General features: G+C 56.8%; 99 protein-coding genes, 1 tRNA gene, 2 rRNA genes and 1 pseudogene. 42 read left to right on the top strand and 61 right to left on the bottom strand.

Going from position 1 to position 106,368, the window contains the following annotated elements; translation table 11 throughout:
- Positions 1-555: 555 nt before the first annotated feature.
- From rpsT to mutM, 3 genes are all read right to left on the bottom strand, one after another.
- Entirely contained in the window at positions 556-819 is a 264-nt protein-coding gene (gene rpsT, locus GS646_RS18060) for a 30S ribosomal protein S20 (protein WP_039541017.1), read from the bottom strand.
- Between the two features lie 228 nt (positions 820-1,047).
- The gene (locus GS646_RS18055; RefSeq protein ID WP_171188067.1) at positions 1,048-1,824 is read right to left on the bottom strand and encodes an enoyl-CoA hydratase; all 777 of its coding nucleotides are present in this window, start codon (positions 1,822-1,824) and stop codon (positions 1,048-1,050) included.
- A 66-nt stretch (positions 1,825-1,890) separates the two neighbouring features.
- Entirely contained in the window at positions 1,891-2,742 is an 852-nt protein-coding gene (gene mutM, locus GS646_RS18050) for a bifunctional DNA-formamidopyrimidine glycosylase/DNA-(apurinic or apyrimidinic site) lyase (RefSeq protein WP_171648593.1), read from the bottom strand.
- An 86-nt stretch (positions 2,743-2,828) separates the two neighbouring features.
- Here mutM and ubiE point away from each other — a divergent pair, with 86 nt between their 5' ends.
- Positions 2,829-3,581 carry a bifunctional demethylmenaquinone methyltransferase/2-methoxy-6-polyprenyl-1,4-benzoquinol methylase UbiE gene (gene ubiE, locus GS646_RS18045; RefSeq protein WP_171648591.1) on the top strand — a complete coding sequence of 251 codons (753 nt, stop codon included), beginning with the start codon at positions 2,829-2,831 and terminating at the stop codon, positions 3,579-3,581.
- Positions 3,581-5,110 carry a 2-polyprenylphenol 6-hydroxylase gene (ubiB, locus tag GS646_RS18040; protein ID WP_171648589.1) on the top strand — a complete coding sequence of 510 codons (1,530 nt, stop codon included), beginning with the start codon at positions 3,581-3,583 and terminating at the stop codon, positions 5,108-5,110. Before ubiE ends, ubiB begins: the two co-directional genes overlap by 1 nt.
- A 98-nt stretch (positions 5,111-5,208) precedes the next feature.
- Here ubiB and GS646_RS18035 read toward each other — a convergent pair whose 3' ends face one another.
- Positions 5,209-6,384 (bottom strand): acetyl-CoA C-acyltransferase family protein, encoded by a 1,176-nt coding sequence (locus tag GS646_RS18035; protein WP_171648586.1) that lies wholly within the window; start codon positions 6,382-6,384, stop codon positions 5,209-5,211.
- Positions 6,385-6,497: 113 nt separating this feature from the next.
- Here GS646_RS18035 and GS646_RS18030 point away from each other — a divergent pair, with 113 nt between their 5' ends.
- From GS646_RS18030 to GS646_RS17965, 14 genes are all read left to right on the top strand, one after another.
- Positions 6,498-7,061: a helix-turn-helix domain-containing protein gene (locus GS646_RS18030; protein ID WP_171648584.1), complete on the top strand. Its 564-nt coding sequence runs from the start codon at positions 6,498-6,500 to the stop codon at positions 7,059-7,061.
- 110 nt (positions 7,062-7,171) lie between these two features.
- A complete protein-coding gene (locus GS646_RS18025; protein WP_171188073.1) occupies positions 7,172-8,356 on the top strand; it encodes a glycine C-acetyltransferase in 1,185 nt (394 codons plus the stop codon).
- A gap of 14 nt (positions 8,357-8,370) precedes the next feature.
- Positions 8,371-9,399 (top strand): L-threonine 3-dehydrogenase, encoded by a 1,029-nt coding sequence (gene tdh / locus GS646_RS18020; protein ID WP_171648608.1) that lies wholly within the window; start codon positions 8,371-8,373, stop codon positions 9,397-9,399.
- Positions 9,400-9,462: 63 nt separating this feature from the next.
- Positions 9,463-10,341, top strand: a complete 879-nt coding sequence (locus tag GS646_RS18015; RefSeq protein WP_171648582.1) for a tryptophan 2,3-dioxygenase — start codon at positions 9,463-9,465, stop codon at positions 10,339-10,341.
- 3 nt (positions 10,342-10,344) lie between these two features.
- Positions 10,345-11,172 carry an alpha/beta hydrolase gene (locus GS646_RS18010; RefSeq protein ID WP_171648580.1) on the top strand — a complete coding sequence of 276 codons (828 nt, stop codon included), beginning with the start codon at positions 10,345-10,347 and terminating at the stop codon, positions 11,170-11,172.
- A gap of 273 nt (positions 11,173-11,445) precedes the next feature.
- Positions 11,446-12,549: an MHYT domain-containing protein gene (locus tag GS646_RS18005; RefSeq protein ID WP_171188079.1), complete on the top strand. Its 1,104-nt coding sequence runs from the start codon at positions 11,446-11,448 to the stop codon at positions 12,547-12,549.
- 148 nt (positions 12,550-12,697) lie between these two features.
- On the top strand, positions 12,698-13,552 hold the full coding sequence (locus GS646_RS18000; RefSeq protein WP_171648578.1) for a xanthine dehydrogenase family protein subunit M: 855 nt from the start codon (positions 12,698-12,700) through the stop codon (positions 13,550-13,552).
- Positions 13,553-13,563: 11 nt separating this feature from the next.
- Positions 13,564-14,058 carry a (2Fe-2S)-binding protein gene (locus tag GS646_RS17995; protein ID WP_152457016.1) on the top strand — a complete coding sequence of 165 codons (495 nt, stop codon included), beginning with the start codon at positions 13,564-13,566 and terminating at the stop codon, positions 14,056-14,058.
- Positions 14,055-16,481, top strand: a complete 2,427-nt coding sequence (locus GS646_RS17990; protein ID WP_171188082.1) for an aerobic carbon-monoxide dehydrogenase large subunit — start codon at positions 14,055-14,057, stop codon at positions 16,479-16,481. Before GS646_RS17995 ends, GS646_RS17990 begins: the two co-directional genes overlap by 4 nt.
- A 59-nt stretch (positions 16,482-16,540) precedes the next feature.
- Positions 16,541-17,416 carry a MoxR family ATPase gene (locus tag GS646_RS17985; RefSeq protein WP_171648576.1) on the top strand — a complete coding sequence of 292 codons (876 nt, stop codon included), beginning with the start codon at positions 16,541-16,543 and terminating at the stop codon, positions 17,414-17,416.
- The gene (locus GS646_RS17980; RefSeq protein ID WP_171188086.1) at positions 17,413-18,600 is read left to right on the top strand and encodes a VWA domain-containing protein; all 1,188 of its coding nucleotides are present in this window, start codon (positions 17,413-17,415) and stop codon (positions 18,598-18,600) included. The genes GS646_RS17985 and GS646_RS17980 overlap by 4 nt, the downstream gene beginning before the upstream one ends.
- Positions 18,597-19,382 (top strand): XdhC family protein, encoded by a 786-nt coding sequence (locus tag GS646_RS17975; protein WP_171188088.1) that lies wholly within the window; start codon positions 18,597-18,599, stop codon positions 19,380-19,382. The genes GS646_RS17980 and GS646_RS17975 overlap by 4 nt, the downstream gene beginning before the upstream one ends.
- A 103-nt stretch (positions 19,383-19,485) precedes the next feature.
- Positions 19,486-19,938, top strand: coding sequence for a carbon monoxide dehydrogenase subunit G (locus GS646_RS17970; protein ID WP_171188091.1), 453 nt, complete (start codon positions 19,486-19,488; stop codon positions 19,936-19,938).
- Between the two features lie 202 nt (positions 19,939-20,140).
- Positions 20,141-20,809 carry a hypothetical protein gene (locus tag GS646_RS17965; RefSeq protein WP_171188093.1) on the top strand — a complete coding sequence of 223 codons (669 nt, stop codon included), beginning with the start codon at positions 20,141-20,143 and terminating at the stop codon, positions 20,807-20,809.
- Positions 20,810-20,982: 173 nt separating this feature from the next.
- Here the strand turns inward: GS646_RS17965 and GS646_RS17960 are convergent, their stop codons facing one another.
- The 4 genes from GS646_RS17960 to GS646_RS17945 all read right to left on the bottom strand — a co-directional run bounded on the left by GS646_RS17960 (position 20,983) and on the right by GS646_RS17945 (position 24,732).
- On the bottom strand, positions 20,983-21,651 hold the full coding sequence (locus GS646_RS17960) for a hypothetical protein (protein WP_171188095.1): 669 nt from the start codon (positions 21,649-21,651) through the stop codon (positions 20,983-20,985).
- A 354-nt stretch (positions 21,652-22,005) separates the two neighbouring features.
- Positions 22,006-22,986: a GTP-binding protein gene (locus GS646_RS17955; protein WP_171648574.1), complete on the bottom strand. Its 981-nt coding sequence runs from the start codon at positions 22,984-22,986 to the stop codon at positions 22,006-22,008.
- A gap of 14 nt (positions 22,987-23,000) precedes the next feature.
- Positions 23,001-24,467 (bottom strand): guanitoxin biosynthesis MBL fold metallo-hydrolase GntH, encoded by a 1,467-nt coding sequence (gntH, locus tag GS646_RS17950; protein WP_216600504.1) that lies wholly within the window; start codon positions 24,465-24,467, stop codon positions 23,001-23,003.
- A 10-nt stretch (positions 24,468-24,477) separates the two neighbouring features.
- A complete protein-coding gene (locus GS646_RS17945) occupies positions 24,478-24,732 on the bottom strand; it encodes a hypothetical protein (RefSeq protein ID WP_171648572.1) in 255 nt (84 codons plus the stop codon).
- 78 nt (positions 24,733-24,810) lie between these two features.
- Here GS646_RS17945 and GS646_RS17940 point away from each other — a divergent pair, with 78 nt between their 5' ends.
- Positions 24,811-26,130, top strand: coding sequence for a hypothetical protein (locus tag GS646_RS17940; RefSeq protein WP_171648570.1), 1,320 nt, complete (start codon positions 24,811-24,813; stop codon positions 26,128-26,130).
- Positions 26,131-26,270: 140 nt separating this feature from the next.
- Here the strand turns inward: GS646_RS17940 and infB are convergent, their stop codons facing one another.
- The 6 genes from infB to pip all read right to left on the bottom strand — a co-directional run bounded on the left by infB (position 26,271) and on the right by pip (position 33,564).
- On the bottom strand, positions 26,271-28,745 hold the full coding sequence (gene infB, locus GS646_RS17935; protein ID WP_171188103.1) for a translation initiation factor IF-2: 2,475 nt from the start codon (positions 28,743-28,745) through the stop codon (positions 26,271-26,273).
- An 8-nt stretch (positions 28,746-28,753) separates the two neighbouring features.
- Complete coding sequence (locus tag GS646_RS17930; protein ID WP_171188104.1) at positions 28,754-29,377, bottom strand: RNA-binding protein; 624 nt, start codon at positions 29,375-29,377, stop codon at positions 28,754-28,756.
- A 22-nt stretch (positions 29,378-29,399) separates the two neighbouring features.
- Positions 29,400-31,019: a transcription termination factor NusA gene (gene nusA, locus GS646_RS17925; RefSeq protein ID WP_171188106.1), complete on the bottom strand. Its 1,620-nt coding sequence runs from the start codon at positions 31,017-31,019 to the stop codon at positions 29,400-29,402.
- On the bottom strand, positions 31,019-31,609 hold the full coding sequence (gene rimP / locus GS646_RS17920) for a ribosome maturation factor RimP (RefSeq protein ID WP_152459779.1): 591 nt from the start codon (positions 31,607-31,609) through the stop codon (positions 31,019-31,021). Before rimP ends, nusA begins: the two co-directional genes overlap by 1 nt.
- 159 nt (positions 31,610-31,768) lie before the next feature.
- Positions 31,769-32,590, bottom strand: coding sequence for an ABC transporter substrate-binding protein (locus tag GS646_RS17915; protein WP_171648569.1), 822 nt, complete (start codon positions 32,588-32,590; stop codon positions 31,769-31,771).
- Entirely contained in the window at positions 32,587-33,564 is a 978-nt protein-coding gene (gene pip / locus GS646_RS17910) for a prolyl aminopeptidase (protein WP_171188110.1), read from the bottom strand. Before pip ends, GS646_RS17915 begins: the two co-directional genes overlap by 4 nt.
- Before the next feature lie 48 nt (positions 33,565-33,612).
- On the opposite strand from pip, the gene ubiG reads away from it, so the two are divergent.
- On the top strand, positions 33,613-34,359 hold the full coding sequence (ubiG, locus tag GS646_RS17905; RefSeq protein ID WP_171105911.1) for a bifunctional 2-polyprenyl-6-hydroxyphenol methylase/3-demethylubiquinol 3-O-methyltransferase UbiG: 747 nt from the start codon (positions 33,613-33,615) through the stop codon (positions 34,357-34,359).
- A 3-nt stretch (positions 34,360-34,362) separates the two neighbouring features.
- Here ubiG and GS646_RS17900 read toward each other — a convergent pair whose 3' ends face one another.
- The 4 genes from GS646_RS17900 to GS646_RS17885 are packed head-to-tail and all read right to left on the bottom strand — an operon-like array spanning position 34,363 to position 36,690.
- On the bottom strand, positions 34,363-34,803 hold the full coding sequence (locus GS646_RS17900; protein WP_170334681.1) for a MarR family winged helix-turn-helix transcriptional regulator: 441 nt from the start codon (positions 34,801-34,803) through the stop codon (positions 34,363-34,365).
- 14 nt (positions 34,804-34,817) lie between these two features.
- Positions 34,818-35,648, bottom strand: a complete 831-nt coding sequence (locus GS646_RS17895; protein WP_171648568.1) for a carbon-nitrogen hydrolase family protein — start codon at positions 35,646-35,648, stop codon at positions 34,818-34,820.
- Complete coding sequence (grxC, locus tag GS646_RS17890; protein WP_171648567.1) at positions 35,648-35,905, bottom strand: glutaredoxin 3; 258 nt, start codon at positions 35,903-35,905, stop codon at positions 35,648-35,650. The genes GS646_RS17895 and grxC overlap by 1 nt, the downstream gene beginning before the upstream one ends.
- A gap of 38 nt (positions 35,906-35,943) precedes the next feature.
- Complete coding sequence (locus tag GS646_RS17885; protein ID WP_171188117.1) at positions 35,944-36,690, bottom strand: ComF family protein; 747 nt, start codon at positions 36,688-36,690, stop codon at positions 35,944-35,946.
- On the opposite strand from GS646_RS17885, the gene GS646_RS17880 reads away from it, so the two are divergent.
- Both GS646_RS17880 and hemH read left to right on the top strand, forming a co-directional pair.
- A complete protein-coding gene (locus tag GS646_RS17880; RefSeq protein ID WP_171188119.1) occupies positions 36,689-37,519 on the top strand; it encodes an SAM-dependent methyltransferase in 831 nt (276 codons plus the stop codon). The two genes, GS646_RS17885 and GS646_RS17880, sit on opposite strands and share 2 nt — an antisense overlap.
- Before the next feature lie 57 nt (positions 37,520-37,576).
- Positions 37,577-38,626, top strand: coding sequence for a ferrochelatase (gene hemH, locus GS646_RS17875; protein ID WP_171188121.1), 1,050 nt, complete (start codon positions 37,577-37,579; stop codon positions 38,624-38,626).
- Between the two features lie 128 nt (positions 38,627-38,754).
- Here the strand turns inward: hemH and GS646_RS17870 are convergent, their stop codons facing one another.
- The 3 genes from GS646_RS17870 to GS646_RS23130 all read right to left on the bottom strand — a co-directional run bounded on the left by GS646_RS17870 (position 38,755) and on the right by GS646_RS23130 (position 39,848).
- Positions 38,755-38,937, bottom strand: a complete 183-nt coding sequence (locus tag GS646_RS17870; RefSeq protein WP_010442520.1) for a hypothetical protein — start codon at positions 38,935-38,937, stop codon at positions 38,755-38,757.
- A 139-nt stretch (positions 38,938-39,076) separates the two neighbouring features.
- Entirely contained in the window at positions 39,077-39,676 is a 600-nt protein-coding gene (locus GS646_RS17865) for a L,D-transpeptidase family protein (RefSeq protein WP_171188123.1), read from the bottom strand.
- 46 nt (positions 39,677-39,722) lie between these two features.
- Entirely contained in the window at positions 39,723-39,848 is a 126-nt protein-coding gene (locus GS646_RS23130) for a hypothetical protein (RefSeq protein ID WP_256367977.1), read from the bottom strand.
- Between GS646_RS23130 and GS646_RS17860 the strand changes: the two genes are divergently transcribed.
- The gene (locus GS646_RS17860; RefSeq protein WP_171096538.1) at positions 39,847-40,362 is read left to right on the top strand and encodes a CAP domain-containing protein; all 516 of its coding nucleotides are present in this window, start codon (positions 39,847-39,849) and stop codon (positions 40,360-40,362) included. The genes GS646_RS23130 and GS646_RS17860 overlap by 2 nt on opposite strands.
- Before the next feature lie 56 nt (positions 40,363-40,418).
- On the opposite strand, the gene GS646_RS17855 is transcribed toward GS646_RS17860, so the two are convergent.
- The 7 genes from GS646_RS17855 to GS646_RS17825 all read right to left on the bottom strand — a co-directional run bounded on the left by GS646_RS17855 (position 40,419) and on the right by GS646_RS17825 (position 45,189).
- Positions 40,419-40,883, bottom strand: coding sequence for a PTS sugar transporter subunit IIA (locus GS646_RS17855; protein ID WP_171096653.1), 465 nt, complete (start codon positions 40,881-40,883; stop codon positions 40,419-40,421).
- 58 nt (positions 40,884-40,941) lie between these two features.
- Positions 40,942-41,505 carry a ribosome hibernation-promoting factor, HPF/YfiA family gene (gene hpf, locus GS646_RS17850; RefSeq protein ID WP_050605577.1) on the bottom strand — a complete coding sequence of 188 codons (564 nt, stop codon included), beginning with the start codon at positions 41,503-41,505 and terminating at the stop codon, positions 40,942-40,944.
- A 252-nt stretch (positions 41,506-41,757) separates the two neighbouring features.
- On the bottom strand, positions 41,758-42,516 hold the full coding sequence (gene lptB / locus GS646_RS17845) for an LPS export ABC transporter ATP-binding protein (RefSeq protein WP_171188125.1): 759 nt from the start codon (positions 42,514-42,516) through the stop codon (positions 41,758-41,760).
- Complete coding sequence (locus GS646_RS17840; protein WP_371732102.1) at positions 42,516-42,929, bottom strand: LptA/OstA family protein; 414 nt, start codon at positions 42,927-42,929, stop codon at positions 42,516-42,518. Before GS646_RS17840 ends, lptB begins: the two co-directional genes overlap by 1 nt.
- Before the next feature lie 75 nt (positions 42,930-43,004).
- A complete protein-coding gene (gene lptC, locus GS646_RS17835; protein ID WP_171188127.1) occupies positions 43,005-43,604 on the bottom strand; it encodes an LPS export ABC transporter periplasmic protein LptC in 600 nt (199 codons plus the stop codon).
- An 11-nt stretch (positions 43,605-43,615) separates the two neighbouring features.
- Positions 43,616-44,578 carry an SIS domain-containing protein gene (locus GS646_RS17830; protein WP_171188129.1) on the bottom strand — a complete coding sequence of 321 codons (963 nt, stop codon included), beginning with the start codon at positions 44,576-44,578 and terminating at the stop codon, positions 43,616-43,618.
- A complete protein-coding gene (locus GS646_RS17825; protein ID WP_171096545.1) occupies positions 44,575-45,189 on the bottom strand; it encodes a ribonuclease D in 615 nt (204 codons plus the stop codon). Before GS646_RS17825 ends, GS646_RS17830 begins: the two co-directional genes overlap by 4 nt.
- A 133-nt stretch (positions 45,190-45,322) precedes the next feature.
- Here GS646_RS17825 and GS646_RS17820 point away from each other — a divergent pair, with 133 nt between their 5' ends.
- The 4 genes and pseudogenes from GS646_RS17820 to GS646_RS17800 all read left to right on the top strand — a co-directional run.
- Positions 45,323-45,580 (top strand): metal-sensing transcriptional repressor, encoded by a 258-nt coding sequence (locus tag GS646_RS17820; RefSeq protein WP_171188131.1) that lies wholly within the window; start codon positions 45,323-45,325, stop codon positions 45,578-45,580.
- A 3-nt stretch (positions 45,581-45,583) separates the two neighbouring features.
- Positions 45,584-46,903, top strand: coding sequence for an MFS transporter (locus tag GS646_RS17815; RefSeq protein WP_171188133.1), 1,320 nt, complete (start codon positions 45,584-45,586; stop codon positions 46,901-46,903).
- Between the two features lie 54 nt (positions 46,904-46,957).
- A complete protein-coding gene (locus tag GS646_RS17810) occupies positions 46,958-47,386 on the top strand; it encodes an Lrp/AsnC family transcriptional regulator (protein ID WP_171188134.1) in 429 nt (142 codons plus the stop codon).
- A gap of 452 nt (positions 47,387-47,838) precedes the next feature.
- Positions 47,839-48,399: pseudogene (locus tag GS646_RS17800) on the top strand (flagellar basal body P-ring protein FlgI); the annotation flags it as partial.
- 47 nt (positions 48,400-48,446) lie between these two features.
- On the opposite strand, the gene GS646_RS17795 reads toward GS646_RS17800, so the two are convergent.
- The 9 genes from GS646_RS17795 to GS646_RS17755 form a co-directional block, all read right to left on the bottom strand.
- On the bottom strand, positions 48,447-49,091 hold the full coding sequence (locus GS646_RS17795) for a DUF1523 family protein (protein ID WP_171188136.1): 645 nt from the start codon (positions 49,089-49,091) through the stop codon (positions 48,447-48,449).
- 10 nt (positions 49,092-49,101) lie between these two features.
- Positions 49,102-49,368, bottom strand: coding sequence for a hypothetical protein (locus GS646_RS17790; protein WP_171096559.1), 267 nt, complete (start codon positions 49,366-49,368; stop codon positions 49,102-49,104).
- Position 49,369: 1 nt separating this feature from the next.
- Positions 49,370-50,707 (bottom strand): DUF6638 family protein, encoded by a 1,338-nt coding sequence (locus GS646_RS17785; RefSeq protein ID WP_171648566.1) that lies wholly within the window; start codon positions 50,705-50,707, stop codon positions 49,370-49,372.
- Positions 50,707-51,222, bottom strand: coding sequence for a hypothetical protein (locus GS646_RS17780; protein WP_171648565.1), 516 nt, complete (start codon positions 51,220-51,222; stop codon positions 50,707-50,709). Before GS646_RS17780 ends, GS646_RS17785 begins: the two co-directional genes overlap by 1 nt.
- Entirely contained in the window at positions 51,219-51,365 is a 147-nt protein-coding gene (locus tag GS646_RS17775; protein WP_171648564.1) for a hypothetical protein, read from the bottom strand. Before GS646_RS17775 ends, GS646_RS17780 begins: the two co-directional genes overlap by 4 nt.
- Positions 51,362-51,652, bottom strand: coding sequence for a hypothetical protein (locus GS646_RS17770; protein ID WP_171648562.1), 291 nt, complete (start codon positions 51,650-51,652; stop codon positions 51,362-51,364). The genes GS646_RS17775 and GS646_RS17770 overlap by 4 nt, the downstream gene beginning before the upstream one ends.
- The gene (locus tag GS646_RS17765; RefSeq protein WP_171648560.1) at positions 51,652-53,583 is read right to left on the bottom strand and encodes an ATP-binding protein; all 1,932 of its coding nucleotides are present in this window, start codon (positions 53,581-53,583) and stop codon (positions 51,652-51,654) included. Before GS646_RS17765 ends, GS646_RS17770 begins: the two co-directional genes overlap by 1 nt.
- 54 nt (positions 53,584-53,637) lie before the next feature.
- The gene (locus GS646_RS17760; protein ID WP_171188147.1) at positions 53,638-54,756 is read right to left on the bottom strand and encodes a hypothetical protein; all 1,119 of its coding nucleotides are present in this window, start codon (positions 54,754-54,756) and stop codon (positions 53,638-53,640) included.
- Between the two features lie 270 nt (positions 54,757-55,026).
- Positions 55,027-56,106 (bottom strand): hypothetical protein, encoded by a 1,080-nt coding sequence (locus GS646_RS17755; RefSeq protein ID WP_171188150.1) that lies wholly within the window; start codon positions 56,104-56,106, stop codon positions 55,027-55,029.
- Positions 56,107-56,354: 248 nt separating this feature from the next.
- On the opposite strand from GS646_RS17755, the gene GS646_RS17750 reads away from it, so the two are divergent.
- Positions 56,355-57,830 (top strand): NAD-dependent succinate-semialdehyde dehydrogenase, encoded by a 1,476-nt coding sequence (locus GS646_RS17750; protein WP_171188152.1) that lies wholly within the window; start codon positions 56,355-56,357, stop codon positions 57,828-57,830.
- A gap of 128 nt (positions 57,831-57,958) precedes the next feature.
- Entirely contained in the window at positions 57,959-60,142 is a 2,184-nt protein-coding gene (locus GS646_RS17745; protein ID WP_171188154.1) for an esterase-like activity of phytase family protein, read from the top strand.
- Between the two features lie 140 nt (positions 60,143-60,282).
- On the opposite strand, the gene GS646_RS17740 is transcribed toward GS646_RS17745, so the two are convergent.
- The 7 genes from GS646_RS17740 to GS646_RS17710 form a co-directional block, all read right to left on the bottom strand.
- Positions 60,283-60,834, bottom strand: a complete 552-nt coding sequence (locus GS646_RS17740; protein WP_171188156.1) for a lysozyme inhibitor LprI family protein — start codon at positions 60,832-60,834, stop codon at positions 60,283-60,285.
- Positions 60,835-61,282: 448 nt separating this feature from the next.
- On the bottom strand, positions 61,283-61,750 hold the full coding sequence (locus GS646_RS17735) for an Hsp20 family protein (protein WP_171188158.1): 468 nt from the start codon (positions 61,748-61,750) through the stop codon (positions 61,283-61,285).
- 124 nt (positions 61,751-61,874) lie between these two features.
- Positions 61,875-62,690, bottom strand: a complete 816-nt coding sequence (locus GS646_RS17730) for a serine protease (protein ID WP_171188160.1) — start codon at positions 62,688-62,690, stop codon at positions 61,875-61,877.
- Positions 62,687-63,478, bottom strand: a complete 792-nt coding sequence (locus tag GS646_RS17725) for a serine protease (RefSeq protein WP_371732101.1) — start codon at positions 63,476-63,478, stop codon at positions 62,687-62,689. The genes GS646_RS17730 and GS646_RS17725 overlap by 4 nt, the downstream gene beginning before the upstream one ends.
- A gap of 118 nt (positions 63,479-63,596) precedes the next feature.
- Positions 63,597-64,910 carry a glycolate oxidase subunit GlcF gene (gene glcF, locus GS646_RS17720; protein WP_171188162.1) on the bottom strand — a complete coding sequence of 438 codons (1,314 nt, stop codon included), beginning with the start codon at positions 64,908-64,910 and terminating at the stop codon, positions 63,597-63,599.
- Positions 64,911-64,914: 4 nt separating this feature from the next.
- A complete protein-coding gene (locus GS646_RS17715) occupies positions 64,915-66,033 on the bottom strand; it encodes an FAD-binding protein (RefSeq protein ID WP_171188164.1) in 1,119 nt (372 codons plus the stop codon).
- Positions 66,034-66,094: 61 nt separating this feature from the next.
- Positions 66,095-67,534, bottom strand: coding sequence for an FAD-linked oxidase C-terminal domain-containing protein (locus GS646_RS17710; protein WP_171648558.1), 1,440 nt, complete (start codon positions 67,532-67,534; stop codon positions 66,095-66,097).
- Positions 67,535-67,616: 82 nt separating this feature from the next.
- Between GS646_RS17710 and GS646_RS17705 the strand changes: the two genes are divergently transcribed.
- Together GS646_RS17705 and GS646_RS17700 are read left to right on the top strand one after the other, a co-directional pair.
- Positions 67,617-68,327, top strand: coding sequence for a DUF599 domain-containing protein (locus GS646_RS17705; RefSeq protein ID WP_171096663.1), 711 nt, complete (start codon positions 67,617-67,619; stop codon positions 68,325-68,327).
- A gap of 5 nt (positions 68,328-68,332) precedes the next feature.
- A complete protein-coding gene (locus tag GS646_RS17700; RefSeq protein WP_371732100.1) occupies positions 68,333-68,710 on the top strand; it encodes a hypothetical protein in 378 nt (125 codons plus the stop codon).
- A 3-nt stretch (positions 68,711-68,713) separates the two neighbouring features.
- Here GS646_RS17700 and GS646_RS17695 read toward each other — a convergent pair whose 3' ends face one another.
- From GS646_RS17695 to GS646_RS17680, 4 genes are all read right to left on the bottom strand, one after another.
- A complete protein-coding gene (locus GS646_RS17695; protein ID WP_171648556.1) occupies positions 68,714-69,199 on the bottom strand; it encodes a flavodoxin family protein in 486 nt (161 codons plus the stop codon).
- A gap of 1 nt (position 69,200) precedes the next feature.
- Positions 69,201-69,671, bottom strand: a complete 471-nt coding sequence (rlmH, locus tag GS646_RS17690; RefSeq protein WP_171648554.1) for a 23S rRNA (pseudouridine(1915)-N(3))-methyltransferase RlmH — start codon at positions 69,669-69,671, stop codon at positions 69,201-69,203.
- Between the two features lie 44 nt (positions 69,672-69,715).
- A complete protein-coding gene (rsfS, locus tag GS646_RS17685; protein WP_058276550.1) occupies positions 69,716-70,075 on the bottom strand; it encodes a ribosome silencing factor in 360 nt (119 codons plus the stop codon).
- A gap of 164 nt (positions 70,076-70,239) precedes the next feature.
- On the bottom strand, positions 70,240-71,592 hold the full coding sequence (locus tag GS646_RS17680; RefSeq protein WP_171648552.1) for a mechanosensitive ion channel family protein: 1,353 nt from the start codon (positions 71,590-71,592) through the stop codon (positions 70,240-70,242).
- 252 nt (positions 71,593-71,844) lie between these two features.
- Here GS646_RS17680 and leuC point away from each other — a divergent pair, with 252 nt between their 5' ends.
- The 6 genes from leuC to GS646_RS17650 all read left to right on the top strand — a co-directional run bounded on the left by leuC (position 71,845) and on the right by GS646_RS17650 (position 78,682).
- On the top strand, positions 71,845-73,248 hold the full coding sequence (gene leuC, locus GS646_RS17675; protein ID WP_171096597.1) for a 3-isopropylmalate dehydratase large subunit: 1,404 nt from the start codon (positions 71,845-71,847) through the stop codon (positions 73,246-73,248).
- A gap of 37 nt (positions 73,249-73,285) precedes the next feature.
- Complete coding sequence (locus tag GS646_RS17670; protein ID WP_171188177.1) at positions 73,286-73,831, top strand: HdeD family acid-resistance protein; 546 nt, start codon at positions 73,286-73,288, stop codon at positions 73,829-73,831.
- A gap of 42 nt (positions 73,832-73,873) precedes the next feature.
- The gene (gene leuD / locus GS646_RS17665; protein WP_170674438.1) at positions 73,874-74,479 is read left to right on the top strand and encodes a 3-isopropylmalate dehydratase small subunit; all 606 of its coding nucleotides are present in this window, start codon (positions 73,874-73,876) and stop codon (positions 74,477-74,479) included.
- 333 nt (positions 74,480-74,812) lie between these two features.
- A complete protein-coding gene (locus tag GS646_RS17660; RefSeq protein ID WP_171188178.1) occupies positions 74,813-75,643 on the top strand; it encodes a hypothetical protein in 831 nt (276 codons plus the stop codon).
- The gene (locus GS646_RS17655; RefSeq protein ID WP_171648550.1) at positions 75,640-76,668 is read left to right on the top strand and encodes an endonuclease/exonuclease/phosphatase family protein; all 1,029 of its coding nucleotides are present in this window, start codon (positions 75,640-75,642) and stop codon (positions 76,666-76,668) included. The genes GS646_RS17660 and GS646_RS17655 overlap by 4 nt, the downstream gene beginning before the upstream one ends.
- A gap of 166 nt (positions 76,669-76,834) precedes the next feature.
- Entirely contained in the window at positions 76,835-78,682 is a 1,848-nt protein-coding gene (locus tag GS646_RS17650) for a dihydroxy-acid dehydratase (RefSeq protein ID WP_371732099.1), read from the top strand.
- Between the two features lie 191 nt (positions 78,683-78,873).
- On the opposite strand, the gene GS646_RS17645 is transcribed toward GS646_RS17650, so the two are convergent.
- Entirely contained in the window at positions 78,874-79,797 is a 924-nt protein-coding gene (locus tag GS646_RS17645; protein ID WP_171188182.1) for an epimerase, read from the bottom strand.
- Between the two features lie 84 nt (positions 79,798-79,881).
- Between GS646_RS17645 and GS646_RS17640 the strand changes: the two genes are divergently transcribed.
- Positions 79,882-80,775, top strand: coding sequence for a LysR family transcriptional regulator (locus GS646_RS17640; RefSeq protein WP_171188184.1), 894 nt, complete (start codon positions 79,882-79,884; stop codon positions 80,773-80,775).
- A 3-nt stretch (positions 80,776-80,778) separates the two neighbouring features.
- Here GS646_RS17640 and GS646_RS17635 read toward each other — a convergent pair whose 3' ends face one another.
- Entirely contained in the window at positions 80,779-81,306 is a 528-nt protein-coding gene (locus GS646_RS17635) for a redoxin domain-containing protein (protein WP_171188186.1), read from the bottom strand.
- Between the two features lie 91 nt (positions 81,307-81,397).
- Here GS646_RS17635 and leuB point away from each other — a divergent pair, with 91 nt between their 5' ends.
- A complete protein-coding gene (gene leuB / locus GS646_RS17630) occupies positions 81,398-82,501 on the top strand; it encodes a 3-isopropylmalate dehydrogenase (protein WP_171188188.1) in 1,104 nt (367 codons plus the stop codon).
- A 53-nt stretch (positions 82,502-82,554) separates the two neighbouring features.
- Here the strand turns inward: leuB and GS646_RS17625 are convergent, their stop codons facing one another.
- A complete protein-coding gene (locus tag GS646_RS17625) occupies positions 82,555-84,729 on the bottom strand; it encodes a transglycosylase domain-containing protein (RefSeq protein WP_171648548.1) in 2,175 nt (724 codons plus the stop codon).
- 258 nt (positions 84,730-84,987) lie between these two features.
- Between GS646_RS17625 and GS646_RS17620 the strand changes: the two genes are divergently transcribed.
- Together GS646_RS17620 and GS646_RS17615 are read left to right on the top strand one after the other, a co-directional pair.
- On the top strand, positions 84,988-85,326 hold the full coding sequence (locus tag GS646_RS17620; RefSeq protein WP_170537262.1) for a P-II family nitrogen regulator: 339 nt from the start codon (positions 84,988-84,990) through the stop codon (positions 85,324-85,326).
- A 34-nt stretch (positions 85,327-85,360) separates the two neighbouring features.
- On the top strand, positions 85,361-86,671 hold the full coding sequence (locus GS646_RS17615) for an ammonium transporter (protein WP_171188191.1): 1,311 nt from the start codon (positions 85,361-85,363) through the stop codon (positions 86,669-86,671).
- Between the two features lie 70 nt (positions 86,672-86,741).
- Here GS646_RS17615 and GS646_RS17610 read toward each other — a convergent pair whose 3' ends face one another.
- The 4 genes from GS646_RS17610 to GS646_RS17595 form a co-directional block, all read right to left on the bottom strand.
- Positions 86,742-87,926: an amino acid aminotransferase gene (locus tag GS646_RS17610; protein ID WP_171648546.1), complete on the bottom strand. Its 1,185-nt coding sequence runs from the start codon at positions 87,924-87,926 to the stop codon at positions 86,742-86,744.
- Positions 87,926-88,780 (bottom strand): 3-mercaptopyruvate sulfurtransferase, encoded by an 855-nt coding sequence (gene sseA, locus GS646_RS17605; protein WP_171096620.1) that lies wholly within the window; start codon positions 88,778-88,780, stop codon positions 87,926-87,928. The genes GS646_RS17610 and sseA overlap by 1 nt, the downstream gene beginning before the upstream one ends.
- A gap of 93 nt (positions 88,781-88,873) precedes the next feature.
- A complete protein-coding gene (locus GS646_RS17600) occupies positions 88,874-89,143 on the bottom strand; it encodes a hypothetical protein (protein WP_171096622.1) in 270 nt (89 codons plus the stop codon).
- On the bottom strand, positions 89,140-89,703 hold the full coding sequence (locus tag GS646_RS17595) for a helix-turn-helix domain-containing protein (RefSeq protein ID WP_171188199.1): 564 nt from the start codon (positions 89,701-89,703) through the stop codon (positions 89,140-89,142). Before GS646_RS17595 ends, GS646_RS17600 begins: the two co-directional genes overlap by 4 nt.
- Positions 89,704-89,811: 108 nt before the next feature.
- Here GS646_RS17595 and ilvD point away from each other — a divergent pair, with 108 nt between their 5' ends.
- Positions 89,812-91,644, top strand: a complete 1,833-nt coding sequence (gene ilvD, locus GS646_RS17590; RefSeq protein WP_171648544.1) for a dihydroxy-acid dehydratase — start codon at positions 89,812-89,814, stop codon at positions 91,642-91,644.
- A gap of 101 nt (positions 91,645-91,745) precedes the next feature.
- Here ilvD and GS646_RS17585 read toward each other — a convergent pair whose 3' ends face one another.
- The gene (locus GS646_RS17585; protein WP_171096628.1) at positions 91,746-92,564 is read right to left on the bottom strand and encodes a sulfotransferase family protein; all 819 of its coding nucleotides are present in this window, start codon (positions 92,562-92,564) and stop codon (positions 91,746-91,748) included.
- Between the two features lie 143 nt (positions 92,565-92,707).
- Here GS646_RS17585 and GS646_RS17580 point away from each other — a divergent pair, with 143 nt between their 5' ends.
- Positions 92,708-94,285, top strand: coding sequence for a DUF5928 domain-containing protein (locus GS646_RS17580; RefSeq protein ID WP_171648542.1), 1,578 nt, complete (start codon positions 92,708-92,710; stop codon positions 94,283-94,285).
- A 329-nt stretch (positions 94,286-94,614) separates the two neighbouring features.
- Entirely contained in the window at positions 94,615-98,214 is a 3,600-nt protein-coding gene (locus GS646_RS17575; protein WP_171648540.1) for a flavoprotein, read from the top strand.
- On the opposite strand, the gene GS646_RS17570 is transcribed toward GS646_RS17575, so the two are convergent.
- The 5 genes from GS646_RS17570 to GS646_RS17550 all read right to left on the bottom strand — a co-directional run bounded on the left by GS646_RS17570 (position 98,211) and on the right by GS646_RS17550 (position 106,231).
- A complete protein-coding gene (locus tag GS646_RS17570; RefSeq protein WP_171096638.1) occupies positions 98,211-99,374 on the bottom strand; it encodes a hypothetical protein in 1,164 nt (387 codons plus the stop codon). The two genes, GS646_RS17575 and GS646_RS17570, sit on opposite strands and share 4 nt — an antisense overlap.
- Positions 99,375-102,662 carry an adenylate/guanylate cyclase domain-containing protein gene (locus GS646_RS17565; protein ID WP_171188206.1) on the bottom strand — a complete coding sequence of 1,096 codons (3,288 nt, stop codon included), beginning with the start codon at positions 102,660-102,662 and terminating at the stop codon, positions 99,375-99,377.
- A gap of 196 nt (positions 102,663-102,858) precedes the next feature.
- Positions 102,859-102,935 (bottom strand) — tRNA-Met (locus tag GS646_RS17560).
- Positions 102,936-103,060: 125 nt separating this feature from the next.
- A 5S ribosomal RNA gene (rrf, locus tag GS646_RS17555) occupies positions 103,061-103,175 on the bottom strand.
- Between the two features lie 190 nt (positions 103,176-103,365).
- Positions 103,366-106,231, bottom strand: a 23S ribosomal RNA gene (locus tag GS646_RS17550).
- Positions 106,232-106,368: the final 137 nt, after the last annotated feature.

Raw genomic sequence — 106,368 nt, 5'->3', positions numbered from 1 at the left:
TCAGCGCCTCACGCATCCCATTCTTATTGGCCTGTCGGCCTTATTCATACGAATCCGGTTGCCCGGTTATGCATTCACGCACGCAAAGGTATCCCTGCGCCAAAACCTGCCCGGTTTGGCGGGATGTCTTTCGAATGCACACATGTCCCGCAGAACACCCGAAAATAGGTGAGCGTCCGGAAAACCGGGTTGCACGTAGCACTCTCAATTTTTTAGACAGGGCCGAGAAGACCGGGTTGCACCCGGGTTTCACGACAGATCGGCAGCCTGGCATCAGCCAGTCGTCGCCCATTTCCTCAAATCGATCTGATGCCCGTCAGTTCGACCAAAGAAACAGCCTGTCCCCCCAAGCGAGTGAATCGCTGATAACAGTGGTAACAACTCCAAGCGGGGCGCGGCAACGAAACTCTGATGTTGACTCGGTTCTTTGGCCGAAAGAATCTCTCAGTTTTGTGAAGGCGCGGTTTTCCGGCAACACGAAAAAAGGCGCCGCTCGAAGCGACGCCTTAAATTTAGATCAGCCTTGCTGACATGACCATTGGTCAATTTGCAGCCTTAGCCCAGCGCTTTGACGCGGGCCGACAGACGCGACATTTTGCGAGCTGCTGTGTTCTTGTGGAAAACACCTTTGGTGACGCCGCGCATCAGCTCGGGCTGAGCAGCGCGCAGAGCGGCAGTTGCTGCGTCCTTGTCACCAGAAGCAATCGCTTCTTCGACTTTACGCAGATAGGTGCGGATGCGCGAACGACGCGCTTTGTTTACTGCGAAACGCTTTTCGTTCTGACGTGCGCGTTTCTTTGCCTGGGGCGAATTTGCCATGTGTCTCTGACCTTCGTTCGGTACGGTTATCTTGGTTTGCGCGCCACGGACGTATCCGCACCGGATCAGAAATCACGAGTGTGAGTCGGGCCAAGCGGGCCGCACGCGCATGTATGGCGGCGGTATGTATCCAAGTTTTTCAGGTTTGCCAAGCCGATTCTCAGACCCACCAAAATGAAAACAAAAAGGCGGACACATGGCCCGCCTTCGAACTTGATCTGGAAGGTTTTACTTGTCGCGAAATTGCGCCGCGCGCTTTTCGAGGAATGCAGCCATGCCCTCTTTCTGGTCTTCGGTTGCAAACATCGAATGGAAGACACGACGCTCAAACAAAAGCCCTTCGCTCAACGGCAGTTCATAGCTGCGGTTCACAGCCTCCTTGACGGCCCCAGCTGTCAGCAAGGATTTTTCCGCAATCTTCTGCGCTGCACCCATGGCTTCTTCGATCAGTTTTTTGGCTGGAACGACACGGCTAACAAGACCGGCACGCTCTGCCTCTTCTGCATCCATGAACCGACCGGTGAGGTTCATATCCATCGCCTTGGACTTGCCAACAAAGCGCGTCAGGCGCTGTGTTCCGCCAATACCTGCGACAACACCCAGATTGATCTCGGGCTGCCCAAACTTGGCTGTATCTGCAGCAATAATGAAGTCACACATCATGGCCACTTCACAGCCACCGCCCAGAGCATACCCCGCCACGGCCGCTATGATCGGTTTGCGAATGGCCGAGACGCGGTCGTTTACCGAAGCAAACAGATCTGCGCTCAAGACATCGACAAAGCTCATCTCGGACATTTCCTTGATGTCCGCGCCTGCGGCAAATGCTTTGTCGGACCCGGTGAGCACGATGCACCGAACCTTGTCATTACGATCTGCTTCTTCCAGCGCATCGCAAAGCTCTCCCACCAATTGGGAGTTCAATGCGTTCATCGCATCCGGTCTGTCGAGTTTGATGAGGGCGACGTGGTCTTCGATTTCGACGATGATCGTCTCAAAAGCCATGAGTTGAAAGCTTCCGGTTGTTCCGTTCAGGTATGATTCCTTATCACGCGAATTCTCTGGATCAAGCTATCTTTGGCATTGCGCACAATAGAAGGATGAGCGTCCCGATTGAGTGATTCTCTTAATTTTGGCACCACAGCCCTCGGTCCGACAAGGCTCACCCTCGCGTCCATAGACATCAAAGCTGTGTTGAAAATATCCAAGCTCTCCATCGGCTTGGCGGAAATCTCGCAAGGAAGAACCGCCCGCTTCTATGGCGTCCTGCAACACTTTCCGGATGATCGGAACCAATGCGGCAACACGTGATGCAGAAATCTGCCCGGCTTTGCGACGTGGCGACACCTTGCCGCGATAAAGCGCCTCGCAGACATAGATATTGCCCAATCCGGCAACGATTCCCTGATCCAGAAGTGCGGATTTGACCGGAGTGTTCCTGCCTTTGAAGGCCTCGATCAGATGGTGTTCGTGGAAGTCATTGCCCAGGGGCTCTGGCCCCAGAACCGACAGCAGCTTGTGGTCATCTGCCTTGGCCGTCGGCAACAGATCCATCGCTCCGAACCGGCGCGGATCATTGAAAGTGATGCGCGCGCCGTTGGCCATGTGGAACACGACATGATCGTGTTTCTCCGGCATCGGATGCGTATGCACGAACTGACCCAGCGGATCACCCGAAACCGTCATCCGCCCGGACATACCCAGATGGATTAGCAATGTCTCACCGCTGCTGAGATCTGCCAGAATGTACTTCGACCGCCGCCGCAACCGCTCAACCCGCTGCCCGGTCAACCGTTCTGCCATTCGATCTGGGAAGGGCCAGCGCAGATCGGGGCGGTTCACATCGGCCCGTTCTATCACCACCCCTTCCATAGCAGGACTCAGGCCGCGTCTTACTGTCTCGACCTCGGGCAATTCGGGCATTACACGGCTCCTAATCCAAAGGGCCGCATTGTGCCCGCCTCTTATGGCCCTATAACAGAGGCGAAATTCGACAAACGGCAAGGCAAATGTCCGACAAAAGCGACAAGACCACTCATTTCGGGTTCGAAACCGTACGCGAGGCTGACAAGGCCGGACGCGTGCAGGGCGTGTTCAACTCGGTCGCCTCGAAATATGACGTGATGAACGATGTCATGTCGATGGGCATCCACCGGGTCTGGAAGGATGCGATGATGGACTGGCTGGCGCCACGCCCCGGCCAACGTCTTCTGGACGTCGCAGGCGGCACGGGCGACATCTCGTTCCGCTTCCTCAAACGCGCAGGCCATGGTCACGCCACCGTTCTGGATCTGACCGAACCGATGCTGGTCGAAGGCCGCCAACGCGCCGAGGCCGACCAGATGGCGGATAGCCTGAACTGGGTGGTCGGCGACGCCATGGCCCTGCCGTTCGAAGACAACACCTTTGACGTCTATACAATCTCGTTCGGCATCCGGAACGTGACCCGCCCGCAAGAAGCGCTGAACGAAGCGTTCCGCGTGCTGAAACCCGGCGGCCGCCTGATGGTGCTGGAATTCAGCCAGTTGCCCAATGACGGGCTGCAAAAGCTTTACGATCTCTACAGCTTCAACGTCATCCCACGCATGGGCAAGCTGATCGCCAATGATTATGACAGCTATCAGTATCTGGTGGAATCGATCCGCAAGTTCCCCGATCAAGAGACGTTCCTGAACATGGTCCGTACCGCCGGGTTCGAAAACGCCAAGTATCGAAACCTGAGCATGGGCATCGCCGCGCTGCATTCCGGCTGGAAGATCTGATGCGCGGTCCTCACAACATCATCCGCCTGATCCGCACAGGCGCCACTTTGGAGCGCACCGGTGCCATGAATGTGGTGCTGGACGCTTTTGAGGCCCCGCGGTCGCTGCGGTTTGTTGCCCATGCGCTGGGCAAGCCGTTCCAATGGCTGGGTTACAAGGGTGATCCCGATATGCCACCCGCCACGCGTGCTCTGACGGCGCTTGGCCCGGCCTACATCAAGTTTGGTCAGGTACTATCTACCCGCCCTGATGTTGTCGGCAACGAATTGGCCGAGCAGCTGCGCGTGCTTCAGGACAAACTGCCCCCCTTTTCCAAATCCGAAGCCATGGCCGAGGTGGAAAAGGAACTGGGCCAGCCTGTTGCCGAGATCTTTAGCGATTTCAGCGAGCCCATTGCCGCCGCATCTATCGCGCAGGTCCATAAAGCCAAACTGGTCAGCACTGGAGAGGATGTAGCCGTCAAAGTCCTGCGCCCCAATATCGAACGCGCGTTCCGCAAGGATGTAGACGCTTTCTATTTCGCGGCCCGTATCGTACAGCTTTTCGCCCCCGGCGCGCGCCGATTGCGCCCAATGGAGGTGATCGAACATTTCGATGGCGTTGTCCGTGGCGAACTCGATCTGCGGCTGGAAAGTTCTGCCGCATCGGAATACGCCGCCAACACTAGGGACGACGCCGGGTTCTGGTTGCCGCCCGTGGTTTGGTCGCTGTCTGCGCGTCGCGTGATGACACTCAGCTGGGCCGACGGTATCCCGCTGGGCGATAACGCAGCCCTTGACGCAGCAGGACACAACCGCCGCGATCTGGCCGAACGTGTGCTACGCCTGTTCCTGCTGCACGCCCTGCGCGACGGCTATTTCCATGCCGACATGCACCAGGGCAACCTGAAGGTCGCCGCCAATGGCGATATCATCGCCTATGACTATGGCATCATGGGCCATATCGACGAATACACCCGCCGGGTCTATGCCGAGATCCTCTTTGGCTTTATCCGCCGCGACTACAAGCGCGTGGCCGAGGTACATTTCGAAGCAGGATATGTCCCCGCAAACCAGGACGTAGATGAATTCGCCCGCGCCCTGCGTGCAGTTGGCGAACCCATCTTCGGCATGGATGCTTCACATATCTCGATGGGCCGCCTGCTGAATTACCTATTCGAGGTGACTGAGCGCTTTGGCATGGAAACAAGAACCGAGCTGATCCTGCTGCAACGCACCATGGTGGTGGTCGAAGGTGTCGCGCGTTCACTCGACGACCACATGAACATCTGGGAGGTCGCCCGCCCTGTAGTCGAAGACTACATCAAGCGATCTATCGGCCCTCGCGCCGCTCTGAGGGATTTTGGGAAAACCGCAATGGTGCTCGCCCGTTTCGGCCCGCGCCTGCCAGCGCTTGTTGAAAACGCACTGATCGCGCAAACCCAAAAAGACGACAAAAAGAGTAACGGCTTTGGTGCATATGCCCTACCTGCCACGATTGGTGCGCTCTTTGGAATAGCCGCAACGCTGATTGCCGTGGTGCTGGGCTAATTCAAACCCGCCTGCTTCATCTGGCTAAAAATACCTTCGGGGGGAATTGCGCCAAGAGCGCAATGGGGGGCAGACACCCCCCCCTGCTCCGTTGTCGTTCAGAGCCGCTCGATGGCAAGGGCAATCCCCTGACCACCGCCAATACACATGGTGATCAACGCTTTTGACCCACCCGTACGCTCCAACTCGTACAGCGCCTTCAGGGTGATGATCGCGCCGGTCGCGCCAACCGGATGGCCCAGCGCAATGGCACCGCCGTTGGGGTTTACCTTGGCCGCATCCAGACCCAGCTCCTGATTGACGGCCAGTGCCTGTGCGGCAAAAGCTTCGTTGCTTTCGATCACATCGAAATCACCTGCCGACAAACCGGTCTTCTTGAACAGGTTTTGCACTGCCGGGACCGGGCCAATACCCATAACTTCGGGTCGCACACCAGCATGGGCATAGCCGATCACGCGTGCTTTCGGTTTCAAACCGGCTTTTTCTGCCGCGTCCGCCGTTGCCAGGACCATCGCAGCCGCGCCGTCATTGATGCCCGAGGCATTCCCGGCCGTGACGCGCCCGTCTTTCTTGAACACTGGCCTCAACCCGGCCAGCGCCTCGGCTGTAGTCGCTTTGGGGTGTTCATCGACCTGGAAATCGACCATGTCGCGTTTGACCTTGACCTGCACCGGAGCGATCTGGCTTTCGAAAAATCCCCCCTCAATCGCAGCAGCCGCACGGGTCTGGCTGGTCATGGCAAACTCGTCCATCTGCTCACGGCTGATCTGATGTTCGTCGGCCACGTTTTCGGCCGTGACACCCATATGCCCTGTGCCAAACGGGCAATTCAGTGCGCCCAGCATCATATCGAGCGAGGTAACATCACCCATCTTAGCGCCCCACCGCGCCTGAGGCACGATGTAAGGGCTGCGCGACATGCTCTCGGCACCGCCCGCCACAGCAAATTCCGCATCGCCAAGCATCAGGGACTGCACGGCGGATACAATGGCCTGAGCCCCGGACCCGCACAGACGGTTCACATTCATGGCCGGCGTACCGTTGGGGATACCCGCCTGCATCGCAGCCACGCGTGATAAATACATGTCGCGTGGTTCGGTGTTGATGACATGACCAAAGACAACGCTGCCGATCTGCGCGCCTTCAACTCCCGAACGTTCAAGGGCTGCTTCGGTGGCAACAGTGGCCAGATCAATCGGAGCCGTCGAGGCCAAAGCGCCACCAAATGTGCCGATGGCGGTACGCGCACCATCCAGAATCACTACGTCAGTCATATTTTCTCCTCCAAAACCCGCGCGCATTATGCACTTGCAGCATGATCTTCAAATTAGACTCACTGTCACGCCCGGAATTGACATTACGTTGCGCAACACGCATGGATTCCGTCATGACGGAAAACACAGACGATATCCTGAACCTCCTGCCTGCTCGCCTGAAAGAGGCACGCCGGGCAAAAGGACTGTCGCTTGAGGCGGTTGCCAACCTCAGCGGCGTTTCCCGGTCCATGGTCAGCCAGATTGAGCGCGGCGAAAGCAGCCCGACGATCTCGACCCTGTGGAATTTGACCCGCGCCTTGCAGGTGGATTTTGCCGGTCTGTTGGAAGGTGCAAAAGCCAGTGACCAGATCGAGGTTCTGCGAAGCTCTGAGGTCCCCAGTATCGATAATATGGGGCAGAACTGCCGGATTCGCATTCTGTCCCCACCAGAAGAAGCCGGAGGTCACGAGGTTTACGATATTGAGTTCGACAAAGATGGGGCTTTGAACAGCCAGCCCCATGCCCGCGGAGCGCGTGAACAGCTGACAGTTCTGGAAGGTTCGGTCCGGGTCACATCGGGCAGCGCTATCTCGGATCTCAGCCAAGGGGACACCGCCCGCTATGCCGCTGATATTGTGCATTCCATTACCGCCAAAGGACCCGCGCGGGTCTTTTTGATCGTAAAGAACGCCTGATACTGGCGATTTTCCGCCTTCACGGATTTTTTTCCTTCATATTGTAATTCCCCTATTTGGGAAATTCATCCGCTATGTTAGATGTGCGACTCAGTTGAACGGAGGTCGCCATGGCAGATGCATTCTTGTCCCACATCACGGACACACTCGCGCAAATCGAATCCGAAGGTTTGTACAAGCGCGAACGAATGATCACCTCGCCTCAGGGCGGTGAGATATCCGTGGGCGGCAAGCAGGTGATCAACCTGTGTGCCAATAACTACCTGGGTCTGGCCGATCACCCCGCGCTGATCGACGCCGCAACGAACGCAATGGGCCCAAAAGGCTTCGGCATGGCGTCGGTCCGGTTCATCTGCGGCACGCAAGACATTCATCGCGAACTGGAGCAGAAGCTGGCCAAGTTCCTGAACAAGGACGATGCGATCCTGTTTGCTGCCTGTTTTGATGCGAACGGCGGTTTGTTCGAACCGCTGCTCGGCCCCGAGGACGCGATTATCTCAGACAGTTTGAATCACGCCTCGATCATCGATGGGGTGCGGCTGTGCAAGGCAAAGCGCTATCGCTATTTGAACAATGACATGAACGACCTCGAAGCCTGGCTGAAACAGGCACGCGAGGACGGGGCGCGACACATCATGATCGCAACGGATGGCGTGTTCTCGATGGATGGCTATCTGGCCAACCTGCCGAAGATTCGCGAACTGGCGGACAAGTATGACGCCATTGTCATGGTTGATGATTGCCACGCCACCGGCTTCATGGGGCCGAACGGTGCGGGCACGCCGGATCATTTCGGTGTTGATGTCGACATTCTAACAGGAACTTTGGGCAAGGCACTTGGGGGGGCAATCGGCGGTTACATCGCCGGGCCGCAGCCAGTGATCGACCTGCTGCGGCAGCGGGCGCGGCCCTATCTGTTCTCAAATTCGCTGCCGCCCTCGATCGTCGCCGCAGGGCTTGAGGCGATCCGTCTTGTAGAAGAAGGCGACATGCTGCGTGCTCAGCTGTTCGGAAACGCCAAATACTGGCGTGCCGGATTGGAGAAACTGGGGTTCGACCTGCTGCCCGGCGAACACCCGATCATCCCGGTGATGTTGGGCGAAGCGACGCTGGCGCAGGACATGGCGTCAAAGCTGTTTGATGAGGGTGTCTATGTCTCGGGTTTCTTCTTCCCGGTTGTTCCACGCGGACAAGCGCGGATCAGAACCCAAATGAATGCGGCTCTGACCAAGGATGAATTGGATCGCGCGCTGACCGCCTTTGGCAAAGTCGGCAAAGAACTGGGGGTGATCTGATGCACCCCAACACCATGAAGGCACTGGAAAAATCCAAACCCGAAGAAGGCCTGTGGATGGTGCAGGCCTCGGTGCCCGAGATCGGGCCGGAAGAGGTGCTGATCAAAATCAACAAAACCGGTATCTGCGGGACCGATATTCATATCTGGAACTGGGATGAATGGGCCTCTGCCACTGTGCCGGTTCCGATGATCACCGGCCACGAATTCGCCGGTGAGATCGTCGAGATCGGGCGCAACGTGACGGGGCTTGAGATCGGTCAGCGGTGTTCCGGAGAGGGGCATCTGATCACCACCGACAGCCGCCAGAGCCGCGCGGGCAAGTTCCACCTCGACCCCGGCACTCGGGGCATTGGCGTTAACGAACAGGGTGCTTTCGCGCAGTATCTCAAGCTACCTGCTTTCAATGTGGTGCCCTTGCCGGATGACGTTCCGGATGAAATCGGAGCGATCCTTGACCCGCTCGGCAACGCGGTGCACACCGCGCTGAGTTTCGATCTGCTGGGAGAGGACGTGCTGATCACCGGCGCGGGCCCGATCGGCATCATGGCCGCCGCCGTTGCGCGCCACGCCGGCGCACGCCATGTCGTGATCACCGATATCAACCCAGACCGCCTGAAACTGGCCGGGCATGTGGTGCCGACGCTGCGCACGGTTGATGTGTCCAACGAAGACCTGCAGGACGTCATCAAGGACCTTGGCATGAAAGAAGGCTTTGACGTGGGTCTCGAAATGTCTGGGTCTCAGGCTGCGCTGGACCAGATGGTTGAGGCATTGGTCATGGGCGGTAAGATCGCCTTGCTTGGAATTCCACCGGGAAAATCTCCGGTCGATTGGTCTCGTATCGTCTTCAAGGCGATCACCATCAAAGGCGTTTATGGGCGTGAAATGTTCGAAACATGGTACAAGATGATCGCCATGTTGCAGAACGGTCTGGATGTCAGCCGCGTCATCACACACCAAATGAAAGTCGATGATTTCGCTGAGGGTTTTGCCGCAATGAAATCTGGTCGGTCGGGCAAAGTGGTTCTGGACTGGACATGAGACTCTGGCCCTGCGCCACGTCACCCCCTAAACAGGGTGAAACAAAAGCGTTTGGAGGGGCACATGGGCGACAAGGACAGGTATCTGGAACGCGGGATCGAGGAGTCACTCGTTACCGATTTCGCGCAGACCCATCGCAAGAGCTATGGCGATTTTCTGCAGCTTAAGACCCTGCTGAATCTGCAAAAGACCTTTCAGGACCCTGCGCAACCCGATGAGATGCTGTTCATCATCATCCATCAGGTCAGCGAGCTGTGGTTAAAACTGATGCACCACCAACTGGTTGAGGTGCGTCATTACCTGCAACGAGACGAATTTGGCCCGGCGATGAAGAACCTCGACAGGGTCAAAGCAATCCAGCGCCAGTTGATTTCGGCTTGGGAAACGCTGCTGACCATGACGCCTGCCGATTACATGACCTTTCGACAGGCGTTGGGCAGTTCCTCTGGGTTTCAAAGCTATGGCTACCGTCAGATCGAATTCATTCTTGGAAACAAGGACGCAGCAACCCTGAAAGTACATGAGCATGATCCCGAAGTGATGGGGATGCTGAATGATGCCCTGACCAAACCGTCCCTTTACGACGAAGTTCTGTTCATGCTGGCCCGCCAAGGGTTCAATGTGCCCCAAGACCTGCTAGAGCGCGATTTTGCACAGCCCTATTCCGGCGACCCGCGTGTGGTGAAGATCTGGGTGCAGGTGTTTCAGGACGCTGGTACATATTGGGATCTCTACGCACTGGCTGAAAAGCTGATGGATGTGGAATCCCTGTTCCAGCGTTGGCGCTTTGATCACGTCACGGCGGTCGAGAGGGTGATCGGCAATCAACCCGGTACCGGCGGTTCCAGTGGCGTGTCGTTTTTACGCAAAGCCTTGGATCTGCGCTTTTTCCATGATCTCTACGATGTACGAACCGAATTGATGTATGCGGATCAGGAGTAAGCAATGCTGTATCGGGGGTTCACACAGGCCGAGTTGGATCAGGAGTATTCCCCCTCTTCAATGATCGGCGGAGACCTCACACCCTATCTGGACAGCTACGCCGCGCTCAGCGCACAACACCGCGCGCAGATGGAGGTGATCGGGAACATCTCTTACGGTGATGCAACCGCTCAGGTTCTGGATTTCTTTCCCGCAAAAGGGGCCGGTGCGCCGCTGCATGTCTTTATTCACGGGGGCTATTGGCAAGCCCTCAGCCAACGCGATTCGGCGATGATGGCACCTGCGCTGATCGAGGCTGAACAGTCGTTTGCGACCCTGAACTACACACTCGCACCAGATGCGCGGGTCGGAGAGATGGTCGAAGAATGCCGCGACGCATTGCTCTGGCTGGCAACCAATGCGTCTGATCTGGGTTTTGACCCATCGCGGATCACGTTGTCCGGGCACAGCGCCGGGGCGCAATTGGCAAGTATGGTCATGGCCAGTTCAGCCAACGACCTTGCCCGCGCGGGTTTGCGCGTGCGCGACGTGATCCTGATCAGCGGCGTTTATGATCTGGAACCGATCAGCCAGACGCCGATCAATGACCCGCTGCAACTGACCCCGGTCGAGGTGAACGACCTGTCGCCCATCCGCCACCTGCCGCCCCCCGGCCCGCGCTATCACGTGACAGTGGCGGAAAGGGACACACCCGAGTTCATCCGCCAGAGCCGGGATTATGCGGAACTGCTGCGCAAGGCCGGGCATTCGGTCAGTTTCGATTTGAAGAAAGGGATGCAGCATTTCGACATCATCATGCATCCGGGGACGTTTTTGCCCGAGGCTCGATAGTCAAGGATATCGGACGTCGACCAGATTTGCCCCTTTCGCCGAAGTCCAAGTTGACAAACAAGCACCGAGGTTTTGCCAGAGATGGGGATGTCGGCTCAGAGCCCACAGGTGTCGACAGCTTATACCGTTGCGACCCTGCCCAACGACCAAAAAAATCGATAGACGCGTGCCCTGGATGGCAAGGGGCGCCTGGGCGTTGTTCCTGCCAGATGAGCCGTCACAAGGCATAGGCAAATATTGAAATAAGAAACCTGCTGCGGCATTGTCCAGCCTATGGAATTTCTGGACTTCGGACATAACCCTTGGTTGGTGGTTACATCGTTCGTTGTGGCGCTTGTTGCAGGTGCTACGGGATTGTCTTTGACGAGAGATTTGTCCGAAAAGTCGCTTTCACAACGCAGGTTGGCCATCGCGTTGGGTGCCATTGCTTTGGGTGGCGGTATTTGGTCGATGCACTTCGTAGCTATGCTTGGCCTAAAGCTGCCCATCCTGTTTTACTATGACGCAGCAATCACGCTCGCATCCGCGCTTATTGCGATCCTTATGGTCGCCCTGGCACTTGTGCTTTTGCATTTCACTGAGCGTTCCAGGGGGATCATCATTGCCGCCGGAGCAATCGTAGGCGCGGGCATCTTGGCGATGCACTATGTCGGAATGGCTGGCATGCAGCTTTGCAAGCCCGTTTATACCCTGCAAGGTGTGCTCGGGTCGTCGGTATTGGCTATTGTCCTTTGCATTCTCGCTATCGGCATTGCGTATAATGAGCGTTCCAACAGGACCATCGCGATCGGCACACTGTGTTTCGGCGTAGCCGTCTTTTCAGTGCATTTCCTGGCCATGGCGGGAACCAATTTTGTGGCCTTGCAAAACATCCGAGAGTTTGGGCCCGTCATCAGCAACGAAGTCATGGCCGTTGGAGTGATCCTATCAAGTTTTATAATCTTCGGCGCATTCTTGTGGGTCGGCACAACTTATCTTGTGCCTACGCAAGCTACAAAGATCTCGACGATGGACGTCGCCCACGATGAGCCTTCACCAGACCAGACCTCGCCCATTCGTATCCCTTGTGAAAGAGACGGAGGCAAAGTCTTTATCGCCGCGCCGGACGTTGTATTTGTCAGGGCGGATGGTCACTACACGCAGGTCTACACCCGAACGGAAAAGTACTTTTGCGTCTGGCCGATCACTGAAGCGGTTAAACGGTTGGAGCCAACTGGTTTCTTGCGCGTGCACCGCAGCTATATCGTGAACCCCAAAAAGGTCTCGCGGTTTGAACGGACCAAAGACAAGGGACAATGCACCTTTGGTGAAGCCGATCTTCCCCCGGTACCGGTCAGTCGATCGAACCTGAAAGCAGCACTGACCGCCTTCGGGTAACGTTCGGTATCCCCGGCGGCGCAACTCGTGCGTCCTGAGGCGCATTTCGTGCAAAATTAGCGAAAACAAAGTGTTTTCTCGGGTCAAACACCCCACCGCGCGCGAGCTTCTCTAGCAGCCAGAACAGTTGCTGCAGGGAGGAGAGGCAATGATTCCAGCTGCCTTTGAATACTATAGACCAAAGGATTTGGCGGATGCTCTGTCCGTTTTAGTGGAGCATGGAGATGACGCACGCGTGCTCGCAGGGGGGCACAGTCTGATACCCATGATGAAGCTCCGCATGGCCGAAGTGCCACATCTGATCGACTTGCAGGATTTGGAGGGTTTGAGCGGCATATCCATTGAGGGGGATAGCGTCCGCATTGGCGCGATGACAACGCAACACGATATCATCGACAACGCTCAATTGGCGGCAGTAGCTCCGATCATGCGCGAGGCCTCATTGCAGATCGCTGACCCGCAAGTGCGCTACATGGGCACGGTTGGCGGCAATGTTGCCAACGGCGACCCGGGCAATGACATGCCGGGCTTGATGCAGTGCCTGGACGCGACCTTCACCTTGGTCGGCCCGGACGGTGAACGCAAAGTCGCGGCCCGCGATTTCTACGAAGCGGCTTATATGACTGACCGTGAGGATGAAGAGATCCTGACAGCGGTGGAGTTCGATGCGCCAAAGGGCGGGTACGCCTATGAAAAGCAAAAGCGCAAAATCGGCGACTACGCCACCGCGGCTGCTGCGGTCCTTTTGACTAAGGAAGGTGTGGCTTGCACCTCGGCTTCCATCGCGATGACCAATCTGAGCGATACACCAGTTCATTCTGAAAAAGCTGGTGCTGCCCTTGTCGGCACGTCTGTGGATGATGCGGCAATCAAAGCGGCCGTGGACGCCATGTTGGACGACATCGATCCAACACAGGACAACCGCGGTCCCATCGAATTCAAACGTCACGCAGCGGCGATTATCCTGCGCCGTGCGATCGAAAACGCCTGGGCCAGAGCCTGAGGAGAGAGATCATGTCAAAGAAGAAACATTTCACTCTTACCGTGAATGGTGAGGAGCAAGAGTTCCTGGCTGAACCGCGCGAACTGCTTATCCACACCCTGCGCGAAAGGCTGCGCAAGACCGGTCCGCACATTGGCTGTGAGACCTCGCATTGCGGCGCTTGCACCGTGACCATGAACGGCAAATCGGTAAAGTCCTGTACCGTGTTTGTAGCGCAAGCTGACGGTGCCGAAATCACCACTATCGAAGGGCTTGGTAACCCTGACAGCCTGCACGTGTTGCAGGAAGCGTTCAAAGAACACCACGGTCTTCAATGCGGCTTCTGCACACCGGGTATGATCACCCGCGCATCCAAGCTTTTGGAAGAAAACCCGAACCCAACCGAGGAAGAGGTGCGCTTTGGCATGGCGGGTAACCTCTGCCGCTGTACCGGGTATCAGAACATCGTCAAATCTATCCTCGCTGCCGCGGCCGAGATGAACTCTGCGAAGGAGGCGGCACAATGAACAAGGAACTGACCCGCGAAGAACGCGCCGACGCGCTAGGAGGAATGGGTTGCAAACGCAAGCGCGTTGAAGATGCCAGGTTTACCCAAGGCAAAGGCAATTATGTCGACGACATCAAACTGCCCGGCATGCTGCATGGTGATTTCGTGCGTTCGCCCTATGCCCACGCCAAAATCGTTTCGATCAATGCCGAGGCCGCATTGGCGCTGGACGGCGTTATTGCTGTACTGACGGCCGAAGACCTCGCCCCTCTTGGTCTGCACTGGATGCCGACGCTGGCTGGCGACAAACAGATGGTTCTGGCTGACGGCAAAGTGCTTTTCCAAGGTCAGGAAGTGGCATTTGTGGTGGCAAAGGACCGTTACATTGCAGCCGATGCAGTGGAGCTGGTCGAAGTTGAGTATGAAGAACTCCCCGTTTTGACCGATCCCTACGCAGCCTTGGAATCCGACGTGGTTCTTCGCGAAGACCTGATGGGCGAAGGTGGAGCGATTCCAGATGGGGCCCACGGCCCCCGTAAACACCCTAACCACATCTTTACCTGGGAAGTCGGCGAGAAGGACGCGACCGAGCAGGTAATGGGGGAGGCAGACGTGGTCGCTGAAGAGATGGTGTATTACCATCGCACGCACCCATGCCCGCTCGAAACCTGTGGCTGCGTGGCCTCAATGGATAAGGTCAACGGCAAGCTCACGCTGCATGGCACGTTCCAGGCGCCTCACGCTATCCGCACCGTGGTTAGCCTGATCTCGGGCATTGAAGAGCACAACATCCGCGTGATCTCGCCCGACATTGGCGGCGGCTTTGGCAATAAGGTTGGGGCTTACCCCGGCTATGTGTGCTCGGTCGTGGCATCGATTGTCACCGGCGTTCCGGTGAAATGGGTCGAGGACCGTATGGAAAACCTAATGACCACCGCCTTTGCCCGTGACTACTGGATGAAAGGTAAGATCAGCGCCACCAAAGAGGGTAAGATCACAGGTCTTTGGTGCCACACGACAGCAGACCACGGCGGTTTTGACGCCTGTGCCGACCCGACCAAGTTCCCGGCTGGGTTTATGAACATCTGCACCGGGTCTTACGACATCCCGACCGCGTATTTGGCAGTGGACGGCGTCTACACCAACAAGGCGCCGGGCGGGGTCAGCTATCGCTGCTCCTTCCGTGTAACCGAAGCCGCCTATTTCATCGAACGCATGATCGAGGTTCTAGCGATAGAGCTGGACATGGACGCGGCCGAACTACGCCGGATCAACTTCATCAAGAAAGATCAGTTCCCCTATCAGTCCGCGCTTGGGTGGGAATATGACTCGGGCGACTATCACACTGCTTGGGATAAGGCGCTAAAGGCTGTCGACTACGAAGGGCTGCGTGCAGAACAAGCTCAACGGGTCGAGGACTTCAAGGCGGGCAAAACCCGAAAGCTGATGGGCATTGGCCTGACGCATTTCACCGAAATCGTCGGCGCTGGACCCGTCAAAAATTGCGATATCCTCGGCCTCGGCATGTTCGACAGTTGTGAAATCCGCATCCACCCGACCGGCTCAGCGATCGCACGCCTTGGCACCATCTCGCAAGGCCAGGGCCATGCCACGACCTTTGCGCAGATCCTCGCAACCGAGATCGGTCTGCCGGCAGACAGTATTACCATCGAAGAAGGTGATACGGATACTGCGCCCTACGGTCTTGGAACATACGGCTCGCGCTCGACGCCGGTAGCCGGTGCCGCGACCGCGATGGCTGGGCGCAAGATCCGCGCAAAGGCTCAGATGATCGCGGCCTACCTGCTGGAAGTGCACGACGATGATGTTGAATTCGACGTGGATCGTTTCGTGGTTAAAGGCGCGCCTGAAAAGTTTAAGACGATGAAGGAAATCGCCTTTGCCGCCTACAATCAGGCCATTCCGGGCATCGAGCCGGGGCTGGAAGCGGTCAGCTACTATGACCCGCCGAACATGACCTATCCCTTTGGCGCCTATGTCTGCGTGATGGACATCGATGTGGACACCGGTGTGACCGACATTCGCCGCTTCTATGCGCTGGATGACTGTGGCACCCGCATAAATCCGATGATCATCGAGGGCCAGGTGCACGGTGGTCTGACCGAGGCGCTGGCCGTCGCTCTGGGGCAAGAGATCGCCTATGACGAAATGGGCAACGTCAAGACTGGCACGCTGATGGACTTCTTCCTGCCGACCGCATGGGAAGTGCCGAATTACGAGACCGATCACACGGTTACCCCCAGCCCGCACCACCCAATAGGTGCCAAGGGTGTCGGCGAAAGCCCCCATGTGGGCGGCGTGCCCTGTTTCTCCAACGCGGTGAATGACGCCTTCCGTGCTTTCGGCCTGCGTCACACCCATATGCCGCACGATCACTGGCGGATCTGGAAGACAGCAAACGAACTGGGCCTTCACGGCTAAGCTTCTGGCGCGCGCAGCAGGGATGGCGGCGCGCGCCTTTTAAACCACTTGAGGCTCTGATGACCTGGACCGATCTCCAATCTGCACTTGTAGAACATAACTACGTCGCCTCAGACGATCTGGCGGTGTCGCTGCATTTGGCTTTGTCATTGCACCGTCCTCTACTGCTGGAAGGTGCAGCGGGCGTGGGAAAAACCGAGGTTTCCCGAGTACTGGCCGCGGCTCAGAACACGCAATTGATCCGTCTGCAATGTTATGAAGGTTTGGACGCCTCTCAGGCAATCTATGAGTGGAATTACCAACGGCAACTCCTGGCGATCCGTGCGTCCTCTGAAGCAGGCGAGACCGGCAAGGCGGTCGAGGATCGGATATTCTCGCGCGAGTATTTGTTGGAACGCCCCTTGCTGTCGGCGATCACGCAAGACGTTTCTCCAGTTTTGCTGATCGATGAAATTGACCGCGCAGACGAAGAGTTCGAAGCCTTCCTGCTCGAGATCCTAGCCGATTACCAAATCACGGTGCCAGAACTTGGCACCATCAAAGCCACCACCGTGCCAACAGTTATACTAACCTCGAATGGCACCCGCGACTTGTCGGACGCGCTAAGGCGCCGCTGCCTTTTCGCTTATGTCGATTATCCTGACAGGACGACGGAACTCGCGATCCTGAAGGCCCGTTGTGCTGGGATTGAAGCGCTGCTGGCCGATCAGGTGATCGGGTTCGTCCAGGCGTTGCGCAAGGAAGAGCTGGAGAAAGTGCCCGGAATCGCGGAGACACTGGATTTTGCCGCCGCTCTTATGGGGTTAGGGATTGCCGATCTAACGGAAAACCCGGCAGCCCTCCAAGCCACACTCACGACACTTTTAAAAACTCAGGGCGATCGCGCACATATCACCACCGAAGTGGCACAACGCATTGCGGGGAAGGCCGCATGACCCGCGTAACCCGCTTTGCTGGCCGAGATCCCGGCGCCACAGCGCGTATGGCGGGGTTCCTGGCCCATTTGCGAGAGAATGGCCTGCGCCTTGGCGTGCAGGAAACCGAAGCGGCTCTGGCGGCCTTGACCCATGTTGAGGCAGCCAACCCCTCAGAGGCGAGATGCGCCCTCAAGGCGGTCTGCACGGGATGCAAGGACGACGCGCAGAGGTTTGATTTGCTGTTCGACAGTTTCTGGATGGATGCTGGTCGCGTGCGAACAAAGGTCATGCCGAAAATATCGGCCCCTACCAAGGGCGACGACAGCGTACATTCGTCACGAGATGCCAAAGGAGAAGACGTTGGAGGCGCTGGCGATGCGACAGCGCCGGACGGAGGTGAAGGTGATGCGGAAAGCAATGGCGACGGCAAGCTGATCGCCACCGAGATGCGAAACCTGTCCCGGCGCGACCTACGTGAGCTGGTACGGGCGGAAGAGATTTCCGAGGCCGAAGAGGTTGCCCGCCGCCTCGGACAAGCGCTGCGCGACCGCCGCTCCCGCCGTCGCATCGCTGCCCGTAAAGGGGACCGCCTGCATTTCCGCAAAACAATCCGGCGCAGCCTGGCAACAGGGGGCGAACCCATCCGACTCATTAAGCGCAAACGCCCTGATCGTAGCCGCAAAATCGTAGCCCTATGCGATGTTTCCGGCTCTATGACCGTATATGCGCAAGTGTTCCTGGCCTTTTTGGCCGGCCTGATGCGCGGAGATCCAACCGCCGACGCGTACCTGTTTCACACACGCCTCGTGCGGATAACCGAAGCTTTACGCGATAAGGACGCCATGCGCGCCATCGGACGGATGTCCTTGATGGCGGATGGGTTCGGCGGAGGCTCCAAAATCGGGGAAAGCCTGGACCGTTTCGCGGCTACATATGCGCGTCGGTTCGTCGATGGTCGTTCGGTCGTGATGATTCTTTCGGACGGCTATGACACCTCTTCCCCTGACCACATCGACGCCGCGTTGACCAAGTTGCGCAAACGCGGCTGCCGCATTCTTTGGCTGAACCCTCTCAAAGGCTGGCGCGACTATGCGCCCGTCGCTGCGGGCATGAAAGCCGCATTGCCTCATTTGGACCGCTTTTATGCAGCCAGCACTTTGGCGGACCTCGCCGCGTTGGAGAAGGAGCTGGTATCGCTATGACCCCCGCTGAGTTGTTTTCTTCAGACCTGGCAGAAACAGCCCTGTCCCTGCGCGCCAAGGAACAACCTTTTGCCTTTGCCACAATCGTGCGCACTGCGGGAACCACTGCAGCTAAACCCGGCGCAAAGGCAATCATAGGTGCGGATGGCACTATCTTGCATGGGTTTCTTGGCGGCGGCTGCACCCGTGGCGCTGTGAGGCGAGCCACCTTGGAGGCTCTCGAAACCGGCGCACCTAAACTTGTGTCGGTCGCGCCGGAAGATTTTTTAAACGATATCGGCGTCAGTGCCGGAGCAATGATGGAGGGCGTACTCTATGCGCGCAACGGTTGTCCCTCTCGTGGTACCATCGACATCTTCATTGAGCCTTGTCTTCCGATGCCAGAGTTAACAGTACTTGGGAACTCGCCGGTCGCAGAGGCTTTGGCACAAATCGCACCACATTTTCACTGGTCGATCACGCGTGCCCTTGATGGAAAGAGTGCACTTGGAAAGATGAGCGCGGTCGTCGTTGCGACGCAAGGGCAGGGCGATCTGGACGCCTTGCGCGACGCGCTTGCGTACGATGCAAACTATGTCGCCTTTGTCGGCAGCAAGAAGAAGTTCGCTGCCCTGTCTAAAAAGCTCTCTGAAGCCGGTGTGCCCGAGATCACACTTGCGACCGTCTCAGCCCCAGCCGGTTTGGACATTGGTGCTGTCACGCCAGAAGAAATCGCGCTCTCCATTCTGGCGGAACTGGTCACCGTGCGCAGGAATTCCGCAGAAAGAGATCCAAATGCGTAAACTTTACAAAATCTTAACTCGTATCTTCAAGCCCTCTAGTGAGCAGGCTGAGGTGCTTGCAAAGATCAAATACCCCTGTTGCTGAACAAAGGAAGGAACCGCCATGGAACTGGCTGACGAAATTCTCATCGATGCCCCGCGCGACGTGGTTTATGCAGCGTTGAACGACCCCGAGATACTGAAACGCTGTATCCCCGGGTGCGAAGAGCTGATCAAGAAGTCTGAAACGGAACTTGAAGCCAAAGTTGTTCTTAAAGTTGGACCCGTGAAAGCGAAATTCAGCGGAGATGTGGTCCTTAAAACCGACGGCGCGCCAGAGACATTTTCGCTGGAAGGCCAAGGCAATGGTGGCGCAGCTGGCCATGCAAAAGGCGGCGCTGACGTAACTCTGACCGAAAATGGCTCTCAGACCATTCTGCGCTACGAAGCCAAAGCCGTGATCGGCGGTAAGTTGGCGCAACTTGGAAGCCGTCTTATTCAGAGTACAGCCAAGAAACTTGCGGCCAAGTTCTTCAAATCCTTTGCAGACGTCATGTCGGAAGAACCTGTTGCTTGACCCTCACGTTTATCTGGGCGAAGAGATGGAGGAAACCGCATGACCCTTCTCTTTGCCATATCAACGGAAAGCTGCGCCCTTTGTCGCGCCTAACCTCCATAAACGAAAAGCTGATCGAAGATTGGCTGGATGCCGCAGAGTGATACTGGCCCACGCGGACCTATTTTGATCGACATTTGTTTTATGTCTATTGGGACGTCCTATGACAATCATCCGGACCTTAATCTTCTTAGCCGGCTGGATTTACGCCATTTCTCAGTTTGGATTTTTTCTTGGTGTTTCGCTTGGCTGGATACCCGCCTTGCTGTTTGCATGGATTATTGAAACCGTGCTGGTTTTTGTGCTGGTCGTAGTTGCTTCCGCAATGCCCCAAAAGAAAGCCTCTATCTCAGCCCAGCCAATAAAGACCGACGCGGTTAGTACAGAATTTCTGTCCGAACGCCGTTATTTCTCAATTGATGGTTCATTGCGCGAAGCAAGAAGACTGTTCAAGCGATGGAGCCCATATTTTCTGACAATTGCCTTACTTTGCGGTGCTTGTTGGTTGGTATCTGTTGTTTTCCAGAATGAATACTCTGGTGCATGTAAACGGGTGTTTGAAACGCGGATCGAACTTATGGAAATTCAAGCATCCTATATAGGCAATGGCATCGACCTAAGTGACCTCGATGGCTTTAGCTATGGCGTGCTTTTGTATAAATACGGCGGTGAAGTTGCGAATAATAGCTATCGTTACCTGAACGTTGAGCAAGATGCCATTTACGCCGAACAACGCCTCGAATGGCCTTACCTTTGCCCGTTGACACATCCATCGATGGTTGCTGATTGTGTCAGGCAGTCGCGCGGGCTTGCAAAAGGGTTAGTCTGTTGATGCTTATCGCGAATTGTACCACAGCATGCCGATTTTTAGGGTCGTTTGGCTGAGCATGTAGCGGCAGGCTGCGATTAGGCCCATTTATTGGCGTACAACAATGAAGTGCCTACAATCGGTCCGATCGAGTGTTTTCGACTAAGTATTCATTGCAGCAAAATCAAAGGAGTTTCTTAATTGGGTTTTGTTATAAACAAGCTGGTTTCAGGGTTCAGATCGTCATTTGGATCCGTCAGAATACCAGCCGGAAAAGACACTGATATAGGTCGATCCTTTGTATCGAGGCAGAGCATGTGGTTATTGTCTCCGTCGCCCAGATCAGCAAGCGCTGCGGGCGTCACAATGCGCTGAGATCCATCTTCGGCCTCTACGAGGATACTGTACAGATCACGTTCCAAATCGCCAGGTTCCTTGCCGTTGGCCAGCGTGACCCCACCCGCCCAAGTTACCCGAATGGCCTGAACAGTGTTGTCACTTGGACAAAGGCTTCCTCTGGTTCGGCGTGGCCCCAAGTTTCCGACCAAAGTCCAATCCTCAACAACCTCGGCAAAGATCATTGAGGGCCCGTCTTCCAGCGGAGTTACGGCTACTGTAGCACCTCGAAAATCAAGTGTCCCGTCGATGGAATGAAGGTGTCCAATAACTTCGACTTCGATGGGGGGATCGTCGGGAAGGTTCCCAAAATCCCCTATGAGAAGCACCGTGCGCAATTCACCGGGATCGGTAGCAGGCAACACTGACGCGCAGTGCATTACTCCGATCTGGCCTGACTTTGTTTCAACTCTGAAGTCACCTGCCTGCAGAGTTTCCAGATCTACCTGGGTAGAAAAAATGACAGGCATCCCGTGTTTGCCCCTGGAACCTCTGCAAATGAAATTTGCCACTCGGGGCAACGCCTCGAGCCCATGGAAACCAGAAAGCAACTCGGCATCTTGTCCTCCGGCTGAACTCGGCAATCCGAGGTTTGGGGTTGTATCTGCAAGTTCTCGACTCGAGACGTCCTGCGCGCACACAGTCGTACCTGACAACACAAACGTAGTGGCAGGTGCAAGCAGTGTGATCGCTTGAATCCAATTCCTAAACTTCTTCAGCAATAAGGTTATTCTCCTCGTTTGGTCTCCGGCGCCGCGGACTTTCGAGCTGCTGCGTGTTGGAATTAAAATAACACACGCAAACACATTTGGTCGAACTTGCCGCTACGCAGGTTCCAACAACGCTTCGGAAAGCTCGTATTCCGAAAGGGCTCCTGGTGCACCTATTGCAACAAGCCTTGTTTCGGGTTTTCGGTGGCCCCATGCGCCATCCCTTGCGATGTCCATGCGTTTTCCGACAACCTGTACAAGAATGCGATGATCCGGATCCTCCTCACTGAAGACAAAACCCTTGAGACGATAGACATCTCCGGGAAGTTTCCGAATAGCGGTACGAAGAGAGGATAGGCTTATTGGTCGGTCAGCTTTCATCATGGTTGTTGAAAAGCTGTCTGAGTGATCAGAGTGGTGACAACCGCAATCTGGCCCATGCTCATGATGATCAGGTATTTCTGTTTCGAGCTGTTCGGCGGCAAAGCGACCAACAGAAAGAAGTATGTCCAGTGGGACGTCCGCATTGACAGCTTCGACCAATCGATATCGGCGGAAACGAGACCCCAGCCAATCGTGCACCTTCTGAACTGTGGCCCTGTCGACAAGATCAACCTTGTTCAGAATTACCATGTCCGAAAATGCAATTTGTCGGAGTTTCAACTCCATTTGTTCCGGCGCGGCAAATAGTTGTTCCGCGTCGACAAGACACATGAGGCTGTCCAAACGGATCATGTCCCGGAACCGTTGATCCGTAAACGTCATCGCGATTGACGATGGGTCCGACACGCCGCTTGCTTCAAGAACGATATATTCCGGTTTCTCAGGTCGGGCGAGAACGGCCTCTACCGTTTCGATCAGGTCATCTCGGATCGAGCAGCAAACGCAACCATTTGCCAAACTCATCACGTCCTCTTCGAGGCCAACCACCAAGTCAGCGTCAACGTTTATTGATCCAAAGTCATTCACCAGAACTGCAACCCGCAACCCGTGATTGCCTGTCAGGATGCGGTTCAAAAGTGTTGTCTTACCGGCGCCGAGAAAGCCGGTAAGGATCGTTACGGGGATCGCAGAAGTCGAACCAAATTCAATCATTGTTCGATCTCCTCTCAGTCTTCATCACGCGGGCCGATTACATCCGAAACTTTGATGGTAAAGTCCTGCGGCCAGTCCCCGCCGGGTGCTCGGAAAACGTCGGTTGGGTAGTATTCGCGTGGATCGATCTCCATATCGCGGTACTTTTGGTCTTGCTGATCTGCTCGAGTGAGCCTCGGATTCGGCAATGTGATTTCATCCGGGAGCTCAATACGCCCGGCCTCGGCTGCCGCAGCCAGTTCACGAAATGGTGGCACAGTACCGGATTTTCCGGGCAGTGCAGCTTTCCTGTACCAGATCGCATCCTTGGTCACGTTCACAACGGCTACATCGAGACCCCATTGGAACAGACCGTCATAGTGGGCGCGAATACCAGCCAGCATTTCAGCGTCGATATCCTCGTCCTGTGTATAGTGCGTCACCATTCCCAACCGCGGCCTTGCGTCAGCAAAGAGCTTACCCACGGCATAGTGGGAGGTATGATGCGTATCGATTGTGTAATTAAACAGATCCTGTGGGATACCGTATTTGTAGGTCATCAACTGACCAATATCCTGTCCCGACATTTCGGTTACAAAAACATCGACGCCTTCGCCGTATTTCCGTGAAAGCTCATCCGGGCGACCATCGCCTGTCCATACGAAGCTCAGACCATTCCAATCGAGCCGATACCCAACTGCGCCGTCCTTGGCGTGGCTGCGCGGCCAGGACCGAACAGTCACACCATCTTGGTCATAAACGATACCGCCTTCTTGGCTGAAATCGAACTCGTTGACCTCGATCTCATAGCCGTCACCAATTGGGAACACATCGAATGCTTCGAGGTGCCATTTGAGCATTTGCTGCATGCCTTTGACCATCCCAGCTGTGCCAAGCTCGGGTGTCCGACCGGACGGGCCGTGAATACGAAGTGGAGTGTACCCTCCTGACCAAGCCCGGAATGGGTAGATGTAAGGGATGTCGGCATAGTGGTCGACATGCAGGTGAGAGATGAAGATGTCGTTGATCAGCTGCCCCGGCACCTGCATGGCAATGATGTTACGGACACAACCGGATCCAAAGTCGAAGAAGAACCGTTTTCCATTTCCCAACTCTACCATGATACACGTACCCGCCTGATCTTCGCGCGGTGGATAGGGTGTCGAGCCACAGAATGAGATGCGCATCTCATCTGGTCCCAACTCCTCACTAAGTGGAAAATAGTTCGCGTTTGAGCCTGTCATGTATTTGGTTGGGCGGAAATACTCTGGCAAAGAGATACCACCTGCGGGTCGCCCACCGTATGGGTTCTTGAGAGTTTCTCCCAGCGGGCCGTCTCCTTCGTGGGCCTCGGCACTCCCCGCCGCAAACCCAGCCGCCCCTGTCGCGGCAGCTCCAGTGGCTAAACCCTTAAGAACACTCCGTCGTGAGGGGTCTTCAATTTGGTCTGTCGCCTGAACTTGTTTGTTCTCCAGGTCTTGCCCATTGTCTTCCTTGGTCATGGTTCGGTCCTCAGTTAAAAGTGTTACGAAGATTGCGCTTCACCATCCGGCGAAGCTCGTTCACGAGTTCAGATCTGATGTGGGCCCATTCCGCACGCTCTGGCGCTGTAATCGATGTGTCATCCAGCAGCGCAGTAACTTTCTTTAGGTCTGCAATTGCCTCGCTGAGTAACGCATCCGTTTCGATACGCCCGGAAAGCGCATCGGAAAGCTCTGGAAGCTCGTCACTTAGTTCCCACGTCACTGGATAATCCTCGGTTTCCACTATCTATTCTCACATCGAGATGAGTGCGGTTGACGGCACACGCCAAGTGAGTCACCGTGAGTTGGGGGTGAGTTTGCTTTGAACCAAGCTAATGAATTGCCGATAGATCAAGATGTTGCACAGCCATCTCCGGAGCTTGTCCGACAGGCACTTCAGAGCGTTGTTTCCAGTGCCGCGTTCCAGGCTTCGCCTCGACTCCAGCAATTTCTTACTTACGTGGTCGAAGAAACGCTCGCGGGTCGCGGTGCTCAGATTCGTGGCAAAGCAATCGCCGTCGAAGTCTACGGTCGGAGCATTGATGGCACCGGTGGTCGGAATCTCGTTCGCGTTGAAGCCCGACGGTTGCGTCGGCTGCTACAGGAGTTTTACGAAGATCAATGGAACGGTGAGGGCGTTCGCATTTTTGTTGATTCCGGCGGATACAAGCCACGGTTCTCGCTAGACAGCACTTCAGGAGTGCGAAACAGCGATGCGCTTGGAAGGCATCCGCTTTTAACGCAACTGCTGCCGGTTGGATTGGTTTGCGTTGTATTGATTGCTGGAATTGGGTTTTGGTTTGCTCAGAATAACGAGGCGGGTTCGCCCGCGACTCGATCCACGGAACAGGCTGAGCGAGCGGCCCTTGGTGAGCAGTCTTTGACGAGACTTCAGGCGGCCAACCTTGCGGATCAGGCCCGCGGCATGTTTTTTCCCGTCTTTGATGTCAAGCGTCAGCAAATAGCGCTGGGAATGTTCCAGCATGCCACCGAGCTCGACCCAGCTCTCTCCGATGGCTACGCCGGTTCGGCACAGGTCCTAGCAACTCTGGCTATGTTGTCCCCGGACAAATCACAAAGAGAAGACCTCTTTAGCCAAGCTGCGGAGATGTCGGGAAAGGCGCTTGATCTATCTCCCACCGATGCATGGGCAAACGGAGCAAATGGTTGGGTATTGGCCACCCAGTATAAACCAGTTGAGGCACTGAAATACGCAAGACTGTCGGTCGAGCTTGCGCCGAAGGATGGTCATATCCTGGATCTAGTTGGCATCACCGCCATTATGGCCAACACTCCGGATCTTGCGGCCGAGGTTAGCGACCCAGAAAGACTAAGGTCAGGATCGGGCCGCTTTGGCGCACGAAATATTTGGGGTGTATCGCAACTGATGCTCGGGAATTACGAAAAGGTTGTCGAGGCATTTAAAGGAGCGCCCGCTGCCGGTGCGCCTGTAAGTGCTCCTTCTCTCCTGTTCCAAGCCGTTGCGAACGATCAGTTGGGACATACGGAAGAGGCGCAAAGACTTGTTACCGAAATGCGCAAAACATGGCCGGAGTTTCCATCTGAGTTTCTTGCAGGCAGGATCTTCCACAATGATGCCGCAACGCGACAAGCGATACTGGATACTCTGATCAGATACTGATGAAACACGTCGCATCGTTGCCGATGCAGAGTGTTCCAGATTCAAGCACTCATGTCCGCTCAGCAGACCTTAAAACCCAACAAGAACCCACAAAAAAGCGGCCCAGGAGGCCGCTTTCTCTAAATTCGATCTGAACCGGATCAATCCAGTGTCCGGGTGACCTCTTCGCGCTCGAAGATTTCGATCACGTCGCCTGCGCGGATATCGTCGTAGTTCTCGAACGCCATACCGCATTCTTGACCCGACTGAACCTCGGCGACTTCGTCCTTGAAGCGTTTGAGCGTCTTCAGCGTGCCTTCGTGGATCACCACGTTGTCGCGCAGCAGGCGGACGCCTGCGGAACGGCGGGCAACGCCTTCGGTGACCAGACAGCCGGCAACCTTGCCGACACCTGTGACCTTGAAGACTTCACGAATCTCGGCATAGCCGATGAACTTCTCTCGAATCTCGGCGCTCAGCAGGCCGGAAGCAGCCGCCTTCACGTCGTCCACAAGGTCATAGATCACCGAGTAATAGCGGATCTCGACACCTTTCTGGTTCGCGGTGTTCCGCGCCGATGCGTTGGCACGGACGTTAAAGCCCATAACTGGCGCGCCTGACGCTTCGGCCAGGCCAACGTCGGTTTCGGTGATCGCGCCCACGCCCGAATGCAGCACGCGCACGCGCACTTCGTCGTTGCCGATCTTTTCCATCGCCTGAACGATGGCTTCGGCAGACCCTTGCACGTCAGCTTTGACGAGGATCGGCAGCTCGGCCACGTTCTCGTCTTCTTTCGCCTTCTGCATCAGCTGCTCAAGGGTGGTTGCGGCACCAGCGGCGGCACGTTTGTCCTTGGCGGCTTGTTCGCGATAGGCGGCGATTTCGCGGGCCTGCGCTTCGGTCTCGGTCACGTTCAATACGTCACCGGCCTCGGGCGTGCCGTTCAAGCCCAGAACCTCGACAGGAACCGAGGGGCCAGCTTCTTTGACGCGGTCGCCCTTGTCGTTGATCAGTGCACGGACCTTACCGTATTGCTCACCCACAACGAAGATGTCGCCCTGGCGCAACGTGCCGTTCTGAACCAGAACGGTGGCCACAGGACCGCGGCCCACATCCAGCTGCGCCTCGATCACAGCACCTTGGGCGGCGCGGTCGGGGTTGGCTTTCAGTTCCAGAATTTCGGCTTGCAGCGCAATGGCTTCCAGAAGCTCGTCCAGACCCTGACCGGTGATGGCGGACACTTCGACGTCCTGAACCTCACCCGACATTTTCTCGACGATCACTTCGTGTTGCAGCAGATCGGTGCGCACCTTGTCCGGGTTTGCATCCGGCTTGTCGACCTTGTTGATCGCCACGATCATCGGCACTTCTGCCGCCTTGGCGTGGTTGATCGCCTCAATCGTCTGCGGCATCACTGCGTCGTCAGCCGCAACAACCAGAACCACGATATCCGTGACCTGCGCACCGCGCGAACGCATCGACGTAAACGCCGCGTGGCCCGGTGTATCCAGGAAGGTCAGTGTGGTGCCGCCCTCGGTTTTCACCTGATAGGCGCCGATATGCTGGGTGATGCCACCGGCCTCGCCCGCCACAACACGCGCATCGCGGATTGCATCCAGCAGAGAGGTTTTACCGTGGTCAACGTGACCCATGATGGTGATGACCGGCGGGCGCGGCTTCAGATCTTCATCGCTGTCTTCGACCTCTTTGATGACGTCTTCAACATCCGAATCAGAAACACGCGTGACCTTGTGGCCAAATTCTTCGATGATCAGTTCAGCCGTGTCAGCGTCGATGGTCTGGTTCTGCGTGACCATCATGCCCATCTGCATCAGCGATTTGACAACGTCAGCTACGCGCTCGGCCATACGGTTGGCCAGTTCCGAGACCATGATCGCCTCGGGCAGCTGTACGTCGCGGATCACCTTTTCCCGCTCAACCGTGCCGCCCATGGCTTTCTGGCGCGCACGCTCTTGCTTGCGCTTCATCGCAGCCATCGAGCGTTGGCGGTTGCCTTCGCCACCAGTGGCCTGACCCAGTGTCAGCTTGCCCGAACGGCGGTTATCGTCGCGACCTTTGCCGCGACCGCGCTGCTCGCGCTCACGATCCTGCTTGCGCGGGGTCGCAGCGGGTGCAGGCTTGCTGGCCGGGGCGCGTGCCGCTTTAGGCTCTTCCGGTGCGGGCGCTGTAGCGGCGCGTTTGGCGGCTTCTTCCGCCTCTATGCGCTTGCGCTCTTCCTCTTCCGCCTTTTGACGGGCGCGCTCTTCAGCCTCACGCTGTTCACGTTCCTTGGCTTCCTGTTCCGCACGGCGGCGGGCACGCTCTTCTTCGCGCGCCTTTTCTGCAGCCTCGCGGGCGGCGGCCTCTTCAGCCTCGCGGGCCTTGGCGGCCTGCAATGCCTTCATCCGGCGTGCCATTTCCGCGTCGGAAATACCCGCAGGGCGACGCGACGGATCACCCGAAGGTGCAGCACCGCCACCCGGCTTTGCCGCGCCCGGCTTGGGGACCACCACGCGCTTGCGTTTGGTTTCCACCACGACATTCTTGGTGCGTCCGTGGCTGAAACTCTGTTTCACATTTCCGGGGCGTGCCCCGCCACGAAGACCCAATGTCTTTTTGCCGTCATTATCGCTCATAAAGCTTCTTACCCTTCCGCGCGGCCCCTGCCGCCGTCATCCGTTTCGCGCAAGCCACGCAGGCGCTGCGCTTCCTCTACAACACGTTTGGCGAGTCCGCCAGAGGCCATGGCAGCATGAATCACTGTTTGGCGCCCAAATGCCTGCCCTAATTCGTCCGCAGTCAGCCAACCGATGTATTTTCCGAAGTGCGGCGTGCTGAGTTTGGACTTGCCGCGCCCCGATCCATCAATGGCCTGAAGCAGCACTTGCGCCTCTTCCCGGTCCAGCCACGTCTTGACCTTTTCATATCCGGCAACCGCGTCACCGGATTTACGCGCCAGGCTGAGCAACTCAACCACGCGACGCGCGATCTGTTTTTCGACTTCGTCGCTCAGATCCTTCGACACAGAAACCTGTGCCTTGAACCCGCGCGCAAACAGTTTCTTGCCAACGGCCTTGTCCAGTGCGGCACGATCTGCCGCCACATAGACCCCGCGCCCCGGCAGTTTTGCCGCAACATCGGGATAAACCTGACCGTCCGGTCCCGTCACAAAGCGGATCAGCCCGTATTTTGGCTGAACTTCGCCCGTGGCGATGCACTTGCGTTCGGGTCCGTCAGACCGATCCTTATGGACGCCACCGCGAGCCATACGCGCCACCCGAGGCCTGAGATCAGGCCTCGACCTCCTCGTCTTCTGCGTCGCCGTCGATGTCTTCTTCCGCTTGCTCCAGCTCGGCCGGATCAACCCAACCCAGCAGGATACGTGCGGTCATGACCATGTCCTGCGCTTCTTCCAGCGTCACACCGAAAGGTTCAAGTACACCGTCATCCTTGATGCGTTCGCCATCGACTGTGGTCCAGCCACCGGCCAATTCCCAGTCGGCGCAGGTTGCGAAGTCTTCCAAGGTCTTCACATCATCCTTGGCCAGCGCTTCTACCATCTGGGGTGTCAGGCCCTCAAATTCAATAAGACTGTCCTCGGCGCCCAGTGCACGGGCCGCGTCCAAAGCCGCTTTCGCCTGTGCTTCCAGGAATTCGCGGGCACGTGTCTGCAGTTCTTGCGCGGTGCCTTCGTCAACACCGTCAATGACCAACAGTTCATCGATTTCGACATAGGCGACCTCTTCGAGGTTGGTAAAGCCTTCCGAAACCAAGAGTTGTGCAAAGAATTCATCCAGATCCAGGCTGTCCATGAACAGCTTGGTGCGGGCTTCGAACTCTTTCTGGCGACGCGCCGATTCTTCTGCTTCGGTCATGATGTCGATGTCCAGACCGGTCAGCTGGCTTGCCAGACGTACGTTCTGACCGCGGCGACCGATGGCAAGGCTCAGCTGCTCTTCCGGCACGACAACCTCGATCTTGCCGGCTTCTTCGTCCAGAACCACCTTGGAGACCTCGGCGGGCTGCAGCGCGTTCACCAGGAAGGTCGGCTGATCTTCGTTCCACGGGATGATGTCGATCTTTTCGCCCTGCAGTTCGTTCACAACGGCCTGCACGCGGCTGCCGCGCATACCGACGCAAGCACCAACCGGGTCGATTGACCCGTCATACGATATCACGGCAATCTTGGCGCGCGAGCCGGGGTCACGAGCCACGGCCTTGACCTCGATGATGCCGTCATAGATTTCCGGCACTTCCATTTTGAACAGCTCGGCCATGAATTCCGGCGCGGTACGCGAAAGGAAGATCTGGTGGCCACGCACTTCGCGGCGCACTTCCTTGATATAGGCGCGCACGCGGTCATTTGGGCGATAGCTTTCGCGACCGATCTTGTCATTGCGGCGCAGAACAGCCTCGGCACCACCCAGATCGACAATGACATTGCCAAATTCTTCGCGCTTGACCGCGCCGTTGATGATGGTGCCCGCACGATCCTTGAATTCTTCGTACTGACGATCACGTTCCGCTTCGCGGACCTTTTGCAGGATCACCTGTTTCGCGGACTGCGCCGCGATCCGGCCCATTTCAACCGGCGGCACTTCTTCGACGAAGACGTCACCAACCTCGGGCGATTCCATGTACTGGCGCGCCTGCTCGACGGTCATCTCGGCCTGATAGTTCTCAAGCTCTTCATCCTCGACCACAGTGCGCACGCGAGTGAAGGTCGCCTTGCCGGTCTTGCGGTCGATGGACACGCGAATGTCCATTTCCGCGCCGTAACGGCTCTTGGCGGCACGGGCGAGCGATTCCTCCATCGCTTCGACAACCAGACCGGGGTCGATCATCTTTTCGCGGGCCACGGCCTCGGCGGTCTGCAGCAGCTCCAGCTGGTTGGCTGAGGTGATTGCCATCAGTTCGTCTCCTCTTCGGACCCTTCGGTCTCAATCTCGTCGAAAGCGTTTTCGTTCAGGGCGCCCGCGTCTTTGCGCTGGCGCAGCATTTCCTTGATCAGATCATCGGTCAGGACCAGCTTGGCGTCGCTCAGCCAGTCGAATTGCAAACCGATGGTGATCGTCTCGTCCCCCTCGGGGATGTTGATCAGAACCTCATCCCCTTCGATCCCGGCCAATTCACCCTTAAAACGGCGGCGGCCGTCGATCAGTTCGGCGGTCTCGATCTTGGCCTCATAGCCTTCGAAGGTCTCAAAGTCCTTGAGGCGGGTGAGAGGGCGGTCGATTCCGGGGCTGGACACTTCCAGCGTATACGCATCAAGGATCGGATCCTCGACGTCCAGCGTGGCGCTGACCGCATTGGAAATCTCGGCGCAGTCGTCCACTTCGATGCCACCGTCTGGCTTGTCAGCCATGATCTGCAGCGTGGTCTGCTTGCCACTCATCAGGCGAATGCGCACAAGTTCATACCCCAGATCCTCAATCACGGGGGTGATGATCTCGGCCAGTCGCCGGTCAATGGCAGCTTTGGCTATCAGGTCGTTTGTCATCTGGTTCTCTACCCTTCAATCGGGCACAAAAAAACGGGCGCGCGGCCCGTCGAATTTTCCGGTGGAGCCTTGAACCAGAAGTCCAACGCGCCGCTGTTGAAACTGCATATACGCAGGATGGTCCGAGTCTGCAACCCCCGGCGGGAGTCGCAGCCGAATTTACGCCATCCACCACCGTTCTGCGATACGGCCATCGTCCAGCACCGACGACCCGGCAATCTGGCGTGGCATCCCGACAGCGCCAGCTACAGCAAGGGCCAGGTCCGCCTCGGACGGGTGAAACCGAAGACCGCGCACGCCCTGCATTTCCGCGTTATCCGGCAGAGCCGCCACATCTACATAACCATCGCGCAGCGCTTCGGCCCGAACCCCCGCGTCCGGAATTACGATAACCTCGATGGCATCGACCCATCCGGCCTGACCATCCTTGTAATGCCCCGCCACACGGCGACCGAGGAAATGTCGCCCGTCTTCGGCCCGTTCGACGCGGTAACAGCCAGTACCGTTGGCCGCATGCAATGGCGACACAGTTTGACCCGATTGTGTGACGACAAACCGGCTGTCTGCCAACATGAAGGGCAGACCCGGATTGGCCTGAGCCAGTTCCAAGTGCACGCGATTGGGGGCCATGGCTTCGGCACGACCAACTTCCGCTAGAACGGACAAAACGTCGGCAATTTCCAACGGCGCGCTGTCGTGGAAGACCGCATCATCGCGCAGATCAAAGGTCCAGATCCGTGCGTCGGCATCGGTCTGCCACCCTGTTGCAAGCTCACCCCGCAACGTTCCGTCAGGCGCGATCTCGGTCAGAGTGTCGAAAACAGCCCCGCGTGCAACTTGTTCAAGGCTGTCGTCGCGCGGAACGGCCAGCCGCAACGTGCCGCCTTTCTTCGGCGTATCCGCCAAGGACGCACCGGTCGCCGCCAGCAGCGCGGCAGCGGCACCCGAGGCAAACAAGGCACGGCGGTCAATCCGGGTCATGCCACACCCTCCGCCACGCGATCCATGATGCGCACAAGCTCGGCGCTGATGCCGGGTTCTGACAGCGCATGGCCCGCCTGCCGCACCATCTTCAACTCGGCATTGGGCCAGCGCTCAGCCAGATTCCATGCAGCCTGAGGCGGGCAGATCATGTCATACCGCCCCTGAACGATATGTCCGGGAATATCGGCGATCCGGTCCATCTGATCCAGAATCTGCCCATCCCTCTCCAGAAACGCCTTGTTGATGAAATAGTGATTCTCGAGCCGCGCAAAGGTGCGGGCGTATTCACCCGGACTTTCGCCCACCGATCCGTTGGTATGGATCGAGGCCAGCGCGTTTTCCCAATGCGACCAGGCGCGTGCATACAGGATCTCGGTCGCGCGATCGCCCGAGAACAGGCGCTTATTATAAGCGGCAATTGTATCGTCCAGCTCACCCTCGGGCAGCAGGGCAGTGAACTTCTGCCAGTGCTCGGGCCAGAACCGCCCGGCCCCGCCGCCATAGAACCAATCCAGCTCGGCCTGCGTGGCCAGAAACACACCGCGCAGCACCAGACGGCTGACCCGATCCGGATGCGTCTGCGCATAGATCAACGCCAGCGTCGCCCCCCAGCTTCCGCCAAACACGATCCACTCATCAATTTCGAACAGTTCGCGCAGCCGCTCGATATCAGCGACAAGATGCCACGTCGTGTTGTTTTCGACCGATGCGGTGGGTCTGGACCGACCACATCCGCGCTGATCAAACAGAATCACCCTGTACGCACGCGGATCAAAATAGCGCCGCATAGCAGGGCTGCAGCCGCCCCCTGGACCGCCGTGAAGGATAACAACCGGTATCCCATCGGGATTGCCGCATTGTTCCACATAGATACGGTGCCCATCGCCCATATCGACCATGCGCTGATCGAACGGGTCGATCGGCGGGTACAGATATTGAACTGCGCGCTTTTGGTCCGGGTACTTGTCCATTATGGCCCTATATAGTCCTTAAGCGTAAAAGAGCACACGGAGACAGGAATGCAAGCGCATCCGAACACGGTGGACCCATCCGAGATCGCAAAATTCGAGGCGATGGCGGCAGAATGGTGGGATCCTCACGGGAAATTCAAACCTCTGCACATGCTGAATCCGTGCCGTCTGGATTATATCACACAGCAGATTGCAGGTGAGTTTGACCGTGATCTGACCGCGCCGAACCCGTTCGAGGGCCTGCGCCTGCTGGATATCGGCTGCGGTGGCGGGCTGCTCAGTGAACCGATGGCGCGCTTGGGTGCGACGGTCGTGGGCGCCGACGCAGCCGAACGCAATCTGCCTGTCGCCCGCATCCATGCGGAACAATCGGGCTTGGAGATTGACTATCGCCACACAACGGCCGAAGACATGGCCGCCGCTGGTGAGCAGTTCGACGTTGTGCTGAACATGGAAGTTGTCGAGCATGTCGCCGACCCGCAAAGTTACCTGACCGCCACGCAACACTTGCTGAAACCCGGCGGGCTGCAGATTTGTTCCACCATCAACCGCAATCCGAAATCCTATGCGATGGCCATCTTCGGGGCCGAGGTCGTCATGCGCTGGCTGCCCCGCGGCACGCATGAGTGGAACAAGTTCATCACACCTGACGAACTGTTCGAGCTACTGCGCCAGGCCGGGCTGGACCCGGTGGACCGCAAGGGGTTTGTGTTCAACCCGATCCTGTGGAGTTGGTCGATCTCGGACCGGGATCTGAGCGTGAATTATGTGACGGCGAGTGTGAAGCCGGGGTGAATCCTACTCCCCCTCCAACTGCAAGCGTAAATCCCGCAGCACCGGCAGCGTGCTGCGCACGCGCTCCAGCCCCAGTTCTCCAACCACGCGGTTGATCAGCGGGGCAATCGACGAAATCGCCTGATCCCGCGCGCGGCGACCGGCGGGGCTGATCGCCACCATCTTGCGGCGGGCGTCGTCCCAGTCGGGGCGGATGTGGATGTATCCGGCCCATTCCAGCTTGGCCAAGGTATTTGTCATGGCTCCGCGCGTGACGTGGAAGGTGCTGGCCAGTTGCGCCGGGGTCCGCTCATCCCCCACAAACACCAGATGGTTCAGCACCGAGAAATGCGAGATTTCCATGCCCTTGGGCAGCACCCGGCTCAGCCGGTTGCGCAACAACTGGTCTGCAGTCAGAATCTCGCTGAACAGCGTGACCGCCAGGGCATTTTTTTCGTCCGTCATAGCTCGGTTCTGGATCAGGGCCTGTCGAAAGGCCGCACATGCGTCAATGAGGGCACACGCCGGCGCGCCTCTGTCACAGAACTATCATCCAAATCGAAAATGTGAATGCCCGGATCGGTACCTGCGTCGATCAGCACCTCCCCCCACGGGGCGACAACCATGCTGTGGCCGTGCGTGTAGCGGGTTTTTCCGCGCGTCTTGGGATGTTCTCCGGTCTGTGCCGGAGCCAGCACCCAACACCCGGTCTCGATCGCGCGGGCGCGCAACAGCGATTCCCAATGCGCGGCACCAGTCACAGGTGAAAACGCTGCTGGAACCGTCAGGATGCGTGCCCCCGCCTGCGCCAGAGCAGCGTGCAAATGTGGGAAGCGGATATCGTAGCAGATGGTCAGCCCCACCTTGCCAAAATCGGTCTCAGCCACAACCGCGCGGTCGCCGGGCCGGTAATTGGCCGATTCGCGGAAGGTCTCGGTTTCCGTGACCTGCACGTCGAACATGTGGATTTTGTCATAGCGCGCTACGACCTGACCCTGCGGGTCGATCATGAAGCACCGGTTGGCAAAGCGGCCATCCGCGTCATGGGTTTTGATCCCCAGCGAACCGATCAAAAGCCACACACCCAGTTTGGCGGCCTCTTCGCGCAAGCCCGCCAGGGTGATGTCGTCTTCTTCATGCTGCAGAACCTCGCGCTGCCGCGTGGTGCTGGTCGAAACGCAGTTCGTAACCTCAGGCGTCAAAATGAACCGCGCGCCTTGCCCGGCGGCCTTAGCCATCATGGCGCGCACCATGTCCAGATTTTCGGCCGGATCGTCCGACGAGGTGATCTGCAGCAGCGCGGTCTTCATCAGGCCGCCAGCAGCCGGTCGAGCTTGCCCTGACGTTCCAGTTCATACAGATCGTCACAACCACCCACATGTTCTGTGCCGATAAAAATCTGCGGCACGGTGCGTTTGCCACCGGCCCGCTGGATCATCTCGGGTTTGCGTTTGGGGTGCATCAGCACGTCGACTTCCTTGAACTCAACGCCTTTTTGTTTCAGCAGACGTTTGGCCGCATGACAAAAACCGCATAGCGGCGAGGTATAGATTTCTACCGGCTTCATTTTCCGTTCCCTTCGGGTTTCGCGCAATCTTGGGCGAATTAGGCATCCTTGGCAACGCGCGCCAGTGCCAACACGAAAATATGATTTGCCCCTGCGGCCTGACACACACGGGTACAGGCGGCCAAAGTCGCGCCAGAGGTCATCACATCATCCACCAGTAACACGTCGCGGGCTTTCAGATGCCTTGCCCTGCGCGGGTGGACGCGAATCGCATCTTTCAAAACCTCGGCCCGTTCTTGCGCCGTTTTGCCATCCAGAACCGGTGTTCGTCTGTTTCGCACCAACAGGTCAGGCACACAGTCCAGCCCACTGTCCTGACCCAGATACTGCGCCAACAGGGCCGACTGATTGTAGCGCCGTTTGAGCAGACGAGACCAATGCAGCGGCACCGGGGCGATCACCATATCCGGTCGAAGCAGTTCACGCCCCGCTTGCGCCATCCAACGGGCTGCTGGGCGAGCCAATTCGGGCCGGTCACCATGCTTCAGAGCAAGGACCAATGTCCGCGCCTTGCCATCATACATCAACGCTGATCGACCAGCATCCCATGGCGGTGGGGCTTTCAGACAATCGTCGCATTCAATCCGATACCCGTCCTGCGCACCCATCAGCGGCACTCCGCAGCTTTCGCAAACGGTGCCTCCAATAAAGGGCGTTTCACGCCAGCAGGATCCACACAGCCCAAAATCTGACTCGGTCAGCGCGCCGCATCCCATGCAGCGGGACGGGTAAATCAGTGCAAGTGCGGTTTGAATCCGCTGCGCGATGCGATACTTGCGTGCCATGAAACTGCCCGAGCCCAACGCACCCTCTCTGTTTGATCGCAAAACCATCCTGCGCCACCGCGCCCGTGCACAGGATGACGCCTTCTTCCTGCATCGCGCCGTAATTGACGAGGTGCAGGATCGGCTCTCTATGGTTAACAAAGCCTTTACAGCGCCTGCGATCGTGAGCTCGTTTCCGCGGCTTTGGGACGGCGTTCTTTCCGGTGCTGCCTTGGTCCAGGATGACGACGTGCTGGCGCTTCAGCCCGGCGCCCATGATCTGGTCATCCACGCAATGGCCCTGCATTGCGCCAATGATTCGGTTGGGCAGCTGATCCAATGCCACAGGGCATTGCGGCCCGACGGGCTTTTGCTGGTCGTGTGTTTGGGCGGGGAAACTTTGCACGAACTGCGCGCCGCATTGGGACAGGCTGAGATTGAGATCACGGGCGGCCTGAGCCCTCGCATCGCTCCGATGGCGGAACTTCGAGACATGGGTGGATTGTTGCAACGGGCCGGTCTGGCTTTGCCTGTAGCGGATTCAGTGCCGCTGACGGCGGAATACCGCGACATTTGGCATCTGATGCGCGATCTGCGCCATATGGGTGAAACCAACGCCTTGTCTGCACGGCTTAAGCGCCCGACCAGACGGGCTGTGTTCGAAGCCGCGCAGCGTATCTATGCGGATCACTTTTCGACCGCTTCAGGCCGCCTGACAGCAACATTCGACCTGATCTGCCTGACCGGATGGTCGCCGCACGATAGCCAACCCAAACCGCTGCGCCCGGGATCGGCCCAAGCCCGTCTGGCTGACGCCTTGCGCACCACCGAGGGCAAACTGCCTGATTGACGTGCGGATAAATCCCCTTATCTCAGGCCGGACCACTAGAAATTCAGGAAGTCCCATATGTTCGATGCTACCCGCCCCGCACACGCTCCTACGGATCATCCCAAGATCAGGATGGGTCGCGTCGGCATTTTGCTGGCCAATCTGGGCACGCCGGACGATTACACCTATTGGCCCATGCGGCGGTATCTGAACGAGTTTCTGTCAGATCAGCGTGTCATCGATTATCCGAAATGGAAATGGCAGCCGATTCTGCAGGCCATAATCCTGAGCAAACGGCCTTTCAGCTCGGGCGAAGCTTATAAATCGATCTGGAATCACGACAAAGGTGAAAGCCCATTGATGACGATTACCAAGGATCAGACCGCCAAGCTGCGGGCGGCGATGCATGACCGGTACGGCGACCAGGTAATGGTCGATTTCTGTATGCGATATGGCAACCCGTCAACCAAATCCAAAGTACGCGAGATGGTGGCCGCAGGGTGTGACCGCATTCTGTTCTTCCCGCTCTATCCGCAATACGCCGGCGCAACGACGGCCACGGCCAACGACCAGTTTTTCCGCGCGTTGATGAACGAAGCCTGGCAACCAGCATCCCGCACCGTGCCCGCCTATTTCGACCAGCCCAGTTACATCGACGCGCTGGCGCAATCTGTTGAGCGCGCCTATGCGGATATGGAGACAACACCCGACATTCTTGTCTGTTCGTACCACGGAATGCCGGATCGCTATCTTCAGCAAGGGGATCCCTATCATTGCCAGTGTGCAAAGACATCCCGGCTGCTGAAAGAACGGTTGGGTTGGTCTGATGACCAGCTTGTGTCGACATTTCAGTCGCGATTCGGTCCGGAAGAGTGGCTAAAGCCTTACACAGTGGATCACGTGGCAGATCTGGCAAAGCAAGGTAAGAAGAACATTGCCGTCATCGCCCCTGCCTTCTCGGCCGATTGCATCGAAACGCTCGAAGAGATCAACGAAGAGATCAAGGAAAGCTTCGAAGAAGCAGGCGGTGAAACCTTCACCTACATCCCCTGTCTGAACGACGACGACGCACATATCGCCGCCCTGGGCAAGGTCGTCGAGGACAATCTTCGCGGCTGGATGGACTAGCTTTGCGGAACACAACGCACGGCGCGAGCGATTCAATTGGTTTTGAACGCTTTTCGCCTGTTTTGGCTTTCAGAAACAAAAAAGGCGGTGGATTGCTCCACCGCCTTTTTCAAGAATTCCGTGTTGGCTTAGCTTGCAGCAACAGCAGCAGCAACAACAACCAGCAGGATCAGCGGCAGGATGATGCCCTGCGACGAACCTTGAGTTTCTTCAACAACAACAGGTGCTTCAACAACCGGCTCTTCCAGGTTGCCAGCGTATGCGGTCGAAGCTGCGGCGGTCAGAGCTGCGGCGAGAACGAGTTTTTTCATATTAACCTCCAGAATTTGCACGGTTCCAATGCCCGGAACCGCGCACCTAAGACTTACCTCGTGTTTTTTTCTAATCAGCATTGGCGCTGGATTGCAATTGCAACTTGAGCGCTAAGCGGCTTCGCGAAGGAAAATGTCGTCAAATTAGCAACACTTGCGTGCCGACCTTCGCCATAGAAAACAGTTCAGCAATATCATCGTTGAAGAGGCCAATACAGCCATTCGACGAACGTCGCCCAATTTTGCGCGTATCGTGGGTGCCGTGAATGCGATAATATTTCCAGCCCAGATATAAAGCGTGCGTTCCCAGAGGGTTATCTGGCCCCGGCGGGATATAGTCGGGCCATTCCGGATTTCTTCTCTTCATCGACGGTGTCGGCGACCAACTGGGGCCTTCAACTTTGCGGATCACGCTGGTGCGCCCGCGACGGGTCATCTCTTCGGTCAAAGGCACCGAAGAGGGGTAGAGTTTGTATGTAGATTGATCATCTGACCAATAATGCAGCGCGCGTGACACTGTATCGACCAAAATTGCTCCGTTCCTCGTGTTCGAGAAATAGGGCTGCCAGTCCAGAGCACGAAACCCTGACACATTCCGGCGCACGGGCGGTTCGGGCTCGGGTGCAGGGCGCAGCGGGTCGCCTGGAATATATTGCGCCAGCGCCGGTGTCGCCAGCGAGGCGGTTACACCGGACAGAAACACCCGGCGCGTGGGTGACAGAATACGCTTTTTGACCATGACGAACGGGTCCTGTGTTCTAGTAAGCTCTGAAATCTGGTCCATTCTATTGCGAGAATGCTTCAGTCGCAAACCAAACCGGCAGAATCACGCGAGTATAGACGAATGTACGTTTGCTCAGCGCAGTCAGGCACGCTATGCCGGGTGACAACACAATTATCAGGTCGATCATGACGCGTATCGTTTCTTTACTGTTGATTTGCTTTGTCGCGCTTGCGGCATGTACAAGCACCCAGCCCACCACTATTGGTGCGGATGGCCGCCCCTTGCCCACGGTCTACAAAATCCGCGGCAATCCCGAAAAACTGCAATTCCGAATGCTTGATTCGGTCAATGCCTTGCGTCAGGCTCAGGGCTTGCAATCTGTGCAATTGAACTCTCAGTTGAACGCGGCCGCTGCGACTCACTCAAAGGATATGGCACGCCAGAACCGCCCTTGGCACTTTGGGTCGGATGGGTCGTCCCCAATCGATCGTGCCGCGCGGGTCGGATATTTTGGTACATTCCTGGGCGAAGCGATTTCCGAAACCTACGAGACCGAGACCGAGACACTGGCGGCCTGGATGCAAGAACCCGGACCGCGCGCTGTGATCATGGACCCGAAGGCAACCCAGATGGGGTTCGCCTGGCATCAGGAAAATGGTGGAAAAATCTGGTGGACGCTGGAAATGGGAACCGGCGGCTGATCCAGTTCAGAGATTTTGCAAAAAGCCCCCGAATTTTGGGGGCTTTTTTTATTCCATCATGCAGCTTGCATGGATTGAGCTTCGGTCAAAATTGCATAGAGCTTAACCGGATCGGGGTTCGCCCGAAGTTTGGTGCAGACCGAGGTATCCCGCAGCGTACGCGACACCAAAGCCAGCGCTTTGAGGTGATCCACACCCGCCTCTTCAGGCGCGAACAGCGCAAAGGCAATATCCACCGGCTGACGATCAACCGAACCGAAATCGATCGGTTTTTCCAGCATGACGAAGACGCCTGAAACCGCCTCAAGTTCAGACAGTCGCGCGTGGGGCAGCGCGACGCCATGTCCAACTCCGGTTGGCCCAAGGCTTTCGCGCTCAAGCAGAGAGTCGACAACCGCCTGGGCATCAAGGCCCTGGGTCGCGGCGGCAACGTCGCCGATTTCCTGAAACAACCGCTTCTTGCTGGAAGCGGCCGAAAGTACACGCACTGCCTCGGGCTTGAGTATGCTCGAAAGCTCCATGATCACGCTCCATGGCACGGCACCCGCATGTGCGGGTGCGGCCCCGTTTTCTTGCCTGTTACGGATCGATCCAGCCGATGTTACCGTCGTCGCGACGGTAGACAACGTTCAATCCATCCTTGTTCTCATTCCTGAACACCAGCACCGGAGCGCCAGCAAGTTCCATTTGCATCACGGCTTCCCCAACGCTCAGAGACGGAATTTTCGTCTCCATCTCAGCCACAATCATGGGCTGCAGCGATTCGGGCTCGTCCGCCGTGTCCGATTCGTCAGAGGCGAGGATATAAGAGGACGCACCAAAGAGTTCAACCGGCTCTGCCCGGTCCTTGTGGTGGTCCTTCAGGCGGCGCTTATAGCGGCGCAATTGGGTTTCCATCTTGTCGCAGCATGCCTCAAACGCTGCGTAAATCTCGGTAGCGTGCGCCTTGGCCTGGGCTGTCAGGCCCGTGGACAGGTGCACCGTTGTCTCGCATACATATTCATGCGCTGAACGGGAAAAGACGACGTTGGCATCTGTCGGCCGCTGAGCATATTTGCCCACAACCTCGCCCAGCTCGGTTTGCACGTGTGTCTGCAAGGCCGCGCCGATGTCGATCTGTTTTCCGCTGATTTGGTAACGCATGTGATCTCCTTCACAATTCACACCCATTCTGACGTCACGGTACGCGACGAACTTGTTTTTATCGGGTGGGGGGTCGCGGCATTTTCTGCGGTTGCCTTAAGTCCTGCCCTTCAAAGAAGGGAGATCGAGATCCAGACTGGAACCGAGTAAATGCCATAGTCCAATTGAGGCAAGAGACGAAGGAAGAGTCAATCAAAACAGGCGTGTATATACGCGATTTCCGTCATGCATCTGATGCAAACCGGTTCAAGCCTATGAAATACGGAAGTTTTCGCCCAAATAGACCCGACGCACATTCTCGTTTTCGACAACTTCGTCGGGCGTGCCGGACATCAGCACCTGGCCGTCATGCAGGATATAGGCGCGATCCACAATTTCCAGCGTTTCCCGGACGTTGTGATCCGTGATCAGCACACCGATTCCCCGTTTTTTGAGGTCGGCCACCAGATGTCGTATATCCCCGACACTGATCGGATCAACCCCTGCAAAAGGTTCGTCCAACAACAGATATTTCGGATCGGCCGCCAAACAGCGCGCGATCTCGACACGGCGGCGTTCACCACCGGACAGGGCCAAAGCGGGCGCGCGGCGCAAATGTTCTATGGAAAAATCCGACAACAGTTCTTCCAGGCGTTCCTTACGCCTGTGTGCGTGCGGAACCGTAATGTCCAATACAGCGGCAATGTTGTCTTCGACACTCATACCGCGGAAAATCGACATTTCCTGCGGCAAATAGCCGATCCCCAAGCGTGCACGCCGATACATCGGCAGAGTTGTGACGTTCTGACCATCAATTGTCACTTTACCTGCTTCGGGAAACACAAGCCCTGCGACGGAATAGAAGGTCGTGGTCTTGCCTGACCCGTTCGGCCCCAAAAGCGCTACGACCTCGGACCGGTCCAGCGTCATCGAGACATCGCGAATAACCGTCTTTTTCCGGTAAGATTTTCGCAGCTTCTCGATGCGCAGGCCTGAACTGCCTTCGGCCAATGTCAGGCTCGGACCCGCCATCAGTTGTTGCCCTGCTGCAAGATCGTTTTGACCCGCCCGGTCATGGTCGCCTTGCCTGTTGTCAGATTAGCGTTCATCTGATCGCCACTGATGACGCTGGGTCCCTGCGTCAGAAGGACATTGCCCTTCATCACAATCACACCGGAATCGATTGTGTACTCTGCCCAATCCCCTTCGGCTGCGTCCGGTGGGCTGACCAGAACCACGTTTTCGGTCGCTTCCATCCGTTCAATGGCCGAGCGTTCCTGGTTGTAGATCACCAGAACACGTTCCGCCGTAAGCCGCATTTCGCCTTGCACAACGATGACATTGCCAATGAACTCGGCAGATCCATCTTCCTGATTGACGTTCAATGTCTCCGAAGTCACCTCAACCGGCAGGCTTGGGTCGGCATTTGCAGAACCAAAGGCCACCTGCGACTCTTGCGCGGTCGCGGTACCCGCGATTACAGCGAGACACAGTGGAACAAAACGAAAATCGAACACAAGTTATCTTTCTGCCTTTTCAGGCTCGTATATCAGCTTCACACCATCTGTAAAAACAATATGGACCGGACCATCCTTTTTTTCCGTCCCAAAAGTCATGCGCCCGGCGGAAAAGTTGCCGATCGGCCCGGTACCATTCACCTGTCCCGGTGTGTCGCCGCGGATTTCATCCAAAGATGTGTTGAGTAGATCGGTTGTGACCTGAAGCCCGTCAGCGGTGGTGATCACCACGTCGCCGACAAAAGTGGCTGTGCCTTCGTCAGGGCGGATTAAACCCGAGTTGGAGTCCAGCAGTATCGTTCCACCGCTCAGCAAGCCAAACCGGCCACGGAATTCTGAGGCAGTCGGGGTCGCGTTCTCGTTGCCCTGCGTCGCTTGCGTTGCCTCGATATGAACGTCCTCACCCTTGCGCGTGGTCCCCTGATAGTTTGGCTGAGTTACAACTTGCTGCGCCAGCCGTTCATCGATGTCATTTTGCGCGAACGGCACAGATACATTTGTTTCGATACTGCGGGACAGCAAGAAGACGGTGGAAAGCAAGACAATCGCCGCAAGCGGCAACAGCACCTTCAGGAACTGCACCATGCGGGAATATCTGTCCACGTCGCCCTCCCTCAGCCCAAACCGACGCGCAGGCAGTCGTGGATGTGCAACAAGCCCTGCGCCTGTCCGTCAGCGTCAGGGTCGACCACGAACAAAGAGGTTATCTTGCGCTCATTCATGATCGCAACGGCCTCTTCCGCCAGCGCGTTTGGCGCAATCGTCATTGGATCACGGGTCATGACCTCTTGGGTGCTCTTGTCTAGCAAGCCGTCCATATTGCGGCGCAAGTCGCCATCGGTGACAATGCCCAGCAGGCGGCCTGCATCATCGGTGACACCAACGACACCAAAGCTTTTTTGGCTCATGACCAACAAAGCCTCGCTCATCGGAGTGCCGGACGTGACCACAGGCATATCCGCGTGCATCAGATCGCGCACCTTGCTGAGCTGCGCGCCAAGTTTACCACCTGGATGAAAGTCACGGAAATTCTCGGGCTTGAAATCCCGGTACTTCATCAAAGCAATCGCCAACGCGTCGCCCATTGCCAAGGTCAATGTCGTCGAGATCGAAGGCACCATGCCAAAGCCGCATGCCTCACCCAAAGACGGGATCAGAAGATGCACGTCCGCCTGTTTCATCAGCGTGCTTTCAGGCTTACTGGACAGACCAATCAGCGGAATCCCGAACCGGCGGGTAAAGGCCAGCAGATTGGCAAGTTCTGGCGCTTCGCCCGAATTCGAGATCGCCAATACCACGTCACCCTTGGAGACCATGCCCAGATCACCATGGCTGGCCTCGGCCGGATGCACAAAATAGGCTGGCGTACCAGTGCTGGCCAAGGTGGCGGCTATCTTGTGCCCGATGTGACCCGATTTACCGATACCGCTCACGATGATGCGACCCTTCGCCTGCAGGATCATTTGCACGGCTTCTGCAAAATGGTCGTCCAGACTTTCGGCCAACACGTCCAGCGCGCGGGCTTCATCTGTAACGACCTGACGGGCGGTTTTCAGAAAGGACTCGTTATCAGTCATGAGTGTGCAAAAATATCCGTTTCGGGCCAGCCTGCGAGGTCCAGTTTCGCACGCATCGGAAGGAAATCAAAACAGGCTTGCGCCATCTCGGTCCGATCTTCACGTGCAAGGCGCTTGTTCAATTCATCCCGCAGACGGTGCAGGTACAGAACATCCGAGGCTGCATAGTCCAGTTGAGCATCTGTCAGAGACTCGGCTCCCCAATCGCTCATCTGCTGTTGTTTCGAAATGTCGACACCGATCAGTTCCTGACACAAGTTTTTCAAGCCGTGGCGGTCAGTGTATGTGCGCACCAAACGGCTGGCGATCTTGGTGCAATAAACCGGAGCGGCCAACGCACCAAAGGTGTGGTACATGGCTGCGATGTCAAACCGCCCGAAATGGAACAGCTTAAGCACGTCAGGGTTTTCCAGCATGGCGCACAGGTTTGGTGCTTCGGTTTGGCCTTTTTCAACCTGAACGATGTGACTGTTGCCATCACCACCCGACATCTGGATCACGCATAAGCGGTCGCGATGCGGGTTCAAACCCATGGTTTCGCAGTCAATGGCCACAACGGGGCCCAGATCCAGCCCGTCGGGCAGATCGTTTTTGTACAAATGGTTCGCCACGCGACTAATCCTCTGAGCGCTATTGTCCCCGAGATAGGCGGTTTGGCCCCTAAACTCAACGCCGTCCAAAAATCGCGGGCTGTTCAGCGCCAGGCTCTTGATCTTATCCCCATGGGGGGGATAAGGATATACCATGCCTAATCATACTCATGAGTCGCATCCACAAATCACGGCCCGACTAAAGCGCGCCCACGGGCACCTGGCCAAAGTCATTGCCATGCTGGAAAGCCAGGCCCCCTGTTCGGACGTTGCCCAACAGTTGTTCGCCGTGGAAAAGGCTGTCACCAATGCCAAACGCGCGTTGATTCACGATCACATCGATCATTGCTTGTCCGCCGAAGACGCTGGCAGCGGGATCGAAGATTTCAAAGCGATTACGAAATACCTCTAAGCCATGCTGAGCATTCTGAAGAACCGCACCTACCGCCACCTGTTCGCCGCTCAGATCGTCGCCTTGACAGGCACCGGATTGGCGACTGTTGCCCTGGGCCTGCTGGCATTCGATCTGGCGGGGGATGCTGCGGGCCTGGTCCTGGGCACTGCGCTGACGATCAAGATGATTGCCTATGTCACCGTTGCACCGCTGGCGGCCGCCTTCGCCGAACGTTTGGATCGCCGCAAGATGCTGGTCGTTTTGGACCTGATCCGCGCGGCCGTTGCACTGTGCCTGCCTTTCGTGACGGAAATCTGGCAGATCTACGTGTTGATCTTTGTGCTGCAATCGGCTTCGGCAGGGTTCACACCTGCCTTTCAGGCAACGATTCCTGATGTGTTGCCGGATGAAGCGGAATATACACGGGCCCTGTCCCTGTCGCGCCTGGCTTACGATATGGAAAGCCTGCTGAGCCCGATGTTTGCTGCAGCCCTGCTGCTGCTGGTCAGCTTCAACAGCTTGTTCTGGGGGACGGCATTGGGCTTTGTCGCTTCGGCATTGCTAGTGGTCTCGGTCGTCCTTCCGTCGCCCAAACCCACCAAACCCCGCGGAATCTATGACCGCACCACACGCGGTATTCGAATCTATTTGAAAACACCCCGGTTGCGCGGGTTGCTCGCACTCAGCTGGAGCGCGGCTGCGCTGAGCTCGATGGTGATCGTCAATACCGTGGTCATCGTGCGCGCCAATCTGGGACTGTCAGAAAGCGCAGTGGCCATTGCGCTGGCCGGATTCGGAGGTGGTTCGATGTTGGCCGCCTTTACCCTGCCCCGCCTTCTGGATCGGATCGAGGATCGTTGGGTTATGATCTCGGGGGCCGTTTTTGCCACAGGGTCCATGGCTGTGGCCGCGATTCTGGCAGCAACTGTTCCCTTGTCACTTGGCCTGCTGACCTTGTTGTGGGCGTTTACCGGTTTTGGATATTCCACCACTCTGACACCCTCGGGTCGCTTGCTGACCCGGTCAGCTCATCCCGAAGACCGCCCCGCTGTTTTTGCAGCTCAGTTTACCCTGTCGCATGGCTGTTGGCTGGTGCTTTACCCGCTTGCAGGGTGGCTGATGACTGCATTCGGACCAACAGTGGCGCTCAGCAGTATGGCAACGCTGTCAGTGGCCGGTGTGGTTGGCGCGTTCAGTTTATGGCCGCGCCTTGATCAGGAAGTGATTGAACACGATCACCCTGATCTGCCGGCCGATCACCCGCATCTGACCGGATCAGGCCCGCACGCACACCCAATTATCATCGACGACCTTCATCCGAACGTGCCGCACAGATCTTGAGCAGCTGCCCCGATCTGCCCTACACCGAAACCGCACCCATCAGCCGGAGCCCCAATGGACCAGCTAGACCGCCGCATTATCGCCGCCCTGCAAGCCAATGCCCGGGCCTCGACCACGCAGATTGCGGCTACGCTGGGTGTGGCCCGTACGACGGTTCATGAACGGATCAACCGGATGGAGCAACGCGGCGTGATCACGGGGTATTCCGTGCGCCTTGGGTCAACGGAAGACACTCCCAAAGTGCAGGTCATCGTTATGCTTGAGGTGCAACAGAAAGAGACGACCCGTATCGTCAAGCGGCTTGAAGCTTATCCTGAGGTTAAATTGTGCCTGTCCATCAATGGTGAATTTGATCTGATGCTTTCGGCTGAGGCACCCCGGTTGGAAGATCTGGACATTCTGGTCGACGACCTGGCCAAGATCCCCGGCGTCCTGCGCACCAATACCAGCGTTGTCTTCGGGCGCAGGATTGATCGAAATTGAAGCCCCGATTACTCTCTGTAAACCGATCATTGGCTAGCTTGGCCGGGACAGATCAGAATCCCGGACCGGCAGAATGCCAATTCAAAAGATCCCGTTCTTTTTCATGCTCATGCTTGTGGCGGCAGCCCAAGCAGGCTTTGCCATGCCCAATGCGCACACCGGGGATCTGTGTGATCAGGCTGCACGGCGTGCGGCGTTGTCCGAAGGGGTACCGCTGGACGTTCTGCGCGCGATTTCACGTGTTGAAACAGGTCGTACTGTAGACGGGCAGTTCCTGCCCTGGCCGTGGACCATCAATGTTGAAGGTAAAGGGTATTGGTTCACCTCTGAAAGCGAGGCCAAAACCTATGTGTTCAAGATTTTCAAGGCAGGCGCGCGCAGCTTTGATGTGGGCTGTTTCCAGATTAACTACCGCTGGCATGGCAAGGGTTTTCGCTCGATCGAAACAATGTTCGACCCTGACCCAAATGCGTCTTGCGCTGAGAGAACCCGATTTTACCACTGCCGCGCGGATCGAATCTGCAATCAATACCGAGTTCAACAGGGCCGTGGCCATCATGCGGGATTCCGGCACGGTCGAGCTTAACGTCGCTGCAACACAGGCGGTGTCAACTGCCCATGCCATCGGGCGTATCGAAAACATACTGGTTGAACCAGAATCAAAGGCACGTGTCGTCGTCGATCAGCGTTCCGGCACGATTGTAATGGGACAAGAGGTCCGCATTTCGCGCGTCGCTGTCTCTCAGGGCAATCTGACGTTAACAGTGCAAGAGGCACCAATTGCCGTGCAGCCCAACCCGTTTGCCAGGGGTGAAACAGTGGTCGTACCCCGCACCATCGCTGGCATCGAAGAGGAAGAAGGCACCGGTCTTGCCGAAATCCCCGAGGCCACAACCCTGTCCGAAGTGGTTGCAGGTTTGAATGCACTAGGCGTGTCGCCTCAGGACATGATCGACATTTTGAAAACCATAAAGGCAGCGGGCGCGTTACACGCAGAGTTCATCGTCAGGTGACGGGCCGTTACGCAATAAGGGCGTGCTGATTGCACGCCTCTTTCGCTCTATTTTGACTTCCAGCTGTCCAGCCAGCGCCGAAACCTGGTGCGTCGTTCTTCAATAGCGTCACCCGCCGCATAAAGCCCGTCTTCCACATTTTCGATCATCGGGTCGATCCGGGCTTGCCGGAACCTGCGCCAGCGCACCCATATCGCCCAGACCACAGCGGCGAAAATCGTCAGGAAGATGATATTGAACCAAGGGATAATCCGCGCATCCGGCCCATCCACATGGTTGATGAAGATGGCGTTTGGAAAGATCGAAAGAAACTCGTTACGCCAGCCGTAATGAGTAACAACCACCCATTTCGGGTTCTCTTTGGTCGATTTGGCATCATTGGCTTCGGTATACAGGTTGGCTGTGTCGAACTTGAAATAGGGGGGCCAGCCCCAGCCGGTATCCTCGTTTCGATAAACGATGGGCTTACCGCTGTCGCGCACAGCCTGAATGAACTGCACGTCCCGATTGGCCAGGCTCGCGGATTGATCCTGCGGCTCGGACCAGAAAATCCGGGTCCAGTCGTTCAGATCCTGCCGTTCTTCATAGGTATTGACGATGCGCACAATGTCATGCTGCGGCAACGAGTACTGCAGGACCACCGCAATCGTGCCCCAGAAGATAATAATGAACGCCCATTTCACATAGGCCATGCCTAATTCCTCACATGTAATTCACAATGTAGATCAGCGCGCTAATCGCCACCCACGGCACAATATAGACACCCAGGATCAGTTTACGCCGGAACGAATTGTCATACACATGCAATCCGCGTTCGACAAAGGCTTCTTTGTTGCCCGTTTTGCCTTTTTCGTCCCACCAGTCCTCCAGCTTACGCCGCCGAATGCCGCGCGAATAGAAAGACAGCGCAACATAGGCAATCGTCTGAATCACCAGCAAGATCAGCAACAGGCGCAACAATCCGATCATATCAGCCTTTCCTCACCGAACCCCAGGGCCCGACCCGGGCGATTATGTCATCGCTGACCCGGTCATTGCCGCTCATATCCGGCTCATGCCCAAACAAAGCGGCGCGGGCCCCTTGCTTGTCCACCTGATACTCACGCGCAAGGAAGTCGGCAACATAGGCTTTCTTGCGCTCGGGCCAGCCCGAATATGTTCGGTAGAACAGCTCTTTATGGCAGATGAACATCTGGCGCGGGTCCAGCGGAGCCAGCTCGGACAGCAGCATGTTCACCAGATCGCGGTTCGGCGTATCCACCGCGCGCAAGGTATAGAAATAGGCCGGATGGTCCGAGGTGATGCGCGGCCATGGCCCCCCATCGCTGGCCCAGCGAAGTAATTGAGCAAGACCGTGATAGGCTTCGGGCAATCGATCCGAGTGATTGCGCGCCAGCCGACGCATGTCGCTGCGATCCAGCCCGGTCAGGTCGACATCTGCATCCGCAGCCGCATCGACGGTCAGGAAATCCATCTTTTGTTGCAGGATCGCGGCGGCATCCACGCCGCGCGCTTTGACAATCGGTTCGACCAGATCGTTGTAGTCCAGAAACTTGGCAATCTGGTTCCTCTGTGACGGGTCGAAGGTGTACTTGATCGGCAGATCATCCGGCTTTTCGCCCATACAGACGGCTGCCGGGTGATCCACATCCGGAAACAGATACAGTCCGCCAAAATGCGCGGTCCAGAAATTGCGCTGCTCAAAATCCGTGTGGCGCAGACGCACCGGATTGCGGGTAACATCGCCGGTTTCCTTGGCCGTTTCGATCATCTTGGCGATCAGCACATCGTCGAACCACGCATCCTCTTCGGTCTTGAACCGTTCGACCATCCCCGCCAGTTGCTGTGCCTTGCGCAGGGTACCGCCAGCTGTGTCAGCCTCAATCTCGATCTTGCGCAGGTTCAGCAGATCGCGCGGGGTGCTGAGTTTGATGACCGAGTTCACCAGTTCTCCGGCCACCGCATCGGTGGCGGTCAGGGCGAACAGCTGCGCCTCGTTCATCTCAATAAACTCGCGCAGAATATCGCGCGAGGTCGAGAATTTGACGTTCAGCAAAGGCGCGCGTTTCTGCTCGGTCGTCAGCAGGATGAACTGCCGGTTGACCCCGTTGGGGTTGAGGTAGAGCTCGTCCTCCAGCTCAATCCCCACCTCTGGCGAATAGCCTGATATATCGACATGGAAATCCGTTAACGCGGTGGCCTTGCCCGCCAGATGCTGCAGCGCGCGGTTATACCGCTCGACTAAGGCCGGGCTGGAGATGTGGACGAGATTGCCGAACATCAGGCCTTTTTCGATGAGGCGGATCACTATTTGTTTTCCTTTAGTTCAGTCTCCAACGATAACCACTCTTGATCTAATAGATTCAAGCACGTCTCTCTAAAGCGATTGGCAGACCCTAGTTCTTCGCGGCCTTCATCGATCGAAGCACTTATCTCGCTAAAAAAAAGTTTGTATTCATTTACAAATTCATCCCTAAGAAATTTGTTAGTTCTAACTTGCAGTGTTACGGAATTAGCCAACTGAGTGATACTATATAGGTCGTCGACTTCTATGCTCTCAGAATTAGAATAGTGCTTTCGCGCAATAAGCGATAACTCGATCAAAAGCTGTTCGATGGAACACTTGAGCTGTTCGAATTGTTCAATTCTAGCATCGGCAAGCTTAATTCTACCATTTATGCGAATCTCGTTTTTCTTTGACAGGAATTGTATGTAACTACCGAGGAACCCGACGAACACTGTGAATAGTGGAATTCCGACGGTAACGACTGCAGCTGTATTGGTGACAATCCAAGCGTTTAATTCGCCAATCAAATCGTTCATTGCTCCTCCAGATACCGCCTCTTGACCTCTTCCATCCGGCCCATCTCTCGCACCGCGTTTTCGATGGCGACCACATCGCTCTTGTTGGCATGGCGGAACTCACCGTCGAGTTGGGTTTTCATCTTGCGTGCCACTTGTCTCATCCCAACCTCTTAAAACGCCAAACAACTACAACTGCCAACACCAACAAAGGTAACGCAAACGCCCGCGCCGTGATTTGCAAGTTGAACCCGATGTAAGACGCCACGCTGCCCTCAAACAGGATCAGGGATTCTTCCCATGAGGCACCCTCGAACCCGCTGCTTGCACTTACGCCGAATAGGCACAGAAACAGAACTGCCACGGCACCGAGAAATCCGACCACGCCCCAACGCAGCGGCAGGATCAGACCCAGCACAAGTGCCAGACCAGAAATCGCGTAGACGATCATTATCCCTTCCCCTCCAAATACCGCCGCTTGGCCTCTTCCATCCGGCCCATCTCGCGGACGGCGTTTTCGATGGCGACCTCGTCGCTCTTGTCGGCATAGCGAAACTCGCTGTCGGCGTAGCGGTTGATCTCTTGCATCACCATCTCGACCGTGATCGGCTGACGCAGGTCTTCGATCATCGCTTTCTTGGTGTCGTAGTCGCGGAACAGGAACAGGTCGGGGGTCTCCATCCACTCGTCGGGCAATTCGAAATCCATCGCGCGAACCTTGACCGCGTCGGTGATGTTCTTGATCGCGCGGCCGGTGAACCGCTCATCCGCCTTCTGGATCGCCTTTAGATAGGTGCCCAGCTTAGCGATCGTGTCCATCTGGCCGATCTCGCCCGAAACCCGGTCATAGACCTGCAACAAAGCATCCTCATGCGGGCGCGAGTGGCTTTCGAAACTGGCGGCGACGGCCTTTTTGATCTCTTGCGCGGCATAGGCGTCGTGTTCGCCCAGCGGGATGTCGTGGTTGCGGCCCATCAGCAGGTGCAGGATGTCGATGTAATCCTCGCGCGTCTGCGGCCCGTCCACCAGAAACCGCGCGCCCGCCCGCTGGCGCAGGGCGTCGTCCACATTCTCGGGGTAGTTCGAGAACATGCCAAAGGTGCAATTGCCGCGCACGACGGTGTTGGCCCCCGCAAAGCTCTCCATCAGAACTGCGGTGATTTCCAACTGCCCGGCTGATGATTGCCTGTCGCCGCGTTTGCCCGCCAGCTGGTCGATATCGTCGATAGTGCCGAAGCCGATGACCGAGGGGTCGACGATCGTGTTGATAAACGCCTTGGCGTTCTGGCCGGACTTACCCTGATAACTGTCGATATTGTCAGTGCTCAGGTTCTGATAGCGGAAGGGATAGCCCGCGTTCTGGCAATAGTCGTGGACCAGCCCGGCCATCATCTGGATCAGCGTGGTCTTGCCGGTGCCCGGTTTGCCGTCGCCCATGAAGGTAAAGATGAACCCGCCAAGCTCCGCAAACGGGTTCAGGCGGCGGTCGAAGTCATAGGCCATCAGCATCTTGGCCAGCTTCATCGCCTGATACTTGGCGATATGGTTGCCCACCACCTCGTTCGGTTTCTTGAACGTCATGGTCAGGGTGGTGGATTTCGCCTTCGAGGCCGGCTCAAAACCCCTAATTGTCAGGTCATCGGCCTCGATATGCCAGGCCGCGCTCTGGAACGGGCCCAAATGGCCAGCAGACTGGGCGCGCAGGGCGACTTTTTCCATCAATTGCTCGGCATAGGCGCTGGTGGCCGCGATCAGGTGGCCATCGTCGGGGGCGTGTTTGGCCAGCGTCTGATCCAGCTCCCACAACGCACCATGCAGGGCGAGTTGGCCATTGTCGGTCAAAACCTCTTCGATCTCGCCAATATCGACGGTGGTCTCGCCCAGATGCGAGGACATCAAGTAAGCCAGCGCATTGCCGAACGTGTGCAAGGTGATCAAAGCCTCAGCCGTCAGCAGTTCCGAGAATTCAGTCCTGCGCGCAGCCGGCAAATCCCCGGCCAGATTGGCCCGTTTCAGATCGGCCAACGGCGTCTGGTCCGCATAAGCCTCGGCCACACCCAAAGCGATGGCAATCGCACGGCGAATGGCTTGCTGTGTCGTAGCCTGAGGCGGAGACACCAGCGTATCCCCATCGTCCGACGCCTCGATCCGTTCAGCCAGATGCACACCGTCCGAACGCACCGCGCGCCGCGTGACCAGCCCCGGCGTGGTAGATCGAAACCGCCGCCCCGTAGAAACCCCCGGAGATCGTTCAACAACCGCTTCCACCGCCTTGCCAATCCTCGGCGCGTGTTCAAACCCGTTCAGCAAAGCGGTCGCTGCTTGATAGTGCTTGCGAATGTCGTCCTCGCGTAATTCCATCTGATCTGACATCAAACTCATCTCTTGAACCGCTCTTGCTTCATCTTTTCAAAAATACTCTCGCCGAAGGCGAAACTAATAGCGCAAAACCTGCCCCGCTTTGCTGACAACAAACTTGTTCACATCGACAAACCCCGGTGGGTTGCGCTCGGCCAGAACCTGAAACGGGCGTTGGGGCAGGATGATCGATCGCTGGGTGCGCGTGGCCCCTGTCTCGGCCCCCTGACCGCCAAAGGGGTCCAGCGCAAAGATCTCGCGTTCGACGGTGGAAAACCATCCGGCGCGTTCCTCGATCACCTGTTCGCTTTCCAGCTCCTCGGTGGTCCAGGCCAGCGCCCAATCTTGACCTTCGGGTGCCTGTGCGTCCTCCAGCACCTGCCGCAAAGGCCCGGATTGCTCGGTATAGGCCGAGGAATACATTGGCCCCACATGAATGCGGCGCAGGTGTTTGGGGTGCAGGTCGTCAAAATCCTGATCAAAGCCTTTGGCGATGGTCACCAGTTTCAACCCGCCCAAAGACTGCGCCATCAGATGGGCCTGCACCTCGGGCCAGCGGCGTTGGTCTTTGGGCAGAGCAGTCTTGCCGCTGTCTTCCAACTGCATCAGGTAGATGACCGGCAGGTTGATCTGGCTGTCATAGACCGCCCAATGGATCATGAACTTGCGCCGCTCGCCCTCATTCCCGATCCAATGGCATTCGGGATCGTTGCGGGCCCAGAACAACTGACCTTTCAGTAATTCTTCATAATAGAGCCTTTGAGACAGCGCGAATTGCAGCTTGGTGGGGATCTCCCGATCGCCAATAATCGTCCGCACCATGTCGGTTTTCAGGTCATCTTCTGAGGGCATATTCGCCAGATGCACCTGCGCCTGCTGCGCGTCATTGGCCATGGTCAGCAACTCGGCCGCCACCGGAAACCCGCTGTCACGCTTGTCCATGGCGAGGCTGCCAAAGAACCGCCCCGTATCGCGCCCGACCAGCAGGTATTTCATGCTGAGCGCCCGGAACGTGTAGAGCAGTCCCGAGAGATAACGCGAGATGATCCGCACCTCTTGCTTGCTGATCGCGCCCTCGGCCTCCATCGTCGCGGCCACGCGCAGAAGGTGGACGGTGATCACCTCGAATTTGCGGAAATAGCGGCGCGAGGCGAAGGTGTCGGTCAGGCCAACATGGTCTTGGGTGGGGTTAGTCATTTTTGGATTCACTACAACCAGTTCCACGGCATTGATTGAGCCGCCATGGCAGGAGAAAAACGTCTGAGATCAGGTACAACGCGAAGATGATAAGCCCGAAGATTATGCTAACCGGCCCGCCATATAGAGTGAGAAAACCGAGCAGCTTATAAGTTCCGCCTTCAGCACCCAATTTATGCAAAAGAGCTGGTAGGCCATAAATCGGGATCGGCCAAACTACGAGAAAGAGGCCAATCCTGAGAAGCCGTACGTCTTTTCGGCTAAACCACTTCATCCGCCATACAAGTTCTTATCGTGCTTCTCGACAATCGAGGCAAACCGGCGGGCAAAGCGTTCGTCCGCCTTGGCCTTTTTCTCCAGCACGTCGCGGGCAAAGACCATGTGGTCCTCATGCGCTTCAAGCATGTCGGCCATTTTCTGGTTGGTCGCGGTGCCGATGGCGGCCATGGCGGTTTGCGCCTCTTGGTCGGTCTGCACGCCGATCTCGTTGATGCGGTGGGCCACGTCCTGCTGCTGTGCGGTTTTCAGCGATTTGGTCAGGGCGTCATACAGCACCACGCGCTGCTGCGTGTCTGTCTGCAGCTTGTTGATCAGCACCATCTGTGTCGCCGCCTGGTTCTGCAATGAATCGACCCAGGTCTTGCCTTTCTCGATATAGCGCTCCAGCGTCTGCGACTTGGCCAGCTTGACCTGCTCTTCCTGAACCTTGGCGTTGTATTGCTTGTTCAGCTCGGCCAATTCAGTCTCTAACTGGGTGCGCGCGGCCGCGTCCTGTTCGACGCTGATTTTGTTCTCCAGCGTAATGATCGTCGGGTCCATGCCCTGAATCTCAATACGCAACGCCTCAAGCTCAGCCACCGTTGCTTCTCGATCATCCAGCGTTACGGTCAGGTTGTCCTCAACCTTGACGCGCTGCTCTTCCAGCACCGACAATTGCCCTTGCAGCAATTTCACGATCACGTCCGATTTAGCGATCAGGTCCTGCAGCTTGTCGTCGATATTGGCAGTGCGCATCCGTTCCTGCCGCATCGACTCGGATTTGCCTTTCGAGAAGATGCCGACAAACGACTCCCACCCGGTTTTCGAGCGCATCTCATCGAAATCCTTGGAAAAGGCGTTGGTGACGTCGTCCAGACCCATGATCAACTCGGCGATATTGGCGTTCATCACCTCGGTATGGGCGTGCACATCCTCAAGCGTGGCGTTTTCGATGTCGATATCGGCCTCGGCGGTGCCGATCTTGGCCCGCGCTGCTTCGATGCGCGATGTCAGCCCTTCGATCTGCGACTGGCTTTCACGCACCTTGGTTTGCGTTTCTTTAATCAGCGCCTCAAATTGCTGGTTCGACATCGGTTCTATCCCTTTTTTATTCTATTACCCAATAAGATAGGGAATGTTACGTCTATTTACATCCCCTGCGAGTCAAATATCCCCTGAACCTTGGCAAACTCAGCCTGAAAAAGATAGGCGCGAATTGCTAAGCTGCTCGTGTGGCATATGATCAAATCTGGATTGATCCGACCACCATTGTGGACATAGACAATCCAGACCCCACCTGATTGGGTGCGTTGAACAAAATTCCTGCCGGAGGCTGACCCATGCTGGACGCGACAACCGATCTGAAATCTCTTTTGAAAAACCCCGACCTTTTGGCGACCAAGGCCTATATCGGCGGCCAGTGGGTGGATGGGGACAATGGTACTTTTGAAGTGACCAACCCCGCCCGCGGCGACGTGGTGGCCGAGGTGACCGATGTCAGCCGTGCTCAGGTGGCAGGCGCGATTGCACAGGCTGAGGCCGCACAAAAAGAGTGGGCCAAGCTGACCGGCAAGGAACGCGCAGTGATCCTGCGCCGCTGGTTCGATCTGATGATGGAAAACGCTGAGGATCTGGGCAAGATTCTGACGGCCGAGCAAGGCAAACCCCTTGCCGAGGCGATTGGTGAAATCGGATACGGCGCCTCCTTCATCGAGTTCTTTGGTGAAGAAGCCAAACGTGTCTATGGCGAGATGATCCCGGGTCACCAGCGTGACAAGCGGATCATGGTTTTGAAACAGCCCATCGGTGTTGCTGCGTCGATCACACCATGGAACTTCCCCAACGCGATGATCACCCGCAAGGCCGGGCCTGCCCTTGCTGCGGGTTGCGCCTTTGTGGCACGCCCCGCTAAGGAAACACCCTTGTCCGCGCTGGTTCTGGCTGTTTTGGCCGAAAAAGCCGGCATTCCGGCTGGTGTGTTCAACGTCGTACCCTCGTCGCGCGCCAGCGAAATCGGCAAGGAATTCTGCGAGAACCCCGGTGTGCGCAAGCTGACCTTTACCGGTTCGACCGAGGTTGGGCGCATCCTGCTGAAACAGGCCGCCGATCAGGTGATGAAATGCTCGATGGAACTGGGCGGCAACGCGCCGTTCATCGTGTTTGACGACGCCGATCTGGATGCAGCGGTCGAAGGCGCGATGATGTGCAAGTTTCGCAACAACGGTCAAACCTGCGTCTGCGCAAACCGTATCTACGTGCAGGCCGGTGTCTACGATGCCTTTGCCGCCAAGCTGAAAGCCGCTGTTGAGGCGCTGAAAGTTGGTGACGGTCTGACAGACGGAACCACAACCGGCCCGCTGATCAACGCTGAAGCCGTTGCCAAGGTTGAAGAGCATATCAAGGACGTAACCGACAAGGGCGGTGCTGTTCTGACCGGCGGCTTGCCCCACGATCTGGGCGGTACCTTCTTCCAGCCGACCATCGTGACGGGCGTGACCCAGGACATGATGGTGGCTCAGGACGAAACCTTTGGTCCGCTGGCCCCGTTGTTCAAGTTTGAAGATGAGGACGATGTCATTGCCATGGCGAATGACACGATCTTTGGTCTGGCCTCGTATTTCTATGCCAAAGACCTGAGCCGCGTCTACAAAGTGGCCGAGGCGCTGGAGTACGGCATCGTCGGTGTGAACACCGGCATCATCTCGACCGAGCTGGGCCCGTTTGGTGGCGTCAAGCAATCCGGTCTGGGCCGCGAAGGCAGCCATCACGGCATGGAAGACTATCTGGAAATGAAGTACGTCTGCCTGTCGGTTTGATCCTTTAGTGCCCCGGTGCAAAGTACCGGGGCCGTTCGGTTTGTCATAAAACTGCAAATAAACCGTCACATCCCTGCAATGACCCGGGTTCATCCCCCTCGTATCCAACTGAGAGGGGATACTTACCGATGTCATTGCGCTATGCCTGCCTGACATCTGCCCTTGCCCTGACCGCTGGTCAGGCCGTGGCAGAGATGAACTTCAACCGAATTGCGTCCTTCCCGGTCGTCAAGAACATGGCCGAGGGCGCGGATACAACCCGTGAGACTTCGCCCGAGATCATCGCGGCCACCGCTGACGGCATGACGCTGGTCTACACCGACAGCCCGATGGGCGTGATCGGCATGATCGATATAACCAACCCTGCAAGCCCGGCACCGTTGGGTGCGATGGAGGTGGGCGGCGAGCCGACATCCGTGGGCATCGTTGGCGCGACGGCTTTTGTGGGCGTGAACACGTCAGAAAGCTATACCGCCCCGTCCGGCAAACTAATCTCGGTCGATATCGCGGGCAAATCGGAAACCGGTGCCTGTGATCTGGGCGGTCAGCCCGACAGCGTCGCCATCGCCCCCGATGGTAGCTTTGTCGCCGTCGCCATTGAAAACGAACGCGACGAAGACCTGAATGAAGGCATCATCCCACAACTGCCCGCTGGGTCGCTGGCTCTGGTGCCACTGAAAGACGGCACACTGGACTGCGCGGACATGAAGATGGCCTCGCTGACCGGTTTGGCAGAGGTCGCGCCGACCGACCCTGAGCCGGAGTTTGTGGACATCAACGCCCTCGGCGAAACCGTCGTCACTTTGCAGGAAAACAACCACGTCGCAGTGGTCGACAGGGACGGCAACGTGGTCAGCCATTTCTCGGCAGGCGCGGTTGATTTGGAAGGCATCGACACCACCGATGAACGCGGCGCGTTGATCTTCACCGAAAGCCAGCCGGGCCGTTTGCGCGAACCGGACGCGGTGAAATGGATCGACGACAATCACTTCGCGACCGCCAACGAAGGTGACTATGAAGGCGGGTCGCGTGGTTGGACAGTTTTCCACAAAGACGGCACCGTTGTTTACGAAAACGGCACCGATTTCGAGAAGGCCATCATCCAGATCGGACACTACCCTGACAAGCGTTCAGACAGCAAAGGTGTTGAGCCGGAAAGCGTGACCGCGGCCACCTTTGGCGGCACACCGATGATCTTCGTCGGGGCCGAGCGCGCCTCGGTCGTGGGTGTCTATGACGCCACCGATCCGGCCAACCCCGTGCTGAAACAGCTGCTGCCCTCGGGTGTTGGCCCGGAAGGTTATGTGGCGATTCCCGACCGCAACCTTCTGATCTCGGCCAATGAAAAAGACCTGATCGAAGATGGCGGCCCTCGCGCGCATGTTTCGATCTTTGAATATCAGGACGCCCCGGCCAACTATCCGCATCTAACCTCGGAAGGTGCGGATGAGCTGATCGGGTGGGGCGCTCTGTCCGGTCTGGTCGCGGATGAAGACGGCATGATCTATGCGGTCAATGACAGCTTTTATGGCTTCCAGCCGTCGATCTTCAAGATCGATCCCAGCCAACAACCGGCTCGCATCGTAGACGTGATCCGCATTCACCGCCAGGATGGCAACCCGGCGCAGAAGCTGGATCTGGAGGGCATCACGCTGGACGGCAAAGGTGGTTTCTACGTCGCCTCCGAAGGCCGCACCGACCGCGTCATCCCGCACGCGATCTATCACGTCTCGGCTGAAGGTCTGGTCAAGGACCGCAAGGGCGAGATTGGCCTGCCGCCGGAGTTAATGGCCGTTGAAAAACGCTTTGGTTTCGAGGGCATCACCAAGGTTGGTGACACCCTGTGGATGGCTGTACAACGCGAATGGAAAGACGACCCCAAAAACCACGTGAAACTGGTGGCCTATAACCTTAAGACCAAGGAATGGGGTGCCGTGCATTACCCCAAGGCGAACCCGGAAAAAGGCTGGGTCGGCCTGTCGGAAATCGTTGCCTTTGGTGATCATGTCTACGTCATCGAGCGCGACAACCAGCACGACCACCGCGCCGTAACCAAAAAGATCTACCGCATCCCGCTGTCCGAAATGACCCCAGCCCCGCTGGGTGGCGCATTGCCCGTGGTCAGCAAGCAAGAGGTCCGTGACTTGCTGCCCGACCTGACCTCGACGGGTGGATACGTTCTGGACAAGATCGAAGGTCTGGCCATCCTGCCCTCGGGCGAGGCGTTTGTGATGACTGACAATGATGGTGTTGACGATGCCTCGGGCGAGACGATGTTCTGGTCGATCGGGTCGGTAACGGCTGGGAATTGACCTACTTGCATAACTTGAGAAACCCCGCACAAAATTGTGCGGGGTCATTTTACTTCAGACGTTAGATTTTAACCCTTTGCGGCTTGTTAGATCTGCTGCCGATTCTGTGGGCGCATTCGGCGGCCGCTATTTCTGCACTTTTAGTAATTGATGGTGAAGTAGCGATCCAAGTTATCGGCCTGCTGGATTGAAAGACGCGTGGTGCATTCAGCAATTGTTGCCCCCCAGCCCGAGCCTCCGGCGTGCCAACCAACGATATTGTCTTCGGAACACATCTTATTCGCGAACTGAAGCCAGAGGCGCTGAGCTGCACGCAGATTAGCTACCCATTCCTCGTCTATCTCCTCTACGTCCTGAGTACCCAGTGGTCCTTGCTTCAGTATGCGCTGATACACTGCATTCAGATAATCGTCCGCGCGCTCCAAACCGATGAAATTACAATACTCGCGAGGAGACACTGCGGCTCCTCCGGGAATGAAGAAACCCTTGCTTTCGAGAACTTCTTCCAAGTCTTTGACGCAGTCTTGAATGCCTACAATTACACATGCTTCCCGATTAATTGAATCACTTTCAAAGCGCTTCTCAACCTTAAGATAGGATTTGTCGTATTCGGCGGCGGCGGCCTCCGAGTCATAGGCATGTGCACTTGTTCCCATAACAATAAACCCAATTGCCAATATCAGTTTAAGCATATGTATTTCCTCACAATAGATCGGCGGAGATTGACCCAGCTTTCCCCCGTGGGGTGCTGTTCAATGGGAAACTGGTTGGACGGGCCTCTGTCGTCAAGCACTTCTTTTGGTTGATCTCTGTCACACGTAATACGCGCAAAGATAGAGCACAAAATCAGTGCGTGGCGGTCAGGATAACGTGTAACATTGGACCGGACACCGCGGCCTTAGTTAACTGGAAGATAATGCGCGGGTATGGTGCATCTCTACGTAGGCTCCAAAGTCCAATTTGCCACGCATAACTGACGTTCAACCTTCACCACGCCGCGCTCACGGTGAACGACCGCTCCGTCAGCTTAGCAAACACTCAGGAGAGCGCCCAAAAACATCGCCCCGCGTCTGGAGGAACGCGGGGCGTGAGTTGCGACAGTCTGGGAGGAGGAGACTGCCGCAAAGTTTTTCAGGAGTGTTAGTTGACGGCCTTGGCGTCAACGACGTCTTTTTCAATGGCCTTGGCCGATGAGATCTCGATCCGGCGCGGTTTCAGCGCCTCGGGCACTTCGCGCTTCAGGTCGATGTTCAGCATGCCGTTCTCGTGGCTGGCGCCAGTGACACGCACGTGATCGGCCAGCGCAAAACGGCGTTCGAACGCGCGGGTGGCGATGCCACGGTGCAGATAGCTGCGGTCTTTGTCCTCGGCGGCTTTCTTGCCAGCCAAGACCAGCGAGTTTTCTTTCACTTCAACAGACAGGTCTGCTTCGGAAAAACCGGCGACGGCGACGGAAATCCGGTAGGTGTCGGCATCGGTTTTTTCGATGTTGTAGGGGGGGTAGCTGGGCTGAGCCACATCATTGGTCAGAACGCGATCCATCATGTCGGCGATCTGATCAAAGCCAATGGTGGCGCGGTGCAGCGGTGCAAAGTCAAATGTACGCATTTGTCGTATCCTCATCCTTGAGCGATTTACGAAATTTTGCCCTCCGACTGGACGGGCAGTGATTGATACCGGACCCCGTTGTGGCGACCCGATACACATCAAATGGGTAGCGATTTGACCGAGTTCAACCCCCGCCAGAGCTGATGAATTTCGCACCAGACCCGGACTTGCCGGACCCCACCTGCAACCGGCGGATCGACGCTTTTGGCTGAGGCGCATCGCGCCGCATGATCGCCTTAAGCTCAGAGACGATCCCGTCCAGCTCCATGCCAAATCCGACCTTCCGGCTGCCGTTTGTACCAACCGCCGAAACAACAGACAGAATCTGCCAACGTGAGCCGTTCTTTGCCAAAATAGCGGACCCGGACGAGCCGAAGGTGATGTCGCAATCAAACAGGATCAGACCCTGCTGACGATCAATGATACGGCAAGAACGTTCCCGTGTGATCGCCTCAGACCGTCCGCGGCCATAAGAGGCAATGCTGACCTCATTTCCCAGAACACGCCCGCTGTACAGTGCAAAGGGATCTGCGACAGAGTAGGGGATGGGCTTATCGAGGCGCAACAGTGCGACGTCAATCCGAACGCTATCATGGGAAAGCGGCGGTTTAGAGCCATAGCTGGGATGAATCGCGACCTGCGTGATCCGACTCTCGGCCAGGGCGTTGCCGTTGCTGAGACCTGCGCGAAACGTGATGTCTTCTGGGGCAAATGCTTTGCCTGAGCGCCCGTCCACTGCGCAATGCGCTGCTGTCAGAACCATGTCCTGCGCGATCAGCGTACCCGTACAAAATGACTCGTCCCCTATGTCCAGCCGGCCTATCGCCTCCCAGCCGTAAAGGTCGTCCCGGTCCGTCAACTTGCGCTTGTTCGCTTGCGCGTGGGACGTGGTTGCCAGAATGCACAAACCTAAAATGAGACTCAGTAAAACTCTGATCATGGCCGAATAAACCTTGCACCGATATTCTTGCCCGACCCGGATCCCGACGTTGAAAGCCCAAATCCACGCCCGGCAGACAACTCATTGCGCAGCAATTGCAGCGAGTGTTCAACAGCAGTGCCAATTGCCACGTTCTGGCCGTCCAAACTGGCCTTGGCCGCAACAACCGACACGATCTGGGGGCGCGCACCTGCAAAGGAAAAGACCGGTGCGCCGGACGAGCCAAAATCGACGTCGCAGGACATGACCATGACACCCTGCTGCCTGTTCATGACCGAGCAGACCTGTTGCAGCGAAGGAGCCTCGGACCGGTCATGCGCATAAGACACCACACCAACCTCTGCGCCACGGCGCGGCTGATCCCCCGATTCAAATGGAATGACGGCAGTGTTTCGGATTGGTTGCCACAGTTCGATCAAGGCCACATCGGCGCTCACCCGGTCGGTCGTCGAGTCTGCACCATATTGATAGTCCGGATGGATCACGGCTTGCCGCGCCGTCCGATAGGCCAAAGCGCGCCCCAAACGCCAACCGGCCAGAAACTCAATGTCCGACGGGTTGATACGCTGCCCGGAAACCTTATCAAACAGGCAATGCGCTGCGGTCAGCACCAGTGTTGGCGACACCAGCGTTCCGGTGCAAAACCCTCTGCCGGCAATATCCAACCGTCCCACGGCCATCCAATCACGCCCGGAATCCGAGGTGTCCAGGCTTTCCAGCCCGGTATCCTGCGCTGTGGCCGCCATCGGCATGACACAGAACACAATCGCCTTGATCCAGTTGCCCACGCGGTTCTCCGGGACTCATTCAGACCTATTTGTCCTACGGGTCGCGTTGGGCGAAAATAGGGCAATCAGGAACCGCCAGAAAATCCAGGTCAACTGATGCGGGTCGGCATCATGTGCTTTACTTCAGGATCGGCACTGCGTCTCCTTGCTGTTGCAAGGATCTTGGCTTTGGGCCACCAGTCGCCCAATCCAGTAATTCGACGGTGTGAACGACTGGCAATTGCGTCCCTGACCCGATCTGCATCATGCATCCGATGTTTCCGGCGGCGATCAGGTCCGGCTTTTTTGCTTCCAGCGTTTTGACCTTGCGCTGTTTCAACTGGCCCGAAATCTCGGGCTGCATCAGGTTGTACGTGCCTGCGCTACCGCAGCACAAATGACTGTCGGCAGGCTCAACAACTTTAAATCCGGTCCGTTTCAGCAAATCCTTGGGATAAGTCTTGATCTTTTGCCCGTGCTGCAAGGAACAAGCCGCGTGATAAGCAACCGTAAGGTCTTGGTCACGTCCTTCCGGCACGTCCAACTGCATGACCAACTCACTGATATCCATGGCAATACCCGAGACACGCGCCGCATCCTTAGCCAAAGGGTCATTGCGGAACATGTGCCCATAGTCTTTAACGGTCGTTCCACAGCCAGACGTGTTGATAACGATGGCGTCTAGGCCGTCACCGTCCATTTCGCGCGTCCAGGCCATGATATTGGCTGCGGCAGCCGCGTGGCTTTCACGACTTTTACCCATATGGTGTGTCAGGGCTCCGCAACATCCGGCCCCTTCGGCCACCACAACCTCGCACCCCAAACGCGTCAGCAACCGGATCGTAGCATCGTTAATGTCGGTATTTAGAGCCTTTTGCGCGCAGCCGGTCATCAGCGCGACGCGCTTTCTCCGGTCTCCTTTGGGCGCAAAACTTTGTGGGTCGTCGTTGCGACTGACCGGCGGGATGTGCTTTGGGGCCATATCCAGCATGGCCCGCAACCGGGCATCGGGCATCAGAAACCGAAACGGGCGGCCCAACTTTGCTCCGATCAAGGCCCAGCGAAATCGCATCGGATAAGGTAGGATTTGGGCCAGAACCGAACGCAGGATACGATCCGTTAAAGGACGTTTGTAATTCGCCTCGATGTATTCGCGCGCGTGATCGACCAGGTGCATGTAGTGCACACCTGATGGACAGGTTGTCATGCAGGCCAGACAGGACAGGCAGCGATCAATATGCTTGACCGTCTTTTCATCCGGGACACGTTCGTTTTCCAGCATGTCCTTGATCAGGTAAATACGGCCGCGCGGGCTGTCCAATTCATCCCCCAACACCTGATAGGTGGGACAGGTCGCAGTGCAAAACCCACAATGCACACAGCTGCGCAGAATCTCATTCGAGCGCTGGATCGCCGGATCTTCCAGCTGTTTTTCCGTAAACGTTGTCTGCATCGCCCTACCCCATGAGCCCCGGATTGAACACAGATCGCGGGTCAAATCTTGCCCGTATCCCTTGTGTTAGAGCAGAAACAGCAGCTTTTTCCGGCTGAAACCGCCCCAGCATTTGCATCTGGTCCGGGTCTGCGCGCACTAGGGTCGAATATCCCTCAACATCACTCAGTTCAGATCGCAGATCAGTGCCTTCCGGGGCCAAAGTCCAGATCAGACCCCCACCCCAATCCACGACCCTATTCGGGTTAGCGTCACCGACCACACGTCTCATGTCAGTCGGTTTGACCGAAGTTTTCCAGACATTGCCCGGTTTGTCGGCAAAAGGCTCAATATCACGCACTTCGCGCCAAATAGCGGTGTTTTCGGCCGCATCAGTGACAACCTGATCCGGCTTCATTTCCGCAAAAAACTCCTGCAACTTGGCAATGCGATACTCGACCGATTGGTCAAAGCCCTCAATCCGCAGCACCGTCCGGGACGGCTTGCCGCCGCCCTCGGGCAACCGAGCCGCACCGTTGACTTCGTATGGTGATCCCAACGCGTCACAAAACAGTTTGGACGTCTCGACCCATCCGCGGTCCTCCCAAACAAGCGTCGCAACGGCCTCTGGCTTGGGCAGCACTTTCAGCGAAACCTCGGTCAACACACCCAAGGTGCCCCATGACCCGGCCATCAACTTGACCAGATCATAACCGGTAACGTTCTTCATCACCCGTCCGCCATTCTTGACCACATGACCGCGCCCGTCGACAAAGCGAACGCCCAACAGAAAATCCCGACACGCCCCGGCCTGTATCCGCCTCGGCCCAGATACGTTTGCCGCTACAACACCACCGATGGTCGGTTCACCCGAAGTTGCAAGCAATCCCCGATGGTCCATCGGCTCAAACGCCAGTTGTTGCCCTTCTGCGTCCAGCGCGGTCTCAATCTCGGCCAACGGCGTACCTGCCTTGGCCACAAGTGTAAGGGCACCGGGTTCATAAAGGGTGATACCGCTCAGCCCGGAAACGTTCAATTCAAGGCCCGGCCCGGTCACACCGCGTGTACCGCCCCCAGCTATCCGAACCGGCCCGTTCAACCCGGCCACCAGGTCCGCCAATTCGTCTTCCGTCTCAGGTCTCATGTGCTTCATCTTTTCATAAATACTCCGGGGAAATCGCGCCTGCGCGATTGGGGCAGAGCCCCTATTCCGCCGCAAGGCGTCGCGCCTCGGATGCGTCCAAGGGGAACACCTTCGCGGGATTCAACAACCACTGCGGATCGAACACATCTTTAATCGCCATCTGCGCCTCAAGATCAGCTGGCGCATACTGATGCGCCATCAAATCCCGCTTTTCGATGCCGACACCATGTTCTCCGGTCAGGCATCCGCCTACATCGACACACAGCTTCAGGATATCTGCCCCAAACGCTTCGCATTTCTCCAGATCGCCCGGTTTGTTGGCGTCAAACAGGATCAAGGGGTGCATATTACCGTCACCCGCGTGGAAGACATTGCCCACGGGCAGGCCGTATTCCTCGCTCAACTCTCCGATCCGGCGCAAAACCTCGGGCAAGGAGGATACCGGGATGGTGCCGTCCAGACACATGTAATCGTTCATTTGCCCCATCGCGCCAAAAGCCGATTTGCGACCCAGCCAAATCTTCGCGCTTTCCTCTGCCGACTGGCTTTCACGCAGTTCAACGGGATTGTGGCGCTTGGCGATCTCTATGATCTTCGCCAACTGATAGTCGATCTCGGCCTCCGAGCCCTCGACCTCGACAATCAGCAAGGCGGTACAATCGGGATACCCTGCATGAGCAAAATTTTCACAGGCTCTGATACAAAGCGTGTCCATGAATTCAATCGCTACTGGCAAAATGCCCGATTTGATAATGTCAGAGACACATTGGCCCGCGACCTCATTGTCGTCGAACCCCATCAGAGCCGGCCGCGCCCCTTCGGGTTTACGCAGAATGCGCAGCGTGGCCTCGGTCACCACGCCCAGCTGCCCCTCTGAGCCACAAATAACACCCAGCAGGTCCAGGCCAGAGGCATCCAGATGCGCGCCGCCGATTTCCACGACACTGCCGTCCATCATCACCATGGTCACGCCCAGCAGGTTATTCGTGGTCACACCATATTTAAGGCAATGCGCGCCACCCGAATTCATCGCGATATTGCCCGCAATGGCACAGGCCAATTGCGATGACGGATCGGGCGCATAAAAGAAATCCTCTTCCTCGACCGCACCGGTCACGCTCAGATTGGTACGACCGGTCTGGACGCGGATGAACCGGTTGTCATAGTCGGTTTCCAGAACGTCATTCATTCGCGCGACACCCAGAATGACACAATCAGCCGTAGGCAAGGCCCCACCCGCCAGCGACGTGCCGGAACCACGTGGCACCACAGGAACCCCTTCCTCATGGCAGATTCGCAGGACTTCGGACACTTCCTGCGTCGATGACGGAAGAACAGCCAGCATCGGTGGACAGCGATAGGCGGTCAGCGCGTCACATTCATAAGCCCTCGTCTCAGCCGGATCGTGAATCACAGCATCTTCGGGCAAAACCTGCTGCAAGCGCGCCAGAACGGCTTGCTTGCGGGCAAGAACATCGGGATTTGGTTGGGGCATTTCCATCGCTGGTCCTCCAATTTGGTAAAATAATATTACCAATTTCATGATCTGGCAAGTTCTTCCGTTCAGTTTTAGTGTCACGCCCATGACCTGGATCGAACGTGCCGCTTTGTTTGCCCCTCTGGATTACGCCGCCCTCGGCTTGCTGCTGGGCGCATGGCTGTGGATAGGGTGGAAGATCGAACATCCGTCGCCACAGAGGCGATCTGTCTCGCAAATGATGGACAATTACCGCCGCGACTGGATGCGCGAGATGGTGACGCGTCAGCCGCGCATGTTTGATGCACAGGTTGTAGCCGCCATGCGTCAAGGCAGCACGTTTTTTGCATCCACTACTATGATTGCCATCGGCGGCGGGCTGGCCCTGCTGGGTAATACCGAGCGACTTGCCGGGGTGGCCAGTGACCTCGCGATAGGCAGCGCGCCCGCTTTGGTGTGGGAAATCAAGATACTTGTTGTCGTACTTCTGCTGGCCAACGCATTCCTGAAATATGTCTGGGCGCATCGCTTGTTTGGCTATTGTGCTGTGTTGATGGCCTCGGTCCCGAACGATCCCGAAGACCCGCAGGCGTACCCACGCGCCGCCCAATCGGCCGAAATTTGCGTCACAGCCGCCCGCAGCTTTAACCGTGGCCTGCGCGCCACCTATTTTGCGCTGGCCTCATTAGCATGGTTCCTCGGGCCAATCGCTTTGATGCTGAGCACCATAATCACGTTCGGTGTTTTGTATCGACGCGAGTTTGCTTCGCAGTCCCGAACAATACTGATATCCCAATCCCCTTACACAGAGACGTGATCCCGATGCGCCGCGATAACCCGTACATTCGCGCCATGCGATATGTGATTCTCAGCGCCTTCCTGGCCAGCCCTGCTTTTGCCGACCCCCCAACGATCGAAAAAGTCGCGGCCACCCGCAGCGGCGACACATGGCGCTTCGACGTTACGATCCGTCATCCCGATACCGGATGGGATGACTACGCCGATGGCTGGCGTGTGCTGGACATGGACGGGAACGAACTTGGGATGCGTGTCCTGCATCATCCGCATGTGGATGAGCAGCCCTTCACCCGCTCGCTGAGCGGCGTGGCAATACCCGAAGGCATCGCACAGGTCCAGATTCAGGCCCGTGACAGTGTTGGCGGCTGGGCCGAAGACACAACGGTGATTGACCTGAACTGAAGTTCAGAACACACCAAGGGCCAAGCCTGCAGCCATCGCGGCCCCGATCTCGCGGCATTTCTCAAGCTGTTCTTCAGGGATGGTCTTTTCGGCCAAAATAGCTTCGGGCGTTTGTGCATATGTGCAAAGGATCAAAGGTGGCTGAACCTCTTTCAACCGCCAGCCGGTCGCGATACGCGCAGTCTGGCGCGCGGCGTTTTCACCGCCGGACCCTGCACAGACCATTTGCGCATAAGGTCGACCTTCGAGCTTACCCAAGACAGGATAGTAACTACGGTCGAAAAATTCTTTCATCAGACCCGAAATCGCCGCCAAATTCTCAGGCGCGCAGAAGATATAGCCATCAGCGGCAAGCAAATCCTCAGGTCCCGCCTGATCCGCGAATTTCAGAACAACATCTGCTTCGTCTCGCCCGGCCTCTGCTGCCGCTTCGGCCATTTGCCGGGCGCCACCAGTGCGCGAATGGTAAACGATCAGAAGCTGCTCCATGTCAGACCCGGTGATAAGGGCCGCCCGACAGAATGGTTGCGGCCCGATAAAGTTGCTCGGCCAGCATCACACGGACCAGCATATGGGGCCAGACCATTGACCCAAATGAGATGGAAAAATCGGCCTCGGCCCGCAGATTAGGGTCTATTCCGTCCGCTCCGCCAATGATCAATGCCAGATCCTGCCGTCCGGCATCACGCCAACCGCCCAGTTTCTTGGCAAATTCGGGTGAGGACATAACCCGTCCGCGTTCGTCCAAGGTACAGTTCACTGCGCCTTTGGGCAGCGCTTTGCGCAGCAGCGCTGCCTCGGCCCCCATGCCTGCATTTTTCTTGTCTTCGACCTCAATCACACGAGCGGGGCCAAGGCCCAGCGAGCGGCCGGTCCGGTCAAATCGGGTCAGGTAATCGTCAAGCAGGGACTTCTCGGGCCCGGCGCGCATTCGCCCGACCGCAACTATGCTGATACGCATATCTCTCTCGCCTCCGGCCCCTCAATACGGGCCGGGATGGCGCCTCAGTTCGCCGAGGCGCTGCCGCCCTGAGGCAGCCACATCTTTTCCAGCTGATAGAATTCACGCACTTCGGGGCGGAAGATATGGACGATCACGTCGCCCGTATCGATCAACACCCAGTCGCCGGCATCCTTGCCTTCAACCTTCGAGGTGAAACCGAATTCCTGCTTGATGCGATCCGTCAGTTTTTCCGCCATGGCCGAGACCTGCCGGGTCGACCGGCCCGATGCGATCACCATGTGATCTGCGACAGAAGACTTTCCCTGCAGGTTGATCTGCACGACGTCTTCGGCCTTGTCGTCGGATAGTGAGGAAAGGATACGCTCAAGCAGCTTGTCGCTGATTGACTGAGAGTGGGCCATTACACTGACCCCTTCATCGGCGGGCAAACCCGCCTGTGTATGTAGAGACAGGACATAGTCCTCCTTTGCTGCGCGCCATGAAACCCCGGCGCCGGGGTACTAATAAGGTAACAAGGGGATTGCAACATTTCAATGAAAGGCCAGACAGGTGCCCGCACGTTCGCTCACTCTTTGGCGATCTGTTGCTGCTCTGCGCCGTTCGGCAGCAACCGAACTTCGCGCTGCGGGAAGGGGATCGAGATGCCTTCATCCTTAAATGCGTCCCATAGCGCAAGATAGACATTGCCGCGGATATTGGTCAGGCCCTTGGTCGGGTCGCTGATCCAGAACCTTAGAACGTAGTCCACGCTGCTATCGCCGAACCCGGTGATGTGACAGACCGGCTCGTGCGAGCCTCCGCTGAGGACCCGGGTCACCGCTTTGACCGCTTTGATCGCTGTCGCACGCACATGATGGGGGTCGTCGTCATAGCTGGTGCCAAAATCCAGATCCAGCCGCACGAATTTGTCGGAATGAGACCAGTTCACCACTTGATTGGTAATCAGGTCCTCGTTCGGGATCAGGTATTCGCGCCCGTCCCGCGTGACGACCGAGACATAGCGCGCGCCCAGCGCATTGATCCAACCGAAGGTATCGCCCAGAGAGATCACGTCACCGGGTTTGATCGACCGGTCCATCAGGATGATGATCCCCGAAATCAGGTTCGATACCACCTTTTGCAGACCAAACCCGATCCCCACGCCGATTGCACCGGACAGCAGGGCGATACCGGTAAGGTCAAATCCCAGCGTGCGAATGGCGACCATAAAGACCGCCCCATACAGCAGCACCTGAATGCCCTTTGCCAGCAGCACCTGCATCGATGGCGTGATGTCGTCATTGCTCATCAACCCGCGCTCGGCGGCACGGGTGCCGATACGGGCCAGTGTCAGCAAGATGCCGATCAGCAGAACTGCCTTGAGTATCCCCAGTGCCGAGATGTGCAGATCGCCAATGGAAATCGCCACCCCGTCCAGAAACTCGGCCACGTCATCGGTCAGATTCAGCGCAATAAGCGTTGCATAGACCCACATCGCCCATTTGAACATGCGCCGCAGGGTCCGATTGCGCACCAGACGGGCCACCAGCGCAATCGCCAGCCACGCAAGCGCCAAAGTCGCCACAACCCCGATGATATAACTGCGCGATGGCCACGTGATCTGCTGCATCAGCAAATACAGCGCCCAGGACATAATGACGAAATAGACCAGCGTCAGGCGCTGCATCAGTTGCACCAACATCCGCAACCGCCACTTCGGCCATCCTTCGCGGGCGCGGGCCCACGCCTCCCACCGGGTTTGGGTCACCAGCTTCAAGACATAAGCCAACGCCCAAAGCGCCAGGATGATGACCAGCTGATGCTGCCGCCAGCCCGGCGTCACAATCAGTTCGACAAGATTTTCGAATTGCACGAAAAAGCCCGCGACCATGTTGTCATAGAGGTCCGACAGCGAGCTGGGGAACAGGTCTTGATTCATAAACCCAGCTTGAACAGCGTTGCCCGGTGATGCAAGCCCAGTGCCAGCCGGGTACCGGATTGAACCTTGATTGACGGCAAAGCCCGATATATCTGGTGCGCATGAGAGTCACTTTGGCCCCAGCTCCGAAACTGCAAGACCGCACGCGCCTGCGTGAACGGTTCTTTGGGGCCGCCCGCACGGTTCTAGCCCGCCTATCTGTCGCCTGAGCCAACTCGCCAGCTATTTCTCATTACATACGGGAGAGGACACATGTCCCCCAAAACACTCTATGACAAGATCTGGGATGCCCATGTCGCGCACGAAGCCGATGATGGCACCTGCCTGCTTTATATCGACCGCCATCTGGTGCACGAAGTAACCAGCCCGCAAGCCTTTGAAGGGCTGCGCATGGCAGGCCGCAAGGTACGCGCACCGGAAAAGACCATTGCCGTGCCGGATCACAACGTTCCGACCACACCGGACCGCGTGAACGGGATCGAAAACCCGGAATCGCGCATCCAGGTCGAAGCACTGGACAAGAACGCCAAGGATTTCGGCATTCACTATTACCCGGTGAATGACGTCCGTCAGGGCATCGTGCATATCGTCGGCCCCGAGCAAGGCTGGACCCTGCCCGGCATGACCGTTGTGTGCGGCGACAGCCACACCGCGACCCACGGTGCGTTTGGCGCACTGGCCCACGGTATCGGCACGTCCGAGGTCGAACATGTTCTGGCCACACAGACTCTGATCCAGAAAAAATCCAAGAACATGAAGGTGGAAATCACCGGCAAACTGCAGCCGGGCGTGACTGCCAAAGACATCACTCTGGCTGTGATCGGTGAGACCGGAACCGCAGGTGGTACTGGCTATGTCATCGAATATTGCGGTGAAGCGATCCGTGATCTGTCGATGGAAGGCCGTATGACGGTCTGCAACATGGCCATCGAAGGCGGCGCCCGCGCTGGCCTGATCGCACCGGATGAGACCACGTTCGAATACGTCAAAGGCCGTCCGCACGCCCCCAAAGGCGCACAATGGGAAGCTGCGATGGACTGGTGGAAAACGCTCTATACCGATGAAGGCGCGCATTTCGACAAGGTCATCACCCTGCGCGGCGAGGATATCGCTCCGGTTGTGACTTGGGGCACCAGCCCTGAGGATGTGCTGCCGATTACCGCCTCTGTGCCTCACCCCGAAGACTTCGAAGGCGGCAAGGTGGATGCGGCCCGCCGTTCTATCGAATACATGGGTCTCGAAGCCGGTCAAAAGCTGAGCGATGTGGAAATCGACACCGTCTTTATCGGGTCCTGCACCAATGGCCGCATCGAAGACCTGCGCGCCGCGGCCGAGATTCTGAAAGGTAAAAAGATCAAGGACGGGATGCGCGCCATGGTCGTGCCCGGTTCGGGTCTGGTTCGTGCGCAGGCCGAAGAAGAAGGTCTGGCCGAAATCTTCAAAGAGGCCGGGTTCGAATGGCGTCTGGCCGGATGCTCGATGTGTCTGGCGATGAACCCCGACCAGTTGCAACCCGGCGAGCGCTGTGCCGCGACATCGAACCGCAACTTCGAAGGCCGCCAGGGCCGTGGTGGTAGGACCCACCTGCTGAGCCCTGCGATGGCTGCCGCAGCGGCAATCACAGGACGGCTGACAGACGTCCGTGAATTGATGTAAGCTGCCCTCATATCTAGATATTTGAGGGATTGAAAACATGAGTGACTGGATCAAATGGCTCCTGCTGGGGCTTCTGTCCATAGCGTTCGGCATCTTTGTGCTGGGCGCGCCAATTGTGGCGTCTGTGGCCGTTACGGTCGTGACAGGAGCGTTGCTTCTGATCTCGGGCGCCTTGCAGGTTGTCGGCGGTTTCACCGTTGAAGGCACCGGCAACAAGATCCTGTCGCTCATCATGGGTGCAGTCATGCTGTTTCTGGGCTGGTCCTTTCTGGATCACCCGCTGCAAGGCACGCTGACGCTGGCGACCGTGATGCTGATCCTGTTCATGGCAGGCGGCATCGCGCGGGTCATTCTGTCGTTCCAGATGAAAGGAACACAGTTTTTCTGGCCCACGATGATCTCGGGCATCTTGTCGATCATCCTTGCCGGTATCATCTGGAGCTATGTCGGGCAGGAGCCACAGGCATTGCTGAGTATACTGGGGATCTTCCTGGGCATCGAGATGCTGTTCAACGGGTTCGGATTGGTCTTCATGGCGTTCTTCGTCAAGAACGCACCCAAAGACGAAACAAAAGAAGCTTAAACGCGGGACACGGGCGCGGCCCTCTCTCGCAGGAGTGTGAACATGGAAAAGTTTGAAAAAGTCCACGGGGTGGCCGCCCCAATGCCATTGATCAATATCGACACGGATATGATCATTCCCAAAGTGCACCTGAAAACCATCAAACGGTCCGGCCTGGGCGTCGTTCTGTTTGACGAAATGCGCTACCATGATCATGGCGGCGAAAACGAAGATTTCGTTCTGAACAAACCCGCCTATCGCCAGACCGAGATTCTGGTCGCTGGCGATAATTTCGGCTGCGGCTCTTCCCGCGAACACGCGCCCTGGGCGATCAAGGATTTCGGCATCAAGGTTGTGATCTCGACCAGCTTTGCCGACATCTTCTTTAACAACTGCTTCAAGAACGGCATCCTGCCCATCGTGGTCGAGGAAGAGCATCACGCGATTCTGATGGAAGACGCGCACAAGGGTGAAAACGCCCGCATGACCGTTCATCTGGAAGATCAGCAGATCACCACTTCGGACGGAGTGGTGATCGAATTCGACATCGACCCGCACCGCAAGCACTGCTTGCTGAACGGTCTGGACGATATTGGCCTGACAATGGAAAAAGACCACCACATCGACAAATTCGAAGATCACGCCAGTCAAGCCCGTCCCTGGGTCTGATTCTGGGGGCGAATCTGTGGATACTCAACCTAACGGGGTCGCCTAGGCGGCCCCTTTCTCATTCTTGGGGTTGATTTTTGAACAACCACAACATCTTGGTCTCATTTTGAGATACACGTCGGATTTGCGTCCAAATTGATGCAATCCCGCACCAGTTGCGCCATCTTTTTGCCCGAAATCACGTGTTTTCTGCACCCTGTCTTGAGCGAAATGCCGCTTATCGTCCATCTTGGCGCTAACGAGGCATCCGTCGCAAAGACGAGAGGAGACGGGCACAAGTTGGATTCAAGTCGGCAAAGATCGGCTGGTCTGGTTTGAAAAAGGGTTCGGAATGTGATTGCACGCACAACAGGGGCGGCGATACGCGGAGTACTTGTGGCACTGATGGTGCTGACTCCCGCGTTGTACCTGCCTGTATCATCGACGAATGGGACCGAGATTCTGGTCTTCCTCGCGATCCTCGCGTTCATACTGACGTTCGCCGAGTATAACTCGGCCTTTCCCAGCTTTATCGAATTCCGCGATGCGCCGCCGGTAAACCGACTCCGGTTTGTTGGCCTGATGTCGATGGTCACGTTCCTTACACTGATCTGCAAAAACATTTTTGATCCAACCGAACTGACAGCATTCGCTTATGGCGTCGGTGTTGCGGTCGCCAATGTGGTGGACTTCCCTTATTCACCGGTGCGCTTGATCGTGCTAATGCTGCCAGCGGATGCCAGCCAGTCGCTGATCGAACTGGTCCGGGTTACAGCCGGCGTAGCTTATGTCGCGGCTCTGGTGACCATCGCCAGCTTTGCATATGCGGTCAAAGTTCGTGGATGGCCAACCGGTAATGGGGCCTTCAACGTGTGGACGAACCTTCCACTGTTTGACCCCACCATAGGCGGAGATGTCGTTACCCGACTGCAACGAGATGGCCGCCTGAACATCTGTATCGGCATTCTGCTGCCCTTCCTCATTCCGGCCGTCATCAAACTGATGAGCAGCGTGATCGCCCCTATATCTCTGAACAATCCCCAGACACTGATCTGGACGATGAGCGCTTGGGCTTTCCTGCCCGCCAGCATGATCATGCGCGGTGTCGCAACCCTGCGTATCGCGGGTCTGATCGTTGAAAAGCGCCGTGCTTATTCAACAAGCGAGACAACACAGGCCGCATGATCCGCGCACTTGTCCTGTTTCTGTTGCCGTTCGCGGCGCAGGCAGAAGTCGTGCGCATCGCCACCTACAATACCGAACTTAGCCGAAAAGGCCCCGCGCTTTTGCTGCGGGACATTGGCAGGGATGACCCGCAGGTTCTTGCGGTTGTCAGTGTAATTTCAGCTGCACGACCTGACATTATCGCCCTACAAGGTATCGACTGGGATCTGGAAGGGGCCGCGATCCAAGCCTTGTCCCAGAAACTGCGCAATGCTGGTGTAGATTATGGCTACTTCTATGCTGCGCGGCCCAACGCTGGCTTGGAAACACCGCTGGATCTGGACGGCGACGGTCGCACACAAGGCCCCGGTGACGCGCAGGGTTGGGGCCAATTCACCGGACAGGGCGGGCTGGCGATTCTATCCCGTTATGAAATCGTAACCGACGAGGTTTTGGATTTCTCTGAACTGCTTTGGCAAGATCTTCCGGGCGCGGTTTTACCCTTTGTGGATGACCACCCCTTCCCGTCTGAAACAGCGCACAAAACGCAACGCCTGTCTTCAACCGCGCATTGGGTGGTGCCCATTGATACCCCGTTTGGGCGGCTCGACCTGATGACCTTTCACGCGGCGCCCCCGGTTTTCGATGGGCCAGAAGATCGCAACGGTCTGCGCAATAGGGATGAGATTCGGTTCTGGTCCGTCCTGCTGAACGGCGATTTGGGACCGGTTCCCAAAGATCCCTTCGTCATCGCCGGGGATGCCAATCTGGACCCGTCGCGCGGCGAGGGCCACAAACAGGCCATTCACACCCTTTTGGAAAATCCCGTTGTACAGGACCCATTGCCAACAGATCCAACAGGGTCAACCGCAACGGTCGACTGGAAAGCCACGGGTGAAATGCGCGTTGATTTTGTTTTGCCGTCCCGCGACCTGCGTGTCTTGGATTCAGGCGTTCTATGGCCCAAGGAAGATGCACCGCTGCGGGAGTACGCGGATCAAGCAAGCAGGCACCGGTTGGTCTGGGTCGACGTCACACTGCCGTAAGACACGGCCCGAGATATTTTAAGCAAACGACGCCAATTTGAGTTTCATTGACGGAACCACTCGTATGCGTTTCACTGCTTAAGAACTTTCATACCTGCCTGCGCACACTGACTGGCGGAGCCGATAAAAACAGGTTCCGCTCAGAAGTAGATATTGGAGGAACCTCGTGGCTAAGAATCCTGTACTGATCGACGACCATCCTGGACGCAACTCTCAGGCTTATGGCATTGCGCGCGAGCTTGGCACGGACGAGGATTTGATCCATGCGCCCTCTGTTGGGGTTGTGGGCACAAAAGGCGACAGCCAGTGCTATCTTGGCGTGCAGCCCAAAGTCGAAGCAATACATGCAGCACTGCGAGACCAGATTGGCAAAGACGCAGGCAAGATCGCCATGCGTCTTGTTCAGCCCGAATACTCTATCGCGACATCTGATGGCATCCGTAATGGAACGCGCGAAATGCGCTATTCACTCATCGGGCGCGAAGTGACCAACGACGTGTTTTCCGAACATCTCTCAGCCTCCGGCTTGGGGGGCACAATTGCCGTGGTGGCATGTGACAAGCCACCGGTTGGTACGCTGGCTGCTTTGCTTGAACACAACCAGCCTGCGATCATGATGTCCGATGGGTCCATTCATCCTTCGAAAGACCCGGAAACCGGCGAAATGCTGGACATCATCGCCGCCTATCAAGTCGCCGGGAGCGAGGACGCAGCATACCGCAAACGCATCGCCTGCCTTGCCTGCCCCGGCATCGGATCGTGCGGCGGGATTTTCACCTACAATACGATGCAGACCTTTATCGGCGTTGTGGGCATGCAGCCATTGCATATGGTGGCACCGCCTTCGGACGACCCGCGCCGCATGGCAGAGTTTCCGTCGCAGTTGGTAGGCTACCTTGCCAAGTTGATTGAAAACGGCACGCGACCCCGCGACATCGTCGGGCGCGACTCACTGCGCAACGCGTTGACTGTTGCGATGGCAATCGGCGGCTCGACCAACGTGGTTCTGCACGCGCCCGAGATCGCACGTGCAGCAGGTTACGCGAATTTCTGGAAAGACATTGTCACGCCAGAAGAGTTCAATGAATGGTCTCAAAAAATTGTTCCGGTCCTGACAGACGCACGACCCTACGGCCGCTATTCGATGGTGGACATCGACAGGGTCGGCGGTGTGCAGGTGATCGTCAAGGAACTGATCGACGCTGGCATGGTCAATGGCGACGCGCCGACGTGCACTGGCGAAACTCTGGCGGAACAGGTCGAACGTCTGGGCGCTGCCGCACCGGACGGCACGGTGATCTATCCTGTGTCAGCACCCTTTAAAGAAACGGGTGGCCTGCGCCTTCTGGGCGGTAATCTGTCACCGGAATTCAGCGCCATTTTGAAGCTTGCAGGTGTCGAGCGCGGACTTGAGGACAACGTGTTCCGAGGTAAAGCGAGGGTGTTCGAGGGCGAAGCCCGCCTGCTTGAGATGCTCGACACCAACCCAATGGGATTTGAAGACAATGATATGATCATTGTGCGATACGAAGGGCCGTCAGGCGCGCCGGGCATGCCCGAGATGCTGGACGCTACAGCACGGATCACGACCCTGTGCCGCGAACGGGGGATCACGGTGGCTCTGATGACCGACGCGCGTTTTTCGGGCGGATCGGTCGGGCTGGTCATTGGGCATGTCGGGCCAGAAGCGGCACTGGGCGGACCTATTGCTCTGGTCGAAGGCGGCGACGAGATCATTGCCGATCTGAATTTGAACGAGCTGAACGCGCCGGTTTTGGACGACCCGAATGTAGTTGCTGAACGCAAGGCGCGCTGGGAAGCCGAGGTGGCTGGAAACGGCGGCGTCCATCCAAATTGCGGTACAGCGGATACCCGCCTTTTGCACCGGATGCGGTCATCTGCCGTGCCCGCTGTGCGCGGTGGCGGTATGCACCCGGACCGTGAGCTGTGGGTCAACACGCCTCGTGAGCCACAGCTCTCAGGGTTTTTGCCGACAAACAGGTCGAGGTCATAAAACCTCGGGCGACGCGATGGTTGATCCTTCTGGGGTGTTGGCTCACCCGTTGAAGGATCGGATCCAATAATCATGGAAACTGTTCGTAGCGGCATCCGCCGCTCCGCCACAGCCAATTGGACTGGCAGCGCGAGGTCTGGCGCGCTCTTGAGCCGCGTACCTCTCACCGTCCAAAGTAAACGCGACGAAGGTCAGTTGTTGGCAGCTTTCAACAGACCGCCGCCGACGGACCGGGTCGCGGGCGGTGGGGCTACAAGCTGCGTTGGAATCGCAGAACACAGGGCAACATCCAAATCAGTCTGCGGCACCGCGCCCAGCAACTCGGTAAGGTGCGTGCCGTCCAACTGATGAGGCACCTGCCAAAGATACCGCATCTCAACCAGGTGCGGGGCCATACGCCAAAATGGTCGAGCCAAATGCAAGGGCCACCACTGCATTGGCTTCACAGCTATTGACCGTCCTGTGACCCGCGACAGCGCGCGTGCAATCTGTGATCCGGTCAAGGTGTAACCTTCGAATGGGACATCGCAAAACCGGGGCAACTCATGACGCTTTTCGGCCAACAGCACGGCGGCATGGGCAAGATCGGGCAGATAGGCCCATGCATGCGGGATGTCAGGGTTGCCGGGGTAGACTAGCCGTCCTTTGGCAAGATGTTTTATCATGACCTGATCAAACCAGTTGCCCGAGGCACATGTGTCAATGAAATCCCCGGCACGCAGAATGATGGTACGCGCGGTCGAGCGGCGATAGGCTTCCTCCATCTCTATTCTGACACGACCCAAAGGGTTGCGCGCCTTGTGCGGTGTTCCACCATACCAAGGACCCGGTGCTTCAGGTCCAAAGACATAGACGTTTCCCGGCACCAAAACGGTTGCCCCGGTCTCCTCTGCCACCTTAATCACCTGTTGGTGCAGCCCCGGCACGAGACGCGCCCAATCGGGGTAGGATGGATTCCAGCCATTGACGATAACGTCCACTCCGCGCGCAGCCTGTTCCAACGTATCGCGCGTTCGGTCAAAGCTGTGCACGGTCCACCCCACATTGCGAAACGCCAACGCGGCGTTGCGACCAAATCGGCCTGTGGCCCCCAGAATAAGTACAGATTGTGGCATGGCTCCCTCCTGTTGGGGCAGAGATTACCTTAAGGAAAGCAATAGGGAATTGCCCCAAATTGCAGATCATGTATTCATTTTTGAATGGACAAAGCCCTTACACATGCCGACTGGTCCCTGATTCAAAGCTTTCTGGCGGTGGCCGAAACCGGATCCCTTTCTGCCGCAGCCCGACAGCTGGAGCGCAGCCAGCCCACATTGGGACGACAGATTCAAACCCTGGAAGCCGAGCTGGAGGTTTCTCTTTTCGAACGACACGCAAGAGGGCTAAAGCTAAGCGATGTGGGTCATCAATTGCTGCCAATGGCGCAACAGATGCACACGGCAATGAACGCCTTCAGCATGACGGCAGCTGGTCAGTCGCAGCAGTTGGACGGAACGGTGCGCATTACCGCGTCGGTCTTTGCATCGAACCACATCCTACCGCCGATACTGGCCCATATCCGGCAACAGGAACCTGCGATTCAGCTGGAACTGGTTGCCACGGACGCCACCGAAAACCTGCTGTTCCGAGAAGCCGATATTGCCGTGCGCATGTACCGCCCCGAGCAGATGGACATTCTGACCCGACATCTGGGTGAGATCTCGTTATGTTTTTGCGCCGCCAAAAGCTATTTGGATCGCGCAGGTCGCCCGACCTCGCCTGAAGAAGTGTTCCAGCATGATCTGGTGGGGTTTGATGCGGATGACCGCATCATTGCTTCGATGCAGGAAAGGGGTTGGAACGTTGGGCGCGATGCCTTTGCCACCCGATGCGACCACCAGACCGTGTATTGGGAATTGATCCGGGCAGGCTGCGGACTGGGATTCAGTCAGATTCAGGTGGCCGAGGCCGATCCTCTGGTCGAAATTCTGGATATTGGGGTCGAGATCAAGAAAATGCCGGTGTGGCTGGCCGCGCCGCAAGCCATGCGCCAGACCCCGCGTATTCGCAGGGTCTGGGATCTTTTGGCCGAAGGACTCAAAGCCAGTCTTTGAAGGTCAAAGCGGCCCTGTATAAGTCCCGCGCGCAGGGTAGTTGTTGCCCAGTGTGAACTTCAGACCACCCGCAATATCCGCCATGGAAGGGCGCCCAAACGGTGTGGTTTGCTGCCACGCGTAATAGAGCGTCTGATCGGGTGCGATATAGAAATGACCGGGCTCTGCGAAAAGGTCCGGCTCGGCGCTGCCCTCGCGCTTGGTCGAGATGTTCAGACCCCAATCCTCGCGCGCGGCGGCCAATGGCAGGCTGTGACCCACGCGCAGTCGTTTTGCCCCGGCTTTCTCGGCTGTTTCGGCGGCACGTTCGGCGGTATCGGTTGTGATCATGATGACCTCGACGCCCAGCGCCGCAAAATCGTCCAGCGCCGCCTCGACCTCGGTCATCTGCTTGATGCAGATCGGGCAATGAAGCCCGCGATATTGAATCACCAGAGTCCCGTTTTCGCCCTTGTCCGCCTCAAGATCGAAGCGGCCATGCGCCACGGTTTCGATTTTCAGCGCAGGAACCGGGTTTCCAGGTGTCAGCATGTGTTTTCCTCGTGTTTTGACGGGTTCGTCTCATTGACCCGATGCACCGCAGACGCTAGGGCCTGTGCAACAAAACGCAAGGAGACCCTTCATGTCCAACCCCTCGCTCCTCATCCTGCCCGGAGACGGAATTGGCCCGGAAGTTATGGCCGAAGTGCGCAGAATCATCGATTGGTTCAGCACCAATCGCGGTCTTCAATTTGAAGTGAGCGAGGATCTGGTCGGCGGTGCCGCCTATGACGCCCACGGCAAGCCGCTGTCTGATGAGACGATGGCCAAAGCGCAAGAGGTGGACGCGGTTCTGCTGGGCGCTGTTGGCGGCCCGAAATACGACGATCTGGATTTCAGCCTCAAGCCCGAGCGCGGGTTGCTGCGCTTGCGCAAGGAGATGGACCTGTATTCGAACCTGCGCCCGGCCCAGTGCTTTGACGCGCTGGCCGATTTCTCGTCGCTGAAGAAGGATATCGTTGCCGGTCTGGATATCATGATCGTGCGCGAGCTGACCTCGGGCGTCTATTTCGGCGAGCCGCGCGGCATCTTTGAGGAAGGCAATGAACGCGTCGGCATCAACACTCAGCGTTACACCGAATCCGAGATTGAACGCGCCGCACGCTCGGCCTTTGAACTGGCCATGCGCCGGAACAAAAAGCTGTGCTCAATGGAAAAAGCCAACGTCATGGAATCCGGGATCCTGTGGCGTGAAGTCGTAAATCGTGTCGCCGCCGACTACCCCGAGGTTGAGCTGAGCCATATGTACGCCGACAACGGCGCCATGCAGCTGGTACGCGCACCCAAGCAGTTCGACGTTATCCTGACCGACAACCTGTTTGGTGACATCCTGTCCGACTGCGCCGCGATGCTAACGGGCTCTCTGGGCATGTTGCCTTCAGCCTCGCTGGGCGCTCCGATGGCCAATGGCCGCCCGAAGGCAATGTACGAACCGGTGCACGGCTCGGCCCCGGATATTGCGGGTGAAGGCAAAGCCAACCCGATCGCCTGTATCCTCAGCTTTGCCATGGCGCTGCGGTACAGCTTTGATCAGGGTGAAGAAGCAGACCGCCTTGAAGCCGCAATCGAGAAAGTTCTGGCTGATGGTGTCCGCACCGGCGACCTGCTGGCGGATGAAGGCGTCACACCGGTGTCTACCACCGAAATGGGTGACGCGATCCTGGCAGCTTTGGATGCCAGCGTCTAAACCACGCAAGAAACGAACGACAAAAGGCGGTGCCCGGTGCACCGCCTTTTTTGTTAGTTGCCGCCGAATATGTTTCTCAGCAGGTTATTGATATCCTCGGCAAAGCCGCCTCCCCTGCGCCGGGGCTGTGGTTGCGCAACCTGAACTGGTGGTTCCGGTGCCATCATCGGCAAAGGTGTGGGCGTCATCCCTTCGGTGACACGCAGCATGGTCTCTTTCCAGATTTCAGCAGGCAGCCCGCCCCCGGTTACGCCAGACAATGGTGTGTTGTCGTCATACCCCATCCAAACGCCGGTTACATAATCAGCCGTAAAGCCGATGAACCACGCATCCCGCGCGGCCTGTGTTGTTCCGGTCTTGCCTGCCACCTGCCAACCCGGAAGCTTGGCACGCCCGCCGGTGCCTTCGGACACCACACGCTCCATCATCCAGGTCAGCTGTTTGGCGGCAGCGTCGTTGATGACCCGCTCACCAATACCGGTCGTTGTGACCATGACAGGCGTGTCATCACCCAAGAGCTTCAGTTCGGTCAGGCCATAAGGCTCTACTGCCGACCCACCGTTCAGAATACCGGCATACGCTCCGGTCATCTCGATCAACGTGCTTTCCGACGCGCCCAGCGCCAAGGCCGGACCCTGCGCCAGATCGCTGGCAATACCAAAGCCGCTTGCGACGGTGCGGACGTTATCCAAACCCGAAATCTCGGCTACTTTCACTGCCGGAATGTTTAAAGAGTTCATCAGCGCATCTGCCAACGTCACCTGCCCATAAAACTTGTTGGTGTAGTTCTTGGGGCACCATTGACCTGAACCGGGAATGTTCACGCAATAAGGTTCATCAATCACGGTATCCAAAGGTGAATACCCAAGCTCCAGCGCGGTGGCATAGACGAACGGTTTGAAAGACGATCCTGTCTGACGCAACGCCTGTGTCGCCCGGTTAAACGCACCTGAAACCCGCGTCTTGCGTCCACCAACCATGCCGCGCACTGCACCGTCCGCAGACATCACGACAATCGCGGCCTGCGCCTCGGACCCTTCGCGCACCTTTTCCTGAAAGATGAACTTCAGCGCTTCTTCAGCGGAGGTTTGGATACGCTGATCCAGAGTGGTTCGGATCACTACATCCTCGGTGGTGTTGCGCGTAAAGAACTCGGGCCCGCTTGCCATGACCCAGTCCGCGAAATAGCCGCCCGCGCGCGCAGCGGCAGCTTCTGAAAGCTCGGCCGGTCTGGTGCGTGCTTCGCTGGCTTGTGCTGCGGTCAAATAGCCCTGGTCCTCCATTAGACCGATCACAAGCCGTGCCCGGTCCTGAGATCGTTGCAGGTTATTCGTCGGTGCATAACGCGTGGGAGCAACCAGCAAACCGGCCAGCATCGCGGCCTCAGCAGGGGAAACTTCGGCTGCGGATTTGCCAAAGTACCGCTGGCTGGCCGCTTCGAACCCGCGCGCGCCTGCACCCAAGAAGGCCCGGTTCAGGTAGATCGTCAGAACCTCGTCCTTGGAGTATTTGACCTCCATCGCCATGGCGTAAACGGCTTCCTTGGCTTTGCGCCAAAGCGAGCCCTGGCGGCAATCGGCCTCGTAAGCAGCTTCAGATTCCCATTCAGACGGATCATAAGGCTCTCCAAGACACAGCAACTTGGCTGTCTGTTGGGTGATGGTTGACCCGCCATGGCCTGACAACGGCCCGCGCCCTTCGCTTAGGTTGATGCGTACGGCACTGGCCACACCGCGCGGGCTGACACCGAAATGGCGATAGAATCGCTTGTCCTCGGTCGCGATCACCGCGTTCTTCAGATGGGGCGAGACTGTATCCGCTGTTATCACCCCGCCAAACTGATCCCCGCGCCAGGCAAAAACCTTGCCATCGCGATCCAGCAAGGTCACTGACCCGCGCGCGCGCCCGTCCAACAAGGCATCCACGTCGGGCAGAGTTGTATAGACGATGCCGACCGCCAAGGCGATCAGCGCGACTACTATTGCCCCCACACGCCAAGTCAAACCCCAGATTAGCCTCCAGATCCAGCGGAAGAGACGACGGAAGAACCCACCTCCGTTTCCACCCGATCTTTTGCGTTTGGTCTTTCGCGTTGTTTTGCGGGTGGTGGTCTTGCGCGCAGTCGATTTCTTACCCGACGGGCGCTTGGGCGCCGACGGTTTACGCCCTTTGGACGGGTATCTTTTGTCCGCAACCAATCGCGGCTTCTGGCGCTTGGACTCAGTCATGCTCAAACTCTGCCCGTTGTTCTTTTGCGCCACCATACCCCGGCGACCCGTCTATGTAGAGGTCCGAATTTCCGGAATTTCCCCTCATTAATTTGCCTGTTTTTTGGTCATCTTGCATGTTTTGTGCAAAAATTGTGCAACATCGCGCCATTTTGCTGCGCAATTACGACCCGTCACCGTTTCTTACACCACTCTCTCACGCTTTTTTTCTGCAGGTGCAAACAAACCGGTCCCGCCGGACAATCAGAGGGGAAAGACGTGAAACTGATCATTGCGACAATCAAGCCGTTCAAGCTGGAGGAGGTGCGCGAGGCACTGACCCAAGCTGGCGTGCGCGGCATGATGGTGACCGAAATCAAGGGCTTCGGCTCACAGTCCGGTCACACCGAAATCTACCGTGGGGCCGAATACGCCGTGAACTTTGTGCCCAAGATCAAGCTCGAGATCGTGGTGCCGGCAACAATGGCCGACCAGATCGTCGAGACCATCACCAACACCGCCAAAACCGGGAAAATCGGTGACGGCAAGATTTTCGTCCTCGATGTCGAGCAGGCCCTGCGCGTACGAACCGGGGAAACCAACGAGGAAGCGCTGTAAGCGCGGCCACTCCACACTCATTCGAGGAAGTAAAATGAACCTGATGAAATCTCTCATCCCTGCCGCTGCGCTTGTCGTGCTGCCGCAGATGGGTCTGGCGCAAGAAGCCGCTGAAGGCGAGGCTGCGCTGCACACCCAGTATATCTTTACCACTCTGCTGTTCCTGATGGCGGGCTTTCTGGTTTTCTTCATGGCTGCAGGCTTTGCCATGCTGGAAGGCGGCCTTGTGCGGTCCAAGAACGTCGCCATGCAGATGATCAAGAACATCGCGCTGTTTTCCATTGCCGCGATCATGTACTGGCTGGTTGGCTTCAACACGATGTATCCGGGCGACTTCAATGGTTTCTTTGCCATTGGCGGCCCAACCGTGCTTGATCCGGTTGGCGTTGACCCTGCTCAGGCAGCTCTGGACTACGCCTCGATCGGCTCGGACTTCTTCTTCCAGTTGGTCTTTGTGGCGGCAACCGCGTCGATCGTGTCGGGTGCCGTGGCTGAACGTATCAAGCTGTGGCCCTTCCTGATCTTCGTCGTCGTGCTGACCGGTATCCTGTACCCGATCTCGGGGTCGTGGAAATGGGGCGGCGGCTGGCTGGACGCCATGGGCTTTTCCGACTTCGCCGGTTCGACCGTTGTACACTCGGTCGGTGGCTGGGCCGCTCTGGCTGGCTGTCTGATCCTTGGGCCACGTATCGGCAAGTACAAGGACGGCAAAGTTCACCCGATGCCCGGTTCAAATCTGGCGCTGGCGACCTTGGGTACCTTCATCCTGTGGCTGGGTTGGTTCGGTTTCAACGGCGGCTCGCAGCTGGCGATGGGCACCGTGGGTGACGTAACCGACGTATCGCGCATCTTCGCCAACACCAACATGGCCGCCGCATCCGGTGCTGTCGCAGCCCTGATCATGACACAGGTCCTGTACAAGAAACCTGACCTGACCATGGTGCTGAACGGCGCGCTGGCCGGTCTGGTGTCGATCACCGCTGAACCTCTGGCCCCGACCCTGTTCGGCGCGCTTTGGATCGGTGCTGTGGGCGGTATCATCGTGGTCTTCGCGGTTCCGATGCTGGACAAGTTCAAGATCGACGACGTTGTCGGCGCGATCCCGGTTCACCTGTTCGCAGGCATCTGGGGTACCATCGCCGTCATCTTCTACGGAGAAGCCAGCCTGATCACACAGCTGACCGGTATCGTGGCTTACGGTGTCTTCACCTTCGTCGCCGCTCTGATCCTGTGGTCGATCCTGAAAGCCACCGTTGGCATTCGCGTCAGCGAAGAAGACGAGATCAATGGTCTGGACATGGCGGAACTGGGTATGGAAGCCTATCCTGAGTTCTCGAAGGGCTAAGATCTTATTAAATCAACAAAAAACCCGGGCGTTCGCGCCCGGGTTTTCTTTTTTTAGAATGTTATTGAGATCAAACGCCGACGTCGATAATCGCCTTCGCCAGAATCGGCACCGTAGTCGCGTTTAGGCCAGCGATGTTCAGGCGGCTGTCGCCTACCATGTAGATACCGTGATCAGCGCGCAGTTTTTCGACCAATTCCGGTGCAGCTCCCAAGCGTGAGAACATGCCCCGGTGCTGGGCGATGAAACCGAAACGGTCGGATCCGCTCAGGCGTTGCAGCTCGTCTGCCAATTGCTGGCGCAGACCCAGCATGGACAAACGGATCTCTTCCAGCTCGGTGGCCCAGTCAGCCCGCAACGCGTCATCCATCAGGATCGTCGTCACCACCCGTGCGCCATGATCCGGCGGGAAGGAATAGTTCTGACGGTTCAGAAACGCCAGCGTCCCCTGATTCAGGGCGGTTTGACCTGCATCGGCACTGATGGCCATCAGCAAACCAGTGCGTTCACGGTAGACACCGAAGTTCTTCGAGCAAGACGCAGCAATCAGGCATTGTTTGATCGAAGACGCAACCAGACGCGCCGCTTGTGCGTCTCCTTCCAGCCCGTCACCAAAGCCTTGGTAAGCAATGTCGATCATCGCAACGAGGCCAAGCTCGTTGATCAGGTTCACAACATCTTGCCATTGCACCATGTTCAGGTTGGCACCGGTCGGGTTGTGACAGCAGCCATGCAACAGAACCACGTCACCCGCTTTGGCGGTTTTCAGGTCGGCCATCATCCCGTCGAAATCAACGCCACGGGTTTCGCCATCGAAATACCGGTATTGAACAGTCTCCATCCCCAGATAGTTCAGGATCGACAGGTGGTTCGGCCAGGTCGGGTTCGACACAAACACACGCGCCGAAGGGTTCGCCATACGGATCATCTCGAACGCCTGACGGCAGGCACCCGTGCCGCCGGGTGTCGCCACAGCGGCAATGTTGGCACGCGGAACCGAGGTGCCCAGAATCAGCCCGATCATCACATCGGCATAGGCCGGATCCCCTGCAAGGCCGGTATAGGCTTTGGTTTCCTGTTCTTCCAAAATGCGCTGCTCAGCAGCTTTCACCGCGCGCATCACCGGGGTCACGCCCTCGGCATTCTTGTAGACGCCAACACCCAGATCAATCTTCTGATCGCGCGGGTCTTCGCGGTACATCTGCATCAAGGCCAGAATCTTGTCGGCAGGCTGCGGCTTGAGGTTCTCGAACATCAGTTCTCTCCGGTTGCGACGGGCAGGGTTGGGAAGGCACCCCATTCAGCCCAGGAGCCGTCATAAAGCGAGTGGTCTTTCTTGCCCATACGTTCAAGCGCAAGGCTCAGAATCGCAGCCGTGACGCCCGATCCGCACGAGGTAATCGCAGGTTTGGACAGGTCGACGCCCGCGGCCTCGAAAATGGCACGGCAGTCTTCGGGCGATTTCATTGTGCCATCTGTATTGAGCAACTGGCCGAACGGGACATTGCGGGACCCGGGGATATGGCCCGAACGCAATCCTTCGCGCGGCTCGGCTTCCGCGCCTGTAAACCGACCGGCAGAGCGGGCATCGATGATCTCATGATCGGCCAGCTTGGCTGCAGCGGAAACCTGCGTGACGTCCCGGACAAGCTGGTTTTGAACGCGCACCGTCATGTGACGATCACGGATGACCGGCGGCAGATCCTCGATCTCGCGACCTTCGGCTTGCCACTTGGGCAATCCACCATCCAGAACCGCGATGTTGTCCTGACCCATCAGACGGAACAACCACCAGACACGTGCTGCTGACATCAGCCCAGCGCCGTCATAGACGACAACCTGATGACCATCGCCCACGCCCATCGCCCGCAGGCGCGACATGAATTTCTCGACCGGAGGAGCCATATGCGGCAGCTCTGATCGGTGATCCGAGATTTCGTCAATATCGAAGAACCGCGCTCCGGGGATGTGGCCGGCATCGTATTCGGCTTTGGCATCGCGGTTCTGCGCAGGCAGATACCAAGACCCATCCAGAATCCGCAGATCCGGGTCTTTCATATGCGCGGCCAACCATTCGGTCGAAACGAGGGTTTTTGGATCGTCCTGCATCAAAGCCTCCCCTAAGCGAGCTTGGATTTTCCCTATACCCCGCGTCTTTTAGGTTCAAGTCTGGATAGCGCTAGCGCCTGATACCCGCTTGATTTATCGCGCCCGGCGCAAACGGAAGTGCTGAATGATGCCGATGATACTGATCAATATCCAAAACCCTTCGATCAGCATCGAGGCCAGATTGAAATTCTCAAGCAGGGAATAGACGATCAGCACCGACCCCAGCAGGTTGACGACCGGAAAGGCCAGATCGTCAGAGTTCATCATCCGCATTTGCGTCGCGAAATAGGCTGCAACCACAATAAGGGCTCCGAACGAGCCGATGGCGTCAACGATGGTGAGGCTGTCGAAAAATGCGGTCATGACTCTGTCTTGGTCGTCTGTGAATACTCGGTGTGTTGGGCGTAATGGTGCATGTTTAGAAAAATTGCCCCCTGCGGACCCGCGCGATAGCCATGCGGCAGATCAGCGGCAAATCGCAAGCCCTGCCCTGCTTGCAAGGGTACCCAATTTCCGTCGCGCAATATGTCGAGGGACCCATCAAGAACAAAAACTTCTTCCGTCACGCCCGTTGCGTGCGCCGGTGACTCGTGACTTTGGTTCGGGGTCAGACTGACGTGAAACGTCTCGGCCCTCAGCGCAGGATCGAAAGGGAAGACGATCTTGACTTCGATACTGCCGGGAAAGGTGACGGTCTGAAAAACCGACGGATCGCCCTTGGCCGTATCGATCAACGCACTCAGCGGCACCTGAAAGCCTTTGGCGATCTTCCACAGCGTGGCGATTGTCGGGCTGGATTCGCCACGCTCGATCTGACCCAGCATGGCTTTGCTGACGCCGGTCAGCTCAGCCGCTTTTGACAGGCTCAGACCTGATGCCGACCGCACATCTCGCAGCCTTAGGGTAATGTCATCAGCATCCATTTCTGCGCCCCGCGAATCCTCTTGTACGTTATAACGCACATGTGCTACGTGCGCTATAACGTACGAACCCAAAGACATGCAACCCGAGGAAATAGGGAAAACAGCATCATGCCATTGTACCGATCCAGAACCTCTACCCATGGCCGCAACATGGCCGGTGCCCGCGGATTGTGGCGTGCCACAGGCATGGGCGATGATGACTTCGGCAAGCCGATCATCGCAATCGTCAACTCGTTCACACAGTTTGTGCCCGGCCACGTGCACCTGAAAGATCTGGGACAGATGGTGGCGCGCGAGGTCGAAGCCGCAGGTGGTGTTGCAAAAGAATTCAACACCATCGCGGTGGATGACGGCATCGCCATGGGCCACGATGGAATGCTGTACTCGCTGCCCTCGCGTGAGGTGATCGCGGATTCAGTGGAATACATGGTCAACGCGCATTGTGCTGACGCGATGGTCTGCATTTCGAACTGTGACAAGATCACTCCGGGGATGTTGATGGCCGCCATGCGACTGAACATTCCGGCGATCTTTGTGTCTGGCGGTCCAATGGAGGCGGGCAAGATCGACATCGCCGATCTGGATGCCAAGAAAATCGATCTTGTGGACGCAATGGTCGCCGCCGCGGATGACAAATTCACCGACGAGCAGGTTCAGCACATCGAAGAAAACGCCTGCCCGACCTGTGGGTCGTGCTCGGGGATGTTCACTGCCAACTCGATGAACTGTCTGGCCGAAGCGCTGGGCCTGGCCTTACCGGGCAACGGTTCGACACTGGCAACACATGCCGACCGCAAAGAGCTGTTCCTGGAAGCGGGTCGCCGTATCGTTGAGATAACCAAACGGCACTATGATCTGGACGAAAAAGGCTTCTTGCCGCGTGAAATCGCAACCTTTGACGCGTTTGAGAACGCCATGAGCCTCGACATTGCCATGGGTGGGTCGACCAACACGGTGCTGCACCTTCTGGCCATCGCACATGAGGGCGAGGTGGATTTCACCATGACCCACATGGACCGCCTTAGCCGTCGCGTACCGTGCCTGTGCAAGGTCGCGCCGAATACCGAGAACGTTCATATGGAAGACGTCCACCGCGCAGGCGGCATCTTCTCGATCCTTGGCGAACTCAGCCGCGCGGGTCTGCTGCACGAAGACTGCAGCACCGTGCACTCCGCCACGATGGGCGAGGCGATTGCCAACTGGGACATCAAGATCGCCAACAACCCCAAGGCGCAAGAGCTGTTCAAAGCTGCCCCCGGCGGTGTGCGCACAACGCAGGCATTCAGCCAGTCGAACCGGTACAAAGAACTGGATACTGACCGCGAAGGCGGCGTGATCCGGTCGAAGGAACACGCTTTCAGCCAGGATGGTGGCCTTGCGGTTCTGTTCGGAAACATCGCCCGCGACGGCTGTATCGTGAAAACGGCTGGCGTTGATGAAAACATCCTGAAGTTCACCGGCTCTGCCTATGTCTGCGAAAGCCAAGATCAGGCCGTCAGTGATATCCTGACCGGCAAGGTGAAAGAGGGCGACGTGGTTGTCATCCGTTACGAAGGACCGCGTGGCGGTCCGGGGATGCAAGAAATGCTCTACCCAACCTCGTATCTGAAATCCAAAGGTCTGGGCAAAGCCTGCGCCCTTCTCACTGATGGACGTTTCTCGGGCGGTACTTCGGGCCTTTCAATTGGCCACGTCTCACCCGAGGCGGCCGAAGGTGGTGAAATCGGACTGGTCAAGAACGGCGATACAATTGAGATCGACATCCCCAACCGCTCGATCCATCTGGCCGTGTCTGATGAAGAACTGGCTGAGCGCCGCCAGGAGCAAGACGCCAAAGGCTGGGAACCTGCCGCGCCGCGCAAACGCAAGGTCTCTACCGCACTGAAAGCCTATGCCAAGCTGACCACCAGCGCGGCAAAAGGGGCCGTGCGCCAGCTTTGATCTTGTAACGGCCAGTCTTTTCGGCTGGCCGTTAACCGACCCTTCCAAGTCTATCCTTTGGAAAAATTTCGCCAGAAACTGTAAGAGGGAGCGCCCCGCCCTCAATCACCCAGTTTGGCGTGAATTTCATCCAGATCGATTTCGCCGATCGGCATCTTGTTGGCCGGGTTTTCGAAATCGTATTTGAACAGCTCAAAATCCTGTTTGTAGATTTCGTAGACCAGATGCATCGACAGATCGTCAAAGTAATCCTCGACCGGATGGGCACGTTTGGGGCCGTGGCCTTCGGATTCGTTGAATCGCGGAATCTCGGCCAATGCAACGGGGTGCTTCAATTCGACATGATCCAGAACACCCTGCATCCCGTCGTTGAACGCTTCGGTCCAGAAAATCCGATCGTAACGCCCGCCATTCACGATGAAGGTCGACACATGACCCGACATGGCTGACCAGTGAATGTCCGGGTCCATCGGACGCCGCCAGCGGATCGTGTCGCGCGCAAACAGCAGGAACCGGCGGAAGCTGGCGATTTGATCGAATTCGCCCTTGCCGTCATCTCCGCCAACTTCGATCCCGTAGTTGTAGATCAGCGTCGGCACCAGATTGCCCCGGTATCGCTTGCCGTTGCGCTGGATGCCGCAGATCTTGTCAAAGAACGAACTTAGGATGCGGGTATAGGGGTTGCGCACGCAGGTAAATGAATATGAGGCGTGGCTGCGCACGTTATTGGTGATCAGGCCCTGACTCTGGTCAAAAGCCCATTTGTGCATACCGTCCTTGGCATCATGGATGTCGCCATCAAAAAACTGACCGTGATCCGAATAATACATGATCTGGCCAATGGTCGAGCACGCACATTTGGGCACCACACGGTACACCATGCTTTCACTCTCGGTCATCCAGGTACCGGGAAACCCCATCTGCTGTGCCTCCTTCGCTGGTCAGGTCTCGATCCGATACGCCAGCGTTTGGTAATAAAGAACCAAAATTATTCTGTTTATTCAATCGCGCATCCTCAGTATCACGGTTGAAACCGGGCAGAAACGGAAATTACCTGATCTCAATGGCAAAGATTGCCTACATATTGCTGTGCCACAAGGACCCCGAGGCCATCATCGCGCAGGCCGAACAGCTGACCGCTGCGGGCGATTGCATGGCGATCCACTTTGATGCACGTGCAAGTGCTGCTGCGTATGACCAGATCCGTAGCGCGCTGCGCGAAAACCCCAATGTGACTTTCGCTGCAAAGCGCATCAAATGCGGGTGGGGAGAGTGGTCACTGGTGCACGCCACACTGAACGCCTTGAAGGCCGCGGTCGAGGCGTTCCCCCGCGCCACGCATTTCTACATGCTGTCTGGCGATTGCATGGCCATCAAAACTGCCGAATATACCCACCGTTTTCTGGATGATCGCGACAAGGATTTCATCGAAAGCCACGATTTCTTTGAAAGCAACTGGATCAAGACCGGCATGAAAGAAGACCGTCTGATCTATCGCCATCATTTCAATGAACGCACGCAGCCCAAACTGTTTTACTCCGCCTACGAGATGCAGAAACGTTTTGGTCTGACCCGGGGTATTCCCGAAGACCTGCAGATTATGATCGGCAGCCAATGGTGGTGCCTGCGCCGCCGCACCGTTGAGAAGATCCTGGACTTTTTGCGCCAGCGACGAGACGTGATCCGGTTTTTCTCAACCACCTGGATCCCGGACGAGACCTTCTTTCAGACATTGGTCCGCCATCTGATACCGAAGGGTGAGATCGAAAACCGCACACCAACCTTCCTGATGTTTTCAGACTACGGAATGCCGGTCACTTTCTACAACGATCACTATGACATGCTTTTGGGTCAGGACTATCTGTTTGCCCGAAAGATCAGCCCCGAAGCACACGAGCTAAAAGATCGCCTGGGGTCGCTTTATGCTAGTGAAGGGATTGAGTTTCCGGTCTCGAACGAAGGGCGCAACCTGTTTGCGTTTCTGACCGGACGCGGGCGCATTGGCCGCCGATTTGGACAACGTTTCTGGGAAGCCGGTCGCGCGTTGGGCCCCGAGCGCGAGCTTTTCGTCATCGTCTGCAAGAAATGGCACGTCGCCAAGCGACTGGTTGATCAGATCGCATCCGAAACCGATATCCCCTGTGTCGAGTACCTGTTCAACGAAGAAGAGACACAGATGCCCGATCTGGGCGGGATAGAAACGAGCCTTGCAAAACGCTCGCGCCACAGACGGGCCGTGGTGAGAATGTTGTTTGACAGTTTCGGGTCGGATCAACTTGTTCTGTGCCTCGACCCCGCCAATCTTGACGTGCTTGAGGATTTCTGCGGCGATCAGGCCAAAACCCATGTGCTCGAGATCGAATGCGAGTATTCGGACGACTATCTGATCGGCCATGCGCGCCGGGTCGGGCTGGCCGGAGAAAACAGCCCTGCAGAAAACGTGGCACAACTGGTGCCAACGCTGCGCAATGATCTGAACTATGAATCACAACAAATCCGGGCGGCCGGGCTTGAGAATTATCTGCGCCTGCGTGAAACGGCCTCGCGCAGCGAAAACGAGGCTGTCATCGCCGGGTTTCTTGGTGTGAGTCAGGAAAAGGCCAGCGCCGTAATGCGACTAGACTATCTGTTCCTCGATTAAGCGAAACTCCGGCCTGGAATCCGAATGACAACTGGCCCTCAGGATGGCGCGCGGCAAGCGCCGCTTCAACCTGCTTTCGCCCCATGGACCCGCAACCCATCCGTCAAGTTCACTGTATTCGTGATTTTTGTCTAAAAATCGGATACTGTGCGGCCAATTAGGCCGATTTGTTTATACTTTTTTCATCAACAGATCAGTCTCGACCAGTGAAAAGACGCAGAACAGGACGATCTTTGGTGCATAAAGACCAATGCCTGTCCGGGAAACACACAGACATTCTGCTGGTCCAAAATTGAAATTTGAAACGCAACTCCGGGGGGGACATAGTTGTGACCACAGATCAAATTGCCAATGCCAGATCATATATTCCAAGCGACGCAGACTGGACCCTGATTTACAAAGTCCTGCCGGGTGAGGCCGAAGTCGCGAACCCTGCTGTCATCAATCCACATTTTGAGTGTATCGAAGTGACCGGAAACACGGTCCTGCCCGCTAAGGGCATGTATGTTGTGCTGCGCGGTGTCGTTCAGTTGCGTCAAAATGGGCAACCGCTGGCCAGCGCAGATGTGGGCGATTATTTCTACGAAGAACACCTTCAGATCTCGGACATACCTGTCAGCCTTGAAGCACTTGCATTGGACGGCACATGTTTGGCCTATTTGTCGAGCGATAACTGGCGGAAGATACCGGAAGAGGTACGCAAACCCTGTTTTGCCACCATGTTCGGGGATTTGGTGAGCGTCCAGTTGCAGAATTTTCAGCAACCAATCAACTGTTGCAGCGTGACAGCCGCAGCGCTCAGCATGTCTGCGCTTGGGTTCAGTTGCGAGGTGAATGACATTTTCCGCGAATGCGCACTGCCGTCATCCTTTGTGGTGAATGACGGTATCTCGCTGGGGGAACTGTTTGACGTCGCCTGCACCTACATCCACTCGCAAGGGCTTCGGGACCGGGTTCAGGTTCAGGCCTATTTCATGGATGAAGACACAACCAACGTTCCCCTGCTGCTTGAGGCAATCGACGAATCCAATCGGCTGGGCGGAGAAAACGATATTCTAGTGGCGAATTTTCAGGTCGGTGTCGCCCATGGCAAAGAAAATATGCCAGGTGGCCATTTCGCCGTCATCGCCAAATGCAACCCAAGCACCGGTCTGGTGCATATGATGGACGTGCATCCTGAAAAATACGGCAAGCTTTGGGTCACAACGATCGAACGGCTGTGGAAGGCCATGTCGGACCGCGATGGAACCTCGATGCGGTCTCGGGGCATTCTGCGCTTCTCGGCACGCGCTGCGGTCAAAACCCACCTGAAAACGTTCAAACAACGATGCAACTACGTCGACAGCACGCGCTATCTGGCGAAAGATCCCAAAAAGCGCCGCAACCTGTTCCGCCGGGCGACGCCCAACATGAACTCGCTGGGTGTGCTGGCGGAAAGCCTGGCCATTCACGGCGACAACCGCGTGGACGAGGATGAGTTGCTGCGGGCGACCGAGGCCTCGTTCACCGAGGCCGTCAGCCGGGTCGCCACTGCAAAAGACATGCACGAAATGGCGGAAAAATACCTCAGCCAGTCTGAAAACGTGCATCTTGGCAGTACGTTCCAAAGCTTTGCTACCCGCAAGGACACATCGATCCAAACCCCGCAGGATTGGTTCAAGGAACAGTTGAAAAGCCTGAATACCAACAAAGATCGTCACCTGATGATCAACATCGATTTCAATCGCGTCACCGGTATCGAAGCGATCCGTTCGCCGGAAAACGTCTATCGGGAAACTGCCCTGCTGGAAGAGTTCTGGTGTCTTTGCATTGCCTATGACGAAAACACCGATGTTGTCACCATTGTAGACATGAGCCCCGCGACCTCTCAGGTCTGGCAAGCTCCACGCGGCAATATTTTTCGTGGCCTACGCGATCTGGAAGACCCCGCATTGGTGATGATCGAAGAAATCGACCCGCCCGAGGACCCAAGCGATGTTGTCAGTATCCTCAAGCACAACACGATGGTTCTGTTTTATGAAGATGAAGACCCCTGGTCCTATATGCTGCGCAGCATTCTGTCGAATATCGGCGCGACTACTGTCAAGCAAATCGACGTAGGCGGACGCGATCCCAATATGATCCGGATGCGGCGACAACTGGTAACGCTTGGTGAGCGACCAGACGTGCCGTATTTGTTTTTCCAAGGAGAGTGCATCAGCAAAAGCGAAGAGCTGGAAGACATAGTGGACATGATCCGGGCCGGCGAATTGCAGGCCAGGATGCGCAAAGAAGGACTGCCAGTTTCCGACCTGAATGAAACACCAAGCCTTGAGAAGAATCCTTTCGGCTATCCCAAAGGGGTGATGAATCAGGTCAACGTGGGCAAGCGCAACGTATTGTTGTGCGCCTGCGGCTCGTCTGCGGCAGATAAAATCCCTGAACTTGTCGAACGCATCGTCGATGCCGGGCACAACGTGAAACTGATCCCCTCGGTCTCGGCCGAAAAGTTCTTTCGCGATTTCGGGGCCGAGAGGATCGACGCCAAGATCACCCATCACGATTATTACCGCGACGATGATGAGTGGAATTTCCGCTATATGAAGTTTGACATGCCAGTGCGGGCCTCGCATCTGGCGCTGTGCGACTGGGCCGATTGCGTCATTGTGGCCCCTATCACCTGCAACACGATGGGAAAGGTGGCCAACGGTATTGCTGACAATCTTCTGACCTCGGTCTTTGTGGCATGGCAATACCAGAAGAAACCGGTGATCCTTTGCCCGGCTTGCAACACGAATATGTGGAACAACATCACCACGCAGAACAACGTCGACAAGCTGAAGACGCTGGGTGTCGACTTCATCGGTCCGCGCGAAGGGCGCTTGTCAAATGGTCGGATGGGTATCGGCATGATGGCCACGCCTGACCAGATCATGGAGGCTTTGGCAGACGCCTTCGAGGAGTTGGACGACCAGAAATACCGTGTCTGCAAATGGGCGCGCGAGGCCGCCGCCGCGGATGACATCAACGAATGGAGACGCGTGTTCCGCGCCATCGACGAAGGCATCGTCGGGGTCAATATCGTAGACGAAGCGCATGGCGATTCCTTGTTGCATTACGCAGCCGGTGGCGAAGGTGAACTGAACGAAAGCGGCCATGATCTGGGCAAACCGGACTATGAAGCTGCCCAGGACCTGATCAAACGCGATATCGACGTCAACATCGTCAACGATCACGGGTTCACTGCACTGCATGTGGCGGTAATGAACAAAGCGCCCAGGATGGTTGAAATCCTGCTGGGGGCTGAAAACATGGACGCGACCTCGTGCATCGATTTTGTGCAGGGCATGACGATCGAGCCCGAAATCCGAACCATGCTGGACAACTGGGCGCGCGATCACAACGTGAAGGTTGCTGACCCGGAAGAAGGCCGCGATGAAAGCTTTGTGGCGGTGCAAGAGCCGACATATCTGTATTTCACATATGGTTCGCTGAAACAGGGATTCCCGAACCACGAAGCGCACAGCAAAGTTCTAAACGACTTCGTGGGTCCGGCCCGCACTCGGCAACCCATGCCGCTGATCGTCCCGAAAGAGCCATTCTGTGACAATCCGAACTGCGGATACCTGCACCGTATGGCCACGCTTGTGGATCAACAAGGTATGGGCAAACAGGTCAGTGGTGAGGTCTATCGCGTGACGGAATCCGGCTTGCACGAGCTGGATAAGCTGGAAGGGTATCACGGTCCAAATTCGACCGAAAACGTGTATGTCCGCAAGAAGATCAATGTGGTCGTGAACGGTGTGATGAAGCCCGCATACGCCTATGTGATCGCGGAGCCAGAGAAATACCTGAAGAACTTGCGCGACGGCACGTCAGAGATGGTCAGTGATTACACGCTGGACATGGCGCAGGGCGAGCCAAAACCGGGGTTTGAACCTGTAGCTTAACCGTCTTGCGTGCTGATTGGCGGCGGCTCAGGGCTTTCCTTCAGGCTGAGGTTGTAAGCCGTGATCGCCACCATGCACAGCAGCACAAACGGCCAGAAACTGGCCTTGGGAATAAGATTGTCCCGATAGTGGATGATCCGCAGCGACGGCACCGCCTCGGAGGCGAATAGGTACGTGTTGACCGATACCGCCAGCAACATGAAATACATCAGGAAAAAGAACGACTCCATGTAGATCACGGGCGAGCCGGCAAAGCCTTCGCGCAGCTGCACATGCGCCAGCAGGATCACGAAGAACAAAACCGAACAGGTGCCGATCACGCTGGACGTGCTGAAATCATGCCTCTCGGCCAAACCCTCGCGGCGGGTGACGGTCATGACCGCACCGAACAGCAACATCATCACAACGATCAAGGGGACCATATGAACGATAAACGCATTGCCAAAATTGCGTTTGATGACGAAATTATAGTGCAACTCGGGCGCGTTGGTTTGATAGGCGTTCTGGCCGATGCCCAGCGTTGTATCCAGATTTGACAGTTTATAGTCGAAATAGGTGTTTTCCCGCTCCCACGTACCCATCACGATTTGGTTGTCGATCCCAAAAATGTCGTCCGGCCCGGTTGCCGGATAGGCCTCGAAATCGGGAACCAACGCGACGGCATCCTCAAACGAGGACGGCCAGAACCGCACCCAGACCGTTTTGTGATCAAAAGGGTAACTTGTGTAATCAAAGCTCTGGCGCAGGGTTTGTTCGAAATACCAACCCACCAATACGCCGTCGGGTTGCGGCAGTCGGTACGCCTCGGCGATCAGACCGTTTGCACTATCTACTGCTTCGGGCAGAAGAAACCCGACCTCATCCTCATTCGGGAGGATCTGGTCATGCACGCCCGTCTCATAGTGCTGCCAGATATAACCCGTGACCTGAACATCGCTGGCCCCCAGAAAACTGAATGACTTTATGAAAATCCCTGTCCGCACATAGTAGTCAGGCTCTACATCCAGCTTACCCAGATATGAGTCTACTGCGGCCTGATCTGGCAACTGCGTCGGATCGCCTTCGAAATGGTTCAACTCGATCCAGAGTTTCAACAAAAGACCCGCCAGCCCAAGGGTCAGCAGGCCAGAGATAAGCCAAACCTTCTTCTCGACGCTCATTCAGCCTCCTGCCTGTTCCGTCAGAAAATCAGCGGGCCCCAGCAGGGATTGAGTAATTCCCATCTCGGCAAACTCGGCTTGCAGATTGGCAAAACTCTGATGTTCGCGTGGCAGGATGCCAATTTGCCCGCATTCCGCCAAAAAACGCGTCTGGCGGATGGACAAATCGACCATTGGCAAAGGTTCCCCTGCCGTAAAGGCCGCCAGCCCATCCGCATAGTCATTCGCCGCTTGCCAATCACCTCGCGCCAGCATGACTGCGCTGGCATCGGGGTAAAAATGCAGATGACTATGGCCGACACACCCTTCTGCGATAATCTCAGCCCCCAAATTCAACAGGCGCATTTGTTCATCCGGGTCGGTTTCGGCCATCGCCAACGCCGAAAGTGCTTTGGGCCCTACAAAATTCCGCCCATGTTCCAGTGCAATCTCAACCGCCCGTCGGCCTGTTTCCAAAGCCTGATCCATTTGCCTAGCATAAACCTGCGTGCGGGCCAGATGCTCCAGCGCTTGTGCCTCAAGCCGTTTTGCCCCGACACGCTCAGCAATTTCGGCCGAAACCCGGAATGCTTCTAGCGCTCGATCAAGATCGCCCAAAAACGTTTCGGCCACACCCAGGCAGGTCTGAGCCACACATTCGGGCACAAAAGCAAAATACTTCTGCGAAACTTCGATGGCTTCGTTTGCGTCTGCGCGCCCCTGCCCGACATCCCCCGTGTAGCTGCGCGCGACGCTCAGGTTGTGCAGATTGGCCGCCAAATCCCGAACCAGCCCCTTTTCACGCGCACGGTCAACAGCTTGCGTGTAAAAGCCAGTCGCCGTTTTCATGGTGGCTTTCATGAAGTTGGCATCACCAAATCCGCTGAGCGCCCCCACTTCAAGGCGAACGGAATCCAGTTTGCGGGCCAGCGTGAGAGCCCGCTCATTCGCACTCAGTGCTTCCTTGTCGCGACCCAAGGGGAAATACACATTGCCGCGCACATAGTTGATCTGGGCCACGTCCCGTTCGGAGCCAGCACGCTCAGCCGCAGCTTCAGCTGTGTCCAGCGCCTCAAGCGCGTCCTGATACAGGCTGGCCTGTCGCGCTGCCTGTGCAAGGCCAATATGCGCCCGGCTAATTTGCTCATCCGTCTCCGCAAGACCCGCCGCGTCCCGGAACTCCTGCAAAGCTTCGTTAGACAGGCCCTGCAGACGGTGCGTCTCACCCCGTGCACACAGCAGGTCAAACCGGACGCCTGCGGGTGACGGCAGTTCCAAAGCGCGTTCGATCAACGGGCTGGCGTCGTCGAACCGGAACGCGTGAATCAGCTTGTCGGCTGCGTCCAGATAGGCTTGCGCCGCGTTGTTGGCACCCGCCCGGTCCAGATGCTGTGCGCGCAGGGTCGCATCACGATCTTCGAACCATTTGGCCGCCTGTCGATGCAAGCGCGCGCGTTCGGATTTAACCAACGTGGCATAAGATCCGTCCCGGATCAGCGCGTGCGCAAACATAAGGTCTGCACCTGCCTCTCGTATCAGGGCCGAGCGGATCAGATTTGTGGTATCCAGATGCCCTTCGCCGAGAATGTAATTCAGAACCTCGGGTGAGAATCTCTGCCCCAGCACTGACGCCGCCTGAATGGCGCTGCGGCTTGTGCGATCAAGTGCATCCAAACGTGACTGCACGATGCCTTGGATGCTTCCGGGAACCGTTTCCTGCTTGAGCACATCAATGTTGCGCAGCAACTGTTCCAGGAACAGAGGGTTGCCACCGGCGCGTTTGACGCAAGTGTCCAAAAGCTCGGGATCGATGGCAGTAAATTCTTCGACCAGCTGCCGCGCCTGGTCCTCCCCCATTGGGGCTAACTCTAGTTTAGAGACAAGCGCGCCCTCTGTGGCCATTTGCCAGTCTCGATCGATCGGGTCCCCTTCAACCCGACTGGTCATCATCAAGACACAAGGGATTTGCCGCGTTACTGCTGCGATATGTGCGCAGGCTGCGAGAATGTCGGGTGACGCCCAATGGATATCTTCGATCTGGATCAGCAAGGGTGCGTCTTGACTGCGGGCCATCAACAACTCATCAATGACCTGCCTGCGCCCACGCAACCGTGTCTTGTTGTCCATGACGGCATAAACCTCGGCCAAACCCGGATCTTGCTCAAGCTCAAGTAAAGCGTTGAGATGCGCTGCATTAGATGGGCTGACCCAGCCTTTGGCGACCGCTTCCTTGGCCACGGCGGCGCCAGTTTTTGCCCCATCCGACGGATCAAGTCCCAGAACACTGCGGGCCACGGACTGAATGGCCGAGTGCCCTTCACGCGCACCAAAGTCCATAACAACGCCATTGTGGATCGAATAGCACAGGCTTTTGGCCAGCTCGGCCACCTGCTCGGACAAATGCGTCTTGCCGATACCCGGTTCGCCCAGAACCACGTGGACTTCGCCTTCGCCGTGCCGTTTGCAGCGGTCAAACGTTGCCGAAAATAACGACATCTCACGATCGCGCCCGATGAACTTATGCCGTCTTGTCCGAATGTTCCGGGCCAAACGGTCCAGACGCCAGACTTCGACGGGTTCATTCAATCCTTTGATATCCTGCACACCGATAGACTCGCCTACAAACAGCGGACCCAAGGCGCGTTGGATGTCGTGAGAAACAAGCGTTTCTTCACCTTTTGAGATGTCGGTCAAACGCGAGGCTAAATTGACCCCATCGCCGGTAACAGTGTATTCTGTGTGCGCCTGGCTGCCGGTTGTGCTGGCAATGACCTGCCCCGAAGCAATACCGATATGACAGGACAGTGGTGGTGTCAGTGTTGGCAATACTGCATGTATCTCGGCCGCCGCTCTGGCTGCCCGTTCTGTGTCATTTGTATGTGATATCGGCGCGCCAAAAACAGCCATGACCGCATCGCCAATATGCTTGTCTATGCGCCCCCCATATTTCTCAACAACATTGTCCACTTTGCCAAAGAACTGGTTGAGCAAAGCGTGCAAATCTTCGGCATCCAAGTCACTGGACATTTTTGTAAACCCTGTAAGGTCAACAAACATCACGGTGACCTGCCGTCGCGCAGGTTCTATAGACGCCGCAGTGTCTTGCATTGTTGCTGCTTCAGCCACATCAAGAGTTTCAATGGCACGCAACAACCTTCGACGATCACCAACCGCAGTGACCCCGATTTCAATTAAGTCTTCTGCCGTCAAGTCTGGCAGAATGGAAAAATCGATCTTGTTGTCTAGAAAGGCTTGTGCGTAGTCAGATAATCCAATTGCGCTTAGCCACTTGCTCAGGTCCTGAGACATGTCGCCCCTCTGAAGTCCCCCTACTTCAAATTTAGGTCTAGCACGGGCGTTAGGGTTGAGTCTGCAAAAACCAAATTAAATTATGAATATGTGTGTGTTTAATTTTGGCGATGGGTAGTTTTGGCAGCGACATCCAAGTCCACAGTCCAGTGGACTGTTTGTAGATCGAACGGGCTGGTCTGGGATTTTCTGACGCTGGTTGCGGGAGCAGGATTTGAACCTGCGACCTTCAGGTTATGAGCCTGACGAGCTACCGGGCTGCTCCATCCCGCGACACTTTGCGTTGGTCTACCGCCTATTCGGCTACTTGAGACCGTTTGTTGGCCTATCGCTTACGCTGCTTGAGGCCGGGTAGTGTTCTTTTCATCGTATTAGAGAGATTGTTGGGCTTTTTCTAGGTTTGGCGGTGACCTACTCTCCCGGGGCTTAAGCCCAAGTACCATTGGCGCGGCAGTGCTTAACTTCCGGGTTCGGTATGGGACCGGGTGTTTCACTTGCGCTATGACCACCAAACCGAGGAAAAGCCCATGTCGACTTTCTTGCGGAGCAAGAAAGCGACGGGTGGCAGGCAGCGTATTCGCTTGCGAATGCGCGGTGCCACTCGGTTGTGTTTATCAACCAACAGTGCCGCTTGGTGCGACACGGTTATCCAAACCAAGGTCGGTGTATGCTTTTGGTTTGATTTGTCTTTCTGTTACTGGATCAAATCAAGCCTATCGGGCGATTAGTACCGGTCAACTGAACGCATTACTGCGCTTACATCTCCGGCCTATTGACGTGGTGGTCTTCCACGGCCCTCAGGGAGACCTTGTTTTGAGGGGGGCTTCCCGCTTAGATGCCTTCAGCGGTTATCCTGTCCGATCATAGCTACCCAGCACTGCCGTTGGCACGACAACTGGTCCACCAGTGGATCGTTCACCCCGGTCCTCTCGTACTAGGGGCAACTCCTCTCAAGTCTCCTACACCCACGGCAGATAGGGACCGAACTGTCTCACGACGTTCTAAACCCAGCTCACGTACCTCTTTAAACGGCGAACAGCCGTACCCTTGGGACCTGCTCCAGCCCCAGGATGAGATGAGCCGACATCGAGGTGCCAAACACTGCCGTCGATATGGACTCTTGGGCAGTATCAGCCTGTTATCCCCGGCGTACCTTTTATCCGTTGAGCGATGGCCCTTCCACTCGGGACCACCGGATCACTATGGCCGTCTTTCGACTCTGCTCGACTTGTCAGTCTTGCAGTCAGGCTGGCTTCTGCCATTGCACTCAACGAGCGATTTCCGACCGCTCTGAGCCAACCTTCGCGCGCCTCCGTTACGCTTTAGGAGGCGACCGCCCCAGTCAAACTACCCGCCACGCAGGGTCCCGGATCCGGATAACGGACCGCGGTTAGACATCAAGAGTGCGAAGGGTGGTATCTCAAGGGAGGCTCCACGGATACTTGCGTTTCCGCTTCAAAGCCTACCACCTATCCTGCACATCACAATCCTGATGCCAGTGCGAAGCTGTAGTAAAGGTGCACGGGGTCTTTCCGTCTAACCGCGGGAAGCCTGCATCTTGACAGGCAATTCAATTTCGCTGAGTCGATGTTGGAGACAGCGGGGAAGTCGTTACGCCATTCGTGCAGGTCGGAACTTACCCGACAAGGAATTTCGCTACCTTAGGACCGTTATAGTTACGGCCGCCGTTTACCTGGGCTTCAATTCAAGGCTCTCACCTCTCCTTTTAACCTTCAGGCACCGGGCAGGCGTCAGACCCTATACGTCGTCTTGCGACTTCGCAGAGCCCTGTGTTTTTAATAAACAGTCGCCACCCCCTGGTTTGTGCCCCCAGCCCCTAGTTGCCTAGGAACCGGGCCTCCTTCTCGCGAACTTACGGAGGTATTTTGCCGAGTTCCTTCAACATCGTTCTCTCAAGCGCCTTGGTATGCTCTACCAGTCCACCTGTGTCGGTTTAGGGTACGGTCTGATGGAGGGCTATTTCCAGGAACCACTCAGCAGCCCAATCAATCCGATAAGATTGAACTACACCTGTGATCCGTCACATCCTCCTGGCCTAGGAATATTAACCTAGTTCCCATCGCCTACGCCTTTCGGCCTCGGCTTAGGGGCCGGCTTACCCTGCTCAGATTAGCTTTAAGCAGGAACCCTTGGACTTTCGGCGAGAGTGTCTCTCACACTCTTTGTCGCTACTCATGTCATCATTCTCACTAGTGATCTCTCCACCGGATCGCTCACGCGCCGGCTTCATCGAAAGAACTCTATCCTGCGCTACCGCCTATTCGGCTACTTGAGCGCGCTTACGCGCACCACATAACCGGCGGCAATACAGGATGAGTTCTATGTCACACTACGCTCTGCTACCATGCCTTACGGCATCCTAAGCTTCGGCTCATGGCTTGAGCCCCGTTACATCTTCGCCGCAGGACAACTTATTTAGACCAGTGAGCTGTTACGCTATCTTTAAAGGATGGCTGCTTCTAAGCCAACCTCCTGGTTGTTTTGGTCGTCCCACCTGCTTTCCCACTTAGCCATGAATTGGGGGCCTTAGCTGTAGGTCAGGGTTGTTTCCCTCTCCACTACGGACGTTAGCATCCGCAGTGTGTCTGCCATCTAGTACTCCCGGGTATTCGGAGTTTGGTTAGGATCAGTAAGCCTGTGGGGCCCCATTACCCATCCAGTGCTCTACCCCCCGGGGTATTCGGATGACGCTCTACCTAAATAGATTTCGCAGAGAACCAGCTATCTCCGAGTTTGATTGGCCTTTCACCCCTAGGCACAGCTCATCCCGATCCTTTTCAACGGATGTGGGTTCGGTCCTCCAGTAAGTGTTACCTTACCTTCAACCTGGCCATGCCTAGATCACTCGGTTTCGGGTCTGATCCCACGAACTCATGCGCCCTATTAAGACTCGCTTTCGCTACGCCTACACCTAACGGCTTAAGCTTGCTCGTGAGACCAAGTCGATGACCCATTATACAAAAGGTACGCCGTCAGATCTCGAGGATCCTCCGACTGATTGTAGGCGTTCGGTTTCAGGTACTGTTTCACTCCCCTCGTCGGGGTGCTTTTCACCTTTCCCTCACGGTACTGGTTCGCTATCGGTCAGCAAGGAGTACTTAGCCTTCGAAGGTGGTCCTCCGATCTTCAGACAGAATTTCACGTGTTCCGCCCTACTTAATACGTCCATCAAAGCTTCCTATACGGGGCTGTCACCCGCTATGGCCATGCTTCCCAACATGTTCTAGTCACTTATCTGGCTCGGCTGGTCCCCGTTCGCTCGCCGCTACTAGGGGAGTATCAATTGATTTCCTTTCCTCCGGGTACTTAGATGTTTCAGTTCCCCGGGTTTGCTCTTAAAACCCTATGTATTCAGGTCTTAAGTACTTGGTTAAACAACATATTGATTAGCAAAACTAACAATATGAAGCTTTCAAGTGGGTTGCCCCATTCAGAAATCCATGGATCAAAGCTTATTCTCAGCTCCCCATGGCTTATCGCAGAGTATCACGTCTTTCATCGCCTCTTGCTGCCAAGGCATTCACCAAACGCCCTTCTCGCGCTTGATTTGATCCAGAAAAAGAAAGACTGGATTTGCAAAGCAAATCCATGGGTCGGAAGCTGGAACAACCAACCCCTTTTCCTGAACCAAAAGCATACTTTCCCGCCTTCCATCCTGGAACCCATGCTGCCGATGTCGGTCGGC

The sequence above is a fragment of the Ruegeria sp. HKCCD4315 genome, assembly GCF_013112245.1.
GTDB lineage: Bacteria > Pseudomonadota > Alphaproteobacteria > Rhodobacterales > Rhodobacteraceae > Ruegeria.
The sequence above is the reverse complement of the archived record's forward strand: the minus strand, read 5'-3'. Positions and strand labels throughout refer to the sequence as shown.

Coding starts and splice junctions, on each gene's coding strand:
- rpsT (WP_039541017.1), bottom strand. CDS start 819: ATGGCAAATTCGCCCCAGGCAAAGAAACGCGCACGTCAGAACGAAAAG.
- GS646_RS18055 (WP_171188067.1), bottom strand. CDS start 1,824: ATGGCTTTTGAGACGATCATCGTCGAAATCGAAGACCACGTCGCCCTC.
- mutM (WP_171648593.1), bottom strand. CDS start 2,742: ATGCCCGAATTGCCCGAGGTCGAGACAGTAAGACGCGGCCTGAGTCCT.
- ubiE (WP_171648591.1), top strand. CDS start 2,829: ATGTCCGACAAAAGCGACAAGACCACTCATTTCGGGTTCGAAACCGTA.
- ubiB (WP_171648589.1), top strand. CDS start 3,581: ATGCGCGGTCCTCACAACATCATCCGCCTGATCCGCACAGGCGCCACT.
- GS646_RS18035 (WP_171648586.1), bottom strand. CDS start 6,384: ATGACTGACGTAGTGATTCTGGATGGTGCGCGTACCGCCATCGGCACA.
- GS646_RS18030 (WP_171648584.1), top strand. CDS start 6,498: ATGACGGAAAACACAGACGATATCCTGAACCTCCTGCCTGCTCGCCTG.
- GS646_RS18025 (WP_171188073.1), top strand. CDS start 7,172: ATGGCAGATGCATTCTTGTCCCACATCACGGACACACTCGCGCAAATC.
- tdh (WP_171648608.1), top strand. CDS start 8,371: ATGAAGGCACTGGAAAAATCCAAACCCGAAGAAGGCCTGTGGATGGTG.
- GS646_RS18015 (WP_171648582.1), top strand. CDS start 9,463: ATGGGCGACAAGGACAGGTATCTGGAACGCGGGATCGAGGAGTCACTC.
- GS646_RS18010 (WP_171648580.1), top strand. CDS start 10,345: ATGCTGTATCGGGGGTTCACACAGGCCGAGTTGGATCAGGAGTATTCC.
- GS646_RS18005 (WP_171188079.1), top strand. CDS start 11,446: ATGGAATTTCTGGACTTCGGACATAACCCTTGGTTGGTGGTTACATCG.
- GS646_RS18000 (WP_171648578.1), top strand. CDS start 12,698: ATGATTCCAGCTGCCTTTGAATACTATAGACCAAAGGATTTGGCGGAT.
- GS646_RS17995 (WP_152457016.1), top strand. CDS start 13,564: ATGTCAAAGAAGAAACATTTCACTCTTACCGTGAATGGTGAGGAGCAA.
- GS646_RS17990 (WP_171188082.1), top strand. CDS start 14,055: ATGAACAAGGAACTGACCCGCGAAGAACGCGCCGACGCGCTAGGAGGA.
- GS646_RS17985 (WP_171648576.1), top strand. CDS start 16,541: ATGACCTGGACCGATCTCCAATCTGCACTTGTAGAACATAACTACGTC.
- GS646_RS17980 (WP_171188086.1), top strand. CDS start 17,413: ATGACCCGCGTAACCCGCTTTGCTGGCCGAGATCCCGGCGCCACAGCG.
- GS646_RS17975 (WP_171188088.1), top strand. CDS start 18,597: ATGACCCCCGCTGAGTTGTTTTCTTCAGACCTGGCAGAAACAGCCCTG.
- GS646_RS17970 (WP_171188091.1), top strand. CDS start 19,486: ATGGAACTGGCTGACGAAATTCTCATCGATGCCCCGCGCGACGTGGTT.
- GS646_RS17965 (WP_171188093.1), top strand. CDS start 20,141: ATGACAATCATCCGGACCTTAATCTTCTTAGCCGGCTGGATTTACGCC.
- GS646_RS17960 (WP_171188095.1), bottom strand. CDS start 21,651: ATGCCTGTCATTTTTTCTACCCAGGTAGATCTGGAAACTCTGCAGGCA.
- GS646_RS17955 (WP_171648574.1), bottom strand. CDS start 22,986: ATGATTGAATTTGGTTCGACTTCTGCGATCCCCGTAACGATCCTTACC.
- gntH (WP_216600504.1), bottom strand. CDS start 24,467: ATGACCAAGGAAGACAATGGGCAAGACCTGGAGAACAAACAAGTTCAG.
- infB (WP_171188103.1), bottom strand. CDS start 28,745: ATGAGCGATAATGACGGCAAAAAGACATTGGGTCTTCGTGGCGGGGCA.
- GS646_RS17930 (WP_171188104.1), bottom strand. CDS start 29,377: ATGGCTCGCGGTGGCGTCCATAAGGATCGGTCTGACGGACCCGAACGC.
- nusA (WP_171188106.1), bottom strand. CDS start 31,019: ATGGCAATCACCTCAGCCAACCAGCTGGAGCTGCTGCAGACCGCCGAG.
- rimP (WP_152459779.1), bottom strand. CDS start 31,609: ATGACAAACGACCTGATAGCCAAAGCTGCCATTGACCGGCGACTGGCC.
- GS646_RS17915 (WP_171648569.1), bottom strand. CDS start 32,590: ATGACCCGGATTGACCGCCGTGCCTTGTTTGCCTCGGGTGCCGCTGCC.
- pip (WP_171188110.1), bottom strand. CDS start 33,564: ATGGACAAGTACCCGGACCAAAAGCGCGCAGTTCAATATCTGTACCCG.
- ubiG (WP_171105911.1), top strand. CDS start 33,613: ATGCAAGCGCATCCGAACACGGTGGACCCATCCGAGATCGCAAAATTC.
- GS646_RS17900 (WP_170334681.1), bottom strand. CDS start 34,803: ATGACGGACGAAAAAAATGCCCTGGCGGTCACGCTGTTCAGCGAGATT.
- GS646_RS17895 (WP_171648568.1), bottom strand. CDS start 35,648: ATGAAGACCGCGCTGCTGCAGATCACCTCGTCGGACGATCCGGCCGAA.
- grxC (WP_171648567.1), bottom strand. CDS start 35,905: ATGAAGCCGGTAGAAATCTATACCTCGCCGCTATGCGGTTTTTGTCAT.
- GS646_RS17880 (WP_171188119.1), top strand. CDS start 36,689: ATGAAACTGCCCGAGCCCAACGCACCCTCTCTGTTTGATCGCAAAACC.
- GS646_RS17885 (WP_171188117.1), bottom strand. CDS start 36,690: ATGGCACGCAAGTATCGCATCGCGCAGCGGATTCAAACCGCACTTGCA.
- hemH (WP_171188121.1), top strand. CDS start 37,577: ATGTTCGATGCTACCCGCCCCGCACACGCTCCTACGGATCATCCCAAG.
- GS646_RS17870 (WP_010442520.1), bottom strand. CDS start 38,937: ATGAAAAAACTCGTTCTCGCCGCAGCTCTGACCGCCGCAGCTTCGACC.
- GS646_RS17865 (WP_171188123.1), bottom strand. CDS start 39,676: ATGGTCAAAAAGCGTATTCTGTCACCCACGCGCCGGGTGTTTCTGTCC.
- GS646_RS17860 (WP_171096538.1), top strand. CDS start 39,847: ATGACGCGTATCGTTTCTTTACTGTTGATTTGCTTTGTCGCGCTTGCG.
- GS646_RS23130 (WP_256367977.1), bottom strand. CDS start 39,848: ATGATCGACCTGATAATTGTGTTGTCACCCGGCATAGCGTGCCTGACT.
- GS646_RS17855 (WP_171096653.1), bottom strand. CDS start 40,883: ATGGAGCTTTCGAGCATACTCAAGCCCGAGGCAGTGCGTGTACTTTCG.
- hpf (WP_050605577.1), bottom strand. CDS start 41,505: ATGCGTTACCAAATCAGCGGAAAACAGATCGACATCGGCGCGGCCTTG.
- lptB (WP_171188125.1), bottom strand. CDS start 42,516: ATGGCGGGTCCGAGCCTGACATTGGCCGAAGGCAGTTCAGGCCTGCGC.
- GS646_RS17830 (WP_171188129.1), bottom strand. CDS start 44,578: ATGACTGATAACGAGTCCTTTCTGAAAACCGCCCGTCAGGTCGTTACA.
- GS646_RS17820 (WP_171188131.1), top strand. CDS start 45,323: ATGCCTAATCATACTCATGAGTCGCATCCACAAATCACGGCCCGACTA.
- GS646_RS17815 (WP_171188133.1), top strand. CDS start 45,584: ATGCTGAGCATTCTGAAGAACCGCACCTACCGCCACCTGTTCGCCGCT.
- GS646_RS17810 (WP_171188134.1), top strand. CDS start 46,958: ATGGACCAGCTAGACCGCCGCATTATCGCCGCCCTGCAAGCCAATGCC.
- GS646_RS17795 (WP_171188136.1), bottom strand. CDS start 49,091: ATGGCCTATGTGAAATGGGCGTTCATTATTATCTTCTGGGGCACGATT.
- GS646_RS17790 (WP_171096559.1), bottom strand. CDS start 49,368: ATGATCGGATTGTTGCGCCTGTTGCTGATCTTGCTGGTGATTCAGACG.
- GS646_RS17780 (WP_171648565.1), bottom strand. CDS start 51,222: ATGAACGATTTGATTGGCGAATTAAACGCTTGGATTGTCACCAATACA.
- GS646_RS17775 (WP_171648564.1), bottom strand. CDS start 51,365: ATGAGACAAGTGGCACGCAAGATGAAAACCCAACTCGACGGTGAGTTC.
- GS646_RS17770 (WP_171648562.1), bottom strand. CDS start 51,652: ATGATCGTCTACGCGATTTCTGGTCTGGCACTTGTGCTGGGTCTGATC.
- GS646_RS17765 (WP_171648560.1), bottom strand. CDS start 53,583: ATGAGTTTGATGTCAGATCAGATGGAATTACGCGAGGACGACATTCGC.
- GS646_RS17760 (WP_171188147.1), bottom strand. CDS start 54,756: ATGACTAACCCCACCCAAGACCATGTTGGCCTGACCGACACCTTCGCC.
- GS646_RS17755 (WP_171188150.1), bottom strand. CDS start 56,106: ATGTCGAACCAGCAATTTGAGGCGCTGATTAAAGAAACGCAAACCAAG.
- GS646_RS17750 (WP_171188152.1), top strand. CDS start 56,355: ATGCTGGACGCGACAACCGATCTGAAATCTCTTTTGAAAAACCCCGAC.
- GS646_RS17745 (WP_171188154.1), top strand. CDS start 57,959: ATGTCATTGCGCTATGCCTGCCTGACATCTGCCCTTGCCCTGACCGCT.
- GS646_RS17740 (WP_171188156.1), bottom strand. CDS start 60,834: ATGCTTAAACTGATATTGGCAATTGGGTTTATTGTTATGGGAACAAGT.
- GS646_RS17735 (WP_171188158.1), bottom strand. CDS start 61,750: ATGCGTACATTTGACTTTGCACCGCTGCACCGCGCCACCATTGGCTTT.
- GS646_RS17730 (WP_171188160.1), bottom strand. CDS start 62,690: ATGATCAGAGTTTTACTGAGTCTCATTTTAGGTTTGTGCATTCTGGCA.
- glcF (WP_171188162.1), bottom strand. CDS start 64,910: ATGCAGACAACGTTTACGGAAAAACAGCTGGAAGATCCGGCGATCCAG.
- GS646_RS17715 (WP_171188164.1), bottom strand. CDS start 66,033: ATGAGACCTGAGACGGAAGACGAATTGGCGGACCTGGTGGCCGGGTTG.
- GS646_RS17710 (WP_171648558.1), bottom strand. CDS start 67,534: ATGGAAATGCCCCAACCAAATCCCGATGTTCTTGCCCGCAAGCAAGCC.
- GS646_RS17705 (WP_171096663.1), top strand. CDS start 67,617: ATGACCTGGATCGAACGTGCCGCTTTGTTTGCCCCTCTGGATTACGCC.
- GS646_RS17700 (WP_371732100.1), top strand. CDS start 68,333: ATGCGCCGCGATAACCCGTACATTCGCGCCATGCGATATGTGATTCTC.
- GS646_RS17695 (WP_171648556.1), bottom strand. CDS start 69,199: ATGGAGCAGCTTCTGATCGTTTACCATTCGCGCACTGGTGGCGCCCGG.
- rlmH (WP_171648554.1), bottom strand. CDS start 69,671: ATGCGTATCAGCATAGTTGCGGTCGGGCGAATGCGCGCCGGGCCCGAG.
- rsfS (WP_058276550.1), bottom strand. CDS start 70,075: ATGGCCCACTCTCAGTCAATCAGCGACAAGCTGCTTGAGCGTATCCTT.
- GS646_RS17680 (WP_171648552.1), bottom strand. CDS start 71,592: ATGAATCAAGACCTGTTCCCCAGCTCGCTGTCGGACCTCTATGACAAC.
- leuC (WP_171096597.1), top strand. CDS start 71,845: ATGTCCCCCAAAACACTCTATGACAAGATCTGGGATGCCCATGTCGCG.
- GS646_RS17670 (WP_171188177.1), top strand. CDS start 73,286: ATGAGTGACTGGATCAAATGGCTCCTGCTGGGGCTTCTGTCCATAGCG.
- leuD (WP_170674438.1), top strand. CDS start 73,874: ATGGAAAAGTTTGAAAAAGTCCACGGGGTGGCCGCCCCAATGCCATTG.
- GS646_RS17655 (WP_171648550.1), top strand. CDS start 75,640: ATGATCCGCGCACTTGTCCTGTTTCTGTTGCCGTTCGCGGCGCAGGCA.
- GS646_RS17645 (WP_171188182.1), bottom strand. CDS start 79,797: ATGCCACAATCTGTACTTATTCTGGGGGCCACAGGCCGATTTGGTCGC.
- GS646_RS17640 (WP_171188184.1), top strand. CDS start 79,882: ATGGACAAAGCCCTTACACATGCCGACTGGTCCCTGATTCAAAGCTTT.
- GS646_RS17635 (WP_171188186.1), bottom strand. CDS start 81,306: ATGCTGACACCTGGAAACCCGGTTCCTGCGCTGAAAATCGAAACCGTG.
- leuB (WP_171188188.1), top strand. CDS start 81,398: ATGTCCAACCCCTCGCTCCTCATCCTGCCCGGAGACGGAATTGGCCCG.
- GS646_RS17625 (WP_171648548.1), bottom strand. CDS start 84,729: ATGACTGAGTCCAAGCGCCAGAAGCCGCGATTGGTTGCGGACAAAAGA.
- GS646_RS17615 (WP_171188191.1), top strand. CDS start 85,361: ATGAACCTGATGAAATCTCTCATCCCTGCCGCTGCGCTTGTCGTGCTG.
- GS646_RS17610 (WP_171648546.1), bottom strand. CDS start 87,926: ATGTTCGAGAACCTCAAGCCGCAGCCTGCCGACAAGATTCTGGCCTTG.
- sseA (WP_171096620.1), bottom strand. CDS start 88,780: ATGCAGGACGATCCAAAAACCCTCGTTTCGACCGAATGGTTGGCCGCG.
- GS646_RS17600 (WP_171096622.1), bottom strand. CDS start 89,143: ATGACCGCATTTTTCGACAGCCTCACCATCGTTGACGCCATCGGCTCG.
- GS646_RS17595 (WP_171188199.1), bottom strand. CDS start 89,703: ATGGATGCTGATGACATTACCCTAAGGCTGCGAGATGTGCGGTCGGCA.
- ilvD (WP_171648544.1), top strand. CDS start 89,812: ATGCCATTGTACCGATCCAGAACCTCTACCCATGGCCGCAACATGGCC.
- GS646_RS17585 (WP_171096628.1), bottom strand. CDS start 92,564: ATGGGGTTTCCCGGTACCTGGATGACCGAGAGTGAAAGCATGGTGTAC.
- GS646_RS17580 (WP_171648542.1), top strand. CDS start 92,708: ATGGCAAAGATTGCCTACATATTGCTGTGCCACAAGGACCCCGAGGCC.
- GS646_RS17570 (WP_171096638.1), bottom strand. CDS start 99,374: ATGAGCGTCGAGAAGAAGGTTTGGCTTATCTCTGGCCTGCTGACCCTT.
- GS646_RS17565 (WP_171188206.1), bottom strand. CDS start 102,662: ATGTCTCAGGACCTGAGCAAGTGGCTAAGCGCAATTGGATTATCTGAC.